General features: G+C 35.1%; 109 protein-coding genes and 2 tRNA genes (1 of these 111 only partly in view). 31 read left to right on the top strand and 80 right to left on the bottom strand.

What is annotated here, in order from left to right:
- From LOK78_RS04595 to LOK78_RS04530, 14 genes are all read right to left on the bottom strand, one after another.
- On the bottom strand, window positions 1–960 hold the 5' portion of the coding sequence (locus LOK78_RS04595; RefSeq protein ID WP_232633965.1) for a lipopolysaccharide biosynthesis protein. Its footprint begins 510 nt before the window's first position; 960 of the gene's 1,470 nt are visible here — the first part of the coding sequence; it begins with the start codon at window positions 958–960; its stop codon lies off the left edge, out of view.
- Window positions 961–1,074: 114 nt separating this feature from the next.
- Entirely contained in the window at window positions 1,075–1,935 is an 861-nt protein-coding gene (gene atpG / locus LOK78_RS04590; protein ID WP_166956724.1) for an ATP synthase F1 subunit gamma, read from the bottom strand.
- Window positions 1,936–2,024: 89 nt separating this feature from the next.
- The gene (gene atpA / locus LOK78_RS04585) at window positions 2,025–3,605 is read right to left on the bottom strand and encodes a F0F1 ATP synthase subunit alpha (protein WP_166956727.1); all 1,581 of its coding nucleotides are present in this window, start codon (window positions 3,603–3,605) and stop codon (window positions 2,025–2,027) included.
- 77 nt (window positions 3,606–3,682) lie between these two features.
- Complete coding sequence (gene atpH, locus LOK78_RS04580; protein ID WP_232633964.1) at window positions 3,683–4,219, bottom strand: ATP synthase F1 subunit delta; 537 nt, start codon at window positions 4,217–4,219, stop codon at window positions 3,683–3,685.
- Between the two features lie 5 nt (window positions 4,220–4,224).
- Window positions 4,225–4,725, bottom strand: a complete 501-nt coding sequence (locus LOK78_RS04575; RefSeq protein WP_232633963.1) for a F0F1 ATP synthase subunit B — start codon at window positions 4,723–4,725, stop codon at window positions 4,225–4,227.
- Window positions 4,726–4,806: 81 nt separating this feature from the next.
- The gene (gene atpE, locus LOK78_RS04570; RefSeq protein ID WP_053970734.1) at window positions 4,807–4,998 is read right to left on the bottom strand and encodes an ATP synthase F0 subunit C; all 192 of its coding nucleotides are present in this window, start codon (window positions 4,996–4,998) and stop codon (window positions 4,807–4,809) included.
- Window positions 4,999–5,030: 32 nt separating this feature from the next.
- Window positions 5,031–6,152, bottom strand: a complete 1,122-nt coding sequence (gene atpB, locus LOK78_RS04565) for a F0F1 ATP synthase subunit A (protein WP_166956730.1) — start codon at window positions 6,150–6,152, stop codon at window positions 5,031–5,033.
- A gap of 115 nt (window positions 6,153–6,267) precedes the next feature.
- Window positions 6,268–6,657: a DUF6168 family protein gene (locus LOK78_RS04560; RefSeq protein WP_232633962.1), complete on the bottom strand. Its 390-nt coding sequence runs from the start codon at window positions 6,655–6,657 to the stop codon at window positions 6,268–6,270.
- Entirely contained in the window at window positions 6,650–6,826 is a 177-nt protein-coding gene (locus LOK78_RS04555; RefSeq protein ID WP_082316523.1) for an AtpZ/AtpI family protein, read from the bottom strand. The genes LOK78_RS04560 and LOK78_RS04555 overlap by 8 nt, the downstream gene beginning before the upstream one ends.
- Before the next feature lie 13 nt (window positions 6,827–6,839).
- On the bottom strand, window positions 6,840–7,265 hold the full coding sequence (locus LOK78_RS04550; RefSeq protein WP_053972059.1) for a bactofilin family protein: 426 nt from the start codon (window positions 7,263–7,265) through the stop codon (window positions 6,840–6,842).
- Between the two features lie 13 nt (window positions 7,266–7,278).
- The gene (gene porW, locus LOK78_RS04545; protein WP_232633961.1) at window positions 7,279–9,840 is read right to left on the bottom strand and encodes a type IX secretion system periplasmic lipoprotein PorW/SprE; all 2,562 of its coding nucleotides are present in this window, start codon (window positions 9,838–9,840) and stop codon (window positions 7,279–7,281) included.
- 105 nt (window positions 9,841–9,945) lie between these two features.
- Window positions 9,946–10,653 carry an ABC transporter ATP-binding protein gene (locus tag LOK78_RS04540; RefSeq protein ID WP_232633960.1) on the bottom strand — a complete coding sequence of 236 codons (708 nt, stop codon included), beginning with the start codon at window positions 10,651–10,653 and terminating at the stop codon, window positions 9,946–9,948.
- Window positions 10,654–10,665: 12 nt separating this feature from the next.
- The gene (locus LOK78_RS04535) at window positions 10,666–12,150 is read right to left on the bottom strand and encodes a DUF5687 family protein (protein ID WP_232633959.1); all 1,485 of its coding nucleotides are present in this window, start codon (window positions 12,148–12,150) and stop codon (window positions 10,666–10,668) included.
- Between the two features lie 15 nt (window positions 12,151–12,165).
- Entirely contained in the window at window positions 12,166–12,567 is a 402-nt protein-coding gene (locus tag LOK78_RS04530) for a DUF2059 domain-containing protein (protein ID WP_053970739.1), read from the bottom strand.
- A gap of 117 nt (window positions 12,568–12,684) precedes the next feature.
- Between LOK78_RS04530 and LOK78_RS04525 the strand changes: the two genes are divergently transcribed.
- The gene (locus LOK78_RS04525) at window positions 12,685–13,746 is read left to right on the top strand and encodes a ferredoxin--NADP reductase (protein WP_166956739.1); all 1,062 of its coding nucleotides are present in this window, start codon (window positions 12,685–12,687) and stop codon (window positions 13,744–13,746) included.
- Window positions 13,747–13,769: 23 nt separating this feature from the next.
- On the opposite strand, the gene LOK78_RS04520 is transcribed toward LOK78_RS04525, so the two are convergent.
- Both LOK78_RS04520 and LOK78_RS04515 read right to left on the bottom strand, forming a co-directional pair.
- A complete protein-coding gene (locus LOK78_RS04520; protein WP_232633958.1) occupies window positions 13,770–14,786 on the bottom strand; it encodes a glycosyltransferase family 9 protein in 1,017 nt (338 codons plus the stop codon).
- 9 nt (window positions 14,787–14,795) lie between these two features.
- Window positions 14,796–15,407: a DUF4254 domain-containing protein gene (locus tag LOK78_RS04515; protein ID WP_053970742.1), complete on the bottom strand. Its 612-nt coding sequence runs from the start codon at window positions 15,405–15,407 to the stop codon at window positions 14,796–14,798.
- Between the two features lie 71 nt (window positions 15,408–15,478).
- Between LOK78_RS04515 and upp the strand changes: the two genes are divergently transcribed.
- A complete protein-coding gene (gene upp / locus LOK78_RS04510) occupies window positions 15,479–16,138 on the top strand; it encodes a uracil phosphoribosyltransferase (protein WP_232633953.1) in 660 nt (219 codons plus the stop codon).
- On the opposite strand, the gene LOK78_RS04505 is transcribed toward upp, so the two are convergent.
- Complete coding sequence (locus LOK78_RS04505) at window positions 16,127–17,053, bottom strand: DUF6427 family protein (RefSeq protein WP_232393629.1); 927 nt, start codon at window positions 17,051–17,053, stop codon at window positions 16,127–16,129. The two genes, upp and LOK78_RS04505, sit on opposite strands and share 12 nt — an antisense overlap.
- A gap of 117 nt (window positions 17,054–17,170) precedes the next feature.
- Here LOK78_RS04505 and LOK78_RS04500 point away from each other — a divergent pair, with 117 nt between their 5' ends.
- The gene (locus tag LOK78_RS04500; RefSeq protein WP_053970745.1) at window positions 17,171–17,398 is read left to right on the top strand and encodes a DUF6341 family protein; all 228 of its coding nucleotides are present in this window, start codon (window positions 17,171–17,173) and stop codon (window positions 17,396–17,398) included.
- Here LOK78_RS04500 and purD read toward each other — a convergent pair.
- On the bottom strand, window positions 17,393–18,664 hold the full coding sequence (purD, locus tag LOK78_RS04495; RefSeq protein ID WP_232633951.1) for a phosphoribosylamine--glycine ligase: 1,272 nt from the start codon (window positions 18,662–18,664) through the stop codon (window positions 17,393–17,395). The two genes, LOK78_RS04500 and purD, sit on opposite strands and share 6 nt — an antisense overlap.
- Before the next feature lie 83 nt (window positions 18,665–18,747).
- Here purD and LOK78_RS04490 point away from each other — a divergent pair, with 83 nt between their 5' ends.
- Genes LOK78_RS04490 through LOK78_RS04480 form a run of 3 tightly spaced genes read left to right on the top strand, consistent with a single transcriptional unit; the run spans window position 18,748 to window position 22,323 of the window.
- Window positions 18,748–20,058, top strand: coding sequence for a phenylacetate--CoA ligase family protein (locus LOK78_RS04490; protein WP_232633945.1), 1,311 nt, complete (start codon window positions 18,748–18,750; stop codon window positions 20,056–20,058).
- A gap of 3 nt (window positions 20,059–20,061) precedes the next feature.
- Window positions 20,062–21,153 carry a non-hydrolyzing UDP-N-acetylglucosamine 2-epimerase gene (gene wecB, locus LOK78_RS04485; RefSeq protein WP_232633943.1) on the top strand — a complete coding sequence of 364 codons (1,092 nt, stop codon included), beginning with the start codon at window positions 20,062–20,064 and terminating at the stop codon, window positions 21,151–21,153.
- Between the two features lie 3 nt (window positions 21,154–21,156).
- A complete protein-coding gene (locus LOK78_RS04480; RefSeq protein ID WP_232633942.1) occupies window positions 21,157–22,323 on the top strand; it encodes a glycosyltransferase family 4 protein in 1,167 nt (388 codons plus the stop codon).
- Here LOK78_RS04480 and LOK78_RS04475 read toward each other — a convergent pair.
- A complete protein-coding gene (locus tag LOK78_RS04475) occupies window positions 22,320–23,678 on the bottom strand; it encodes an undecaprenyl-phosphate glucose phosphotransferase (protein WP_232393634.1) in 1,359 nt (452 codons plus the stop codon). The two genes, LOK78_RS04480 and LOK78_RS04475, sit on opposite strands and share 4 nt — an antisense overlap.
- A 19-nt stretch (window positions 23,679–23,697) precedes the next feature.
- Window positions 23,698–24,069 carry a hypothetical protein gene (locus LOK78_RS04470; RefSeq protein ID WP_232633940.1) on the bottom strand — a complete coding sequence of 124 codons (372 nt, stop codon included), beginning with the start codon at window positions 24,067–24,069 and terminating at the stop codon, window positions 23,698–23,700.
- Between the two features lie 247 nt (window positions 24,070–24,316).
- On the opposite strand from LOK78_RS04470, the gene LOK78_RS04465 reads away from it, so the two are divergent.
- Together LOK78_RS04465 and LOK78_RS04460 are read left to right on the top strand one after the other, a co-directional pair.
- Window positions 24,317–25,402 carry a glycosyltransferase family 4 protein gene (locus LOK78_RS04465; RefSeq protein WP_232393636.1) on the top strand — a complete coding sequence of 362 codons (1,086 nt, stop codon included), beginning with the start codon at window positions 24,317–24,319 and terminating at the stop codon, window positions 25,400–25,402.
- Window positions 25,403–25,407: 5 nt separating this feature from the next.
- The gene (locus tag LOK78_RS04460; protein WP_232633938.1) at window positions 25,408–26,217 is read left to right on the top strand and encodes a glycosyltransferase family 2 protein; all 810 of its coding nucleotides are present in this window, start codon (window positions 25,408–25,410) and stop codon (window positions 26,215–26,217) included.
- Between the two features lie 3 nt (window positions 26,218–26,220).
- Here LOK78_RS04460 and LOK78_RS04455 read toward each other — a convergent pair whose 3' ends face one another.
- The 22 genes from LOK78_RS04455 to LOK78_RS04350 are packed head-to-tail and all read right to left on the bottom strand — an operon-like array spanning window position 26,221 to window position 48,058.
- Entirely contained in the window at window positions 26,221–27,054 is an 834-nt protein-coding gene (locus LOK78_RS04455) for a sulfotransferase domain-containing protein (RefSeq protein WP_232633936.1), read from the bottom strand.
- A complete protein-coding gene (locus LOK78_RS04450) occupies window positions 27,023–28,249 on the bottom strand; it encodes an O-antigen ligase family protein (protein ID WP_232633935.1) in 1,227 nt (408 codons plus the stop codon). Before LOK78_RS04450 ends, LOK78_RS04455 begins: the two co-directional genes overlap by 32 nt.
- A complete protein-coding gene (locus LOK78_RS04445) occupies window positions 28,236–29,336 on the bottom strand; it encodes a DUF1972 domain-containing protein (RefSeq protein ID WP_232633928.1) in 1,101 nt (366 codons plus the stop codon). Before LOK78_RS04445 ends, LOK78_RS04450 begins: the two co-directional genes overlap by 14 nt.
- Window positions 29,333–30,607, bottom strand: coding sequence for an O-antigen ligase family protein (locus LOK78_RS04440; protein WP_232633927.1), 1,275 nt, complete (start codon window positions 30,605–30,607; stop codon window positions 29,333–29,335). Before LOK78_RS04440 ends, LOK78_RS04445 begins: the two co-directional genes overlap by 4 nt.
- Window positions 30,595–31,461: a sulfotransferase domain-containing protein gene (locus tag LOK78_RS04435; RefSeq protein WP_232633925.1), complete on the bottom strand. Its 867-nt coding sequence runs from the start codon at window positions 31,459–31,461 to the stop codon at window positions 30,595–30,597. Before LOK78_RS04435 ends, LOK78_RS04440 begins: the two co-directional genes overlap by 13 nt.
- Entirely contained in the window at window positions 31,461–32,780 is a 1,320-nt protein-coding gene (locus LOK78_RS04430) for a flippase (protein WP_232393643.1), read from the bottom strand. Before LOK78_RS04430 ends, LOK78_RS04435 begins: the two co-directional genes overlap by 1 nt.
- 45 nt (window positions 32,781–32,825) lie before the next feature.
- Window positions 32,826–33,347 (bottom strand): hypothetical protein, encoded by a 522-nt coding sequence (locus tag LOK78_RS04425; protein WP_232633923.1) that lies wholly within the window; start codon window positions 33,345–33,347, stop codon window positions 32,826–32,828.
- Between the two features lie 35 nt (window positions 33,348–33,382).
- On the bottom strand, window positions 33,383–34,636 hold the full coding sequence (cysN, locus tag LOK78_RS04420; protein ID WP_232393645.1) for a sulfate adenylyltransferase subunit CysN: 1,254 nt from the start codon (window positions 34,634–34,636) through the stop codon (window positions 33,383–33,385).
- 52 nt (window positions 34,637–34,688) lie between these two features.
- The gene (gene cysD, locus LOK78_RS04415) at window positions 34,689–35,594 is read right to left on the bottom strand and encodes a sulfate adenylyltransferase subunit CysD (RefSeq protein WP_053970760.1); all 906 of its coding nucleotides are present in this window, start codon (window positions 35,592–35,594) and stop codon (window positions 34,689–34,691) included.
- The gene (gene cysC / locus LOK78_RS04410; RefSeq protein WP_166956775.1) at window positions 35,591–36,190 is read right to left on the bottom strand and encodes an adenylyl-sulfate kinase; all 600 of its coding nucleotides are present in this window, start codon (window positions 36,188–36,190) and stop codon (window positions 35,591–35,593) included. Before cysC ends, cysD begins: the two co-directional genes overlap by 4 nt.
- A gap of 14 nt (window positions 36,191–36,204) precedes the next feature.
- Window positions 36,205–36,633: a DUF2061 domain-containing protein gene (locus LOK78_RS04405; RefSeq protein ID WP_232633921.1), complete on the bottom strand. Its 429-nt coding sequence runs from the start codon at window positions 36,631–36,633 to the stop codon at window positions 36,205–36,207.
- A 3-nt stretch (window positions 36,634–36,636) separates the two neighbouring features.
- Window positions 36,637–37,437, bottom strand: a complete 801-nt coding sequence (gene cysQ / locus LOK78_RS04400) for a 3'(2'),5'-bisphosphate nucleotidase CysQ (RefSeq protein WP_232633919.1) — start codon at window positions 37,435–37,437, stop codon at window positions 36,637–36,639.
- Entirely contained in the window at window positions 37,424–38,470 is a 1,047-nt protein-coding gene (locus LOK78_RS04395) for a GDP-L-fucose synthase family protein (protein WP_232633917.1), read from the bottom strand. Before LOK78_RS04395 ends, cysQ begins: the two co-directional genes overlap by 14 nt.
- A 7-nt stretch (window positions 38,471–38,477) precedes the next feature.
- Window positions 38,478–39,596 carry a GDP-mannose 4,6-dehydratase gene (gene gmd / locus LOK78_RS04390; protein WP_232633915.1) on the bottom strand — a complete coding sequence of 373 codons (1,119 nt, stop codon included), beginning with the start codon at window positions 39,594–39,596 and terminating at the stop codon, window positions 38,478–38,480.
- Window positions 39,593–40,453 carry a dTDP-4-dehydrorhamnose reductase gene (gene rfbD, locus LOK78_RS04385; RefSeq protein ID WP_232633914.1) on the bottom strand — a complete coding sequence of 287 codons (861 nt, stop codon included), beginning with the start codon at window positions 40,451–40,453 and terminating at the stop codon, window positions 39,593–39,595. The genes gmd and rfbD overlap by 4 nt, the downstream gene beginning before the upstream one ends.
- Window positions 40,443–40,994: a dTDP-4-dehydrorhamnose 3,5-epimerase gene (gene rfbC, locus LOK78_RS04380; protein ID WP_232633912.1), complete on the bottom strand. Its 552-nt coding sequence runs from the start codon at window positions 40,992–40,994 to the stop codon at window positions 40,443–40,445. Before rfbC ends, rfbD begins: the two co-directional genes overlap by 11 nt.
- On the bottom strand, window positions 40,991–41,863 hold the full coding sequence (rfbA, locus tag LOK78_RS04375) for a glucose-1-phosphate thymidylyltransferase RfbA (RefSeq protein WP_232633911.1): 873 nt from the start codon (window positions 41,861–41,863) through the stop codon (window positions 40,991–40,993). Before rfbA ends, rfbC begins: the two co-directional genes overlap by 4 nt.
- Window positions 41,860–42,915, bottom strand: coding sequence for a dTDP-glucose 4,6-dehydratase (gene rfbB, locus LOK78_RS04370; protein WP_232633910.1), 1,056 nt, complete (start codon window positions 42,913–42,915; stop codon window positions 41,860–41,862). The genes rfbA and rfbB overlap by 4 nt, the downstream gene beginning before the upstream one ends.
- Window positions 42,908–43,960, bottom strand: a complete 1,053-nt coding sequence (locus tag LOK78_RS04365; RefSeq protein ID WP_232633909.1) for a hypothetical protein — start codon at window positions 43,958–43,960, stop codon at window positions 42,908–42,910. The genes rfbB and LOK78_RS04365 overlap by 8 nt, the downstream gene beginning before the upstream one ends.
- 10 nt (window positions 43,961–43,970) lie before the next feature.
- A complete protein-coding gene (locus LOK78_RS04360; RefSeq protein WP_232633907.1) occupies window positions 43,971–45,659 on the bottom strand; it encodes a DUF6909 family protein in 1,689 nt (562 codons plus the stop codon).
- 27 nt (window positions 45,660–45,686) lie between these two features.
- Complete coding sequence (locus tag LOK78_RS04355) at window positions 45,687–47,189, bottom strand: GH3 auxin-responsive promoter family protein (protein WP_232633906.1); 1,503 nt, start codon at window positions 47,187–47,189, stop codon at window positions 45,687–45,689.
- Window positions 47,189–48,058, bottom strand: coding sequence for a M23 family metallopeptidase (locus LOK78_RS04350; RefSeq protein ID WP_166956798.1), 870 nt, complete (start codon window positions 48,056–48,058; stop codon window positions 47,189–47,191). The genes LOK78_RS04355 and LOK78_RS04350 overlap by 1 nt, the downstream gene beginning before the upstream one ends.
- A 117-nt stretch (window positions 48,059–48,175) precedes the next feature.
- Here LOK78_RS04350 and tatA point away from each other — a divergent pair, with 117 nt between their 5' ends.
- Complete coding sequence (tatA, locus tag LOK78_RS04345) at window positions 48,176–48,358, top strand: twin-arginine translocase TatA/TatE family subunit (RefSeq protein WP_053970774.1); 183 nt, start codon at window positions 48,176–48,178, stop codon at window positions 48,356–48,358.
- A 70-nt stretch (window positions 48,359–48,428) separates the two neighbouring features.
- Here the strand turns inward: tatA and LOK78_RS04340 are convergent, their stop codons facing one another.
- The 3 genes from LOK78_RS04340 to LOK78_RS04330 form a co-directional block, all read right to left on the bottom strand.
- Window positions 48,429–49,415, bottom strand: a complete 987-nt coding sequence (locus LOK78_RS04340) for a DUF4837 family protein (RefSeq protein WP_232393658.1) — start codon at window positions 49,413–49,415, stop codon at window positions 48,429–48,431.
- Between the two features lie 29 nt (window positions 49,416–49,444).
- Complete coding sequence (locus LOK78_RS04335) at window positions 49,445–51,043, bottom strand: LysM peptidoglycan-binding domain-containing protein (protein ID WP_232633904.1); 1,599 nt, start codon at window positions 51,041–51,043, stop codon at window positions 49,445–49,447.
- 95 nt (window positions 51,044–51,138) lie between these two features.
- Entirely contained in the window at window positions 51,139–52,326 is a 1,188-nt protein-coding gene (locus LOK78_RS04330) for a phosphoglycerate kinase (RefSeq protein WP_232633903.1), read from the bottom strand.
- 74 nt (window positions 52,327–52,400) lie between these two features.
- Between LOK78_RS04330 and LOK78_RS04325 the strand changes: the two genes are divergently transcribed.
- Window positions 52,401–53,555 carry a DNA polymerase III subunit gene (locus LOK78_RS04325; protein WP_232633902.1) on the top strand — a complete coding sequence of 385 codons (1,155 nt, stop codon included), beginning with the start codon at window positions 52,401–52,403 and terminating at the stop codon, window positions 53,553–53,555.
- A 9-nt stretch (window positions 53,556–53,564) separates the two neighbouring features.
- On the opposite strand, the gene LOK78_RS04320 is transcribed toward LOK78_RS04325, so the two are convergent.
- The 11 genes from LOK78_RS04320 to LOK78_RS04270 all read right to left on the bottom strand — a co-directional run bounded on the left by LOK78_RS04320 (window position 53,565) and on the right by LOK78_RS04270 (window position 70,077).
- On the bottom strand, window positions 53,565–55,367 hold the full coding sequence (locus LOK78_RS04320) for a hypothetical protein (RefSeq protein WP_232633900.1): 1,803 nt from the start codon (window positions 55,365–55,367) through the stop codon (window positions 53,565–53,567).
- Window positions 55,368–55,482: 115 nt separating this feature from the next.
- Window positions 55,483–56,325, bottom strand: a complete 843-nt coding sequence (locus tag LOK78_RS04315; protein WP_232633899.1) for a hypothetical protein — start codon at window positions 56,323–56,325, stop codon at window positions 55,483–55,485.
- Window positions 56,326–56,785: 460 nt separating this feature from the next.
- Window positions 56,786–57,724, bottom strand: coding sequence for a peptidase associated/transthyretin-like domain-containing protein (locus LOK78_RS04310; protein ID WP_232633897.1), 939 nt, complete (start codon window positions 57,722–57,724; stop codon window positions 56,786–56,788).
- Window positions 57,721–59,199: a TlpA family protein disulfide reductase gene (locus tag LOK78_RS04305; RefSeq protein ID WP_232633896.1), complete on the bottom strand. Its 1,479-nt coding sequence runs from the start codon at window positions 59,197–59,199 to the stop codon at window positions 57,721–57,723. Before LOK78_RS04305 ends, LOK78_RS04310 begins: the two co-directional genes overlap by 4 nt.
- Window positions 59,192–60,037, bottom strand: coding sequence for a DUF4249 domain-containing protein (locus LOK78_RS04300; protein ID WP_232633894.1), 846 nt, complete (start codon window positions 60,035–60,037; stop codon window positions 59,192–59,194). The genes LOK78_RS04305 and LOK78_RS04300 overlap by 8 nt, the downstream gene beginning before the upstream one ends.
- A 1-nt stretch (window position 60,038) precedes the next feature.
- On the bottom strand, window positions 60,039–62,414 hold the full coding sequence (locus tag LOK78_RS04295; protein WP_232633892.1) for a TonB-dependent receptor: 2,376 nt from the start codon (window positions 62,412–62,414) through the stop codon (window positions 60,039–60,041).
- Between the two features lie 182 nt (window positions 62,415–62,596).
- Complete coding sequence (locus LOK78_RS04290; RefSeq protein WP_232393666.1) at window positions 62,597–63,109, bottom strand: OmpH/Skp family outer membrane protein; 513 nt, start codon at window positions 63,107–63,109, stop codon at window positions 62,597–62,599.
- 211 nt (window positions 63,110–63,320) lie between these two features.
- Entirely contained in the window at window positions 63,321–64,187 is an 867-nt protein-coding gene (locus LOK78_RS04285; RefSeq protein WP_232633891.1) for a class I SAM-dependent methyltransferase, read from the bottom strand.
- Between the two features lie 114 nt (window positions 64,188–64,301).
- Window positions 64,302–66,212: a tRNA uridine-5-carboxymethylaminomethyl(34) synthesis enzyme MnmG gene (gene mnmG, locus LOK78_RS04280; RefSeq protein ID WP_272490912.1), complete on the bottom strand. Its 1,911-nt coding sequence runs from the start codon at window positions 66,210–66,212 to the stop codon at window positions 64,302–64,304.
- A 30-nt stretch (window positions 66,213–66,242) separates the two neighbouring features.
- Window positions 66,243–66,662: an rRNA maturation RNase YbeY gene (gene ybeY, locus LOK78_RS04275; RefSeq protein ID WP_166956819.1), complete on the bottom strand. Its 420-nt coding sequence runs from the start codon at window positions 66,660–66,662 to the stop codon at window positions 66,243–66,245.
- Complete coding sequence (locus tag LOK78_RS04270; RefSeq protein WP_232633889.1) at window positions 66,655–70,077, bottom strand: DUF4175 family protein; 3,423 nt, start codon at window positions 70,075–70,077, stop codon at window positions 66,655–66,657. Before LOK78_RS04270 ends, ybeY begins: the two co-directional genes overlap by 8 nt.
- 98 nt (window positions 70,078–70,175) lie before the next feature.
- On the opposite strand from LOK78_RS04270, the gene gltX reads away from it, so the two are divergent.
- Window positions 70,176–71,705, top strand: a complete 1,530-nt coding sequence (gene gltX / locus LOK78_RS04265; RefSeq protein WP_232633888.1) for a glutamate--tRNA ligase — start codon at window positions 70,176–70,178, stop codon at window positions 71,703–71,705.
- Window positions 71,706–71,757: 52 nt separating this feature from the next.
- On the opposite strand, the gene LOK78_RS04260 is transcribed toward gltX, so the two are convergent.
- A complete protein-coding gene (locus tag LOK78_RS04260; RefSeq protein ID WP_053970791.1) occupies window positions 71,758–72,441 on the bottom strand; it encodes a hypothetical protein in 684 nt (227 codons plus the stop codon).
- A gap of 72 nt (window positions 72,442–72,513) precedes the next feature.
- Here LOK78_RS04260 and LOK78_RS04255 point away from each other — a divergent pair, with 72 nt between their 5' ends.
- Window positions 72,514–73,443, top strand: a complete 930-nt coding sequence (locus tag LOK78_RS04255) for an SPFH domain-containing protein (RefSeq protein ID WP_053970792.1) — start codon at window positions 72,514–72,516, stop codon at window positions 73,441–73,443.
- A complete protein-coding gene (locus tag LOK78_RS04250) occupies window positions 73,443–73,832 on the top strand; it encodes a hypothetical protein (RefSeq protein ID WP_232633886.1) in 390 nt (129 codons plus the stop codon). Before LOK78_RS04255 ends, LOK78_RS04250 begins: the two co-directional genes overlap by 1 nt.
- Here LOK78_RS04250 and LOK78_RS04245 read toward each other — a convergent pair.
- The 4 genes from LOK78_RS04245 to LOK78_RS04230 form a co-directional block, all read right to left on the bottom strand.
- Window positions 73,829–74,032, bottom strand: a complete 204-nt coding sequence (locus LOK78_RS04245) for a hypothetical protein (protein ID WP_232633885.1) — start codon at window positions 74,030–74,032, stop codon at window positions 73,829–73,831. The two genes, LOK78_RS04250 and LOK78_RS04245, sit on opposite strands and share 4 nt — an antisense overlap.
- Before the next feature lie 73 nt (window positions 74,033–74,105).
- The gene (locus tag LOK78_RS04240; RefSeq protein ID WP_232633884.1) at window positions 74,106–75,260 is read right to left on the bottom strand and encodes a GNAT family N-acetyltransferase; all 1,155 of its coding nucleotides are present in this window, start codon (window positions 75,258–75,260) and stop codon (window positions 74,106–74,108) included.
- A 53-nt stretch (window positions 75,261–75,313) separates the two neighbouring features.
- Window positions 75,314–75,796 carry a DUF1761 domain-containing protein gene (locus tag LOK78_RS04235; protein WP_232633883.1) on the bottom strand — a complete coding sequence of 161 codons (483 nt, stop codon included), beginning with the start codon at window positions 75,794–75,796 and terminating at the stop codon, window positions 75,314–75,316.
- Between the two features lie 114 nt (window positions 75,797–75,910).
- Window positions 75,911–77,944 (bottom strand): glutamine--tRNA ligase/YqeY domain fusion protein, encoded by a 2,034-nt coding sequence (locus LOK78_RS04230; RefSeq protein ID WP_232633881.1) that lies wholly within the window; start codon window positions 77,942–77,944, stop codon window positions 75,911–75,913.
- A gap of 104 nt (window positions 77,945–78,048) precedes the next feature.
- Between LOK78_RS04230 and LOK78_RS04225 the strand changes: the two genes are divergently transcribed.
- From LOK78_RS04225 to LOK78_RS04215, 3 genes are all read left to right on the top strand, one after another.
- Window positions 78,049–78,258 carry a zinc ribbon domain-containing protein gene (locus tag LOK78_RS04225; protein WP_166956835.1) on the top strand — a complete coding sequence of 70 codons (210 nt, stop codon included), beginning with the start codon at window positions 78,049–78,051 and terminating at the stop codon, window positions 78,256–78,258.
- Entirely contained in the window at window positions 78,258–78,620 is a 363-nt protein-coding gene (gene folB / locus LOK78_RS04220; protein ID WP_053970799.1) for a dihydroneopterin aldolase, read from the top strand. The genes LOK78_RS04225 and folB overlap by 1 nt, the downstream gene beginning before the upstream one ends.
- A 53-nt stretch (window positions 78,621–78,673) precedes the next feature.
- Window positions 78,674–78,744: transfer RNA gene (locus tag LOK78_RS04215), tRNA-Cys, on the top strand.
- A gap of 45 nt (window positions 78,745–78,789) precedes the next feature.
- Here the strand turns inward: LOK78_RS04215 and LOK78_RS04210 are convergent.
- The 3 genes from LOK78_RS04210 to rnr are packed head-to-tail and all read right to left on the bottom strand — an operon-like array spanning window position 78,790 to window position 82,024.
- On the bottom strand, window positions 78,790–79,470 hold the full coding sequence (locus LOK78_RS04210; RefSeq protein WP_053970800.1) for a LysE family translocator: 681 nt from the start codon (window positions 79,468–79,470) through the stop codon (window positions 78,790–78,792).
- Between the two features lie 58 nt (window positions 79,471–79,528).
- Window positions 79,529–79,828 carry a heavy metal-binding domain-containing protein gene (locus tag LOK78_RS04205; RefSeq protein ID WP_166956839.1) on the bottom strand — a complete coding sequence of 100 codons (300 nt, stop codon included), beginning with the start codon at window positions 79,826–79,828 and terminating at the stop codon, window positions 79,529–79,531.
- Complete coding sequence (gene rnr, locus LOK78_RS04200) at window positions 79,829–82,024, bottom strand: ribonuclease R (protein WP_232633879.1); 2,196 nt, start codon at window positions 82,022–82,024, stop codon at window positions 79,829–79,831.
- A gap of 579 nt (window positions 82,025–82,603) precedes the next feature.
- On the opposite strand from rnr, the gene rpiB reads away from it, so the two are divergent.
- From rpiB to LOK78_RS04185, 3 genes are read left to right on the top strand one after another with little or no spacing between them, the layout of a single operon-like run.
- Window positions 82,604–83,038, top strand: a complete 435-nt coding sequence (rpiB, locus tag LOK78_RS04195; RefSeq protein WP_053970803.1) for a ribose 5-phosphate isomerase B — start codon at window positions 82,604–82,606, stop codon at window positions 83,036–83,038.
- Window positions 83,038–83,949 carry a cation diffusion facilitator family transporter gene (locus LOK78_RS04190; RefSeq protein ID WP_232633877.1) on the top strand — a complete coding sequence of 304 codons (912 nt, stop codon included), beginning with the start codon at window positions 83,038–83,040 and terminating at the stop codon, window positions 83,947–83,949. The genes rpiB and LOK78_RS04190 overlap by 1 nt, the downstream gene beginning before the upstream one ends.
- A complete protein-coding gene (locus LOK78_RS04185; RefSeq protein ID WP_232633871.1) occupies window positions 83,949–84,401 on the top strand; it encodes a GNAT family N-acetyltransferase in 453 nt (150 codons plus the stop codon). Before LOK78_RS04190 ends, LOK78_RS04185 begins: the two co-directional genes overlap by 1 nt.
- A gap of 74 nt (window positions 84,402–84,475) precedes the next feature.
- Here LOK78_RS04185 and LOK78_RS04180 read toward each other — a convergent pair whose 3' ends face one another.
- A complete protein-coding gene (locus LOK78_RS04180) occupies window positions 84,476–85,075 on the bottom strand; it encodes an MCP four helix bundle domain-containing protein (protein WP_232633869.1) in 600 nt (199 codons plus the stop codon).
- A 255-nt stretch (window positions 85,076–85,330) separates the two neighbouring features.
- Between LOK78_RS04180 and LOK78_RS04175 the strand changes: the two genes are divergently transcribed.
- From LOK78_RS04175 to LOK78_RS04165, 3 genes are all read left to right on the top strand, one after another.
- Entirely contained in the window at window positions 85,331–85,897 is a 567-nt protein-coding gene (locus LOK78_RS04175; protein WP_232633867.1) for a hypothetical protein, read from the top strand.
- Between the two features lie 32 nt (window positions 85,898–85,929).
- Window positions 85,930–86,610, top strand: a complete 681-nt coding sequence (locus tag LOK78_RS04170) for a hypothetical protein (protein ID WP_232633865.1) — start codon at window positions 85,930–85,932, stop codon at window positions 86,608–86,610.
- Window positions 86,611–86,684: 74 nt separating this feature from the next.
- Complete coding sequence (locus LOK78_RS04165) at window positions 86,685–87,143, top strand: SRPBCC domain-containing protein (RefSeq protein ID WP_232633863.1); 459 nt, start codon at window positions 86,685–86,687, stop codon at window positions 87,141–87,143.
- A 69-nt stretch (window positions 87,144–87,212) separates the two neighbouring features.
- Here the strand turns inward: LOK78_RS04165 and LOK78_RS04160 are convergent, their stop codons facing one another.
- From LOK78_RS04160 to LOK78_RS04135, 6 genes are read right to left on the bottom strand one after another with little or no spacing between them, the layout of a single operon-like run.
- Window positions 87,213–87,608 carry a hypothetical protein gene (locus LOK78_RS04160; protein ID WP_053970808.1) on the bottom strand — a complete coding sequence of 132 codons (396 nt, stop codon included), beginning with the start codon at window positions 87,606–87,608 and terminating at the stop codon, window positions 87,213–87,215.
- 8 nt (window positions 87,609–87,616) lie between these two features.
- Window positions 87,617–88,462, bottom strand: a complete 846-nt coding sequence (locus tag LOK78_RS04155) for an OmpA family protein (RefSeq protein ID WP_053970809.1) — start codon at window positions 88,460–88,462, stop codon at window positions 87,617–87,619.
- A gap of 46 nt (window positions 88,463–88,508) precedes the next feature.
- A complete protein-coding gene (locus tag LOK78_RS04150) occupies window positions 88,509–90,158 on the bottom strand; it encodes a S41 family peptidase (protein WP_232633862.1) in 1,650 nt (549 codons plus the stop codon).
- 7 nt (window positions 90,159–90,165) lie between these two features.
- Complete coding sequence (gene rnpA, locus LOK78_RS04145; RefSeq protein WP_232633860.1) at window positions 90,166–90,543, bottom strand: ribonuclease P protein component; 378 nt, start codon at window positions 90,541–90,543, stop codon at window positions 90,166–90,168.
- A gap of 45 nt (window positions 90,544–90,588) precedes the next feature.
- Window positions 90,589–91,194 (bottom strand): bifunctional nicotinamidase/pyrazinamidase, encoded by a 606-nt coding sequence (gene pncA / locus LOK78_RS04140; RefSeq protein ID WP_232393682.1) that lies wholly within the window; start codon window positions 91,192–91,194, stop codon window positions 90,589–90,591.
- On the bottom strand, window positions 91,191–92,591 hold the full coding sequence (locus tag LOK78_RS04135) for a nicotinate phosphoribosyltransferase (RefSeq protein ID WP_232633859.1): 1,401 nt from the start codon (window positions 92,589–92,591) through the stop codon (window positions 91,191–91,193). The genes pncA and LOK78_RS04135 overlap by 4 nt, the downstream gene beginning before the upstream one ends.
- 202 nt (window positions 92,592–92,793) lie before the next feature.
- Between LOK78_RS04135 and LOK78_RS04130 the strand changes: the two genes are divergently transcribed.
- Window positions 92,794–93,429 carry a hypothetical protein gene (locus LOK78_RS04130; protein WP_232633857.1) on the top strand — a complete coding sequence of 212 codons (636 nt, stop codon included), beginning with the start codon at window positions 92,794–92,796 and terminating at the stop codon, window positions 93,427–93,429.
- A 100-nt stretch (window positions 93,430–93,529) separates the two neighbouring features.
- Here LOK78_RS04130 and LOK78_RS04125 read toward each other — a convergent pair whose 3' ends face one another.
- From LOK78_RS04125 to LOK78_RS04115, 3 genes are all read right to left on the bottom strand, one after another.
- A complete protein-coding gene (locus LOK78_RS04125; RefSeq protein ID WP_232633856.1) occupies window positions 93,530–95,335 on the bottom strand; it encodes a M1 family metallopeptidase in 1,806 nt (601 codons plus the stop codon).
- A gap of 220 nt (window positions 95,336–95,555) precedes the next feature.
- Window positions 95,556–97,166: a S8 family peptidase gene (locus tag LOK78_RS04120; RefSeq protein ID WP_232633855.1), complete on the bottom strand. Its 1,611-nt coding sequence runs from the start codon at window positions 97,164–97,166 to the stop codon at window positions 95,556–95,558.
- Between the two features lie 20 nt (window positions 97,167–97,186).
- Window positions 97,187–98,047, bottom strand: a complete 861-nt coding sequence (locus LOK78_RS04115; RefSeq protein WP_166956869.1) for an MBL fold metallo-hydrolase — start codon at window positions 98,045–98,047, stop codon at window positions 97,187–97,189.
- 161 nt (window positions 98,048–98,208) lie between these two features.
- On the opposite strand from LOK78_RS04115, the gene LOK78_RS04110 reads away from it, so the two are divergent.
- Entirely contained in the window at window positions 98,209–98,568 is a 360-nt protein-coding gene (locus tag LOK78_RS04110) for a DUF202 domain-containing protein (protein WP_232633853.1), read from the top strand.
- A 23-nt stretch (window positions 98,569–98,591) separates the two neighbouring features.
- Window positions 98,592–100,373 carry a sodium:proton antiporter gene (locus LOK78_RS04105; RefSeq protein ID WP_232393685.1) on the top strand — a complete coding sequence of 594 codons (1,782 nt, stop codon included), beginning with the start codon at window positions 98,592–98,594 and terminating at the stop codon, window positions 100,371–100,373.
- Here the strand turns inward: LOK78_RS04105 and LOK78_RS04100 are convergent.
- Both LOK78_RS04100 and LOK78_RS04095 read right to left on the bottom strand, forming a co-directional pair.
- Window positions 100,339–102,579, bottom strand: coding sequence for a SulP family inorganic anion transporter (locus tag LOK78_RS04100; RefSeq protein ID WP_232633851.1), 2,241 nt, complete (start codon window positions 102,577–102,579; stop codon window positions 100,339–100,341). The genes LOK78_RS04105 and LOK78_RS04100 overlap by 35 nt on opposite strands.
- Window positions 102,576–103,418: a universal stress protein gene (locus tag LOK78_RS04095; protein WP_232633849.1), complete on the bottom strand. Its 843-nt coding sequence runs from the start codon at window positions 103,416–103,418 to the stop codon at window positions 102,576–102,578. Before LOK78_RS04095 ends, LOK78_RS04100 begins: the two co-directional genes overlap by 4 nt.
- A gap of 114 nt (window positions 103,419–103,532) precedes the next feature.
- Between LOK78_RS04095 and LOK78_RS04090 the strand changes: the two genes are divergently transcribed.
- Complete coding sequence (locus LOK78_RS04090; protein ID WP_053970820.1) at window positions 103,533–105,368, top strand: cation:proton antiporter; 1,836 nt, start codon at window positions 103,533–103,535, stop codon at window positions 105,366–105,368.
- Here the strand turns inward: LOK78_RS04090 and lepA are convergent.
- The gene (lepA, locus tag LOK78_RS04085) at window positions 105,365–107,161 is read right to left on the bottom strand and encodes a translation elongation factor 4 (RefSeq protein WP_053970821.1); all 1,797 of its coding nucleotides are present in this window, start codon (window positions 107,159–107,161) and stop codon (window positions 105,365–105,367) included. The genes LOK78_RS04090 and lepA overlap by 4 nt on opposite strands.
- 123 nt (window positions 107,162–107,284) lie before the next feature.
- Between lepA and LOK78_RS04080 the strand changes: the two genes are divergently transcribed.
- A complete protein-coding gene (locus tag LOK78_RS04080) occupies window positions 107,285–109,708 on the top strand; it encodes a TonB-dependent receptor (protein WP_232633847.1) in 2,424 nt (807 codons plus the stop codon).
- On the opposite strand, the gene LOK78_RS04075 is transcribed toward LOK78_RS04080, so the two are convergent.
- Window positions 109,705–110,808, bottom strand: coding sequence for a TolB family protein (locus tag LOK78_RS04075; RefSeq protein ID WP_232633841.1), 1,104 nt, complete (start codon window positions 110,806–110,808; stop codon window positions 109,705–109,707). The two genes, LOK78_RS04080 and LOK78_RS04075, sit on opposite strands and share 4 nt — an antisense overlap.
- Before the next feature lie 61 nt (window positions 110,809–110,869).
- Here LOK78_RS04075 and LOK78_RS04070 point away from each other — a divergent pair, with 61 nt between their 5' ends.
- Together LOK78_RS04070 and dusB are read left to right on the top strand one after the other, a co-directional pair.
- Window positions 110,870–112,096 carry a M20/M25/M40 family metallo-hydrolase gene (locus LOK78_RS04070; protein WP_232633839.1) on the top strand — a complete coding sequence of 409 codons (1,227 nt, stop codon included), beginning with the start codon at window positions 110,870–110,872 and terminating at the stop codon, window positions 112,094–112,096.
- A complete protein-coding gene (gene dusB / locus LOK78_RS04065; RefSeq protein ID WP_232393691.1) occupies window positions 112,096–113,091 on the top strand; it encodes a tRNA dihydrouridine synthase DusB in 996 nt (331 codons plus the stop codon). The genes LOK78_RS04070 and dusB overlap by 1 nt, the downstream gene beginning before the upstream one ends.
- Here the strand turns inward: dusB and LOK78_RS04060 are convergent.
- Both LOK78_RS04060 and rbfA read right to left on the bottom strand, forming a co-directional pair.
- The gene (locus tag LOK78_RS04060; RefSeq protein ID WP_232633837.1) at window positions 113,088–114,299 is read right to left on the bottom strand and encodes an ABC transporter permease; all 1,212 of its coding nucleotides are present in this window, start codon (window positions 114,297–114,299) and stop codon (window positions 113,088–113,090) included. The genes dusB and LOK78_RS04060 overlap by 4 nt on opposite strands.
- Window positions 114,300–114,695 carry a 30S ribosome-binding factor RbfA gene (gene rbfA / locus LOK78_RS04055; protein WP_166956881.1) on the bottom strand — a complete coding sequence of 132 codons (396 nt, stop codon included), beginning with the start codon at window positions 114,693–114,695 and terminating at the stop codon, window positions 114,300–114,302.
- 72 nt (window positions 114,696–114,767) lie between these two features.
- Here rbfA and mce point away from each other — a divergent pair, with 72 nt between their 5' ends.
- Together mce and LOK78_RS04045 are read left to right on the top strand one after the other, a co-directional pair.
- On the top strand, window positions 114,768–115,172 hold the full coding sequence (gene mce / locus LOK78_RS04050; protein WP_166956883.1) for a methylmalonyl-CoA epimerase: 405 nt from the start codon (window positions 114,768–114,770) through the stop codon (window positions 115,170–115,172).
- 81 nt (window positions 115,173–115,253) lie between these two features.
- Window positions 115,254–115,327: transfer RNA gene (locus tag LOK78_RS04045), tRNA-Ile, on the top strand.
- The last annotated feature ends 16 nt before the right edge of the window (window positions 115,328–115,343 follow it).

The raw sequence follows: 115,343 nt of genomic DNA, 5'->3' as shown, positions 1-115,343 counted from the left end.
TCCACAGATCACAAAATATTTCATGATATCTGCATAGGTTTTTTTGGCATTCTGGTTTTCGGCATGATTAAAGAAAAATGGTTCGGCACCCAAACGAAAGCCTTGAATGAAAATAGTCATAAAAACAGCTATTTTGTAGCAACCACTATAAGCCCCGTTAATATCCTTTCCCAATAATTCTGGCAACAGCCATTTATCAAAATTCTCATTGATCACATATGCCATTCCTGCTACCATAACAGGCCAACCATAATTCAGCATTTGTTTAAGAATATCCATGCTAAATTGGATTTTGGTTTTTATAAAGTAAGGCGTCAATAGAATAAAGGTTACAACACTAGCGGCCAAGTTTGCAACGAATATATATTTCACTAAATCTTTTGAATCATAGCCGGGATACCCTATTCCAAATTTTGGAATAGCCCACAGAAAGAAAAAATTCAAAACAACATAAATAGCAATATTTGTTAATTTAATAGCCGTAAATTTAATAGGCCTTCCAGTAGCCCTAAGAAAGGCGAATGGCACGACAACTAATGTATCTAATGCTAGTACTCCTAAAAGCAAATTAAAATAAGACAACTTCAAATTGACCAAATTTGCCAAAGCGTCATTATTCAAGAAAACCACCAGAAAGAACAACACAGTAGTCACGGTTAGACTTATAAAAGCGGTTGAAAACACTTTATCCTTATCATGATGTTTACTGAAAAATCTGAAAAAGGCCGTTTCCATACCGTAGGTAAGCAGCACATTAAAAAAGGCAGCATATATATAAAAGGTGGTATTATCTGAATAACTGGTTGTTTCCAGTTTATCGATATGCAAAGGCACAAGCACAAAATTCATCAATCTAGGCAAAACAGTTGCCAAACCGTAGATGATGGTATCCTTTAAAAACTTTTTAAGTGCGCCCAAATAATAGGTATTTAATTCTGCTAAAAATACGTTTTTATGCAAGTATATGCAACGTGTATGACTATAATAGGGGAATTGATCCTTATAAAAGAAAAAAGCCCCACAACGTGAGGCTTTCTATATTTCTGAGCCAAAACATTTTGGCATCTTGTTTTATTATCCGTTTAGGGCTTCTGCACCACCTACGATTTCCAAAATTTCGTTGGTAATAGCCGCTTGACGCGCCTTATTGTAGGTTAACGTTAATTGATCTTTTAACTCCTTGGCATTATCAGTCGCTTTGTGCATTGCTGTCATACGGGCACCATGCTCAGAAGCAAATGAATCACGCACAGACTTGTACAATTGTGTCTTTAATGATTTCGGAATTAAGGTTTGAACGATTTCCAATTTGGAAGGTTCAAAAATATAATCCAAGTTTTTATTGGCTTCATTCTCCACTGGAACGATTGGTAAAAATTGTTCCGTCATGACAATTTGAGTAGCAGCGTTTTTGAACTTGTTGTAAATCACCTCAATTTTATCAAAATCTCCAGCAACAAACTTGTTCATCATCCACTCTGCAACTTCAGCGACATTGTCAAATGTCAAATCATCATAAATATGGTTGTGATTACCAATTACATTGAAACGCTTAGAAAGTACATCGTTACCTTTTTTTCCTATAGTTACAAAAGAAACTTCTTTACCTGGATACACTTCAGTAGCCAAACGTGTTGCTTCTTTAACAATATTAGAATTGAAGGCTCCACATAAACCTCTATTGGAGGTAATTGCAACTACAAGTACTTTTTTTACTTCTCTTTGCTCAGAGTACTTACTTCCAGAATCGTCATCTAAAGTAGCACTCAAATCTCTAAGAAGTTCAGTCAGTTTATCTGCATAAGGTCTCATGGCCGTAATGGCGTCTTGAGCCTTCTTCAACTTTGCAGCAGAAACCATTTTCATAGCACTGGTAATCTGCATGGTTGAACCAACCGACGTAATTCTACTGCGTATTTCCTTTAAGTTTGCCATAATCGCTTTTTTGTCATTCTGAATTTATTTCAGAATCTTCTTTAATTCTAATTTGAGATCCTGAAACTAGTTCAGGATGACAATAGATATTATGCTCTATATTTTTCTGATAATTCTTTAGCTACTGAAGTTAAGGTATCGATTACCTCATCAGTTAATTTTCCAGCTTTTAAAGAATCCAATACATCTCTATGCTTAGCATTTAAGAACTCTAAATAATCTCTTTCGAATTCCTTTACTTTCTCTACAGGAACATCTCTCAACAAGTTTTTAGAACCTGCATAGATAATAGCTACCTGATCTTCTACTGTAAATGGATCGTTTTGAGCTTGTTTTAGGATCTCAACGTTACGCTTTCCTTTTTCAATCACATTTAAAGTAGCTGCATCCAAATCAGAACCAAACTTAGCGAAAGCTTCCAATTCACGGAATTGGGCTTGGTCTAATTTCAAGGTACCTGCCACTTTTTTCATAGATTTAATCTGAGCAGATCCACCTACACGTGATACAGAGATACCAACGTTAATTGCAGGACGTACCCCAGAGTTAAATAAATCTGACTCCAAGAAAATCTGTCCGTCTGTAATCGAAATTACGTTAGTAGGAATATAAGCAGAAACGTCACCAGCTTGTGTTTCAATAATTGGTAAGGCCGTTAAAGAACCTCCACCTTTTACAATTGGCTTTAACGATTCTGGTAAATCATTCATTGTTTTTGCGATTTCATCATCAGCAATAACCTTTGCAGCACGCTCTAACAAACGAGAGTGTAAGTAGAAAACGTCTCCTGGATAAGCCTCACGTCCTGGTGGTCTTCTTAATAACAAAGACACCTCACGATAAGCAACCGCTTGCTTAGATAAATCATCATAGATGATTAAAGCAGGACGACCAGTATCTCTAAAATATTCACCAATTGCAGCTCCTGCGAAAGGTGCATATACCTGCATTGGAGCAGGATCTGATGCATTTGCAGCAACGATAGTAGTATAAGCTAACGCCCCCTTATCTTCAAGAGTTTTAGCGATGTTAGCAACGGTTGATGCTTTTTGACCAACTGCTACATAAATACAGTAAACAGGTTGTCCAGCATCATAAAATTCTTTTTGATTTAAGATAGTATCAATACAAACTGTTGTTTTACCAGTTTGACGGTCACCAATTACCAACTCACGTTGACCACGTCCTACAGGGATCATGGCATCGATAGACTTGATACCAGTTTGTAATGGCTCATTTACCGGTTGACGGAAAATAACCCCAGGAGCTTTACGCTCTAAAGGCATCTCATAAGTTTGCCCTTCAATAGCACCTTTACCATCGATTGGGTTACCTAATGTATCAACAACACGACCAACAATACCTTCACCAACATTGATAGAAGCGATACGATTGGTACGTTTTACAGTTGCTCCTTCTTTAATTTCTTTAGAAGGACCTAACAATACCACACCAACGTTGTCTTCTTCCAAGTTCAAAACCATTCCTTCAAGGCCTGATTCAAACTCTACTAATTCCCCGTATCCAGCATTTGATAAGCCGTATACACGAGCAATACCATCACCAACGGTAAGTACTGTTCCTACTTCATCCAATGAAGCACCTGCTTCAAAACCTGATAGTTGTTGTTTTAAGATTGCTGATATTTCAGCCGGTTTTACTTCTGCCATCTTTTTAATTTATTTAAATCCCTCAACTTTGCTCGGGACATGTATTAGATGTTAGATACCTGTAAGGACCTAACTATTTAATTTAATATAAATTCTCTTTTAAGTCTGTTTAATTTATTGGCGATACTCGCATTGTATTGAATATCTCCAACTCGTAAAATGAATCCACCAATGATGTCCTCATCCACTATATTTTTTATCTCTGCTTCCTTCCCGGTCAATTCTTTAACCTTAGCCAACACTTTCGTCTTTATATCATCTGTCATAGGAACAGCTGTAGTTACTTTAGCAACTTGCATATCATTCAAATGATCAAACAATAAATTGTATTGCACTGCAATTTCATCTAAAAGCGCTATACGTTTATTGGCAATTAAAGTGTCTATTAAATTGCTTGTACTAGGGGTGATATCCTTGAAAGTACCAACTAGTATCGATTTTTTAATAGCCGATCTAACCACAGGACTTTTAAGCACATTCTTTAGGTCTTTGTTATCTGCAATGGTCTCTGAGATTAGTTTCATATCATTGTTTACAACCTCAGTTGTATTTTGATCTTTTGCTAAACTCAAAATGGCTTTTGCGTAACGTGCTGCTGCTCTAGTTCCTGCCATGGTTATTAATTTAAGGTTGTTTCACCCAACATAGATTCTACCAAATCCATTTGTTTGTCTTTGCTAGACAACTCTTCACGTACTACTTTCTCAGCAATCTCTAAAGACAATGTAGCCACCTGGTTTTTCAACTCGGTCATAGCTAATCGCTTCTCGCTTTCAATAGCAGATTGTGCAGCTTCAATCATTTGATTGGCTTGAACTTGTGCTTCATCTTTAGCATCAGCAACCATTTTAGCCTTGATTTCTCTTGCCTCTTTAAGCATTGCCTCACGCTCAGCTCTAGCTTCTTTTAATAATCTGTCGTTATCTGCTTGAAGGTTTTGCATTTCAAGTTTTGCATTTTCTGCAGCTTTCAAGGCATCTTCAATTCCTGATTCTCTTTTCTCAACAGCATCAAGAATTGGTTTCCAAGCAAATTTTCTCAACAATAATACTAATCCAACAAAAAGCAATAATTGCCAGAAAAATAGTCCGAATGAAAATTCATTAATTAACTTATCCATTTATATCTCGGTTATATCTAATTAATCCTTTTTTAATAAAACACCAGCTATAACCAACCGTTATAGCTGATGCTTGTGTTATTATGCCGCGAATAAAGCAGCAAATCCAATACCTTCAATAAGGGCAGCTGCAATAAGCATAGCTGTTTGGATTTTTCCTGAAGCTTCAGGTTGACGAGCAATAGCTTCCATAGCTTGTCCACCAATTCTACCGATACCTAAACCAGCACCGATAACAATTAAACCAGCTCCTACAATGTTTGGAATAGTCATAATATATATATTAAATAATTAAACATTCAATTTTAGTGATCGTCGTGGTGTTCTTCTACAGCCGAACCAAAATACAATGCTGAAAGCATGGTAAAAATATAGGCTTGTAAAGCAGCAACCAACAACTCCAATAAGGATAAAACAAACGCCAATCCGAAAGACAACGAACTTCCTATCCAGTTTTTAAAGATAAACATCAAACCAATGATACTCATCAATACAATGTGACCAGCTGTGATGTTAGCATACAAACGAATCAATAATGAAAACGGTTTGATAAAAGTTCCTAACAATTCAATTGGTGCTAAAATGATTTTCATTGGAACAGGTACTCCTGGCATCCAGAAAATGTGTTTCCAATAATTTTTGTTACCAGAGAAAGTGGTAATCAAATAGGTTAAAATTGCTAAAGCAAAAGTCACTGCTATATTGTTAGTAACATTAACTCCTAGCGGCGTTAAACCTAATAGGTTGATAATCCAAATAAAGAAGAACACACTTAACAAAAAGCTCATGTAACGCTTGTAATGCTTCAACCCAATATTTGGAATAGCAATATCATCACGAATGTAAAGTACTATAGGCTCTAAAAAACGTCCCATTCCAGATGGAAGCGCTCCTTTTTTATAAGATTTTGCCATGGAACTAAACATCCATAGAAGCAAAAGACCTACCATAAAAATGGTAAAGACATTTTTAGTAATTGATAAATCAAAAGGCTTTACGTTAGTTGGATGGTGGTGGTCATCTAGAGTTATGTCACCTTGTGCATTGGTTTTGTAAACCTTATTATGGTAAAGTGTGTAATATTCACCTCCTACCTCAGCAACTTCTTCTCCATGATGGAATTTTGAAGAGGAGAACACTTTTAATCCGCCATCCCATAAAATAACTGGAAGAGGGAATCCGATGTGTACTTTTTCTCCCGCATCATTGGTATAAGAATACAAACTAAAATCATGAGAATCTAACAAGTGATGATTTATGTATTCTTTAATCTCTTTCTTGAGTCCTTCTTTACCCTCAACACCTGGAGCAACTTCTTGAAGTTCCATCTCTTCATGTTGATTTTCACCATGTTGAGCTAACATAGTAGAAAGGGACAAAGAGGCTATAAAAAACAAAAGCAAACTAAAAACTGACTTTCTTTGCATGTCGAAACAAAAATTGTATCCTTAAAAATTGGTGCAAAGGTATGCTTTTATCTCAAAATCAAAAAAGAAAATTTTACATTATTTTGGAATGCTTCTTTCACCCCTTTAATTGGGACTAATCTAAACTGTTTAAGAGCCTTACGCCTCCAAAAGTTTCTGTAATCAAGGAAGTTGCATAGGGAATAAAAAATGAAGTGAACTCTAGAGTCGATACTTCATTGTCGGCATGATAAGCTGGGTAAAAGAGAATGAAAAAAAATATAAACTTCAAAAAGCTTCCAAGCATGAATAAAAATCCCAACTGATCTCTGAATTTTTCTTTGAAAAAATACAAACAGAATAGAATCCCCATAGCCAAACAGGTATTCACGATATAAGCCAAAACAATTTTATGCTCATAAGGTGGCAGATCCATTTGTTTTAAAACGACTGTATGGATAAAAAAAGCAATCAACGAGGTGATTGCTATTATTAAAAGGTATATGAATAATCTCTTTTTATTCATTCAATTTATTAATTTGTTTCAATACCACATACAGGGAAATGCCTACTCCCAATAAAGTACAAACAATAAGAAATAACTTGCCACCATCGGTAAATTTGCCATCCAGCCATTTACCCAACAGCACAAACAAATAAATGGTGATTCCCATTTGAATGGCAACCCCAGACATAGCAGCCAGATTCTTAAGCTGATTGCCCTTGTTCTTGTTTTCTTTCTTTTGGTTGTCCACCTTGGTTAAATTCCTTTACGGCTCCTTTCATGGCACAATTTACATTGAAGGTTGCTCCCGGTTCTACAGATAGTTTCCCTAATACCACTTCTCCCTCTACATGGGCTGAAGATTTAAGATTTAGGGTTCCTGATAAATTTAATTTTCCGGAAAATTTTCCTTCAAAATGTGCATCGGTCCCATTTAAGGTTCCTTTAATCAATCCTGATTTTCCTACCACAACTTTCCCAGGGGTTTTGATATTTCCTTCAACGATACCGTCAATTCTAATATCTCCCTCGCTGGTTAAATCACCAATAATTTTGGTTCCCTTCGCTACAATGTTTTGATTCGATGATGAATCAAAAGATTGCTTTTCCTTTTTGTTTTCTGAAAACATAGCCATCTTACTTTTAGTTATTAGTTTCTAAATAATTCAAATAATCATCCATGTTCTTATGGATTTGGATGATTTTATAGTTTGAAGACGAAACTGGGAAAAACTGATGGACAATCTTGTCTTTCTTCCTTTCCTCAAGCGCTAGGGCAAATCCTTTAGCACCTTCTCTACTCTTCAAACCATGAACTACTACAAAGGTAGTATTGGGGTTATAAATGTCGATGGAAGTGGACAGTTCAAATACATTAACCTGTTCTACCTCCTTGTCTAATTTCTTTTTAAATGCTTCCAAAGTTTCTGAATCGGCATTGTTGAAATAATACACGATTTTAAAATTGGTTTCATTCGCATTTTCAGCGAAATCCTTCACAGCCAATTTGGGCAATACTTCAGTTACCATACGTTGCGCTTCAATGCCTTCTGGTGTGTTGGAATAATTTACTGCCACATCATTAATACCCTTAGAGTATTTTTCAAATCCATATAAACGGCCTTCTGCCGTGGCTTTTAATATTTCAAACTTCGGCGCCATAGGATCACCTTCCAATTGGGTGATCATTTCAGATGACTTGCCAAGAACTTCTGCATAGTTTTGATCTTGCAGCTCTTGGTATAGCCTTTCATAAATACTTTCTGGACTATTTTCATCCTTTTGGGTTGCCGACTCTGGATTTATCAGTATCGCTGCATATCTTGAGTCTGGGTATTCTGAGATAATCTCCTGTTTTATTCTTTCAGCTTTGGCTGTTTCTCCCAACTCTAGATAAACACGATATAAATTGTACTTGGAAGGAAGAATGAGTTTTTCCTCTGGATCACTTACCAACAAAGCTTCCAAGCGATTTTCAGAAAGTCGATATTCTTTAAACTTCTCCTTATATATAATACCCAATTGGTAATAAGCAAAATTGCGTTCTTTGGCAATACTATCTATAGCCGTTTGTTCTACTGGAATTTGCCCAATGTAATAATTAGGGTCGAACATTTCAGTTTCATCAATTGTGGCAACTTCCTCTTCTATCTCTTCGGTATTTGACGTTCTTAATTGATTGGAAGACCACCTCCAGTTGTCCTCAGGAGCCCTATCTCCCCAAACCTGTCTGAATTCATTTTTCCCAAATGAAATGGTATTTTGATTGTAGAAATAAAAACTAGAGGCACTTTGTGGATTTGGCCCCCTATTTGTTTTATTTACTAAATTATCATTCACAGTAACCAATCCTTGATTGGCCATTCTTTCTGCCGCTTCTTGACGTTCCTTTTCTTCTTCAGCTTTTACCTTTAAATCTTCAGTATATTGCGTAAAATATTCCAATCGCTCGGTATCATTCATAGCCACCAAGCCTAAAATACTGTCATTTGCTTCAGCAATATCCTCATAGAGTATGACATCTTCTAGGTTATCCCTTTTTCTCTTGATAATTCGATAAGGCTTCTTATTTTTTTCCATGTTCAACATGGTGCTGTCGTAATATAAACCAGCAGTCTTATACTCTGCTTCATCAAAATAATAATCTCCTAAGATTACATAATTTCTGGCTCTTAGTTTTTTATCTCTCGTAGGTGTTCTTAAAGACTTGTTGTAATATACCAAGGCTAAGGAATCCATTCCTTCTGTCAAAAAGAACTCTCCCTCTTGGTGATAGATACGATCTAAATACGGACGGTTTTCACGATTCTCTTCAAGTTTTGTCAATAACTCAAGAAACGCCAATTTATCTCCATTATCATAATCAAAATTCTTGGCCTTTTCCAAATGAGCACTTATATAGTAGATTCTTGGAGTTCTTCTATTCAGTTCAATAACTTGATCAAAGGCAATGTTGGCACTGTCTTTATATCCTAATTCATTATACAACTGTCCTTGAATAAATCGGTATCGCCCTCGTTCGTCATCATCTTTGGTGCTATTGCTTGCTGTTTCAAGTTGTGTAACAGCACTGTCCAAGGATTTGGTATTGATATAGGCTTGCGCCAACATGGAAGTAGCATCTGCCAAATCTTGACCTTGAATATCTTCTTCCAACAGTTTTTTCAAATTCTCAATAGCCAACTCATCATTGTCTAAACGAATATTTGTCTTCTCTCTCCAAATTTTCGCCTGATTGATTTTATCACTTGCGGGATATCTATATAATATGTAATTAAAGGCCTGTAAAGCTGGAACAAATCGTTGGTCAAAATAACGGGATTGACCCAACAATAAATAAGCTTCATCCATTTGCGGATTGTATTCCTTTCCAGAAATACTCATACTGTGTTTTTGAATGGCAATAATAGCCTTGTCTTCGGCCCTGTTGAAGTTTTCATTTTTGCTTTGACCAGGAAGAATCACATCTTCAAAAACTTGCATTCTTTCTATAGGCAATACTTGCCAATAATCATCCTGGTAGGCCGTATTAAGAGTTTTCTTCCCTTCTTCCAATGCCAAATAACCATTATATAACGCATTGTATTCTGCAGTTACGGCATGATAATTTCTACTTACAAAACTGTTTTTCTTTCTGGAGCAGGCAGAGAACAATATTGCAATGGAAAAAAGCCAGATACCTATTTTTACAAAAGAAGTCTTCAAATGTTGGTTATACTTGGTTATTAAATAACTAAAAACGGCCACACATATTATGTGTAGCCGTAAAAATAAGCATCTTTTTGAATTATCTTATAAATTGAATATTAATTAAGCGCTTTGGGTTCCTGAAAAATGGGCTTCCAATTCTTTTAAAGTAGCATCACTGGTTACCAAATCCTTAACTATTTCTCCTTTTTCAAGTACTACAATACGCTCACAAACATCAGTAACATGCAAAAGATCATGACTGGAAATCAATACAGTAACACCTCTTTTTTCAGCTAATTCCTTAATGATGTTTTTGAGTCGAATTTGTGTAGTTGGATCCAAATTGGCAAAAGGCTCATCCAGAATAATCACTTCTGGATCTCCAATCAAGGCTGCCACAATTCCTGCCTTTTTTTGATTTCCTTTACTTAAATCCCTTAAATATTTCTTCTGCCCTAAGATTTCTCCATGAAAAAAATCTTCAAACTGGGCTAAAAGCGCATCTACATCCGCTTTGTTTCTTCCTCTTAACTCCCCAATAAAATAGAAATACTCCTCTGGTGTTAAATAGCCGATTAAGAAACTCTCATCAATGAAGGCCGAAGTAAAAGGCTTCCAATCTTCACTCAAACTCACTTGAATCTCATTGTTCTTAATAAAACCTGTGGAAGGGTTAATTAAATCTAACAACAAGCTGAAATAGGTTGTTTTACCCGCCCCATTGTTCCCAACCAGACCAAAACTTTGTCCTTTGGGAATATCCAGCTCCTCTATTTTTAAAACGGTCTTCTTATTATATGTTTTTGAAAGGTTTGATGTCTGTATCATAATTTTGAGGTATTAACTGTCCTGACCAAAGGCACTGATCATTTTATATTTTGACTCCAAATATTTTTCTGTTATAAATCGCATTAATTTTTGATGGAACAAGATTCCTATAATTCCCAATATGGCCAACACGGCACAACCCGTCTCAAAATTGGAAATGGCGTAAACACCCCCAAAAATAGCCAGTGGTAATAGCATTAAAGGAATTCCGATAAGCCACTGTACGGCTCCTGTTCCTTGGTAATTAAATGCAGCTCTTTGGCTAAGGTCTATTTTCTTCCTGTTAAATGCCCCTCCAAACAATACCACATGGGTATTAATCCCAATATTATATAGGGCTGCCGCAAAATGAGCCAATAAAATTTTCCATCCAAAATACACATAAGGGATACTCAACACAAAAAGAATAATCACACTCATGGCCATAAGGGTAAACTTAGATTTTAAGTACTGCTCATACTTGATATTTTGGCTCATCAGCAATTTGTAGTAGGCACTATCCCAAGCTGGAATGAATTGGCCAAAACTGATCATAAAAATACCCGTCACAAAAATGCCTACAAATCCAAAAATCCAAGGCATTTCTTGATAGGTGGGATTGGGATAAAATGCCAAACCATATAGTAATCCAATTATCATTAAAAAAGCTGAGGATTTAGATCTCTTGTTTCTCCAAATCAGCTTTAAATCCAATTGCATAAATGGTGCTAAATCACCAAACCTTTTGGTCCAACCTAAATCAGCCACATTTACCTCAGCAACCTTGGACTTTAATGAGCTATCCAGATACAATTTTTGTTTTAAAATCTTGAAATTAAAAAGATAAACTCCTGCCAAAATCAAAACCAAAATTATCAGATAAATGGGTTGATTATATACCGCTGTAATGGCATTCCCCGTGAATTTTGACAGTGAAACAATATCAAAATAATTCAGCGCAAAAAGGCCTCCAACTATGACAATAATTGGCAAAAAGGCCAGCTCGCTTTCTGACGAAAAACTTTCAATAATGAAATTCAAAAAGTTCATGATTAAGGTCATGATGATCATGGCCAAAATCCAAACCAATACCGACACCAATGGGTAATCATTAATAATTAACATGACGCCAAATGGAATGACAGCAAATAACGGTAAGAAATTAATAAAAGAAAGTGTCGATTTTCCTAAAACATAATTGACCACCTTACTTCTTTTGACGGGCAATGTCAATAATGGCTTGACACTCATTACTGGCAATTTCTGAAAAAAGAACCTTATCATAAGCTCAGCCAACCACCAATAAAATAACACGCCATTTACAATAATGAGCGGGTTCTGATCTGGAAACTGCTCTTTAAGAATAGGATATAAAGCAACACCCATCACCAAAAAGGAAGCCATAAAATATAAAGCCAATAATATCAAAAGGATATTAAGTGCCACACTTTTTTGCCAGTGGGACGACCTAAAAAACTGCTTCCATTCAAGATTTAAAAAATGAGAAATTTTCATCATTTGAAAGAGTTGGTTCTACATATATTTTTGAGCAATCTGCTGAAGTTTCATTCCCCAGCTTTGACCAATGACCATCCCTTTTTGAGATAATTTAGACTGGCTAGCTGATAGTTTTTTACCCAATTCTGTTTGGTAAAATTTATTTAATTCTACTATTTCTTCTTCTGAAAATTCATTCATGTAAACTTGAGCCAAATCTGTATACAATTGGTCCAAAGTTCCTTTGGCTTCCTTTAAATAATCAGGCTTTTTGTCCTCTGGCACCATATTTCCAATTTGGGTAATCACATCCTCAAACATTTGGGTTGCCCCCGTTGCTTTTATTAATTGAATGGTTTGTGATTTTAAAGAGGCGTCTTCTTGAGCTTGAAGTGAAATAGAGAATACAAGCGCCAATACAAAAAATAGGTTTTTCATAATTAAATATCAATTGATTAATAGGATTCAAGTAATGAGTAACAATATTACCAATTTTGTTACAATCACAGTCTTAATTGAGCAGAATGTTCCCTATTTTTGTGGAAAATTTATTCCATGGAATTTCACAAACTATCCATAAAAGATATTCAACGCGTTACTTCTAAATCAGTAGCCGTAAGTTTTCAAATACCTCAAGATTTAAAATCTGTATTTACCTTTCAAGCAGGCCAATACATTACACTTAAGGCTCAAGTAAACGGTGATGAAGTAAGAAGAGATTATTCTTTATGCTCTTCACCCAAAAGTGGTGAATTAATGGTTGCCATTAAAGAAGTAGAAGATGGCACCTTTTCAGCATTTGCCAACAACACCTTAAAAGTAGGGGATGTTATTGAAGTAGCTCCTCCAAGAGGACGCTTTATATTTACGCCTAATGATAAAATCACCAAAAATATTGCAGCATTTGCTGCAGGAAGTGGAATCACTCCTATCATGAGTATTATTAAATGTGCTTTAGAGGAAGAAGTTCACAGTAAAATGGTTTTGGTTTATGGTAATAAATCGACAGATGACACCATGTTCATGGATGAATTGCTTGATTTACAACACCAATTTAGTGAGCGATTAGCCATTCAATTGGTTTTTAGTCAATCTCCAGAAGATGATGCCATTTTTGGACGCATTGAGAAAAGCACTGTCAATTTGGTCATGAAAAACAAGTATAAGCACATCGATGTAGATGCTTACTATTTATGTGGACCTGAAGGCATGATCTTTACCGTAAAAGATGTCTTGATTGAAAATGGCGCTGATGAAGATCGCATTCATTACGAATTATTTAAAGCAGCCAATTCTGATGAAGTGAATGTAGATTCAGATATTGCCTCTGGAACTGGTAACACTCACGTAACGGTAACTGTTGATGATGAGGAAATTTCATTTGAAATGTCTCCTAAACAATCCATTTTGGAAGCGGCCTTAGACCATGATGTAGATGCACCATATTCTTGCCAAGGAGGTATTTGCAGTAGTTGTGTTGCTAGATTGAAAGAAGGAGAGGCTACCATGAGACAAAACAATGTTCTTACGGATAGCGAGATTGCGGAAGGTTTAATTTTAACCTGTCAAGCTCATCCCACTACTTCCAAAGTAGTCGTTGACTATGACGATATCTAAATTTAAAAGGGTATTATTGAGAGCTAGATAATAGCATTCACTTTATTGACTATTGTTTCTGGCGAGATTGTTCGTGCCGCCTCTTGATAATCTTTTGGATATTTGTTCCCGTAAATCGATGTTGGAATTTGCGGGAACATTTTTCTATTAGGCACTAGGGAATAATCTGAAGGTTGATTAAAAGGTGTAAATCCTGCATAGGGATGCGTTACTCCCCAAACTGTAATGACTTTAACACCTTTCATCGCTGCCAAATGACCATTTCCAGAATCCATGGAAATCATGACGTCCAAATTGGAAATCACATCCAGTTCCTCTTGAAACTGAAGCTTCCCTGCTAAATTTATAATGTTACTATGAGGGTTTTCTAACTTCTTTAATTGCTTAATTTCATCCTCTCCGCCACCAAACAAAAGCACTTTGTGTTGTTCAGCCAATTTGGAAATTACTTTTTCCATTAAATCCAAAGGATACATTTTGCCTTTATGAGCAGCAAACGGCGCAATTCCTACCCACTTCAAATGATCCTTTCCAAGTATAGAAAGTACCTTGTCGTTTAAAGTTTTTCTTTTAGGAAATTGAGGTTTTGACAAATTTAAAGGATATCCCAAGGTATCAAAAACATCGGCATATCTCTGCGCAGAAGTTTTTAATTGGGAAAAAAGCTTTCCCGAAACCAAGGCCTTCTTTTCTGCCCGTCCTTTATCAATGGCAGTCGACTTAAAGTCCAATAAGAAAAATCTTAAAATTTTAGATCTTAGTACGTTATGAAGGTCGGCAACGGCATCAATTTGATGTTTCCTAAGTTCTCTAGAAAGTTTAAACAAGCCCCATATTCCTTTATGGTTGCCCTTTAAATCAGCTTCAAAAACCGTAAGATTGGGAATTCCTTCAAACAAGGGTCTAAAAAATCCTCGAGTTAAGACGGTCAATCTCAGGTTGGGGTTTTCATTTACCAACTCTCTGATTACTGGCACTGAAATAGCTACATCACCCATAGCAGATAAACGAATTACCAGAATATGCTTGGGTTTACCCATATAAAAGGACTATTTATTGGCTGCTCTTAAAACTGGATTTAATTCATCATCGTTGTACATTTTCATTTGTTTATAAACTTTCATGTACTTGTCACCATTAGAAATATCATTCAATAAATCATCAATGGCGGTTGATAAATCTGTGCGTTGCTCCAAAAGCACATTTAATTTATTTTGACAGGCTTCCCTATGGGCCTCAGAAGCATCTTCCCTATTGGCCTCAACAGCCATGTGATATATTTTCAATGCCAAAATGGAGAGTCTGTCAATTGCCCATGCGGGACTTTCAGAATTAATCTTGGCATCCGATTTTACTTGTACATCTTTGTATTTATCCAGAAAATAACTATCAATAAACTCAACCGTATCCGTTCTATCTTGATTGGAAGCATCTATTTTACGCTTTAGCGTCAAAGCTGCTACCGGGTCAATATTCGGATCCCTAATGATATCCTCGTAAGCCCATTGAACCGTATCAATCCAACATTTCCTGTATAAAAGGTGACCCAATAAATCTGATTCTTTATCATACTTATTTTCAAATGGTTGATCTACAGTGTTTTTAACCTTATAGGTTTGAATAGCTTCTTGGAATATTTTATTAGCTTTATCTGAAATCATATCTTCTAAATTATAGATACAAATATACTTCTTATTATTAACTTTACTACAATCAACAACACGCCTTTGATATGCAAATTCACGATCTTTCAAAAACCAACTCACTTCTGAATAAATTTATTTCTGAATTACGAGATGTTTCCATCCAGAAGGATGCCATGAGATTCAGAAGAAATATTGAGCGTGTAGGAGAAATTCTAGGTTATGAATTAAGTAAAACACTAACCTATTCTAATCAAGAGGTAAGCACACCTTTAGGAACTTCAACAATTTCATTGCCCGATGAAGACTTGGTGCTTTGCTCTATTTTAAGGGCTGGTATTCCTTTGCACCAAGGCCTTTTAAACTATTTTGACAAAGCCGAAAATGCATTTATTTCTGCTTACAGACATCATAAAGACGACCCTAAATCATTTGAAATCATGGTAGAATATTTAGCTTGCCCAGATTTAGATGGTAAAACACTTGTTTTGGCTGATCCTATGCTGGCCACTGGACAGAGCATGGTAGCCACATTTGAAGCCTTAAAACCCTTTGGAACTCCCAAAAGCATCCATTTGGTAAGTGTCATTGGAGCCACGGAAGGCTTGAATTTCGTCTCAGAACATTTTAATCAAGATGTTCACCTCTGGATCGCTACCGTTGATCAAAAATTAAACGATAAAAGCTATATAGTTCCTGGTTTGGGAGATGCGGGTGATTTAGCCTTTGGACAAAAACTACAAAATTAATCCCACCACCGGAGTCAATAACAGAATCCAAACCAATACTTCCTGAAACCATTTTTCGTTAATGATTTCAAAATAATTAGTCAGAATAATAGATAAAGGCACAAATAAAAAAATGAATTCGGCACCTGTTTTATTTGGAGAAATAATAAGGATTAACACAGAAATAATCGTCGCAATCAAAATCAAAATAAATGAGGGTTTATAACTCTTGGATTTAGATTTTATATTCCTCACATAATAAAAAAGCGACCAAATAAAATAAGCTATAATAATGGTAGCAGAGGTAATAATCTGGGGTTTGTTTAAGGTTGAAAAATCTAAACTTATTTGATATGGCATGCTCCACAAGTATTCAGACAGATTGATTTGGAAAATAATCATAAATCCTGCTGCAATCATAGCTATTGTTAACATGCCTAGGACCGGAATAAACCAATCTTTAATATTTACGATTCTAAAGAGGAATAAAGCAGCAAAAATAAGAATGAAAAACAACCCAGACCAGAAATAAAACAAGGTGGCAACGCTTATCCATATAGCCGCATCAAAGAGCTTTTTCTTAACCTCCTTTTGAGTTCTTAAGCTCACTATCCTACGTAGGGCAAACATCACAAACAAATTGGCAAAAATCAAATTGGTATCCAGAAAGGTTTGTGGAATCATGGTCATAAAGAGGGTGAAAAACAACACCCTAAAACTATTTTTTTTGGTTAGTTTGTTCTTGCTAGTTACAAAGTCAAAAACAAAAACGGTCACCAAAACAACACCAAATATGCCGGCTTGTTTAAAAAACTCCAAAAAACCAAAAGGAATATTTGTTAAAAAAAGTTTAGAGATGACAAATGCCACAAGTAACACCAAGCTAATGATAACTAGGTGTATAGGTTTTGATTTACTAAAAAAATTGGCAATCATAAATCTCAGAGTATTTCCAAAACAACTATTGACTATCCTTAGCCAAGGAATAATTAAAAAACAATCCTTTTAAATTAATTTGAAAAAAATGTACTTTTGTCAGGTAAATATAAAACTATGAAAGATTTCTTTTACGCGATACAGGATTTATTTGTAAATGTTTTGTTTGCTCCATTAGATGCTCTTAGAGCATTAGAGCTTGAAAGTTGGGCTGCTGCAAACACTCTAAATTGGATTTTCATGATTGTTGGAGCAGTTGCTTTCACATACTGGATGCTACAACTTAAAAAATACAATGATAACAATGAGGAAGATAAATCAATTTCTTCCCATTCTTACCTATAAATCAAATCCGATATCCTTACGATAATACATCTTATCAAAATGTAGTTTTTCTATATTTTGATAAGATTTTTTTAGTGCCTCTTCGTAAGTATTTCCATAGCTAGTCATAGCCAGTACACGTCCGCCAGAAGTAACTACTTTACCATCTTTTAAAACTGCTCCGGCATGAAAAGGAATGGAACCTTCAATTTCATTCAGTCCTGTTATTTCTTTACCTTTTTCATAAGCTTCTGGATAACCTCCTGATACGGTCATTACTGTTGTTGCAGCACGCTCATCAATTTCAATATCAATAGCATCTAAAGTACCATTAGCCATAGCAACCAACACATCAACCAAATCATTTTTCAGTCTTGGCAAAACAACCTCCGTTTCTGGGTCCCCCATTCTCACGTTATATTCGATAACCTTTGGGTCTTCCCCTACCTTAATCAATCCAATAAATATAAACCCTTGGTAAGGAAGGTTGTCTTTTTGAAGTCCCTCTACGGTAGGCTTAACAATTTGATTCTCAATTTTGTTCAAAAACCCTTCTGTTGCAAATGGTACTGGAGAAACAGCACCCATTCCTCCTGTATTCAAGCCTGTATCACCCTCACCTATGCGTTTATAGTCTTTTGCTGTAGGCAAAATCTTGTAATTTTTCCCATCGGTAAGTACAAAACAACTTAATTCGATACCATCCAGGAATTCTTCGATAACCACTTTGGAACTGGCATCACCAAATTTGGCGTCAACCAACATGTTTTTCAATTCCGCTTTGGCTTCATCTAAATCGTTTAATATCAAAACCCCTTTTCCGGCTGCCAGTCCATCTGCTTTTAGAACATACGGAGGATTTAAGGTTTCTAAAAATTTGAAACCTTCTTCTACATTACTGGCATTGAAACTTTCATAGGCTGCAGTTGGAATCTCATGACGCATCATAAACTCTTTTGCAAACTCTTTACTGCCTTCAAGTTCTGCAGAAGCTTTTACCGGGCCAATAACAGGAATGTTTTTCAGGACTTCATCATTTAAAAAGAAATCATGAACCCCTTGAACCAAAGGATCTTCTGGTCCAACAACCACCATATCAATTTGCTCTCTTAAAACCAATTCTTTAATAGCTGGGAAATCGGTCACTCCAATATTCACATTTTCTGCTATGTTTGCCGTACCTGAATTTCCAGGTGCAACAAATAGTTTTTCACATTTTGGACTTTGAGCGATTTTCCAAGCAAAGGTATGTTCTCTACCTCCAGAACCAAGAATTAAAATAGTCATGATATTTGATGTTTGCTGCAAAAATAATTGCTTTTGGGCTTAAAAAATAATTATTTTACAAAAACATAAATCCATTCATCCTCTTGAATTTATTTGATCTTTCTTTGAAATTAAATGGCTTTCCATTGCGACAAGCCAAGATCAAATTAGACCAAATCCAAAAGTTGGAGGATGATGCTTTCGAATCATATCTTCAAAAGCAGAAAAAGGACATAGTTACCTACCATTTAGAACACAACCCTTTTTACAAACAACTATCTCAAAATGTAGATCCCAATCATTGGGAAAACCTTCCAGTTTTAACCAAGAAAAATTTACAACAGCCTTTGGAAAAAAGGCTTTCCAAGGGGTTTACTGCAAAAAATGTGTATGTAAATAAGACTTCAGGTTCTTCTGGCGATCCCTTCATTTTTGCAAAAGATAAATTTTGTCATGCCATGACTTGGGCGGTCATTCAAAATCGGTTTGGTTGGTATGGATTGGATTTTAATGTGTCAAAACAGGCTAGGTTTTATGGTATTCCTCTAGACAAAAAAGGGTATTACAAAGAACGATTTAAAGATTGGTTGAGCAATAGGTATCGATTTTCTGTTTTTGATTTAAGCGATAACTCTCTAAGATTATGCCTTGAGAGATTTAGAGAAACTCCATTTGATTACATCAATGGTTATACCTCTTCAATTTTACAATTTGCTAAATTCTTAAACAAAGAAGGCCTTATTCTTAAATCCATTTGCCCAAGTCTTAAAGCCTGTATGGTAACTTCAGAAATGCTGTTTGAGGAAGACAAACTGATAATGGAAGCTTCCTTTGGCATCCCAATAATTAATGAATATGGCGCCTCTGAACTTGATTTAATTGCATTTCAAAATCCTAACAATGAATGGCTTTTGAACAACGAAACCTTATTTGTGGAGATTTTGAATGATGAAAACAAACCAGCTAAACCAAACGAAGAAGGCAAAATAGTTATAACGTCTCTTTACAATAAAGCGCATCCCTTCATTAGGTATGAAATTGGAGATTTGGGCATTTTATCTGGAGAGAGTTCCTGTAAAAAGCCTATTTTGAAAAAGCTAATTGGACGAACCAATGATATGGTGGTTTTGCCGAGTGGAAAAAAAGCCGCTGGACTAACTTTCTATTATGTTACCAAAGCTGTCATTGAAAATGATGGGAATGTGAAGGAGTTTGTCGTTGACCAAATGAGTCCCAACACTTTCAAAATCAAATATGAAAGCACCAAAGATTTGAGCCAAGAGACCAAACAAAATATCGTATTTCAATTGGAAACCTATCTTGAAAAAGGTTTGAGTATTCAATTTGAGCGAAAAGAAAAAATTAAACGAACAAAATCAGGCAAACTCAAACAGTTTACCTCGCTAGTAAAATAACATATGAACATCACAATAGTTGCTGGTGCCCGGCCCAACTTTATGAAAATAGCTCCAATAATTGCCGCTATAGAGAAAAAACAAAAAGAGGGATTCAACCTTCAATATAGACTGGTACACACGGGCCAACATTATGATAAAAACCTGAGTGATACTTTTTTTGAGGAATTACATATTCCATATCCTGATATCAATCTAGAGGTTAAAAGCGGAACACAAGCTCAGCAAACAGCTGCCATTATGATTGGATTTGAAAATGAGCTTAAAAGGAATCCTTGTGATTTGGTATTAGTAGTAGGCGATGTTACCTCTACTATGGCATGTACAATTGTTGCAAAAAAAGAAGGAGTTAAAGTAGCTCATATTGAAGCCGGAATAAGGTCTGGAGATATGACTATGCCTGAAGAAATCAACAGAATTGTCACTGACAGTTTAACTGATTATTTTTTTACTACTTCAACCTATGCTAACCAAAACCTAAAAGATTCTGGAGTTCCTGACCAAGCGATTTATTTTGTTGGAAATGTCATGATTGACACTTTACTTAAAAATGAAAAAAGATTTTCAAAACCCGAAATTTGGCATACACTTGATTTAAAGGAAAAACAATATTTGGTGATGACCATGCATCGACCGAGTAATGTGGATGAAGAACATCAGCTAGAGAAGTTAATTACAACCATCGTTAAAAAAAGTGATCAAACCCCCATTATTTTTCCTGTTCATCCCAGAACTGAAAAAATGCTAAAAAACCTTAATCTGGATTTTGAAAAACTGCATTTAGTAGCCCCATTAGGGTATTTGGAATTTAATTATCTCGTAAAACATTCAAAAGGCGTGTTGACCGACTCGGGGGGCATCACCGAAGAAACCACCGTAATGAATGTTCCTTGCATCACTCTTCGTGAAAACACAGAAAGACCTGAAACTTGTGAATTAGGAACCAACATTTTAGTCGGGCATGATCTTTCCCAATTGGATTTAGCATTAGACGATTTGCTTTCCAATAAATGTAAGGAAGGATCTATCCCAGAGTTATGGGACGGAAAAGCTGCAGAACGAATTGTTAATCAAATAATTCAAATATATCTTTAAAACGTGAAGGAAATTTGCATTATAACAAACTATTTCCCTCCAGAAACAGGTGCGGCTTCCAACAGGATTTTTCAGCTTGCAGAAGGTCTTAAATCCAAAGGATTTGAAACGACTGTTATTTGTCCACTACCCAATTATCCAACCGGAAAAATATTCGCTGAATATAAAGGCAAATTAAGGCATTTAGAAGACATGAATGGAATAAAGGTATGTCGGCTTTGGATTTTTGCTAGCAATTCCAAAAATAAGCTCTTACGGCTTTTATCGATGCTTTCCTTTAGCTTAAGTTTGACTTGGTTTTTTATTTGGAATAAAATCCCGAAAACGGTCATTGTCCAATCACCACCCTTATTAGTGGCCTTTACAAGTATGTTCTTTTTAAAAAGTAAAAAAAGAAAATTAATCTTAAACGTAAGTGATTTATGGCCTTTGGCCGGATTGGAACTTAGAGCTTTTAAAAAAAATCTCAATTACCGCATCCTAGAAAGAATCGAAAAATATAATTACCAAAAGGCCCATTTGATCTTAGGGCAAAGCGAAGAAATTTTATGTCACATTAAAAAGATATGCCCTGAAAAAGAACTGTTCCTATATAGAAATTACCCAAATTTTAAATCACCTTATGTACCCGAGGCTATTACAGAAAAAGGAAGAAAAATCAAATTAGTATATGCTGGCCTGCTCGGAATAGCACAAGGCATTTTAAAATTGTGCTATAACCTAGATTACTCCAAAATTGAATTTCATGTGTATGGCTCTGGGGCGGAAGAAGATTTAATTAAATCATTCATTAAAGAAAACAATCATTTACCTATCTTTTTCCATGGATCCTTGTCCAGAGAAAAATTACATAAAGAACTTTTGGAATATGATTTGACCATCATTCCCCTACTGAATAGAATTTATGGGTCAGTACCTTCAAAAATATTTGAATACGCCAAACTTGGACTTCCTATGCTTTATTTTGGAGGTGGCGAAGGAGAAACTATTATAGAAAAAAATTCACTAGGCTGGGTTGTTGAGCCCGGTAATTATGAATTACTAAATGATATAATTAATAACATTCAACAGGATGAACTTACGTTAGTAACAAGAAAAAACATACAAATGAAGTCCGAAGCTGTTTTTGACTATGAAATGCAACTAAACGAATTAGCTGAAATTATCTAATACGCTTTTTCATCGCCTTTAACGGCGCTTATAAATGTTTTGAATATAATTTTAAGGTCCAAAAAAATAGACCAATTTTCGATATAAAAAATATCATATCTAACTCTACCAATAATGTCTTTGTCGGTTTCAACCTCACCCCTAAATCCACTTATTTGAGCTAACCCAGTAATACCTGGCTTTACGAAATGTCGCACCATGAACTTATCGATCTTTTTTGCATAAATGTTGGTATGGCTCACCATATGTGGTCTTGGGCCAACTACAGACATGTCTCCAAAAAGCACATTGAAAAATTGGGGCAACTCATCAATACTTGTTTTTCTTATGAATTTACCAACCTTAGTTACCCTATTATCTCCCCTTGTTGCCTGGTAAAGGTGTGCTTCATCGTTAGGAGTCATGGATCTAAATTTATAACAGTCAAACTCTGTATAATTAAATCCATTTCTTGACTGTTTAAAAAAGACTGGCCCTTTTGATTCCAATTTAATTAGAATTGCAACTATAGGTGTTAACCAAGAAAGAATAAAAACAATAACAAACGAAGCAAAAACTATATCAAAAGCCCGTTTTAAAAATTTGTTGACTGGCTCTTCAATTGGTATATCCCTTAAAGATAAGATAGGAATATAATCATAATAATCATACTTAAGTTTCTTTGAATAAATATCTTTATTATCTGGTAAAAACTTAAGGATTTTAAGGTTATTATCTGCAAAATCAATGACTCTCATCATCTGGGAATTAGATAATTCTGATATAGAACAATAAATTTCATCGATTCTTTCAGAATTCAAATATTTGAAACAACTATCTAGATTAAACGTTTCCCTATCCTTAACATTAAACGTTTTTTTATGTATGTATCCATATTCAGAGTGCTTGTTAAAAAAGTTCTCTAATGCCAAAGTTTGCTTATTCTTTCCAAGTATGACAGTATTTCTGTAATTTCCACCAAAGGCCAATCTATATCTTTGTAAAAGGTAGTAAACAGTGAACTTCAATAAGGCTATTAACAAAAATGTTGCCAGTACATATTTTATTATAACTATTGGCAAGAAATCAAAATAATTGTAGGCTCCAGAAAAAGCAAATAGAAGTAATGTAAACAAAAACATTTGCCTTACAATTAATGTAATAATGGTTACTTCCCTAGTATATCTATAAACTTCATAAAATCTGGAATAAGTAGAAAGTATAATCCAAGCACATGAAATAACGACTGAAAAAATTATAGGATTAAATTCCTTAAAAAAATAAAGCCAAGCCAAGCCATTAATAATAACTAAGTCTATTATATAGGATATAGGCCGTAAATAACCCGAATAGCGCCCTTGTTTAAAATTGCTCACTGTCTTTTTTAATAAAGCTTTATAAGTTAAGTCTATTTTTTAATCTTTCGAGCATAACTTTTCTTGGTTCGAAAGAAAACAGAAACCCATTATTAATCCCACTATCGTTTAAATAAATACCCACATCACCTTGAGTTCTATTTGGTTGTTTATCTTTCAAATAAAACTTTATTTCCTCTTCTTCAAGAAACAATTGATTATTTTTATTCTCGAATAATAAACTAACTATTTTTAAATTCTTACTGCTTTCAGAATCACTTAAAACCTGTAACTCAAAATTCTTTGGTTCATAGGGCAGGCAAAATTCAATAAATTGTGTTTCAGAGTCCCGTTTAGGTATTACCTTTTTTATTGATTCACTTTCGGAAAATTTCTGTGATAAATTATCCAAATAATATAATTTTACGGTTGCAAATTCATTTTCATTGATAAACTCCATCCTCAACCTAAAAGCAAAAGACCCATCATTACACTTCTTAACGCAAGAGGTCTGAACTAAAGCCAAAAAAATAATAAGAATTGTGATAAACTTTTTTAGTGAATTCATACTTTAAAACAAATATATTAATTCTTGAGACTCCGTTAACCCATAGCATAAAATTAAATGTATTTTTACAGAACTGTTTTAATTTGAATACATGAACATAGGAATAGATGCAAAATGGTATTTTAATGGACACCCCAGTGGCAAGGTGGTTGTAGAAAATTTAGTCAATAACATCCTTTTATTTGATAAAGAAAATCACTTCATAATTTTTTTAAATAAGCGGGACAAAGGCTTAGAATTCCCTAAAATAAATGAAAGAGTTACCATAGTTTATTTACCAACAATAACAAATGCATTAACAAATATTTTAATTCTACCTTTTTACACTAAAAAATATAAAGTTGAAGCCTGTTTATACCAAAATTATGCTGCGTTATGGGGTGCAAAAAGGCGTATTAATTATGTACACGATGCGCTTTGGTTCGATTATCCTACTTTTTTTTCGATTTGGGAAAGAATGTATTTTAATCCGATGAAATTTCTTTCTAGAAAAGCAGATAAAGTAATAACCATATCTCAATCTGAAAGAGAAAGAATGATTAAGCATGGTTTTGCAAAACCAAACAATATTTATGCTATACATCATGGTGTACAAGAGATCAAAAAAAATATTCCCGATTCGAATGAGCAATTAAACTCGAAGTATAAATTGCCTAAAAAGTATATCCTTTACCTGGGAAGATTGAATATCCGGAAAAATATTCAAACCTTATTGCGGGCAATGCCACTAATAAACGAAGAAGCTTATTTAGTAATTGTTGGCAAAAATGACCATAAGTCCCTTGATTTAAATAAACTGATGACCAATCTTAAAATTAGTCATCGGGTTATACAGACGGGATACGTACCAGAAGAAGATATTCCCTTTCTTTATAATCGAGCTACTCTATTTTGTTTTCCGTCCTTTGCAGAAGGGTTTGGATTGCCCCCACTGGAGGCAATGCAATATCATACACCCGTTGTAGTTTCAAATAATACTTCATTGCCTGAAGTATGTGGAGAGGCTGCAATTTACATAGATTGTAAAAGTCCAATGGATATAGCAGAAAAAATCAATAGGATTCTGGATAATGAAAATCTCCAAAGAGAATTAATTGAAAAAGGAAACAAACAAGTAAAGAAATTTAGCTGGGAAAAAACAGCGAAAAACGTACTAAAAATTCTTAAACAGCCTTAATTTTAATGGACCTTTCTATTATAATTGTAAATTACAACGGTGAAAAATATCTAGATGATTGTCTATCTTCAATTTTTATTCAATGTGAAGGGATTAATTTTGAAATAATTATTTGGGATAATGCCTCTTCTGATGATTCCAATAAACTAATAAAGGCAAATTATGGAAATCGAGTTACCCTAATCGAATCTAAAATGAACCTTGGATTTGCTGGTGGTAATAATGGCGCTTCAAAATTAGCCAAAGGAACCTTCTTATTACTCCTAAATAATGACACCATATTGATTGAGCCGATTAAACCTGCTTTAGATTTAATGAAAAGCGACGCAAAAATTGGAGCGTTAGGCATTAAAATGTTAAATGGTTACAAGCGATATACTAATTCTTGTGGATCATTACCTAAACCTTATCAACTTATATATTTCAAGTTATTTTCTTCAATAGGCGGTCCATTTCTTAACGGTGAATTTCAGGCTGAAAGACCAATTGAAGTTGGCTGGTTATCAGGCTCCTTTTTGATGACGCCCAAAGCGCTCTGGGATGATATAGATGGACTTGATGAATCCTATTTCATGTATGTAGAGGATGTGGACTATAGCAAAAAAGTAAAAGATAGAGGATATAAAAGAATCTTTATGCCTAACATAGAATATATCCATTTAATTGGGTTTCAAAGTGCAAAAAATAATTTATTGGTAAAGGGATATCGAATTTACATTGACAAACATTTTAAAGGCCTAAAAAAACTAATAGGACATGCATGCCTATCAATTAACGAGCAAGTTAAAAAGTTTAAAGGAAATTACGGTGACTAATTTTTATTGGTGTCCATAACCATATTTTTCGATTTCATTTTGTAAAACAGTATTTATCCAATTCTGTTCTTCTTCGTTCAAAGTAACCTTCCAGCTTCCAATTTTTCCCTTATTAAAAGTTGAGCTTTTAATTGAATAAATTTCTTTACAAATTGAGTCTAATTGATTTTCTGAAACCTCAATTGAAAGAAAATCACAAATCCGTTTCACCACTGTTTTCTGCTCATAACTACTTCCTCCACCATCTACACCAATTAAACTCTCAAATTTGACTAAATTCACATCTGATTCTTGAGTCCATGGATAAAATTTATTTAAAACTTCTTTAAAGGGCTCTATAATATGTTCTCGTCCATCAACTATAGCCTTTAATTTATCAAATCTCATGTCAAATTGGTTCAAATATTGATGTGATTTTTGGGTCTTATCCATTTTCTCAATATAATTTAAATGAGAAATTAAAACATCCCTGGGGTCTCTTATTAAATGAACAATTTTAATATTATTTTCACGACTTACATTTAAAATATCCTCATGATACTGCATGTGGCTTAAAAGGAATTGACCCTTTTTTACCGAAGAAATAATTTTTAATTTGAGTGTTAAGGGGTTTTGCGTTTCAATTTTCAGTGTTTTCCTTCCACAATGCCTCATCAAAGGTAATTGAAAAAATAAACTCTCCAGCAAATGAGTTCCAGATTTTGGCATGGAATTCAGTATTACTTTAGGTCCGATTTTTGCTCCTATTCGTTGAGAGCTCTTTAAAGAATGTAAAAAAACATCTTTCCTTTTTATAAGATAGTATTTAAACTTGTCTAATTGATTTTTTGCTTTCAAATGTAGATGATTTAGTAAAAAGAAGAATATACAATATCCCAAAAAACAGTATTCCTCTCTGTCTCCAAATAACAGATTCAGACAAAAATAAAATTATGGTCATGCTAATAAATGATAAGAACACCATATCACTATGCGCCTTGTTAACACCAAAAATTAGTATTAGTATCAGTAAAATTAAACCTACACAACCCAATTCAGCCAAAACTTGTAGATACTGATTATGAAAATTATATTTTTGATAAATTTCAGGTGTATTTAATCTTTTATTAATTTGGGATATTTGTTTCTTTGATGCATCTAATCCCACCCCCAATAAATATTCTCCAGGTGTATTGATGATTTCATTAAAGACCCTAAATTGTAGTATTCTTGCCTCCAATCCAGTGTACGCTCTTCCCTTTGAAAACTTATTAGTGGTAAGGATTTCAGTCACCGATGTTTTAAATTCAGTTTTGAACCTATTTTGAATAGGTTTGCCAAAGGTTCTAAGTAACAAGGCTACCATAACAAAACCAAAAACCACTACTACTTTTAAGGTTACCTTTTTAGCTTTTCTTAACACTAGAAATAAAGCCAATACAATGGAAAAAGAAATTATGGATTTTGATGAAAGCATAAAAAGAAAAGTAGCTAAAATTAGAATGAATAGGACTTCCCAATATCTTGATTTGTTCATAGTTTCAATCAAAAATAATAATCCAAATGAAACCATATATGACATATAAATGGCATTCATTTCAAGAGGAGCCAATAATTCATGATAAAATAAAAAACCGTAGTACTGATAGGTTTGAAACTTTATAAGAGCCAAGCCAATTAGTATTAAAGCCAACACAGTCAAAAAATAACTAAAAAACCGAAAAACCCTATTAACAATATGATTTGAAATAATGGGCAGAAAAAGTCCCCCTATTGAAAACAGTAACAGAGGAATTTGCCTTACTATTCCATGAACTGTATCTGAGACATCTTGGGTCCAAAAAAATGAAGCGACTGTAACCAGAGAAAATAGAAGTAATGGAATCAATCCTCTCTTTATTTTAAATGCTGAAAATCTAACTCCAAAAACAATTGAATAAATTGACCATATTCCAAAGACCAAACTTGATATAAAATATCCAAAGGGGATAGAAACCAAAAGCAAAAAAGTAATTAAACCAAACCCTTTCTCCCATTTTTTAAAATCTTTCATTCAAACATTTTTTGAAAAAATTTATATACTTGGAATTAATTAACTCCCAATTATATTGATTTTTAATTTTTAAAAAATTGTTTTCCACTTTACCTATATGTTTAGTTTTATGCTCATCTTTAATTATTTCACTTACATCTGAAACACTATTGAAATAAAGAGCATCCTTCCCTAATATAGTTTTATTAAATATGTTGTTGTGAGCTACTATAAATGATTTTGAACCCATTGCCTCCAACAACGAAGGATTGGTACCACCAACAGAGTGTCCATGAAAATATATTCTTGAATTACTTCGTATAAAGTTTAGGTAATCCATATCGTAAATAGCTCCTACAAATCGAATATTACTTTTGTTTTTAAATTTGTTTTTCAAATATTTACCAAACGAAGTTGCTTCAACATTTCCCACCACATAAAAAACATATGAAGATTTGCTTTCAACAAACCCATCCAAAATCATTTCAATATTATTTTCTGGTTCCATTCTAGCAATTAAAACAAAGTATTCAAGTGATTTTGACTCAAAAAAATTATCAAAATCCTGAAATTCTGAGTCATATAATTCGGCTCCATATGCAATGTACTCTGAATCACAAGAATATTTCTCCTTCAAATATTTTTGAATTCCTAAAGAATCTGAAATTAAATAATCACTTGTATTTACGGCCCAGCTTTCCGCTAGTTTCAAGAATCTTTGAACACCTTTAGAATATTTACTTCTTTTCCATTCGAGGCCGTCCATATTGGTTATAACCACGGAAGTTTTGGGAAATAATTTTCCCCATATGGAACTACTTGTATACCCCAATTGCAATATGACATCAAAATTCCGTCTTCTAGAATCTATAATACAATGAAAATCATAAAAAAATTGCCCAAAAGTTCCTAGAGCATATTCTGGGTCATAACACTTAATAATACGAACTCCCTTATATATTTTTTCTTGAAATGGATGGTCATGTGAATTGTAAACAAACACTTCATGCCCCTCATTATGAGCATATACTGCAAAATATTCAGCGAACTGTTCAAACCCTCCATGATTATTAGGGATTCCCCTAGTGCCTAAAACTCCTATTTTCATCGAATATTTATTTCTTCCTTTAAATTTATTAACATCCCTAAACTTAACCCCAAAAGAAGAGAAAGGGTTACCCCTAAATTATATATTCCAGTTATCACCAAAGTGGAAAAAGACAAATATAGACCCAAACCAGAAATTATTTTATGATTTATAACTTGTTCAAACGATTGTGATTTCCTATAAATAAAAGTATATAAATAGTATAACCATAAAAGTAAAAGAAGAAGACCAATAGTACCAGATTTAAAAAATACATAAATATACCCATTGTGTACATGGGGTATAAATTGCATTCTTTCATGTCCCAAAGGAGCCTTAAAGCCTAAATCAACTAAAGATCCCAATCCCATTCCTGCAACATAAGGAATTAAACTAGATTGCCCCTCCATGGTTTCAAATGCTTTTTTAGCTTCGTAAGCTCTCCAATTATCCCAGAGTTGTGTATGGTCAGTTACATCTATTTCAGCATCAAATATTTCGGAAGGAGCAATTTTAATTTTATAAAAAAATGATTCTATTCCTGAGGCCTGCCTATCTATATTTATAAACTGAAGGGATATCATAAAGCTAATGACCAAAATAATTACCCCTAACAAATACATAACTTGCTTTCTATTTACTTGAGTGAGGCCATAAAAAGTAATAAGAAATATTATTATGGCAATAAAAGTTGTTCTGGATAGATAAAGACCAATCGAAATTACTAGAGACCAAAAGAAAATTATCTTAAATTTACTTGAAAAGATTTTTAAATTATCTTTTCTGACAAACACCCAATATATTGAAAAACCTAGGGCCTCTAAATCACTACCTTTGCCCCCGATAGACCTAATAGTACTAGTATTCCAGTCCTCTTCCAAATAATAAAAAACAGTGAATATATGACTTAATGCTGAGAAAAGGCAAAATAATAGAATTACCTTTATAATGGTATTATTATCTTTAATTTGAGAAGCAATGTATATGCCAAAGACTATTGCAAAAATGGGTTTAGTAAGATGAACAGTATCTTTTAAAAAATTATATAGTTCAGGAAGAGTAAAAATAGAGCTGAACAGACTAACTATAAAAATACAAATCAACGGAAATATGACATTCACCGTTTCCTTATGTATTCTAAATCTCGAAAAGAATAGTAAAATAGCTCCAAAAAATAAAACTATAAACTTCAATTCAACACTTTTGTCAGAATCAAAAAACCATAGAGATAAAAACAATAAAATACTTGAAAAAGTTTCTTTAGAAATAGATAATTTGTTTAAAGCTTCCACTCTTCCAGGTTTAAATCTGTTAAACTTTCCAATCGATCAATATCTTGTTCAAAATACTTTAAGAAAATTTTCCTTTTGAACGCTAAAGAAACTTGAGGTTTAGCTTCCTTTTTTAAATTGAGGGACTCTATTTTTTGCATGATTTTTCTCTTTAGTTCTTTGGATTCTAGCAATTTACCTCCTATTTTCTTTAGGGAATTATCCCGATATATAAAACTTTGAACCTTCTTAAATCTTGCAGAAGCGGCCGGATTACTTTTTATATCCGTGTTAAAATTGAATTCGGGCAGTCCAATGAATTCAGAAATTTCACAAATACTTTTTTTTAAATCTTTAGTAAAGTCCTCAAATAAAATAATTTTGACATTATCCCGTCCAAAAATATCGAAATAATTCTTTACTTGTTTGTAATATAAGCCTCTAGAAAGGTAACTAAAATGCATTTTTTGGAAGCTTGAAAAGTTGTTTAAGTTTTCTTCCAGAATAGCCTCCTCAAAATCTCGTTCTTCCAAACCTCTTCTTTTGGTCATTAAATAATGAGACAGGGCTCGATCCACAGGATTTCTCAATAGAAAAACTACCTTTACACGTCCAAAACTTTTATATATTCTTTTAGCCGAACCTTCATTAAAGGCATACTCTGGGTCTATTTCCCCTAAAAATTCATATGTTTCTTTATTCTTAAAATAGGAAAAATAATGTTCCAAGCCTTTATTGAAAAGTTCAGTATTTGAAAAAAAATGCGTTTCCTTTCTTTTAGGAAGACCTAATTCAGGATGTTGATTCAATATTTCATGTAATGTTGTTGTTCCAGCCTTTTGGGCTCCAATACAAATAAAATCTACCTTTCTCATTATATATGAAACCTAAAAAAACTATAAAATCCTACGTTACGTCTTACAAAATAGATACCTAATAAGTTTAAAGTCAAACTTGCAAACATGCTTGCTAGGGCTGCTCCTAGTATACCATATTTTTGAATCAATAAAACATTTAACCCAACATTGATTAGAGCACTTAATACGGTCAAATTTCTAAACAATCTTTCCGAACCAGTCATATTCAAAATTTGTCCTACAGGACCTGATATGGCGTTAAAGAGCATCCCAATCGAAATAACAATAAGCACTAAACCACCTGACTGAAATTCTGCTCCAAAAATACTTAAAATAAAATGCCTAAAAACTATTAATATTAGAACCAAAGGAAAAGTTATATAGGTTATTAATTTGGTAGCCTTAAATACTTCCTTTTCCAATTTCTTTAGCCTATTTTCGTAATAATATTCTGAAATTTTTGGGGTTATAACAGTATTAACAGCTATAAGAACTAGTGTTGTTAAACTTGACAGTTTATAGGCAACATTGTAAACTCCCAAATCTCCTTTGTCAACCATAATACCCAACATAAAAACATCTGTCCATGAGGTAATGAACAAAAAGGAAGAGCTTATCATCATAGGAAGTGATATCTTCAAAAGATCCTTTCTTTTAATCTGATATTCTATTATACCGGAAATCTTTGGTAAATGAAAAAATGCAATGAAACCTGATACACCATAAGACAACAAAAAACATCCAATCAAATAGTAACTAGGGATTTTTAAAAGATAAATAATAAGAACTCCTATAATAATCGCTAGGTTAGGAAAAATAAAATAATAATTCCCATACAGTTTGAATTTCTTTTGAACCGTTAAAAACCCAACTGAGACCTTATGAAATAAAAATAACGAGAAAAAAATACTAATTATAAGTAAATAATCTCTAAATACTAGATTATTGAAAACCTTTTCAGCAAGAAAGTCTCGAAGAAAAAAAAATATCAGACCACAAATAATTGATGAAAAGGCTATAAATGAAAATCCTACTTTTAAAAAGTCACTTTTAATATTATCATCATCAAAATGTAGTTTATTTGCTCCTAATTTGATTAATGCTTGATCTAACCCAAGACCAAAAATCATTCCACTAAATCCAATTAAAACTTGACCTAATGAAAATAAGCCATAAACTTCGGAACCAAACAAATTTGTAATTAAAAAGACCCAAATAAAACTAAGAATTAATCCAAGGGCTTTTCTAAAAAAAACACTACTAGATTTCGCAATTAAAGAATTTAAACCTATTTTTTTATAAAAACGAAAAGTTTTAGTTTTTAAATTAAATTTCATAAAAATCAATAATTGTAACGAAATTTAAATTGATCGAAATCAGTTTTACCATTCAAATTCCAGATCCAATTTATCCTCTAAAGGAACTCTGGAATAAATCATCGGCTCATTTCCTTTATTTGAACTGTCTATTGTTATGGTATAATTTGATTTATCATATACTATAGCCTTATTTGGATTAAAATAATTATAAAATAAACTGTCAGAAATATGAACTTCTTTTTTGTTTTGTACTAGGATTACTTCATTAACAATTATTTTTTGGTTTAGATTATTTCCCAATTTAAAAAAAATCCTTGTGGGTATAATTTCATTGGGAAAGTGAAATTCAATCCTTTGCTTTTTTGAAGAACCTTTAACCTTTTTTATTATGGCATTTTTTGGTTTTATTTGGGTATCCTCAACAGTTAAATAATAAACTGAAAACTCATCATCTTTTTCAAAAGTACCATCAAAATATAAAAATAGACTCTTATCAATTTTTTCCTGTGGCTCCTTAGCTGTCGCTTCTTTTTTTAATGGAGTATTACTACCCTCCTTGCAAGATTGTAAGCTGTAGAAAATCAAAAAAATAACAAATATTTTAAATATAAGTTTCATAATCACACCACCATCCCAGCAGCCACAGTTTCATTAGTTGCATCATCAACCAAAATAATACTTCCGGTCGTTCTATTCTCTCTATAGGAGTCCACCATCAAAGGTTGGGTAGTACGTAGTTTTACTTTACAAATATCATTCATGGTCAACTCCTTGTCATCTTCTTTTCTTTCCAAGGTATTGATATCAATTTTATAGACAACCTCTTTAATCATGGCCTTTTGGTCATTTGAAGTGTGTTTTATGGTATATTTTGCTCTTGGTTTAGCTGGACTATTATTCAACCAACAAAGCATTACCTCGATGTCCTGACTGGCCTCTGGCATATTATTTGAGCGAACGATCATATCTCCACGACTAATATCTATATCATCTTCTAAAGTAATGGAAACAGACATGGGCGCAAAAGCTTCATTTACGGCACTATCAAAGGTATCGATTGAACGGATTTTGGAAGTAAATCCAGATGGCATCACTGTGACTTCATCACCAGGTCTAAAAACACCACTCGCAACTCGTCCTGCATAACCTCTATAGTCCCTAAATTCTCCTTGCTGCGGTCTTAAAACCGTTTGAACAGGGAAACGCGCATCTACTTTATTGATATCACTACTTATGTGCATGGTTTCAAGGGTGTGTAAAAGAGGCGCGCCTTGATACCAATCCATATGCTCAGATCTGTTCACCACATTGTCTCCTAACAAAGCTGAAATAGGAATAAATCGAACGTCTTTCACCATCATTTTAGAGGAAAACTCTTCAAATTGCTCAATCACTTTTTGATAAGCATCTTCCTGAAAATCAACTAAATCCATTTTATTGATACACACTATCACATGTGGGATTTGCAATAAAGAGGCAATAAAGGAATGCCTTCTAGTCTGCTCAATAACTCCATGTCTGGCATCGACCAAAATAATGGCAGCATTAGCCGTTGAAGCCCCAGTTACCATGTTTCTGGTATATTGAATATGTCCAGGCGTATCGGCTATAATAAACTTACGCTTTGGTGTGGTAAAATATCTGTAAGCTACATCAATGGTAATTCCTTGTTCCCGTTCATCTCTTAATCCATCTGTAAATAACGCCAAATCAACGCCTTCATGACCTTTTTTCTTACTCGTGTTCTCAATAGCCTCAAGTTGGTCTTCAAAAATGGACTTTGAATCATATAACAACCTACCGATTAAGGTACTTTTCCCGTCATCAACACTCCCTGCAGTTGTAAATCTTAATAATTGGTTATTGTCTAACATATATTTTTATTAGTAGTTCTATAATTGAATTATAGAATAATTGATGTTTAATTTAAAAATACCCTTGACGTTTACGATCTTCCATAGCGGTTTCAGAACGCTTGTCATCACTTCTGTTCCCTCTTTCTGTTTGTCTCATAGCAGAAACTTCATTGGCAATCTTTTCAACAGTATCAGCATCGCTTTCAATACCTCCTGTAATAGTAATATCTCCTAAAGTTCTAAAACGTATCTTCTTGACAACTATTTCTTCTGTCTCTTCAAGCATTAAAAATTCTGAATTGGGTATCCAAGAATTGTTTCTCCAAACACACTCTCTTTCATGAGCAAAGTATAGGGATGGTATTTGAATGTTTTCCCTTTTTATGTAATTCCAAACATCCATTTCAGTCCAATTACTGATAGGAAATGCTCTAAAGTGTTCTCCTTCAAAATGCTTGCCGTTGAAAATATTCCAAAGTTCTGGCCGTTGGTTTTTAGGATCCCATTGTCCAAAATCATCTCTATGTGAAAAGAAACGTTCTTTAGCTCGCGCCTTTTCTTCATCTCTTCTTCCCCCACCTATGGCACAATCTACTTTATGGGTTTCAATAGCATCTAATAATGTTGTTATCTGAAGTGCATTTCTGGTTGCGTTCTTTCCTCTTTCTTCTGCTACTCTCCCTTGATCAATCGATTCCTGTACAGAGCCTACAATCAAATTGACACCCAACTCGTCAATTAAATCATCACGAAATTTAATAGTCTCAGGAAAGTTGTGTCCTGTATCCACATGCATTAAAGCAAAAGGAATTTTACTAGGGTAAAATGCCTTTCTGGCCAAATGTGTCACTACTATCGAATCCTTTCCTCCAGAAAAAAGAATAACCGGATTTTGAAATTGAGCCCACACTTCACGCAATACAAATATCGCTTCACTCTCTAACTCGTCTAAATAATTTAAATAATACTTACTCATGATTGCCTTGACAATTTTGGCGTTATAAATTCAATAATCCTATTGACTGCTTCGTCAACAGATTCTTGTTCCGTTTTTATTTCAATATCGGGATTTTCTGGGGCCTCATAAGGGGCAGAGATTCCAGTCATATTTTTTATTTCACCGGCTCTTGCCTTCTTATAGAGTCCTTTCACATCCCTTCGTTCACATTCCTCAACACTGGTGTTGATGTAAACCTCAACAAAGTTAACATCTTTGACGATTCTTCTTATGTTATCACGGTCTTTTTTATAGGGCGAAACAAAAGCCGCCAAAACCACCAACCCAGCATCTACCATCAAACCCGCCACTTCTGCAATTCTGCGGATATTTTCAGTTCGATCTTCTGGAGAAAAGCTTAAATCATTATTAATTCCCTTTCTAATGTTATCACCATCAAGAGTATAGGTTTTTATTCCTTTCTCAAATAGTTTTTGCTCTACAACGTTAGCAATTGTCGACTTCCCTGATCCAGAAAGTCCTGTGAACCACAATAAAAAAGAGTTATGTTTATTAGATGTCCTGCGGTCTTCTTGAGACACCTGATATGAGTGGGGTATAATGTTCTCCTTCATTTCTTATTTCTTTATTAATCAATCTCTCGGTTAGGAAGTCCAAAATTAATGCGATACCAAATTCTTTCATGAAAATAGTATAAGGTCATTTTAGTAAGAACTTCAGCAAGACCTATTTTTAGACCTGCCATAGGATTTCCAGAAATAATCCAAGCCAAGGTCATAGTATCTAAGGTTCCTATCATTCTCCAAGTAATGGTTTTAGCAAAATGTCGTTTCTTACTTTCCAAACGTCTTCCATCTTTTGAGAGATTGATTTTAAACCATACTCTTTCATGCAGATAATACAAGATAGATTTTGTGGTTACCTCAGCAAAACCAATTTTCAATCCTGTTAAAGGATTTCCTGTTATTAACCAAGAAAGCAGAATGGTATCCAGTGTTCCCACCAAACGCCAGGTAATGGTTTTTGCTATATGTCGTTTATAGGAAACGTCTGCCATAAACTATCTGCTTACCAAAAAATAACTGTTCAACAAGTTTTCTTTATTGTACTGTAAAGGTTTATCCGTTTCCTTAGAAATAACTTGTAAGCCAACGGCATTGCAAATGGCCTGACCTGCTGCTGTGTCCCACTCCATAGTAGGAGCGTATCTTGGGTAAACATCCGCATTCCCCTCTGCTACCAAACAGAATTTTAAGGAACTACCTTTGGAGACAATCTCGACATCCTTGCCTTCATTTTTAAGACTCTCAACAAAGTCTAAAGTATCCTGATTCATATGGGAACGACTCCCTACAACTTCAATTTTATTTGACTTTTCAGTCTTTGGATTTAAGGCTTTAGCCTTTGTCATTATTTCCTCAAAAGAAACATCATGAGAGTCAAGCTCAACTTTAAAGGCTTCCTCTATAGTCACATCAGCAAAATATAACGTTTTTACAGCTGGGACATAGATTACCCCCAATTGCGGTTGTCCCTGTTCTACCAAAGCTATATTGACTGTAAACTCGCCATTTCGCTTTATAAATTCTTTGGTCCCATCTACTGGATCAACCACCCAACAAGTATCCCATGTTTTCCTTACAGCATAGTCCACTTGTTTATTTTCTTCGCTTATGATTGGAATTTCTGTTGGTATCAAAAATGAATTGATGATATCATTAGATTGTTTATCCGCTTCTGTTAAGGGAGATTTATCATCCTTATATTCCACATCAAATACCGAATCATAGACTTCCATAATTCTTTCACCTGCCTTCAAGGAGGCTTCAATAGCTATTTTTAAATGATTATTTATTGACATACCAATCATATACTTTTTTAATTCCGTCCTTTAATTCAATTTGATGTTTCCATCCTAGGCCATTCAGCTTAGAGACATCCGTTAATTTTCTCATGGTTCCATCAGGTTTTTCAGAGTTAAAAACCAACTCTCCGTCAAAACTAATAATTCCTTTTATTGTTTCTGCCAGTTCCTTTATAGACACTTCCTTACCAGTTCCAATATTGATATGGGTATTTCTAATTTCTTTGGCTCCTTCTGAATAGGTATCTTCAAAATCCCTATTTTCCATAATAAAAACACAGGCATCAGCCATGTCCTTTGACCACAAAAATTCCCTCATTGGCTTTCCTGAGCCCCAAATCTCTACACTTTTTTCGCTAACACCAAATTTTGATAGATAGGATTTTGCCTCAACAATAGAATCCATTTTCAAATCATTTAAAACTTCCTCAATATTTCCATCATTAAGAAGTTTAGCTAAATGGATTTTACGTATCAAGGCAGGCAAAACATGAGATTTTTCCAAATCAAAATTATCATTTGGCCCATATAGATTAGTTGGCATCACCGAAATAAAATTAGTGCCATACTGAATGTTATAACTTTCACACATCTTTATACCAGCAATCTTAGCTATGGCGTAAGGCTCATTGGTGTATTCTAGAGGATCTGTCAACAAGTAATCTTCCTTCATGGGTTGTGGGCAATTCTTTGGATAAATACAAGTACTTCCTAAGAACAATAATTTCTTAACGCCATGAACATAACTTTGATGAATCACATGATTCTGAATCATCATATTATCATAAATAAATTCAGCTCTATACACATTGTTGGCTACTATTCCACCAACTTTTGCAGCTGCTAAAAAAACGTATTCCGGCTTTTCGGTTTCAAAAAATTGTTCGACCCTTTCTTGGTTTGTTAAATCTAGCTCAGCATGGGTTCGAGTAACGATATTGGTATAGCCTTTGTTTTTTAAATTCTCAAGAATAGCACTACCTACAAGTCCTCTATGACCTGCAACATAAATTTTTGAAGCTTTGTCCATAGACCAATTATTCGAAATAGTTATTGATTCGATAGCCCCCTTCTTGAAGGTATTGTTGCTTCTGCATCAATATAAGATCACTTTGCATCATATCCTCAACTAAAGCAGGTAAATCATATTGAGGCACCCAACCAAGCTTTTCCTTGGCCTTTGTTGCATCCCCAATTAATAAATCTACTTCTGTTGGGCGGTAGTATTTTTCGTCAACAGCAACAACTTCTTTCCCTATTTCCAATTGATAATCTGGATTAGAGCAAGATTTGATATATCCTTTTTCCTCTGATTCTTTTCCTTTAAATTCTAATTCAACCCCAATATGACCAAAACACATTTTCACAAAATCCCTGACGGTTGTTGTTTTCCCAGTAGCGATGACCCAATCTTCAGCTTCCTCTGCTTGAAGAATCATCCACATCATTCTGATGTAATCCTTGGCATGTCCCCAATCGCGTTTCGCATCCAAGTTTCCTAAATACATTTTATCCTGTAACCCTAGAGCAATCCTAGAAGTAGCTCTCGTGATTTTTCTAGTCACAAAAGTTTCTCCTCTTATGGGTGATTCATGATTAAATAAAATCCCATTACAAGCATACATTCCGTAAGCTTCCCGATAGTTTACTGTGATCCAGTAAGCATACATTTTCGCAACAGCGTAAGGGCTTCTAGGATAAAAAGGAGTGGTTTCTGTTTGAGGAACTTCCTGCACCTTTCCATATAACTCTGAAGTTGAAGCTTGATAAATACGGGTCTTCTTTTCCAGTCCCAAAATTCTAATAGCTTCTAATATCCTTAGTGTTCCTATTCCATCAGCATTAGCCGTATATTCTGGGGTTTCAAAAGAAACGTGAACATGGCTCATAGCAGCCAAATTGTAAATCTCATCAGGTTGAACCTCTTGGATTATCCGAATTAGGTTCGTGCTATCGGTTAGATCTCCGTAATGAAGAAAAAAGTTTCTGTGTTCCTCGTGAGGATCTTGGTATAAATGGTCGATTCTATCGGTATTAAACAAGGACGACCTTCTTTTAATCCCATGTACAATGTAATCTTTCTTTAAAAGAAATTCACTTAAATAGGCACCATCTTGTCCAGTAACCCCCGTAATTAATGCTACTTTTTTACTCATTTTATTTGATTAATAACTTTATATAAACTGTCCCTCCAATAAGGGATTTCAATATTCATTTGCTTTTTGATTTTGGCTTTATCCAAAACACTAAAGCTAGGTCTTTTTGCTGGGGTTGGATAAGCTTCTGAAAGAATATTTCCAACTTTTATCCTATCATTCCCTTGAATATCAAAAATCGCCTTAGCGAAATCATACCAGCTAGCCACCCCTTCGTTACTGAAATGATACATGCCATACTGCTCTGAATTATTCTTTATAACATCTAAAAGTACAATTGCCAAATCTCCTGCATATGTAGGCGTTCCTACTTGATCTCCTACCACATTCAATACTTCTCTGTCCTCCCCTAATTTCAACATGGTTTTTAAAAAGTTATGCCCGTATTCCGAATATAACCAAGAGGTCCTTACAATGAAATGCTCTTTTAGGATATCTTGAATTTCAAGCTCTCCCTGAAGTTTTGAATCCCCATAAACGCCAAGTGGGTTGGTTTGAGCTTCTTCGGAATAAGGAATCGACTGACTACCATCAAAAACAAAATCAGTTGAAATATGAATAAGTTTTGCCTTATGTACTTGGCATGCCAAGGCTAAATTTTTAGCTCCAATCGCATTAATGCCATAAGCCATTTTCTCATCGCTTTCCGCCTTATCTACGGCCGTATAGGCAGCACAATTAACACACCACCCTATTTGGTTTGTTTCAAAAAAATCTAAGACTTGTTGCTCATTTGAAATATCAAGATCTTGAACATCTGTAAAGCAAAACTCAAAGTCTGAGTAGGAGATCTGAAGATCCTTGATACATTGTCCTAATTGCCCACCAGCACCTGTAATTAGTACCTTATTCTTCATTTAAATACGCTTCAAAAGTTGGTAAAACAAGATCCTTTTCTGATAATTGTGCCTGATCCAAAGGAAACTCCCAATCAATGTTCAATGATTTATCATTGTATATAATGCCGCCTTCCGATTCTTTATTATAAAAATTATCGCACTTATAGGAGAAAATAGCTGTGTCACTCAGCACCACAAAACCATGTGCAAACCCTCGTGGAACAAAGAACTGCTTTTTGTTCTCACCAGATAATCTTATTGAAACATATTCTCCAAACGTCTCTGAGTTTCTTCTTAAATCAACCGCTATATCCAACACCTCGCCTTGAATAACCCGAACCAATTTGGCTTGTGCAAAGGCCCCATTTTGAAAATGTAAACCCCTTAAAACACCTTTTGCTGAAAAAGACTCGTTATCTTGAACAAATTTCACCTCGGCACCGATGGCATCATTAAACTTTTCTTGGTTAAACGATTCAAAAAAATAGCCTCGTTCATCCTCAAATACCTTTGGTTCAATAACGAAGCATCCTTTTAATTTAGTTTCCTTTACTATCACTCCTCTTTATGTTTAAGAAGTCCTAACAGATTTTTACCATACCCACTTTTCATTAAGGGCTCTGCCAAATCTTTAAATTCCTGTTCTGTTATAAATCCCATTTCAAAAGCTGCTGCCTCGATAGATCCGATCTTCAATCCTTGACGTTCCTCAATGACCTCAACAAATTGAGAGGCTTGCATTAGGGATTGAAAAGTACCCGTATCTAACCAAGCCGTCCCCCGGTCCAAAATACTGACATGTAAATTACCTTGCTCTAAATAGGCTTTATTGACATCTGTAATTTCCAATTCACCTCGGTGACTGGGTTTGATATTCTTTGCAATTTGAACAACTGAGTTATCATAAAAATAAATCCCCGGAACCGCAAAATTGGATTTCGGCTTCAGTGGTTTCTCTTCTATCGAAATGGCTTGCCCATCATCATCAAATTCAACAACACCATAACGCTCCGGGTCGTGAACGCGATAAGCATATATGATTCCGCCATCGGGATCATTGTTACTTTGAAGTAAGTTAGAAAGACCCGTTCCGTAGAAAATGTTATCTCCCAAAATTAAGGCTACCTTGTCATTTCCAATAAAATCAGCGCCAATGATAAAGGCTTCGGCCAATCCATTCGGGGCTTCTTGCACCGCATATTCAAATCGGCATCCATACTTCTCCCCATTTCCCAGTAAATCCTTAAAAAGAGGTAAATCTTTAGGTGTAGAAATAATCAGAATTTCCCTGATTCCAGAATAGATAAGTGTAGACAATGGATAATAAATCATCGGTTTGTCATAGACCGGCATCAATTGTTTACTTACAGAGAGGGTTAAAGGATGTAATCTTGTACCGGATCCACCAGCTAATATAATTCCTTTCATGATTGGTATTGTTTTTCATAATATGTTTGATAAGCTCCACTAGTCACATGGTTCAACCATTCTTGATTTGACAAATACCAATCTATGGTTTTTGAAAGCCCTTCCTCAAATGTTACGGATGGCTCCCATCCCAATTCCTTATTGATTTTGGAAGCATCAATAGCGTAACGTAAATCATGTCCTGGTCTGTCCTTAACATAGGTGATTAATTCTTCAGAAGTTCCATTGGCATGACCCAATTTTTCATCCATTTGCTTGCAGAGCAATTTCACCAAATCAATATTCTTCCACTCATTGAAACCTCCTATATTGTAAGTTTCTCCGTTTTCGCCTTCATGGAATACCAAGTCAATTGCTCTTGCATGATCGATGACATAAAGCCAATCTCTTGTATAATTGCCATCGCCATAAACTGGCAATGGTTTTTTATTGATAATATTATTGATAAATAAAGGAATTAACTTCTCAGGAAATTGATTCTGTCCGTAGTTGTTGGAACAATTTGAAATTACATAAGGCAAATCGTAGGTTTCCCCATAAGCTCTAACAAAATGATCTGAGCTCGCTTTAGAAGCCGAATATGGTGAGTTTGGAGAATAAGGTGTAATTTCAGTGAACAAGCCGCTTTCCCCAAGTGTTCCATAAACTTCATCTGTGCTTATATGATAAAATCGTTTTCCATCAAAATCATGCTCCCAAATGCCCTTGAAAGCATTTAAAAGATTTAAGGTCCCGATAATATTTGTTTTCACAAAAGCCAACGGATCCTTTATAGATCTATCCACATGCGATTCAGCGGCTAAATGAATAACGGAATCAAACTGATATTGTTTAAATAATTTATTGATAGATTCTTCATCATTGATATCAGCCTTTAGAAAATGATAGTTCTCATTTTCTTCAATATCCTTTAAATTCTCAAGATTTCCCGCATAGGTCAAGCTATCCAAATTATAAATTTGATATTCAGGATATTTATTAACAAATAGCCTGACAACATGAGACCCTATAAAACCTGCTCCTCCCGTAATTAGGACATTATTTTTATTCATAGGCTTTAGCAAATTTCACCAATCTAGAAGTTAAATAAATGACACATAACATAAGAAATGCCAAAACGGGAAAGATCAGAGCATATCTATTATACCAATCAGATGTTTTATTCCCAACGTATTGAAATTCAGAAATGACGTCAAAAAACACATCTTCTTCTACCTTTCTTTCTTCTAAGCTTTTCAATGTATTTCTTAACTCTATTTCTTTATTCAATAAATCATATTCTCTAGTATTTGATCTATCCTTGCTAAGTGAAAGTCCTTCGCCCAAAATAAGTTCAGTACTAGTAGATTTGGAATCTTCTTCTAAAACATTGATATAAATTCTTTGTAGGGAGTCCACCTTAGCCAATTGTTCCAAAATATTATTCTTTTGAATGGTTATTAAGGAATCTCTTTTTCTTTTCTTTGTCTCTGTATATTCATTAGTAAAGGCATTATTTAATCCCTTTTCCAATTTTGGAAAGATATCCTGTTTAAGCGAAAATGCCTCAATTTGAAATATGCTTCCGGAATAAACACTTCTATTCTCTAAATATTGATCATATGAAATTCTAGAAGCACGAGCACTATCCAAGGATTTAATAAAGCTATCATACTCCTTGATTCTTTCATTCTCTGTTTCTGGACCTGGACTAATTTCAAAACTTAAAACTTCTTTAGCCTCTTCTTCACTCAAATCAAAAAAGTTTGAAAAAGTTGCATAGTCCTGATTGTCAATAAGGGCATTATAATAATTGATGTTAGTAACCAATTGATATTTTGAGTCAAAATAAGGTCTTACTAACATGGATGAAGAATAAACATCTGGAGATATTTTCTCCAATGCAAAACCCAACACTCCTGCTATGACCATTGTCACAACAATAATTTTAAAATTGACAATAACTGCCTTTAGAGCATAAATTATAACAGAAAAAATTGCCTTAAAAATAGAGCCTATAAACTTGAACAACCTATTAAAGGCATCTCCTATAAGTTTAAATAATTGTCCTAAATCAACCTCTTCTGTCGATTGGTTGTTTGTTGAATTTTCGTTCATTAGTTGATCGTTAATTTAATATTTGGTGCAAAATTTTTCTTGTTATTAAATAGGTTGGCTTAACCCCTGTAGTTCCCAAACCTCCTGAAGCCAAAGTACTACCTGTTTCCAAGGGATTATCACTGGCATAATAGGCATATCTCACCTTAACATTTGGATTGATACTTCCCCTAACTTTGGAAGCTGATTGAATGGCTTTTTGATAGTGAGCTCCTTCCATTTCCAATCCTATCACATTCCATGTAGAATTGTAAAAAAACCTCAAAATGTCCCTATTTTGAAGAGAGGTCCCCAAAACAGTAATCATAGTACCTTCAAAAACATCAATTCCTTCTCCTTCTAAATCTGATTTTTTCAATTCATTCTCAAAAGGATAATTATCGGCTGTACCTTCAAAAATATGCGCTGAAGGAATCATGATATCACCTTTACCACCTTCTAAAATACCTGCTTTCCCCATGATGGATATGGATTGTACATCGAGATGCTTTTTCTTGCCATTTGGGCTATAAGGCTTCAGCAATTCATCAATTGTCTCATAAGCCTGCTCTCCAAAAGCATAATCCATCACTAAAATAACAGGTTGATCCTTTAGTATTTTTTCTTCATCTACAGAGATATCTCCATGAGAAAAATCCATTTGTGATGTATCAAATAATTGTACATCAATATTGGTTCCAGAAGTATCTTCTATATATATCATTCCTTTTTGCAACGCTTCCTTGAAGATTTTATTGCGTAAGGCTTTGTTTTCATTTTTGCTGATGTCTTCATAAATTTCAAAAACACCCTTTTTTGCCATGAGTGATTTCAAGGCTGAAGGTGCAAAACATACATTCATGACACTATGCATATTCGCACTAATTATGTGAATTGGCCTATCCAATAGTCCTTTTGAGAACATCACTTCCTTGATACGGTCTGCCCATATTTCTCCATGTATATGATGTCCCAATCGCTCTCTCAATACTGGACTGAAGGTAATTGTTCGCTTATTACCATTGATTTGTTCTTGAATGGCTAGTTTTCCTAACCAATAAACGATTTGCAACAATCGTTCAGGTTTACCATCCATCGCAAACTTGTCATATACGGCCAGTAATTCCTTAAAAGTTCTACCCAAAATATTAGCGGTGTGGGTAATGGCCACTTCCCGTTCTTCCTGAGTTAACTTTTTCTTTGATAAAACGGCCTTTTCCAACTTTACCCAATCTCTAGTTGTATTGCCGCTTTCATCAATGAGAACACGCTTACTTATTTTATGAGATTCAACAAATAAAAAGGTTAAATGAGTTAAAATATCATAAATTTCAGAGCGCCCACGAGTGATTTCAATGTTCATTTGCTCCTCATCAATCCGATAGCAGTTACGTCTTCGTTTGGGAGGAATTATGGGTTTAAAATGAGAATTGGCATAACCCTCATCACTCGTAAGGTTAATATAAGAACATTCTTCAATCCCATAAGGGAGCCTTTCTATCACATATAACAATCCCTGCAATTCAGCTTTCTCATCTCCAATAGATCCATAAATCTCAGGTCGTAATAACAACAGAGCCTCCCTAAGGGTCTCTCCAGACACTCCCATCGGCTTGTAAAACCCTCTATTGAAAAGATGCCTCATAGTGATGTACATCCTTTCAATGGCATTGGAACTCTCCTGAGCCCTAGTTCGCTCGTGCTGATTTAACTTACTCATAATGAATTTTGGAACGCAAATATAACACTATTTAACCAATATTAATTCTTCAAGAGCATCTGCAATTTTACGATCATTAGATAGTCTAGGGATTTTATTTTGGCCCCCCAACTTTCCTATGGATTTCATGTAATCTTGAAAACCATTTTTCTTAATTGGCCTAATAACCAAAGGCTTTAGCACCTTTCCAACGATTAAATCATAATAATAGCTGTTTTGATTTTGTAACGCCAAATCTATTTTTGATGCAATTTCTTCCAAATTGGCAGGAAGCTTCTCAAACTCTACAAACCATTCATGGTAAGGCAAACCTGCAGTCGGATTAATTTGTGGAGCCACTGTAAATTCAGTGACTTCTATTTGATGAGCATCCATGGCCTCGTTGAGGGCATACTCTACTTCCTTCCCAATAACATGTTCACCAAAAGCGGAGATAAAATGTTTTATGCGGCCTGATACGATGACCCGATAAGGTTTTATGGAAGTAAATTGAACTGTATCTCCAATATTATAGGCCCACAATCCCGCATTGGTAGAAATCAACATAACATAATTGACTCCTATCTCGACATCTTTTAAGGTTAATCTTTTTGGGTTCTCATCAAAAAATTCATCAGCTTTTACAAATTCATAGAATATTCCAGAATCCAATAATAACAACATCCCCTTTTCTCCCTGTTTATCCTGATATGCAAAAAAGCCTTCACTGGCAGGGTATAATTCGATACTATCGACTTTTCGTCCAATAAGATTTTCAAATTTCGTTCGGTAAGGTTCATAATTAACCCCTCCAAAAATAAACAGGTTAAAGTTTGGAAATACTTCACCAACCTTCTTCCCTGTTTTTTCTATGATCCTTTCAAAATACATCTGTACCCAAGAAGGAATTCCTGAAATTATGGTCATATCCTTAGGAAGTGTTTCTTCGACTATGGCCTCTACTTTCGTTTCCCAATCTTCAATGCAGTTGGTCTCCCAACTAGGCATTCTATTCTTCTGCAAATATTTTGGTACGTAATGAGCAACTATCCCCGAAAGACGCCCTAACTGAATACCATTCTTCTCATCCAAAATGGGACTTCCTTGTAAAAAGATCATCTTGCCATCAACAAAAGCTGTATTTCCAGTTTCTGCCACATACATCAGAATAGCATTTCTAGCGGCCTCCACATGAAATGGCATGCTTTCCTTTGTTATAGGGATATACTTAGACCCAGAAGTAGTTCCAGATGTTTTGGCAAAATAAAGGGGTTTGCCTTTCCAAAGTACATTTTCTTCACCTGCAACAACCCTTTCTACATAAGATTTTAAAGCCTCATAATCTCTTATAGGCACCCTATTTACAAAATCTTCATAGCTTTTAATCGTCCCAAAATCATGATCTTTTCCAAAAGCAGTTTTCTCTGCTCTTTTTATAAGCTCAAAAAAAACTTTCTCTTGGGTTTCAATCGGGTTCATGGCCCATTTTTGAACAGACTTATGGACTCTTTTGGCAAATGGCTTAACTAAGGCAGCTTTTAATGAAAACATTAATTAAAATCGATAAAATTGGTTGGATTGATCGGGTAGCCATCTTTCCACAGTTCAAAATGTAGGTGAGGTCCCGAACTTAACTCACCTGTATCTCCAATTGTTGCAATAACCTCTCCTGATTTAACCAACTCACCTTGGGTCTTGTTTAGTGAAGAGTTATGCTTATAAACAGATATTAATCCATTCCCGTGTTCAATAATCATGACGTAACCCGTCTCTGCTGTCCATTCGGCAAAAATAACCGTTCCATCTGCCGTTGCTTTAATTGGCGTGTTTTCTGGAGCAATGACATCTATAGCGTAGTGCTTTTCATCAAAATTATACTCCTGTGAAATGGACCCACTTATAGGAGGGAAGAGCACAAAATTAATCGTTGAAGTAGCAGTTTCAAACAGATTGTATTTGTCTTCTTTCTCAACTTTTAAACGTAGTAAAGAATCCTCTTTAGTAGGTTTCAAATTAATCACAGAAGCATCCAATTTAGCATCTTCAATTGTTGAATCCCTATTGAATTCTTGAGGACTCACCTCGCCATGAAGTACCTTTCTAATGGACTCAAAATACTTCTCGTTTATAGCCATAAGTCGTTGCAAAGAATCTGTTTTATAATTCAATTCAACAGCCTTCTCTTTTAAAGCAGTAGAAGAATAGCCTGGAATATATTCTCTGAGAGGTGTAAAAGCAATTAAGAAAATGGTTCCCAACACCAAAAAGATGGATGTTAAGGACATCAACACAAAAACATTTAGGCGGTTTAACCTAAAGGATAAGCGCTCTTCAAAAGTATCTTCATTTAAAATAACCAGTCGGTACTTGTGAAGTAGCTTCTTCTTTATTTTCTTGGATTTCTTTTTTTCCGCAGTCATTATCTAACAAAATTAATTAAAATAATTCATGGCTATGTTTAGTTAATGCTAAAGTTGTTATGAAAACGCTTTTATTGAAGTTTAATTATTAAATTTGCCCCATAAATAATAGATGTTATGATAGCAGCAAGTATTTTTTTAGCAGTAGGTCCTTGGCAAATCGTTTTAATTGTCTTGATTGTTCTATTGTTATTTGGAGGTAAAAAGATTCCTGAATTGATGAGAGGTTTAGGTAGTGGAATCAAGGAGTTTAAAGATGCTAGCAAAGATGAAAATGCATCAACAGATAAAAAAGAGTAACTACTTTTTGACCTATAAGAAAAATGCCCGACAATTGTCGGGCATTTTTTTATTCCATTATTTAAAACTGTTAATCCTCATCAAATTTGATGGATCTAATGATTGATTCAAGTTCAAAGACATAATCTCTTTTCTCTACAGAAGGTGCAAAAACAAAACCTTCTGCAACCAAAAGTCTATTGTGCTCCTTATCGTCTATAATATAGTTGATAAATGGGCCAGCCATAAAATCCTTTTTTACATCCCACATTCCTTTGGTTTCAATACTTGATTTTCCATCAATACTCGTGTCAAAAATAAAGGGAGCATAAGCATCATCTGTGGTCATGTGTGTTCCATCCAACCTTCCAGGAATATGAGTTCTTCCAATTGAATCCCTTAGCTTCAAAATATCTCCTACAAGGCTATCCCCCTTTTTAATGGCGCCATAAGGCAATTCATAAAGCATCAGGTTTGAGTGCCCAGTGGTAATGTCTTTTCTAATCCAGTAAAAATCATCCTTATCAACCGCTATTCTGTAAGCCGATGGAAAGGTAATAGAGATACCCAGTTTCTTTTTGATGGTATTATTGACATTTGGAGATAACTTAATTCGTCGCTGTTGCTCCTTAATTTCTTCCGCCTTAAAAGCCGCTATGATATCATCTTCATGACCCTTTATTTGTTCTATGATTGCTTCTTTAGTTGGCCCAGTAACCAATACCACTCTTTGAGGTCTGGCATAAACGTCCTTTAAAATTTTTACGTTAGCCTCTTGGGTTGTTTCAATCTTCAAAACGGTTCTGTTTTGAGTTACAAACCCAGAAAAAACAGCAGGTGGAATTTGATTCATTGTGAATAAAGGCTCGTCCTGTGGCAAACCATCTACCGGTGCGGCTAAAACATTTCTGATGGTTTCACCAACACTTCCTTCCCAAAAGTCATTGCTTAACACCACAGAAAGGTGGTTTATTTTTCCTGAAGATTCTGGTAGTACTCTAAAGTTTGAAGATTTTTTTCCATCGCTTTTACAAGATACTATTAGCAAAAAAGCTAGGAAATAAATAATTTTTTTCATGATGTAGTGTTCAATTTGATGAAACTTGATTACCCTTTACCAATTTTTAATTTCATACCGGGTTTTAAGTTGTTACTACTAATATCGTTCCATTCTTTAATATTATCAACAGAAACTCCGGGAAATTTTTTAGAAATACTCCACAAAGAGTCTCCTTCCTTAACTACATAGGTTTTAAAATCATCTGAAGACTGGGTTTTGGAAGCATTGGTTTTGTTACTATTTGAACTCGTTGGTTTAGAAACCATATTTCCAGGTTTTCTTGGATAAATAGTTAACCTTTGACCAATATTAATGTTATTGCTTCTTAAGCCATTCCATTGTTTAATTTGGCTTACCCTAACACCATATTTGCGTGCAATGCGCCCCAAATAATCACCACTTCTCACACGATACGTAACCTTGGCATCAGCTTCAAAAAACTGAGGTAAAGGTTTTTCTCTTTTATTGAATTCAGCTTTGGCAAAACTATAAATGCTGTCCTCATTGTTTACAAACATCCCTATCGATTTTCGAGGCAGTCGTAAATAGTATTTTTTACCCTCAATTTTTGGGATGATGTCAAGTTTGTAAGACGGATTTAAAAACTGAAGTTCCTCAATGGGTACATCGGTCGTTTCTGAAATTTGATCCAACGAAATCATGTCTTTCACCAAAACTGTGTCAGTTTCAAAGTAATGAAACAAAGGTCTTTCCGATTTAAAACCGTGTTCCTTGGCATATTCAAAAATATACATTGTGGCTAAGAAAGCTGGAACATACCCAGCTGTTTCACGTGGAAGATTGTGCCTAATGTTCCAATAATTGGTATAGCCACCCGATCTTCTTATGGCCTTAGAAACGTTACCAGGCCCCGAATTGTATGCTGCAAGAGCCAAATCCCAATCGCCAAATATACCATATAGCTTAGACAAGTATGCCGCCGCTGATTGAGTGGACATAATAGGGTCGCTACGCTCATCTACATAACTACTCACATCCAAACCATACATCTTTCCAGTGGCAAACATGAATTGCCATAGACCTGTAGCACCCACTCTAGATTTGGCTCGCGGTTTTAAAGCTGATTCCACTATGGAAAGGTATTTCATTTCTAAAGGAATGTCGTAGTTGTCAAATTCGGCCTCAAACATGGGGAAATAGAAATGACTCAATCCCATAATGCGTTCAAAATAATTCCTACGATCTTTTAAAAATCTCTTGATAACACTCTCCAAAGACGGATTGTATTCCACATTAAAAGGGGTCTTGGCATTTAGTCTAGCCAATCTAGCCTTTAGGGTATCTGTAGATAGTTCTGGATAATCTACTGGTTCAAAATCGAGTTCTGAAACGGTTTTATAAATCGTGTCAAAAAGGGTATTGCTATAAAGCTCCTCCAACCACTTTTTGTCAATGCTCATGGCCAATTCGTGATCTTCCAAATGACCAAAATTCAAAGAATCCTTGACGGGAATGCCCTTTACAAAATGCTTTTTACCATCTACAATGGTATCGACATCTAGTCCCTCCATCTCATTTAATTCGGCCTCTGTATATCCTAACTCTTCCCGGTCAACCCGCAAAGAATCTTGACTCCACATAAGCTGACCAAAAAATAGCAAACCAAAAAAAATACCGTATTTCATAAATGAGTGTTTTGTTTCAAGCATACAACGCCAAAATATTAGAATTCTTATAAAAAACAAATCGGCACAAATTCTGTGCCGATGTTTACTTAAATCTATTCTAAAATGGCAGCAATACCCGGAAGCGTCTTTCCTTCAAGACTTTCCAACATGGCACCACCACCTGTACTGACATAACTTACTTTGTCTTCAAAACCAAATTGTTTCACTGCAGCAACCGAGTCACCTCCTCCTACTAAAGAGAATGCGCCATTTTTAGTGGCTTCAGCAATGGAATTCCCCAATGAAATGGTCCCTTTGGCAAAATTCTCCATTTCAAAAACGCCTAAAGGTCCGTTCCATAAAATGGTTTTACATTGGTTAACTACCTTATCAAAATTTTCTAATGTTTTAGGTCCGGCATCCAAACCTTGCCATCCATCAGGAATTTTATCTACATCAACAATTTGCGTCTCTACATTATTAGCAAAGTCATTAGCGGCAATGACATCTACTGGTAAATGAACCTCAACGCCTTTTGCTTTGGCTTGTTTTAAAATATCTAATGCCAATTCCTGTTTGTCATCCTCACATATGGAATCACCAATAGAACCTCCTTGTGCTTTCACAAAAGTATAAGTCATTCCTCCACCAACAATCAGATGGTCTACTTTATCTAAAATATTTTCTATAATGGTGATTTTTGAAGAAACCTTAGCTCCTCCTAATACCGCTAAAACAGGTTTTTCGCTGTTATTTAAAACCTTGTCAATACTGTCTATTTCTTTTTCCATTAAGAAACCAAAGCATTTGCTTTCTGGGAAAAATTGAGCAATAATGGTTGTAGATGCATGAGCTCTATGTGCTGTTCCAAAAGCATCATTTACATAAAAATCACCCAAGCTCGACAATTGTTTAGAGAACTCTAAATCTCCTGCTGTTTCTTCGGAATGAAAACGTAAATTTTCAAGTAATAAAATTTCACCTGGCTTTAAGTTTTGAGCAGCTTCTTCAGCTTCCTGCCCAATGCAATTTGATGCAAACTTTACCTCAACACCCAAAATATCTTCAACTTTTGGAACAATATGCCTTAAAGAAAACTCATCTTGTGCTCCTTTTGGCCTACCCAAATGAGACATCAAAATACAACTACCACCATCTTCCAAGATTTTTATAATAGTTGGTTTTGCAGACACAATCCTTGTAGCATCAGTAACCTCAAATTTATCATTTAAGGGAACATTAAAATCGACTCTGATTAAAGCTTTTTTGCCCTCAAAGTTAAAGTCATTAAGTGTTTTCATTTTTTAAAAATTTAGAAACACAAATATAATTCTTTCCTTTCAGAATAAGGATGTAATTCTGTTATCTTTGCCTTATGCAGTTTCGCGAAGTTCTAGGTCAGGAGCACATAAAAAATCATTTGGTACAGAGTATTGAGAACGGAAGAATTCCGCACGCTCAACTGTTTGTTGGTCCCGAAGGTTGCGGCACCTTACCTATGTCTATTGCCTATGCCCAATACCTATTATGCCAAAATGTTGAAGGTGAAAATACCGGTGGTAATGAATCTTGCAATTTAAAATTCAATAACCTCTCCCATCCCGATTTACATTTTGCCTTTCCAGTGGCAGCCAATGACAAGGTTAAAAAGCACCCCGTGTCCAATCATTTTATGGAAGAATGGCGCGAACTCCTGAAGGAGCAGCCTTATGGCAACCTGTTTGACTGGTACAAAAAACTCCATATCGAAAATAAACAGGGCCAAATTGGCGTGGATGAGGCCTTGGAAATTGTAAAGTCACTTTCCCTCAAATCTTATGAAGGTGGTTATAAAGTGATGATTATTTGGATGGCAGAGAAAATGAACGATGCCGCTGCTAATAAACTTTTAAAGCTGATTGAAGAACCGCCAAACAAAACGGTTTTTATCTTGATTGCTGAAGACGAAGGACAGATTATAAATACCATTAGATCCCGCTGTCAAGTATTGCATTTTCCACCTTTGTCTGAAAACACCATTACTGAAGCCCTTGTTAAAAATTACGATCTTAAAGAAGAGGTCGCTATTAAAATTGCACATCAAGCTGATGGCAATTATAACAAGGCTTGTGATTTGGTTTATCAAGACAGTGAGGACACCCAATTTGAAACATGGTTTATTTTTTGGGTGCGAAGTGCTTTTAGGGCCAAGGGGAACAAAAGTGCCATACACGACTTAATTAGTTGGAGTGAAGAAATTGCCAAAACAGGTCGTGAAACCCAAAAGCAGTTTTTACACTTTTGTTTGGGCTTTTTTAGACAGGCTATGTTGATGAATTTTAAGGCTCAGGAATTGGTTTACTTAGAAACTCAAACCAAAGGCTTTGACCTCAATAAATTTGCGCCCTTTGTACATGAAAACAACATTTTGGATATTTCCAATGAGCTACAGGACGCCATTTACCACATAGAGCGTAATGGGAACGCCAAAATCATTCTAACCGACTTATCTATTAAATTGACGCGACTGCTTCATAAAAAGGCGGGGTAATCCCAGTTCCTAAGCCATCACCAGCTGTGGAATTTCAACAGCGTTTAAATTTTCTTTACAATTCTCCAATTCTTGCATAACTGACTTACCAAGAGCTGATGAAACAAACAACTGTTGGTAATAAGCAATCCCATCAAACAAATGCGCTTTAAAAGTCGTCCATTTTTTGATTTGCTTGGTCGTTACCTCTAATGACATATCTGCAAGTTCGTTTTTAAGATAATCCACATACATCTTGAGTTCTTTAACAAACATATGGGGACGGTTTTTATGTGACAACACCGACTTATAGCCATAAATATGTTGCATCATCTCAGATAGCTTCACCTCCTTATCAAAATAGGCCATATTGGGTCCCGGACATATCACCACACCTTGAGCTTGCCCTTTAATGGGTAGGTTGTTTTCCAAATAAGACGCATTTGCCAAACCAACACACAAACAAGCTTTTTCGGTTATTTTAGCCTTCGTGCTTTCATAAGCTTCATAAGTCAACGCACCCTTTTTAGCTTCCAACTCTTCCAATTTCACATCTTGATATTTTTTAGATGCCGTACATGTACCCTCGGGATCCAACTCTTTGCTAAGTGCCAAATATTTTTTGGGACAAGAACTTCCAGCCTTATCAGCATCAATACGCTGTTGCTTGTAAAACTCGTTGGTTGTACCCTTGATGGTATTAAAGGGAACACCTAGGGGTGAAATCCCGCTTAAATACAAGTCCTCTTCTTGCGCCTCAGCCAACAAATTTCTAGTTTCCTTATCTACCGAAGTAGCTTCGGGCACCAATAAAAATGGAGATCCCCAACCTACGGAATCCACTTGATAATGATCCAGTAAAAATTGGTGTTCTTCGGCAGTTCCTACACCTCCTTGTACTGTAATCTTGAGTTCCAATGGTTGCTGAGGAACCGATTTATCCTTCTGACTCAATGCAGCTACCAAAACCGCATGGGTTTCCTGTATCAGTTCGTCTCTTTTCGTTTTGAATTCTTCCAAAATGGGCCCCAATAAATAGCCATCTGTCGCAAAAGCATGTCCGCCACAATTCAAGCCCGATTCAATGCGATATTCTGAAACCCAAAGGCCCTTTTTAGCTAAAAATTTACCTTGAATGGTTGCCGACCGGAAATCGCTCACTTTTAGAATAATTTTCTTATTTAAAATCCCTTGTTCGTTGGGAAAGAAATCATCAAAGTTTTCAAAATAACTGTATAATCTGGGATTCATCCCAGCCGAAAGTACCACAGAAGAATGCAACCTACTTTGGGCAAACCCTCGAAGGGATGCATGTGCATCATTAAAGGCAACAGGGAGTTGTTCTCCTTTATTAAAATTATCCTTATCAACCTTAGTCATGATATTCACATCAATATCGCCCGGTTTTAAATGCGCTTCTAAATAATGCTTGATATGCTCTTTAAAAGCAGCTCCTTCTTCTAGTAAATGGGTAAGTCCTTCCTTGATACTGGAAGAATTTGGTAAGGTAGCCATAAACTGTTCTAATGCCGATTTGCTCTCGATTAATTCAGCTTTAAATTTGGCGAATTTGTCCTTTACGATGGTATCTACCAAATTAAGGTAAGACGTCACACGTTGAGCGCGGTAATCTTGAGCTTTTTTTGTAATTTCTTGATAAGGTAACTGGATCTTTTCGCTGTAAAAAGCGTTCATTCGCTCCATCAACTCATCATCAATGATAGAGATTACCGAGGAAATGCCGTAATGAGCCACTCTTATGGGGCTGTCTATGGTATAGGATAATCCCATTACTGGAATATGAAAGCTATGGATGGGTTTAGGATTGGTCATCTTTTAATCTTTAAAATTTAGACAAACCACAAAAATGACCAATCCTAAGTTAATAGAAGCTGACAATTGTCATGCTATGGGAAATATAAAGGAATCTAATTGATAAAGACCAAGTCTACAAATCATGGCATCGTGATGAATATTCATCTATCATGTCGGTATACATTTTTACGAAAAATGCAGCGTATAACCTATCCTCTTCCTTTCGCTTGTTTTTCCCGCCTTTAATTGTTTTCAACTTTTGTTTGACCTCTTTCCTGAAATTTTTGTAATCCTCCTTATGGGTTTTTTGAAACGATTTATCATCAAATAAAACTTTTTGTTCTTCCAGATATTCCAAAAAAGCAGGACAATCAGAGCCCGCCATTTCAAAGGACTTTAAGAATTTATCTCCTATTTTTCCCAGATTGAAAAAGTTGATTCTATTATAATCTATAGGAATATAGGCATACTCCTGATTTTCGTTTTTGATATATGCCAAAACATAAGCCATTTCACAACCCATTCCACTTCCACAATTATAGACCTTAATCCCATATAGATTGATGTCTCCTTCCCGAAGAAGAGGTATCATGACCTCTCTATTCAGGTCAACAACTTCCATATTAGAATTGATGGTCTTTACCTTGATTTTTTCATATTTTATGGTATCCTCATCCTTTAACAAGATGGATTGAATGTCTGCTAACTTGATATCTTGTTTTTCCCCTTTTAATTCCTTTCTGAAGGTATAAGACTTCCTATCTAAGTTGGTTCTGGATTCAACAGAAAACTGATAGCCTGAGAACTCGACGGCATTGGGTTCATCAAAATCCTTGACAAAGCCTGTTAAGGTATTTCCATCACTCAATTCTATTTCACAAGGGATGTATTCCTTTTTTGAAAAGTTAAAAACCAATTGGGAATAAGTACTGGTCACAAAAAGGAGAAAAACGATTTGGAGCAAAAATTTGTTCATGATTTAGTTGGTTTAAGTTTTTAACAAAAAAAGCAACTTTATGGCAAAAAACAAGAGGTTGTTTTAAAATTGTGAAAGTTTCAATTAACTTTAAGTTAAACCATTCCAAACTTCCTACAACCCTACTCAAACGTATAGCTTCTTTTATCTACTTCTGATACCCTACGCTACCGCACGATTGTATCGTGTGGTTACAAAAAGTACGCGATACAATCACGCACGAGCAGGGTTTTTTTAGAATTTAAAAGCCAAAATGCCTCATCGTTCATTATTAGTTGATTATGATTTTTCCTATGCTATCGTTCGTCTGTGACAAGTGCCAACAGAGAGCATAACATTACAAAAGCCCAGGTTAAAAAGCCTTTGTTCCAATCAAAGCCTAACAGAGGCACGAGCAAGATGTTCGTGGTAGCTTAGGAATTGTAGACTTTAAACTTTTTTTGCTTGTAAAATGGAAAGCTCATTCACACTCAATTACAATTCCAAAATTATAAATAAACATAAGTTCTGGTAAAGTTTTATCAACCCAGCCTTTTACGATAGTGTCCTTTACCTTTGTTAATCTATCCCAAGAATATATCCTACTATAAGTGATTGATTTACTGTTATTTTTTCTTTTGATTGCCCTAAATGATGGTGTTAGACCACTCATGTCTTTAAAGCTTTCCAATTCCAACCAATTTAAACTCTCAACCACCACAAAAATACCTTCACTAGGTAAATCAATTGAGAAGTCTTCAACATCTATATAGACCAAATCATTTTCAACACCAAGGTCTTTAAATGCCAATATACTTTTCTTAAGTAGGTTTTTGTCGGGGAGTTCTGTTTCTTTATTGACACTAAAAAGATTAACCCTGAATGGCATAATTTTTTTGGCAGAATAGGTGTTTTCCCTATCAATCAACTCAACCACTATTTTTAGTATCAGACCATTTTTATTGATATTATTTGGTATATAAGTTGCATAAATTGAATTTTCATTGACTTTATATGCCTTTTTTGATTCAAACAATGAAATAATCTCATTACTTGGCAACAAGGTTATTTTTTCCTTTTTTTCATTAGTAATATAAACTTCGTTTAACTCTATATTATTTTGATCTAAAAAAACAATGTGATCCTTTCTTATGTCTTGCTTGGATATTATTTTTGGTTTATATGCTAAATGACTTATTTGCAAATATTTGAAATCCGAACCGATTGTGAAATAGCCTTCACTATCTGAAACAGCCTTTAGTTTATCATCTAAAGTGACATAAGCATTTTCCACAGGAAGGGAGTCCAGACTACTAACTACTTTATATGGTTCCCAATTTTGACTAAGACTTTTATGAGTTGCAACAAATAGGAGCAACGATATTATAACATATTTTATGGAATACCAATAGTCCTTCATTTTTGTTTCAAGGCTTCTATTTTTTCAAGCACATCGTTAAACTGTACCGTACTGCCAGGTGATGGCGCGTTCATCAAAAACACATTATCTTCCCCATCAAGAATGGCATAATGAGGGATGGAACTTACATTAAAAAAAGTTCTCAAAGCAGAATTTCCGGTATCAGGGATTACGTATTGGTTCTTATCTACTCCAAACTCCTTTAACTCATTCACCTTACTTCTCCATTGATCTTTATTGTCATCAATGGACAAATAAATAAATTCTACATTCTTCTCCTCAATTAATTGTTTTCTATATGGATAGCTTTTCTTAATTTCCTTAATGCAGGGTGCACACCAACTCGCCCAAAAATCTATAATCTTTATTTTGTCTCCTTGCTTTTGCAGTACCTCATTAAACGTTTCTACCCTGCCGTCAAGGTTTAGTAACGCTTCCTTATAAACCTCATCAGTTAATTGGTTGTCGAGGGTTTGTATGCGTCTATCTATTTTTTGTAATACCGCTCTATATTTTTTATCCTGAATTTGTGGCAAATAGGTATCAACCAAACCTTGAAGACAATCAATGTTCTTAGTGTCTAGATGTTGATCAAATTCCGATAACAACTTTGTTATTGCAAACTCTTTAATATTACCTTCCAAGCCTTTGTTAACTGCCTTCAACTGGTACTCCAAAGCTACTGGAGTGTAGAGCTCTGGTCCATATTCCTTTTCGCTAAGTCTATATAAATAATTAGTCAAAGCAGCATAAAAATAAAAGTTATCATCTTGGTCATTCCTGTTAAATAAGTCCATGTTTACGTCCTTTAAATAGGCGTCATAGTCATTAATGACAACATCAGGAAACATCACCCTATTAAGGAGTTGGGATAGGGATTGAAACTTAAAAACGTCCTTCATTTTATGCACAAATCCCTCGGAAACTTGATGCGACTGGACATATTGCTCCAAGAAATCCACCTTACTTTCATGATTGGATTTTATTTGCTCCCGATAATCAACCATGCCAAGGCCTGGGCGAAACCGAGGAAAGTCTAAATTTATTTCAGAAAGATCTTTAAAGAAATTATAGTGGGCTTCATGGTTGCCATGAAAGGTAATCGCCTTGTCTTCCAAAGAATAACTTAAAGTATCTCCAGGGGTCACATATACCATAAAAGGCATGGACATCGGCTTAAAACTATAAAATTTAAACAATCTTGGCTCCTTTAGTTGAAATCTGAAGTTTAAATCTTGTTTTTCATTTTTTGTTTTTAGTAGAAAAAATCCCTCGTTAAATTCTATATGGGTTTCATCAAGCAATACCGATTGAATTATGGTATCTGTGGCCTTTTCACTAAATAAATAAACGGACTTAGGAATAGGAATATTCTCTTGTTTTTTTTGATTGCTATTATTACAACCATAACACAGTAGCAATGCTAAGGCCACTGCTATTTCTAATCTTCTGTTATTAAATTTCAACTTACTCAAACGTATAACTTCTTTTATCTACTTCTGTGACTCTAAAATATCCAAAGGCATAATTAGCCGGTTGGGTTTCATTGATGCAATTCCCTTTTACCTGAGCAGCCAAAGAACTAAAAGGATCACCCTGCGAACTGCTTTGCTCGATTAAAATACGGATGTAATTGTAATAAGCTTCAGAAATACCATAGAGGTCTATGGCTATCACATCACCCGGCACCAAAGGATATTCCCCATTATCTGGGTCATCCTGTTTTTCATAAAAATCGTGAATTTCATTTCCATTAAAAAATTCATCTGATCGATCTCCCAATTCAGCAAATTGATCGCCTTCCCTTTGGTACTTGATCAAATAATAATTCTCCTCATCTGCTGGGTCATTAAAGTAGATATTAACCTCTAGAAGTTCGTCATCAAACCCATCTTCCACACTTTGAGTAATATTGCTTATTTCCACCACCGGAGTCATCACTTCTGTGGCCGTGAAAGTTTCTCCTTGGTATACCACGGTAAGTTCGTAAGTGTCACCAATAACTGGAACAAAACTGGATGTGGTATAGGAGCCATCATTCATATCATCAAACACAAAAGTCTCCCCAGAATCAAGGTTTTCAACGGTTACAGAAGCACCTGTAACATCTGAGTTACTGGTGGTATCAAAATAGGGTGTTGAAAGTCTTAATTCGATGCTCTGCTCATTACCTGCGGTACCTTTTTCCCAATCCAATGAGGCTTCAATGACCAATCGGGTTGCCGCTGTTGGTACATCCACATCAATGACGTCTTCACAGGATACTAACGTTATAAAACCGCTTAATAAAATATATAGAATCTTTTTCATCATACTAAAATTTAAAATTATAGGAAACCGATGGAATGGCTCCGAAAATGGAAATTCGGGTCGCTTCATTCATACCAGTTTGTCGGTTCTGGCTAAAACTAATCGATGCGGCATTCCTCCTGTTATAGACATTGTAAATTCCAAAAACCCATTCCGATTTCCATTTTCTTCCAGCATTTTTCCTTGGAGTTAATGTCGCCGAAAGATCCAGGCGGTGGTAAGAAGGCAATCGATCTTCATTTCGATTGGAATAGCTTGCAATAGATAGACCTTCGTACTCATATTGGCCATTAGGATACGTAACTGGTCGTCCTGTTTGGAAAATAAAATTGGAACTAAAAGTCCATTTATCATTCAGTTTGTACATGCCAGTAACCGAAATATCATGAGTTCGGTCATAAGGCGTGTTATACCAATCCCCATTGTTTATTCCAGGACCGCCAGCGTTTCCGCCCAAAGTACGTTGCTCAGATTTGGATAAAGTATAGGACAACCAACCGGTAAGGTTGCCTTTGTTTTTTCTGAACAAGACTTCCAACCCATAGGCACGAGCCTCTCCATTTAATATTTCTGTTTCTATGTTGTTGTTTCCTATTAAATCAGAACCATCGATATAGTCAATACGGTTGTCTATTTGTTTGTAATAGGTTTCCAGTTCCAGACTAAAGGCATTATCCATCAATTTCTTATAATAACCCAGGGCATACTGATGTGATATTTGCGGCTCAACATAAGGGCCACTGGGCGTCCACACATCCAAAGGTGTTACCGAAGAGGTATTGGACAAGAGATGTAAATATTGCGTCGATTTGGTGTAACTTGCTTTTAATGCTGTTTGGTCATTCATTTGGTATGACAACCCGATTCTAGGCTCGAAATTCCCAAAACTTTTGATGCTTTCCCCTTTTTTGTAATAAGTTTCACTGGCTACTTCTCCTCTTTCATAAATACCTATTTGGTTGTTATAAACTACCGGAGCATCGTTTACATACTGTGATATGGGTTGGCCTCCCAATCTGGAGAAATAACTGTATCTAAAACCATAGTTTAGATTCAGTTTTTCAGAAAGTTCATGTTCTGCTCCTACATAAAAAGAACCCTCAAAAGCTCTTTTATCATCCAATTTTAAATAGTTGATTGATGATGTTTCGGAGGTTGGACTCACCTCACCCGGATTCAACTTATAGCTGATACCGCTAATTCCAAAATCCAACTTCAATCGGTTATTGACATAATAACCAAAATCGTATTTCAAATTATAGTTTTGGATATCTGCCAACCAATCCAATTCAATAAAATCCAAGATAATGCGATAATCATATTTGCTGTAAATAAGTGACAAGTTGGAAAACAATTTGTCATTAAAAACATGGTTCCATCTCAAGTTTCCTGAAATATTCCCATAGTTGTTTTCGATTAAATCTGAAAGGGTAAACCCATCACGCCCAAAATATCCCGAAAGATATAAGCGGTTGTTTTGATTTAGCTCATAATTGGTCTTTAGGTTTAAATCATAGAAAGATATTTTATCGTCTTGAACATCTTCAATCAATGGCATAAATAATTGAGCGTAAGAGGCCCGACCAGCAACCAAGAAGGATCCCTTTTGGTTAAATAAGGGTGATTCCGAAGATAATCTACTGGAAATCAAACCAATACCTCCATTAAGATCAAATTCCTTACTGTTTCCATCCTTTTGCCTCACATCCAAAACAGAAGAGATTCTCCCCCCGTATTTAGCAGGAATATCTCCCTTATATAGCCTGATATCCTTAATCGCATCGGCATTGAATACCGATATAAAGCCAAACAAATGGGACGTATTATAGATAATGGCTTCATCAAGCAAAACCAAGTTTTGATCAGCTGCTCCCCCACGTACATGAAATCCAGCAGAACCTTCGCCATTATTCGTTACTCCTGGAAGCAATTGAATGGATTTAACTACATCTGCCTCACCCAAGACTACTGGTATCTGTTTAATGGTCTTAGCATTCAATTTGGAAACGCTCATTTGAGGGTCTCTTAAACTGATACTTTCTGATTGCTCCGCATTGATAATGACCTCATCCAGAGCCATGGAAGACTCCTCCAATTCCAAATTAAAATTTAACTTTTTATTTAAGTTAACATCTTGTTTTACAGTGTTATAACCAATAAAAGATATGATTAAAGTATAATTTCCCTCAGGTGCTTGAAGTGAAAAAAATCCGTATTCATTTGTTGTGGTTCCAAAATTGGACCCTTCTAAATATACAGTGGCCCCCATAAGGGTTTCACCATTGCTTTGGTCTTTGATTGTGCCGCTGATGCTATAAATTTTCTGGGCGTGAATTAAAGACACCGAAAATAACAGGCAGATCAATAAAAAGTGTTTCATTAAAATTTTTCGATTTTTGATTGATGGTTATAAAATTTTGAATCTTTAACGCCAAAAGCGGTCTATTAGTTTATTTGCGTTTAAAAAAAGTAAGAATTTATAATTAAATAGAAATTACCACCAAATTCTTCTCCTAGACGGATATAAATTAAAAAAGCCAGTATTCAAACTGGCTTCTTGTATTACTTTTTATAAGAATCATTCAATTCCTTTAAAACCGCATCGGTAATATCTGTTTCAGCTTTACCATATAGCACGCTACCTCCTTCATTCTTTCCTAAGATAAACGTATAGCCATTTTTCTCTCCATAGGCTTCTACTTTCTCATCAATATTATTGATTAGCGAATCTATTTGAGTGGTGTAATTTCTTTGGATAGCCGCTTGGTCCATTTGGATCTGTTGCTGGATTCTTTGCCATTTTTGACCAAAAATCTGATATTTCTCATCTTGAGTAGCTTGCGGTGCATTGCCATATTTAAGTTGTACATCCTCAGCTTCGGCCTGATAAGCGACATTCAAACTGTCGTTCTTTTTTTGAAAAGCCTTCTTTTCTTTTTCAAATTGAGCTTCAAGATCTATTTTTTCTTGATACTCATTAATTAATTTACTGTTATCTACAAATCCTATTTTTTGGGATTGATTGCAAGAAGATAACAAAATGGCAGAAACGACTACCAAACCAATTTTTTTCATAAACGATTTTATTAGTAAAACACAAATGTATAAAAGTGGCAATAATTGTATAAAAATTAAAATCACTAGTTATATAATAATAATTTATACAAGCAAAAGAAGCAATAAGAGATATCAATCAAAATTGAATCGTATAAAAGCCAAATAAGCCCGATTCTGCATTTTGATGCACCAATAGGCATCTGAACCCTAAAAACCCTCTCAGAGGCTCTTATTTTGAATAATTGGTCTTTTTTAGCACATAAATCAGCGAAGAATATTCCTTTGAGCTTCTAGCCTTCCAATTTGACTTAAATCCAGTCCAAAATGCCTTAATAGGATTTGATGATCCTGTGACATATTTTTCCGAAAGCAAGCTCACATAATAGGAATCAAATTTCATTGGATGAATTTCTGTCACCTGCATGTGGTTTTCTTTCGCCCATTGCGCTATACTAGTTTTAGAAAAGTGCCAAAGATGTCTAGGCACATCATAAGCGGCCCAAAACTGTTTGTAATGTTTTGCATCAAAACTTTTAAAATTGGGAACTGCAATAATTAATGTCCCTTCATCTTTCAGCAACAAGTTAAATTGCTTCCATTGCAAATCTAGATTTGGCAAATGTTCTAAAACATGCCAAAGGGTAATGACGTCAAAACCGGTTTCCTTTTCTTTTACTTTCTCTAAAGTCTCAAATAGTTCCTTCCCAATTTTATTTTGAGCAATGCTTCGAGCTTGTTGGTTTGGCTCTACACCATAAACATCCCACTGATCTTTTTTGGCCGAATTCAAAAAATCTCCCGTACCACAACCAATGTCTAAAAGCTTTTTTTCAGAATTGTGATGTTCATTTATTAATGCTACTTTTTTCTTTAAAGAATATTCACGAACCAAATGATATACCTTTTCAAAAAGATTGCGCTTTGAATCGGTATGTGAAATGTAATCTTCACTTTCATAATACCTCCCTAATTCTTCAATCTTTGGTTGTGGTTTGGTCACCAGCATATCATAATGAGCATCATATTCCAAAGTAAATTCTTCTTGGGAAACCGAATGGTCTTTAACTTTTAATGGCGATTGGGGATTGGATTTCATGAAAAATTGGGGATTTGTAGCATCTTAAAAATGCATAAAAAGATATTTGGATTAAATAAAGATTTGCAATAAAGTAAATTTTCTTCTTGGTGTTCCACGTGGAACGATTCAAAATTATCGCCCCATATAAACCAATAGAACCGAAATATCTGCAGGTGAAACACCACTAATTCTTGAAGCCTGAGAAATCGTTACTGGTTGAATTTTGTTCAACTTTTCCCTTGCTTCAAAACTCATAGATTTCAACTGGGAATAATCAAAGTTCTTTGGGATTTTAATATTTTCGAGCCTTGTTAATTTATCAGCATTGTTCTTTTCCTTTTCGATATAACCAGAATATTTCACTTGAATTTCGGTTTGCTCTATAACCTCTGAATCCAAATTATACTCTTCGATATATTTTGAAACTTCACTAATTTGACGCATATCATCTATGGTGATATTAGGTCTAGCGAATATCTTAAACATTTTATCAGATTGTTTCATTGGAGCAGAATCCTTAGCTTCCAAAACAGGATTAATGTCTTCTGGTTTGACACTAGTATCTTTAAAAAATTGAACAAAAGCAGATGACATTTCCTTCTTCTCCTCCATTCTCCTAAGACGTTTTTCACTTGCCAATCCAATCTCATAACCCTTAGGTGTTAATCTGAAATCAGCATTATCTTGCCTTAATAAAGTTCGATATTCAGCCCTAGAAGTAAACATACGATAAGGTTCTTCTGTACCTTTTGTTATCAAATCATCTATTAAAACCCCAATATAAGCCTCACTCCTATTCAACATAAAAGGATCCTTTTCCTGAACCTTTAAACTTGCATTTATACCCGCCATTAAACCTTGAGAAGCTGCCTCTTCATAACCCGTCGTTCCATTAATTTGTCCGGCAAAATACAAACCAGAAACCAATTTGGTTTCTAAGGTATGTTGCAACTGTGTAGGTGGAAAATAATCATATTCTATGGCATATCCAGGTCTAAAAAATTTGACATTCTCAAACCCTGGCACCGAACTTAAAGCTTTAAATTGGACGTCCTCTGGTAGTGATGTAGAAAATCCATTCACATAAACCTCGACCGTATTCCAACCTTCTGGTTCCACAAAAAGCTGGTGTCTATCCTTGTCAGCAAAACGATTGATTTTATCTTCAATTGAAGGACAATATCTAGGACCTAAACTTTTAATGCGACCATTAAACATTGGAGATCTATCAAAACCTTCACGTAATAAATCATGAACTTCTGGGCTTGTATAAGTCATATGACAAGACCTCTGACGTGTCAAAGGTTTGGTGATATCCAGATATGAAAACTTCTCAGGATTGTCATCACCTGGCTGATCAATCATTTTAGAATAATCTAAAGATCTTCCATCAACCCTAGGTGGTGTTCCCGTCTTCATTCTACCAGAATCAAATCCCAATTGTACCAATTGTTCGGTAATTCCAGTGGCAGCTTTTTCACCAGCTCTTCCTCCCCCAAAATTCTTTTCCCCAATATGAATTAAACCATTCAAAAAGGTGCCGTTGGTTAACACCACAGTTTTAGATTTTATTTCAATACCTAAAGAAGTTTTTACTCCAACAACCCGATTTCCTTCCAATAAAATTCCAGACACCATCTCTTGGTAAAAATCCAAATTTGGCGTTTGCTCCAAAAGCATTCTCCAGTCCTCAGCAAAACGCATTCGATCACTTTGCACCCTTGGACTCCACATTGCTGGTCCTTTAGATTTGTTTAGCATCTTAAATTGAATAGCAGAAGTATCACTCACGATCCCACTGTAACCACCTAAGGCATCAATCTCCCGAACAATTTGACCTTTAGCAATACCACCCATAGCTGGGTTGCACGACATTTGTGCAATATTTTGAAGATTCATTGTAATTAGCAGGGTTTTACTACCCATATTAGCAGCAGCAGCAGCAGCTTCGCTGCCAGCATGACCAGCACCGACTACAATAACATCATATGTATCTCGAAATAAACTCATATTAGTGTTCCACGTGAAACAATTATGTTTCATTTTTGATTAAGCGTGCAAATATAAGGCGAATTATGAAAACTGTGCAAGCTTCTCTAAACAGTCATTCTCCTTTTGTCTCATCAAGGCTTTATCACTTTCAGTTTTGTCTTTATAACCACAGTAATGTAAAATACCATGAATCATAACCCGGGAAAGTTCTTGATCAAAACTTACGTCAAAATCAGAGGCATTATCAGCCACTCTTTCAACCGAGATAAAAATATCTCCATGTAATATTTTTCCGACTTTATAATCAAAGCTAATGATGTCCGTCAAGGTATCATGATCCAGAAATTCCACGTTTATTTTATGAAGATAATCGTCATCGCAAAAAATGTAATTGATATCCCCCATAACTAAACCCTCACTTTCGATAACACTTTGAATCCATTGAGAAATTTGTTCTTCGTTATCAACTTTAAAATCTGTCTCGTAATTGTAACTAATCATTAGTTTGCTTAAAATATTCTTTTACTTTTTTATTATATACCGGCTGTAATGGTAATGCCTGTCTGTTCAAAATCTCATCGGTATTGAAATATTCCTTAGCTGTAGGGATTTTATCCTGACTGGTATTTTGATACTGCTTATCATTGGTTTCAGACTCGCGCTTATTTTCCTTTCCTTGTTTGAAGGTAGCATTCTCCATCTTCAACAATTGATGTTCAAAACGCTTCATTTGCTCTACTGTTTGTTCTGTAAGTCCTTTATTTAGCAAATCCATTTCAAGGTTTTCCATTTGCTTCAGTAAACTATTGCCGTTAGGATTAATCCCAGCTTCTCTTAAACGATTCTCAAGTTCTTGTCTAATTTGACTTTGTTGCTGATATATTTGAAACAATAATTCGTTTTGCGATTCAGAATCCATTCCATTATTGCTTTGTTTTTGGTCTCCGTTTTGACCATTTCCATTTTCGCCGCCACTTTGGCCATCTTGACCCTCACCCTTTTCGCCTTGACCCTTTTGCTCACCAGCTTCCTTACCTTTCTGTCCTTGTCCTTTTTGAAGACCTTCTTGTGCTTGTTTATTCAATTCTTCCTGACTCATGATAATATCTGGTAAACCCTCTTCTGGCTTTTGACCTTGTTGGCCCTTACCACTACCCTGCCCCTGACCTTGGGCATTCATTTGCATTTGCATGTTGTTAAGAAGATTACTTAAAAAATCCGCCAAATTGTTAGCAGAAGTAATGGTATACTGTTGGTTACTCACCCCTTGATAAATCCGGTTATCAGAAAAATGATCCATGGATTTATCTATATTAAAAAAGACATCATAAATTTGCTGATTGACAAATTCAGAGATTTTAGGTTGTCTTAAAGACAGAGCGAACAAACTATCATCAATGTGAGAAAAATGTTCTTTTAAAGCGTATTGCCTTTTCAAATAATCAGCATACTTATTGTGGTTTGGTTGGATATCCTTAAACAGATCCATCAAATTTTCTTGATCAAAAGAAAACAGTATCAGATTATCTAAAATTTTACGAAGCATTTCAATATCCTCTTGCATTTGTTCACCGCCGCCGCCCATCATCATCATAGACTGTTGCATTTGCTGGCTCATCTGTTTCATTTTTTGACCAGCCTGCTTTTGCTTTTTTGATGCGTTTTGGTTATTCTGTTGGGATTCCTGTTTCTTTCCTTGGTTTGAATTTTCTTCTTGTTTTTCCAATTCATCTGAAGCCTCTTCCTGATCCTTCCTAATATCATCTTCCATCTTTTCGTTATTAGGCAGCTTCATTGGCTCAATAAGCTTTTCGTTTTCCTTTTCCAAAGCATCCATTTCCTTTTGAAAATCTTCGAACTTTTTATTCAGACTATCTTGATCCGATTTCTTATTTTCCTCTTCGTCTTTATTGCTTTGTTCCAATTGTTCATCTGCCAATTCATTCAACTCCCCTTGAAGCTTTTCCATCTTCTTATTGATGTAATAGCGTTTAGTCAATTCCAACAATTGCTCTAAACTTCGTTTTTGATTTTTATTTTGTTTGGCTAATTGCTCTAACTTTTCAGACAACTCTTCTTTATTAATTTTGTCTTGCAATTTTTGAAGCTCCTCTAGTAATTTTTCGTCTTCCTTTAATTGCTTTTCATTATCCTTCAGACGTTCCTTTAAATCCTCCTTAAAATCATCTGATTCTTGATCTTGTTGAAATTTTTCCAAATTATCCGTGAGCTTCTCATTATAATTCTGCATCATTTCCTCCTGTTGCTTCTGACGCTTCAAGAAATTCTCCAACTGTCTTTTTTCATTAAAATTGAGTTCCGCCTTCTCCTTTTGCGTACGTGACAACTCTTCCAATTCCTTCTGACGTTCATCAAACTTTTCCAAGGATTTATCAAGATCTTGAATGGTTTCATTCTGTTGATTGAGCTGTTCAGCCTCTTCTTCTAATTTTGTTGATTTTCTATAGGTATAAACCTGACTTTTAGTTCCTTTAAAATGATTAATAGCATCATTATCAAAAACTTGAAAATAGAGTTCGTAACTCACCCCCTCTTCCAGTTCTAGTTGATTAGGAAACACACTAATAAAATCTGTTATGTTGGTTGACTCTATTGGAATGTTAACCACCTGTTTATCAGACTCATTGTTAACTGGATAATAAACTAATTGCAACTTACTAAGTCCATAATCATCACTGGCTTGACCTTTAAAATATAAGGTTTTTTGGTCCATAGAATCTATAGCCATTTGCAGCTTCAATTCTGGAAATTCATCCTTTATCACATTGATATTAAAGGATAAATGCTCATAGTCTTTCAGGGAAGCATTACTCGTACTGATATCATACGGAAATTTGTCAAACACCTGCTTTGTTCCTTCAAAATAGCCAGATCCAGTTTGTTCTAAACTTAAAGTATCGGCTCCATAAATAAAAACCGCATCGGTTGTTTTTGTTTTTAACTTCCATGTAATTTGGGTCCCTTGAGGTACATTGGCATTACCAGTACTTTTTAAAACCTCATCGGTTCTTTTGGTATAGGACGGATAATCCAAAACCATTTCAAAATCCAAAATACTAGGAACACTTGTAACCGTGAGTTCATAAGGTTTGGAAGTAACAGCTCCCGATGTAAAATGAAACTGAACATCCTTCTTGGGTTGTTTAAAGACAAATTCAAAATCCCCTAGTCCGTTATGGTTTAAAAAATAGGATTCCCCATTAAAATTAATTTTGGCATTCTCGGGGAATACGTCACCTGCCGTCTTTACCTGAAGTTTAAAATCCTTATTTTCTATAGCTTGCAAATCTTCATTGACCACAAAAAATTGAAACGGTGCTGGTGGCTCATAAGCCGTTTTAAAGTTAACCACCCTCGTATAGCTATCACTAAACCAATTAATCTTTCCAGTAATAACAGATATTAAAATGATAGCGATAGGAATAGCGGCATACTTTAAATACCTGGTATTTTTATTAAAATTGATTGCCAACTTAAAGGGTACCGGCGATAATTCGGTTGATTTTTGTTCGATGCTCGCTAATAACAATTCAGATTGCTGAGCGTCACTTCTCAATTGTAGAACATTAAGCAATTTATCATTGACCTCAGGAAAATGATTTCCAATGATTGTAGCCGCCTCTTTATAATCAATACCCTTTTGAAGCTTAAAAAGGCGCATCAAGGGAATGACAATGAACTTCACAAAAAGTGCCAGTTCTACCAATATAAATACCCAGAACAAGATGGTTCTAGCTGTGGTATTTAGCCATAATACATATTCTATAAAAAGAGTGAACAGGAAATAAAGCAAGCCAATGGAAAAAAACAAAATAGCACCCTTAAGCAATTCATTGGTATAATAACGCTTAATAAACTGCTCTAATTTGTTCTGAATGGTAGTAAAATGGCTCAATTTCCTTACTTTCTGTATTAACTTACTAATCTACAATTTTATTTTTCAAACCCTTGATAATAATGTGTTAATTGTATCTTTGCACAAAATTACAAAAGATGAGTAAAAACGTTCGCGTTAGATTCGCTCCTAGTCCTACAGGACCTTTACATATTGGAGGTGTACGTACTGCCCTATTCAATTATTTATTTGCCAAGAAACACGGTGGTACTTTTGTACTTCGTATCGAAGACACAGACCAAAACCGCTATGTTGAAGGAGCTGAAAACTACATTGTAGAATCTTTAAAATGGTGTGGCATTCCATTTGAAGAAGGACCTGGTACCAATGAAAAATTTGGACCCTACCGTCAAAGTGAACGTAAACATCTTTACAAAGCCTATGCAGACCAGTTGATTGCTGAAGGAAAAGCTTATTATGCTTTTGATACAGCTGAAGAGTTGGATGCCCACAGAAAAGACCATGAAGAAAAAGGGAAAACCTTTATTTACAATTGGCATAACCGACTTAAACTTAAAAATTCATTGTCTCTTTCTGATGAAGAAGTTCAAGAAAAACTAAATGCAGGAGAAGATTATGTGATTCGTTTCATAATGCACAATCCTGAAAAAGGTAGTCATGGAATTATTTCAACTACTGACATCGTTAGAGGCCATGTTTCATTTAAAACGGAAGTTTTAGATGACAAGGTACTTTTTAAAAGTGACGGAATGCCTACCTATCACTTGGCCAACATTGTGGATGACCACCTTATGGAAATCACGCATGTGATACGTGGTGAAGAATGGTTGCCATCGCTCCCTTTACATGTTGCTTTGTATCAAGCATTTGAATGGAAAATTCCAGAATTTGCGCATTTGCCATTGATTTTGAAACCTACTGGAAAAGGTAAGTTAAGCAAACGTGACGGAGATAAATTAGGGTTTCCTGTATTCCCTTTAGCGTGGAAAGATGAGCAAATAGGAGATATTTCCAGAGGTTATAGAGAAGATGGTTATTTCCCTGAAGCTGTAGTTAATTTCTTGGCTTTTTTAGGTTGGAACCCAGGAACCGAACAAGAAATTTTCAATTTAGATGAACTTATTGAAGCCTTCGATCTTGAAAAAGTTCATAAAGCAGGTGCGCGCTTTGACCCAGATAAAACCAAATGGTTCAACCATCATTACATGCAAGAACAACACAATGATGACTTGGCCGAACAATTTAAAATGGTCTATCCTGAGGAGCTGAACGACATAGATATCAATTATATTTCTATGGTTATTGGCCTGATCAAAGAACGAGCAACTTTTGTTTATGATTTTTGGAATCTTGGACATTTCTTTTTTCAAACTCCAGAAGAATTGGATGAGAAATCAGTAAAAAAAGCTTGGAAAGAGGACACACCCGAGTTGATGAAAGAACTTATAACGGTAATTGATTCCATTGAAGATTATTCACAAGAAATAATTCAAAATACAATTAAAGGATGGATCACGTCCAAAGAAATTGGATTTGGAAAGGTGATGATGCCTTTAAGACTTTCGCTGGTAGGATCGTTACAAGGTCCCGATGTTTTTGATATCATGTATATGATAGGAAAAAACGAAAGCATCAGAAGAATTGACAATTTACTGAACACCCTATAAAAGAAAAAGCGGACTTTAAAGGTCCGCTTTTTTATTTTCTAGTTTCTAACTTTTAAAATGTAATCATCGCCGTAAAGGCAAGCATGGATTGATTTCCTTTTACTTTACCATCATTTCCAGTTAGATCCAAACTGTCTTTGTTTAATCTGTTCAACATGTTTGTGAATCCGTAGATGTATTGTGCTTTAATTCGGAAATGGCTAAAGCCTGCTGAAAGTCCAACTGCTCCATCTACATTAAAATTGTTGATATCGGTAATATCTTCCGCCAAAAGATTCTCATAATTCTTAATAAAAAAACCTTCTTTACTGTCATCCTTCATTTCCATGTCGCTGTTATATTGAATCATAGGACCTAAATCCAAAGTCAAAAAACTCTGAACAATTTTAACATGCATCAACAAGGCAATTTGAGCTGTAAACACTTTATATTTTAGGTATTCCTCATCCATCCCAAATTGTAATGGCGTAGCCGCAATACCAACGTTATTTTCAGCCAATTGAATGGTGTAACTCATATTGTACCACTTATGTGGTAGGTCAACAGTAGCAGAAGCTCCTACCATCCAACCATCTTCCTTTTGGGTTTCAAAATTATCGGTTAAAATGTCATATTGTGTGATACCTCCATAAATTCCAAAACCATTTTTAATGGCATAAGTTTTATGTTGGGCCGTTGAAATTGTAACAAATCCTACTATAAATGCTACTAATAAGGTAAGTTGTCTTTTTTGCATTGTTCTTACATGAGATTTAGACAAATATAAACTAATTTAGATTTTATTGTTAAAAATGTTAAAACCACCGCCATGTCCATTCTTTTAGTTCCATTTTTTGTTTTAGGATTATTAATTGTTCTGCTATCTTTTTTTACTGTCAAACAGCAATCTGCAGCCATTGTTGAACGCTTTGGGAAGTTTCAAGCCATTGCACAATCGGGATTGCGATTCAAGATTCCCTTAATTGACCGTGTTGCTGGCAGATTGAGTTTAAAAATTCAACAATTGGACGTTATTGTTGAAACCAAAACGCTTGATGATGTATTTGTAAGATTAAAAGTATCGGTACAATTTGTAGTTATCAAAGACAAAGTATATGATGCTTTTTACAAATTGGATTACCCACACGACCAAATAACCAGTTATGTGTTTGATGTGGTACGTGCCGAGGTACCTAAAATGAAACTCGATGATGTTTTTGTTAAAAAAGATGATATCGCTATAGCCGTTAAAGCTGAATTGAACGATGCCATGTTAGATTACGGATTTGATATTATTAAAACCTTGGTTACAGATATCGATCCTGATGCACAGGTTAAATCGGCAATGAACCGAATCAATGCCGCTGAACGCGAAAAAATAGCCGCTCAATATGAAGGTGATGCCCAAAGAATTTTAATCGTTGAAAAAGCCAAAGCTGAAGCCGAAAGTAAGCGTTTGCAAGGTCAAGGTATCGCCGACCAAAGACGTGAAATTGCACGCGGACTGGAAGAGTCTGTAGAGGTTTTAAATCGTGTCGGTATCAATTCTCAAGAGGCCTCTGCTCTTATCGTTGTAACCCAACATTATGACACCTTACAATCTATAGGTGAAGAAACCAATAGCAACTTGATTCTTCTACCAAACTCTCCTCAAGCAGGAAGTGATATGCTAAACAATATGGTCGCTAGCTTTGCTGCCAGCAATCAAATTGGTGAGGCAATGAAACGCCAAAGAGAAGAAAAAGAAGGTAAAGAATAATGCTCATAAAGTACAAGAAATCCTGGGTTATTGGCCATTTTATCTTTGGCAGTATTTGGTTGGTATTAGGAATTTTATTTGCGCTTGATACCATCAACTGGATTCCTTCCTTTTATGCCATAATGGCTATCTATTACATAGCAATGGGTTTCTACCTTTGGTATTATAACTATCTAACCTTAAATAAGGATGTCATTCAAATCAATGGCTTTTTAGGTAAGAAGATGATATGGGAAGACATCAAAAACATCTCCCATTTTGCAGGTGAAATAAAGGTTGAAACCGAATCCAAGAAAATGGTTATATCTAAACAATTTGTTGATTCTGCCACTTTTGAAACCATAAAAAACTACCTTAAAACAACCTATAAAGGAGAACTCTCTATCTAGTGTTCTACTTTATAGGTTTCTAATTGGGCTTTTAAGCTATTCAAATACTCTTGAAGTTCCTTGTTGCCAACTTTTGGATGGTCTATGCTGGGAATGGTGTCTGGATTTTCATCCAAATATTGATATAATTCGGGATAGTGTTCTTCTATTTCCCTAGTTAAATTAGAAATTTCTGTTAATAAATCTTGTGTGCTTTTCATAATACAGACATTTTTGAATGTAAAATCTTAAGTTAGGAAATTCCTAAGGAACCTTGAAATATTTATGTTTTATTTAATGTTTAAAAGGATGCCTTTCCTCCCATTTTTTTGTTGGGTTCATTAGTTTAAAAATCTGTCGAAACAAGGCATTCAAAAGCGAATTGGTATGCTTCATAAAAACAACCATCGGTAAAGCCTCAGCACCCACAGAGCTTTTTATTTCCATAGCTGTTCTGGCATACACCACGTTTTGAAATCCTTGGTTGATTCCATAGGCAGCCATATCGTAGAGCATGTTTAAATACAGCTGATAGGTATATTGATAATTAGGATGGTATCCTAAAAAATAGGTTTCCAGCTGGCTTTTGTTAATTAATAGCGTGTAAAACCCTATTAATTCATTGTCCAGAAAATATCCATAAACTTTAAAGGCATCCTTTAATTCCGTTTTAAGGGATATAAAGTGATTTTTAGGAAGTATAAACGTATTAAAAGAGGCATTGTCTGAAACCGTTTTATAATATTGATACATGGTATCATTTAATGTCCTTACCTGTTCTATATCCAATTCCTCTTTACGGATGTTTTTAGCCTTTTTCAGAGCTGTTCGGTATCGTCTTAGGTATTTCTTGTTTAAGTCGGTTAAATAGTCATCAAAAGTCTTCCAATGATCCTTTACTTTCAGAATCATATTAGGTTGAACTTCTACCCTGTTTAATTGTTCTTTTGTATACACCAGGGAGTTACCAAAAGGTACTTGATCTGAAAAGTAATCCTTCCAAAGGATGACACGAATCTTCTTATGATTCTCGTTTTTTATTTTTAACCTCAAATCGTTTAAGGCTCGTATGATGGCATCACAAAAATCATTCTTAGAAATTTCTTTGGTATGATAAAGGCCATGTTGTCCAGTGTGAGTCATATTACCAACAACCAACATATTTCCCCTTAAAAAAATTGATAAAATATCTTTTAGAGAACGTATAAAAAAGCCGTCGGTATGTTCTCTAAACATATCCTTCAAATACAATTCGACTCTCTGAATAATGGCAATTCCAACTAATTTTTGCTCTTTAAAAATGCCCACATAATACCAAGAAATATTAGTGGGACTTGCCAACTCCATGGCTTTTAGATAACTTTCCTGGAAGAATAAATCATTCTTAGATAAAACCGACCACGCTTCTGGAAGATCTTTAAATGAGTTGTATAATTTGTAAGTTGTCAAAAAATCAGAAACGTCTATAAGGTATCGTTATCATGGAAATGAATTTTCTTTTCTTATTTCCATCCACAAACTATGGCACCAATAAGGGTCAAGCAAATTACCCAATATCCACTATTAATAAGAATGTATTTCCAACTTTTTCTTTCAAACAAACCAATGGTTGCAATCATGGGAAATGCAAAGAACAAACTGGCCAAGAAACCATGCAAAGCTCCATGTTTAAACGTTCTGTAAACGTTACCATAATCATCCATAAAAGCTTGAAATGAAGGTAATGCATTACTTGGATCACCACCAACCATACTTATAGCCCCAGTTTGATGAATGGTTAAAAATTGCATTTCCATAGAAATCATAAATGCAAACAAAAAGGACAAACCAAAAATAAGTGCCATATTACCAGCCTTTACTTTCTCTTCTGTAAGACCTGAAGCTGTCATCCATGCAGATCCAAATACTTTAGGATTATAATAGATAAAGCCTACTACAAAGGTGGATGCCGCAGCGACAACCAATGCTAATAAATTAATTTCCATATCGCTATTATTTAGTTAGTTACATTTAAAGATATGAAATTTCATCTTTCAAAAGCCTCCAATAAAAAAACCCGGAAAATAATTCCGGGTTCATAATGTTATAAAATATGACATTTAAAGGTTAGCCGTTTCTGCTACCAAAATATCATTGGTATCTTCCTGAGCCTTTTCAATAAATTCTAAAATATCATCATGCTTTTCTAGGCCCTGTTCCAAAAGCACACCTAACGCTATAGCAGTAGCTATTCTGGTTCCTACTTTCTTAGCTGCTGTTCCAAATAACGGTTGCAAATCTTCATAAGAAACTTCCTTGGCAAGCATCTTAATTTCTTCTTTTACCTTTTCTTGTTTATCCGCTGGATAATTCGTGTATTTCTTTCCTAATTGTTTAATGACCTCTATTGCTGGTCTTTTGTTTTGCTGAGGCTTTTGCTGTGTTTGAGGTTTAGGTTCTGCAGGTTTGGTTTGTTTGGCCCAATTATCCCTTAACCCAACTGTTTTATTAAATACCAAGCTATCCGCGCTAGAATCATCATCTACATTAAAATAACCCAATCTTTGAAACTGGAACCTATCTCCTGTTTGCGCCTCCGTTAAACTTGGTTCCACAAAGGCTTCAATTACCTTCAAGGAATCTGGATTTAAGAACTCCATAAAATCCTTTTCTTCATCCGTATCTGGCGCTTCATGCATAAATAATCTATCATATTCACGTACTTCCGCCTTTACAGCATGTTTGATAGACACCCAATGCAACGTTCCTTTTACTTTTCTCAAACTAGCCTCAGTGCCACTACCACTCAAACTTTCAGGATCATAAGAACATCTAATTTCTGTAATATTTCCATTGGCATCTTTTACAACACTTTCCCCTTTGATGATGTAAGCATTTTTAAGTCGTACCTCTTTTCCTAAAGTAAGTCTAAAATATTTACTGTTGGCTTCTTCTTTGAAATCGTCTTTTTCAATATATAATTCCTTTGAAAAAGGTACTTTCCTGAAACCAGCACTTTCATCTTCCTGATTATTTTCTGCTTCCAACCATTCAACTTGATCCGGAGGATAATTTTCAATAACCAATTTAATCGGATCCAAAACAGCCATTACCCTAGGTGCCGTTTTATTTAAATCTTCACGAATACAAAATTCCAATAAGGAAACATCAATAACATTATCTCTTTTGGCTACTCCTACCCTTTCGATAAAATCTCTAATGGCAGCAGGGGTATATCCTCTCCTACGTAAACCAGAAATGGTAGGCATCCTCGGGTCATCCCAACCTTTCACTATACCCTCTTGAACCAATTTGAGTAATTTTCTTTTACTCATTACGGTATAACTCAAGTTCAATCGTGCAAATTCACGTTGTTTTGGCAATAATGGTAATTCTTCTTGAGAATATGGATATACACTTTCCTTAAACCAGTTGTATAATTCTCTATGTGGTTTAAATTCCAAAGAACAAAGAGAATGGGAAATTTGTTCAATGTAATCGCTTTCTCCATGGGTCCAGTCATACATTGGATAAATGCACCAAGTATCTCCTGTTCTATGGTGATGTTTCTTTAAAATACGGTACATGATGGGATCCCTCATTAACATATTGGTATGCGCCATGTCAATTTTTGCTCTTAAAACATGTGCCCCTTCATTGAATTCGCCATCTTTCATTCTTTGAAATAAATCCAAATTTTCTTCAATCGATCTATTTCTATAGGGTCCATCTACCCCAGGAACTGTTGGAGTTCCCTTTTGTTCGGCCATAGCCTCACTAGATTGGGAATCTACATAAGCTTTTCCCTCTTTGATAAGTAAAACAGCCCAATCATAAAGTTGTTGAAAATAATCTGAAGAATACAATTCATTGGCCCAAGTATAACCTAACCAAGATACATCCCTCTTAATAGCATCTACATATTCCTGCTCTTCTTTAGCGGGATTGGTATCATCAAATCTTAGATTAACAGGAGCATTATACTTTTCTCCCAAACCGAAACTAATACCAATGGCTTTAGTGTGTCCAATATGCAAATACCCGTTAGGTTCTGGTGGAAACCTAAACCGTAAATCATTTTTTGGCAATCCATTTGCCAAATCCTCTTCTATGATGTGCTCTAAAAAATTTAGAGATTTCTTTTCTTCAGACATAAATGCTTAACTTATTCAAACTGCCCAAAATTAAGCAAAATATAAACTTAAGCGAGGGTTTTTGTTAAATACAGAATGATTATTTTTATAAAAAATTAAAAGCCATGTCTCATATCAATTATACCTGTCCTAAATGTTCAAACAAAACATATCAACTTGGGCAATTGAGAGCTACTGGAGGTACACTCTCCAAAATTTTTGATGTACAAAATCAAAAATATACTTCCATAACCTGCAAAAGATGTAGTTATACCGAATTTTACAAAGCCAAAACCAGTGCTTTAAGTAATATTTTTGATTTATTTACAAACTAATGGGAGTCATAACATTACAAAATATCAGGGTCTTTGCGCATCATGGATGCTTGAAGGAAGAAACCAAAATTGGTAGTGATTATCGTGTGGATTTGGAAATTGAAGCTGATTTAAAAAAATCTTCTAAAACAGATCAACTATCTGATACAGTGGATTATGTTTTTTTAAATAAGGTCGTTAGAGAAGAGATGAAAATACCATCCCACTTACTTGAAACGGTAGCCAAACGTATCTTACAGCGCATCCTTAAAGAAGATAAACTTGTTAAAAAAGCAACGGTTTGGGTCAGTAAATTAAATCCGCCTATTGGAGGTGATGTTGAAATGGTTACAATAAAAATGACCGAAAAGAAGAAAAAATAAATGGTAAATGGGGTAAAAAGGTAATTTTTGTTACATTTGCAATCCATTTTAATGGCGTCTTGGCCGAGTGGCTAGGCAGTGGTCTGCAAAACCATCTACAGCGGTTCGAATCCGCTAGACGCCTCAAGAAAGCTCCTAATAATTTATTAGGAGCTTTTTTTATTTTTTATCAGTCAAGTGGGTTGATTTGTTCGAATTTCTCTTTGATCATCTCCTTTTCTTTCGGGAAAAAACCTTGTGCCAATAAAAGAAGGCCAAATCCCATAATAACCAAAGCGACTATTTTTTTGGTTTTAAAAATAGCACGAGGATTCAATCTGTTTTTTAAAGTTTTAGCAATAGAAATCTTGACTAGATCTACTAAAAAATAGGTAGCTAAAATGGTAGCTAAAAAGACAAATAAATCCTGATTGGTTTCAGTCAATGAATTTCCTATGACAATAAAACCCAACCATCCTAAAAGCACTCCAATGTTTATAAAATTAAGTAAGAACCCTTTGAGGAATAGTTTTTTGAAGTTCTTTTTTATTTCTACCCTATGATATTCTCTCACTATTTCCCTAAAAGATTTGGAAGTTTTTATAAAGGAAATAAAGCCATAAACAGCCAATAGAACGCCTCCAAAAACAAGAAAATTAGGGTCATCCTTTATTTTATCAAGGAGTTTGGTTGTACTATAAAAGGCAACTAAAATGAATAAAACATCGGCCAGTAATACTCCAAAATCAAAAATAACCGCACTTTTAAATCCTTTGGTAGCACTGGTTTCCAACAGAACAAAAAAGACCGGACCAATGGTAAATGATAAGAGAATACCAAATGGAATGGCCGCTAAAATGTCATCTAACATAAAACCCTGAAAAACTTTCTAACAAAGTTAGAAAAAATATATGGTACCCTAAGAAGAGTTATTGAACCTTTACAGCAGTACCCGTAATAGAAACCAATAAAAAGGTACTTTGAGGAAACGTTTCTATATCTATTTTTATTCCTACAACAGCATTAGCAGACAGTTTGGAGGCATTTTCCTTTAATTTTTGAAAGGCTTCTTCCTTTGCTTCATTTATACTTTCTTCCAAGGAAGCAAAATAGGTTTCCTTTTTAAAGGTGAATGTAGTCTTTTGGGCATTTACCGATACCCCTGTAACAATACCTAAATAATCAATAATTTGATGGCCTTCAATGCTATTGGTTGTGCTTAATATCATTTATTGATCTTCTAATTTACCCAACAAAATAAAATCCAAGTGCTTTTTAACCAAATCGGTATTTTTCACTTTAACCACTACTTCATCACCCAATTGATACATGTTTTTGGTTTCCCTTCCGATGATTGCAAATTGGCTTTCATCAAATTCATAATAATCATCACTGATATCACGAATTCGAACCATACCTTCGCATTTATTTGAAATTATTTCTACATAAACACCCCAATCGGTAACCCCAGAAATTACACCTGCAAACTCTTCATCTTTATGATCCTGCATAAATTTAATTTGCATGTATTTGATGGAATCCCGTTCTGCCTGGGTTGCTAAATATTCCATACTGCTACAGTGGTTACACTTATCTTCATACACCTCTTCACTTACTGATTTACCACCATCCAAATAGTGTTGCAATAAGCGATGTGCCATCACATCTGGATACCTCCTAATAGGAGATGTAAAATGGCTGTAATATTCAAAAGCCAATCCGTAATGACCAATGTTAAACACTGAATATTCTGCCTTACTCATACTTCTTATGGTAAGTGTATCTACCAGGTTCTGTTCTTTCTTACCAACCACATCTTTTAATAAGTTATTTAAAGAGGCTGTGGTACTCTTTCTATCCTTGAAGTTAAGTTTGTACCCAAACTTACCAACTACGTTTTGTAGAGCCGCTAATTTGGAATCATCTGGTTCGTCATGGATACGATAAACAAACGTTTTTTTAGGTGATTTTTTACCTACAAACTCTGCAACCTTTTTATTGGCTAAAAGCATGAATTCCTCAATCAATTTATTGGCATCCTTACTGCTCTTAAAGAAAACACCAACTGGATTATTCTCTTCATCCAAATTGAACTTTACCTCCACTTTATCAAAAGAAATAGCTCCTTGACTCATGCGTTTACTTCGCATAATTTTAGCCAAATCATCCAATTTCAAAATGGCATCAGCAATAGATTGATCTGCTGTATAGGCTTTTCCAGTAAGAGAGACCTCTTCAGGAATGTTATTAGATTTCGTTTCTATAATAGCTTGAGCTTCTTCATAAGCAAACCGAGCATCGCTATAAGTTACAGTTCTTCCAAACCACTGGTTCTTAACTTCAGCCTTATCGTTTAATTGAAATACTGCTGAAAAAGTAAATTTTTCTTCATGTGGCCTTAGGGAACAAGCAAAATTAGATAACACTTCAGGAAGCATTGGTACTACCCTATCTACCAAATAAATACTGGTACCACGTTCATAAGCTTCTTCATCTAAAACGGTATCAGGCTGGACATAATGCGATACATCGGCAATATGAATACCAATTTCATAGAGTCCATTATCCAATACTTGAAATGAAAGCGCATCATCAAAATCCTTAGCATCTTTGGGATCAATTGTAAACGTGAGGGTTTCACGCATATCCCTTCTTTTTGCTATTTCTTCAGCTGAAATGGATGTATCAATTTTACTTGCAAACTCTTCAACCTCATGAGGAAATTCATAAGGCAACCCATATTCAGCTAAAATGGAATGGATCTCCGTCTGATGGTCTCCTGGTTTTCCTAAAACTTTTAGGATTTTCCCATAAGGAGAATCTGCTTTTTCAGGCCAATCTTCAAGAGAAACCAATACTTTATCCCCATCTTCAGCCTTATTAGTTTTATTGATAGGTACAAAAATGTCCTTATACATTTTGTTGCTATCAGGTATGACAAAGGCATAATTGCTATGTAATTGCACGACTCCAACATATTCACTTTTCTTACGCTTAATTATGTTGGTAATCTCCCCTTCTAGCTTCCCTCTTTTTCTTCTTTTGTATAGATAAAACTCAACTTCATCACCATCTAATGCTTTGTTTACATTATTAGATGCCACGTAAACATCATCCTCAAAGTCATCACAAATAATATAACCAGATCCTTTTGCAGTAATATCTAAAATTCCAGAGTAGTATTGAGTAGTAATAACAGCTTTAAACTTGCCTCTTTCTACTTCTTCAATCTCTTGCTTCGCTTTAAGTTGCGCTAGTTTCTTTATAATTTGATTCCGGCTACTGGCATCATTAACTCCAAGTTTAGCCGCAATTTGTTTATAATTGAAGGTTTTATTTCGTTCCTTTTTAAGAATACTCAAAATAGTTTGGGCCAAATTACCTATACCACCTGAGCTATTTCTTTTCCTTTTCTTTCTAGCCATAAAAAACTGATTCAAACAAATCTACTGTTTAATATATTAAGAAAAGAGCTTTCATTAAAAGTTTATCCACATTTAATATCATATTTATTTTTCTTATTTAAATTTTTTAAAAGAATAATGATAATGATTATTGCTTGTTAATAGTTAGAATAACTTTTTTAAAAAATATTTTGAAAACACATAGTTTACGTTCTATTAATAATTAATTAACAAAGGTTATTGATTTAAATAGTTCATTATTAGCTTAATTTTAAATACTATTAACAACTGTTGAGAACGCATGTTAATAGTTTCATCTTAATAAATTGTTAAAGAAATGGGTGTTGATATTAAAAATTTAGCTGCTGATAACTTAGCTAAAAATTGTAGAGTTATTTTTTTGATATCAGGATTTAAATTCTGTTTGAAAATTTAATTGACTTTTGAAAATTTTTCTTTTAGAAAGAAATTAACAGTTATTAACAAGTTATGAATACTAATAACAACAGTAACTAACAACCTATAAAATTTGTAAACAGTTTTGAAGGGGCGTTTTACCACATTTTGTACCTTTACAGCCTTAATTTATTTGCCAAAACTATGAAAATCTCTATTGGAAACGATCACGCTGGAACCGATTATAAATTTGCTGTTATTGAGCACCTTAAAAGTAAAGGTATAGAAGTTACTAACTATGGAACCGATTCCAATAGTAGTGTTGATTACCCTGATTTTATACACCCTGTTGCTAATGATGTTGAAAAGGGACAAGTTGATTTTGGTATCATTATATGTGGTAGTGGAAATGGGGCTAATATGACAGCTAATAAACATCAGGGTGTTCGCTCTGCCTTATGTTGGAATAAGGAAATTGTTCAATTAGCAAGAGAGCATAATAATGCTAATATTTTAAGTATTCCAGCAAGGTTTACGGCTTTGCCTCAGGTGTTGGAAATGGTCGATGTCTTTTTGGAAACAGCCTTTGAAGGTGGAAGACACCAAAATAGAATTGACAAAATTCCTGTTTCCTGTTAATGGGGCACCAACATTCACATAACCATATAACCAAAGATACTAAGGATAGGAATCTGATGATTTCTATTGTTCTTAATATTTTGATTACTGCAGCTCAAGTAGTGGGAGGTCTGGTTTCTGGAAGTTTATCCTTATTAAGTGATGCGCTCCATAATTTTAGTGATGTCATTTCACTTATTGTAAGTTATATAGCTTCAAAACTAAGTAAACAAAAAGCTTCGTTTAATAGAACTTTTGGTTATAAAAGAGCCGAAATTTTGGCCGCTTTTGTAAATGCATCAACCCTTATCATTGTTGCTTTTATATTAATTAAAGAAGCTATTCATAGGTTTCAAGATCCGCAAACCATAGATTCTGGTTTGGTTATTTGGCTAGCAATCTTGGCAATTGCCTTTAATGGGTTTAGTGTCTTGCTTTTAAAGAAGGATTCCAATCACAATCTCAATCTCAAATCGGCCTATCTACATTTATTAACTGATATGTTGGCTAGCGTAGCGGTTTTGGTAGGTGGTCTTTTGATGAAGTACTATGAGTTATTTTGGGTGGATAGTTTGTTAACTTTGTTAATAGCTCTTTACCTTATTTGGGTGGGATTTGATTTGCTTAAATCCTCTACTCGAATGCTTATGTTGTTTACCCCAGATTATATTGATATCAAAGAAGTGGTGCGCACTGTTAATAAGTTGCCTAAAGTAAAAAAACTACATCATGTGCATATCTGGAATTTGAGCGATCACGAACTTCATTTGGAAGCACATTTAGATTTAGAAGAAAATATGTCGATCACCGAATTTGATGAACTTCTTCACAGAATAGAGATGGAGCTGCATGAGAAATTTGATATCAATCATGTCACCATTCAACCAGAATTTGATAAAAACGACCCTAAAGAAGTCATAGTACAAGACTAATGCTAGAGATTCAAATAAAGACTTTTGATGAGTTGCAAACCAAAGAACTATATGATTTGCTTCAATTAAGAAGTGAAGTCTTTGTGGTGGAGCAGGATTGCGTATATCAAGATATTGATGGAAAGGATCAAAAAGCACTTCATGTTTTGGGTTATTATCAGAACCAATTGGTAGCTTATACCAGACTTTTTAAACCAGGTGATTATTTCGAATATTCTAGTATTGGTAGGGTAGTAGTTAAAGAATCTTTCAGACAATTTGGTTTTGGGAAAGACATTATGAAATCTTCTATTCTAGCCATCGAAGAGGTTTTTGATGAAAGAACGATAAAAATATCTGCCCAATGTTACCTTAAAAAATTCTATAATGAACTAGGGTTTATTGAGGAAGGTGATACCTACTTGGAAGATGGTATTCCTCATATGGCAATGTATAGAAAGCTTGAAGCTTAATACATTATTGAATTCTCTCAAAACTACTCCAAGGCTCTCTTAATTGCTGTAAATAGCGTCTATAAAAATCAGATTTACGATTTCTTTTTTGGGTTATACATAACAATGATTTGAATAACTATGGCGAGAAATACCAATAAATAAATTTCAATATGAGTAAATAATTCAACGGTATCAACAGCTTGTTTACTAATGGACATTTGTTTACTGCCTTCGTTAAGTTGAATTTTTGATAGGTCGGTTAGATTGTGTTTTAAAACTGAAATATCATTTAGAATTTTCGAATGGTTAGAGGTATTGGAATCTTTCAACTGACTTTCAGAATCCATCAATGATTCCATATTATTTTTTAGCTCTTTGAAAACTTTTGACTCTTCTGTGGTCAGTTTTGTTTGCTCAAATCGATTTACTAAAGATTGTAAATCAGCATTTACTTTAGAATTCTGAGATACAAAAAAGCTAGAATCAGAGGCTACTACAGCCAATTCCTTTTCTTGTACTAATTTGAGCATGTCAAAAATTAAATCACTGGCAATTAACCTATCTTCATAAATAGTAACAACCGAATCACGAACTCTTACAAAATTGTTCTTATCTATTAAGTTTGTGGTAATTATAAGAACAAAGACCATTAATATTCCTAGGATCCATTTTAGCTTATTGAAGAGCGTCATAAATAATTGTTTTAAAGTAGTTTGTGTGTTACACAAAAATATAAAAACCTTATAAAGAATAGCTATAAATCGAAGTAAGCGGAGATTTTCCTATTATTTACTTATTAGAGAAGTGTTTTTTGCCTCTTGTTTCTTAATTTAGATTGTTAGGCTGGCTAAATGCTGTTAATTGTTGGTTTATGTATGTGTAAAGCACAATACCTTATATTCCTAATTTTGTCATGTTCTTTTTGGAGCTGTAAACAAGATAAAATTTTGTCTCAAACTGAATTTGAGCAAGCTGTTTTTTATGAAATAGCGCCATCAATTATAGATTCTATCTTTTATGATAGAAGAATTCTTCCACCACCTCCACCGTCACCTGATTTTTTCGAAAAAGAGGAATATAAAAAGGATATTGATGACTATAAGAATAGCGATATGTATAAGGTTAAAATGAGAAAATGGGAACGAATGAAAGATTCTGTAGAAAGGGATGAATCGCTAATCTTCTTAATTGTCTCAGATTCAATTGACACAAAATATGGATCAAATTACAGAATTGATGTGAATAAATTAAAATCAAAAAATAAGAAAATTAGGTTTAAATATCGTTCAGAATTTTCCGGTGAAAATGAGTTATGGAGACCCAATGATGATTACTTCATAGCCGCCGAAATGGATTTTAGTAGCATATCATTTAATAAAACAAAAAACAATGGTGTTTTGAATGTAGGTTATTCCATGGGGACTCTTAATGGAGTTGGTTTTAGAATCTATATAAAGAAAAATGAAAATGAAAACTGGACCATTGATAAAATTGTAAGTACTTGGATTTCTTGATAATCTTAGACCTTAAAAATGAAATTTAAGTCATGAAAATTAAAATTTTAACAATATTATTTTTTGCCTTTTATATGTTTGGATTTGCTCAAAGAGACAGATCCAATTGTCCCAATTTTATAGGAGAGAATTTAAATGGAATTGAGAAACATCCAGATTGGAAAATTTTAGCGCAATCAACAGGAGACTTAAATAAGGATGGTTTAGATGATGTAGCTATCATTCTAGAATCAAAAGATAGTATGCAGGTTAAAGAATGTTCTAATTGTAAATTAATTAAAAGCAAACCTAGAGTTATTCTGGTCTTATTCAATCAAGACAGTAAACAAACGGTTGTCATTCAAAATAATGAGTTCATAGCGAGAGGGGATGAGGGTGGCATGGTTAATTATCTTGAACCTGAATTATCAATCAAAAATGGATGGCTGAATATTTTTTATCAATATACACGATCACATCAGTCTTATACCTTTGAATTTAGAAATAACCAAATGGAACTTATTTTAGCTGAATCGGTTGGTGTACATTCAGCTAGTGGTGATTTTGAAAGTGATAAGTTTGACTTTATAAAAGGAATATTAACCTCGGAAACTGGAAATATATCCCAAGAGAAGAGTAAGAAAGAAATCTTCAGATTGGATATCCAACCTAAATCACTTAACGAATTTGGAGAAATGTATGAATGGGAAGTATTTGAAAATAAATACTTGTAAAGTATTGTTGTTTAATCTTTTAACTAACTTTATACTGGCCTGATAAAAGGGATCATTTACTAAAAACATAAATCATGAAAAAGTTGCAATACTCTTTAGATATTAATGCCCCAGCAGAGAAAGTGTATAACACCATGCTTGGTCTAAATAACATCGAAACTTATAACCTCTGGACAGCTGAATTTAATCCCACTTCCACTTATGAGGGAAGTTGGGATAAGGGATCTAAAATTCTCTTTGTTGGGACCGATGAGAATGGCAAAAAAGGAGGCATGGTCTCAGAAATTGCAGACAATATCCCACACAAATTTATTTCCATTCGTCATTACGGAATTTTGGATGGCGACAAAGAAATCACTGAAGGCCCAGACGTTGAGAAATGGGCGGGCGGATTGGAAAATTATTCCTTTCAAGAGGAAAATGGAGTGACAACAGTAACGGTTGAATGTGATATGACTGAAGATTTTCAGGACTATTTTAATACCACTTGGCCAAAGGCTTTAAAAAAACTCAAAGAACTTTCGGAAAACTAGATTTTTTGTAGGTTCTAATGAATCGAGAATATATTATTTAACCTCGGAATTCAAAAAGGGATATCCTTTTTATAATAGGATGGAGCATAAAGATCCTACAAGTAAATGCTTGATAATAAAACTTCGGTATAAAGCTTTGGATTGATCTAATTTTGAAGACTTAAAGGCGAAATAAACAAGAAATGCAAAGTTAAGAATGGTAATAATACTTAAGATGGTTCTGTTGTGATAAAATAGAAACAGGGCACAGACCAAAATACATAAACAAATAACCACATACGATTGTAAAACCAACCTATCAATAGATTGGTCCAGTGCTTTGTTTGCAAAAAACATGGTACTTAAACCATAAAGAATCAACATGGCTTGTTCGTTCAAAGTACCTTTAGTATATAGAAAAGTAAGAAATATGGTAAGTAGAATGACCAATATTTCGGTCAAGTAGTGATTTAAAAATTTATTCATTGAGAAAATTAATTGTTGTCGCCAACATAGGTAATTAAAATTTCGACTCTTCTGTCAAATTTAGCTTCGCCACCAAGTGGAAATTTGCGACGAAGTCCCACATATTTCATACGTTTTTTATCAACACCACTTTTGGCTAGATAATCATAAATATACTTGGCACGAGCTAGGGATAAATTGCGTTTTTTTGTTTTTCTATCTACCGCATCCCTACTGTATTTGGTACAGCAAACATGGCCTTGAATGGTAAAGTAAATATCATCACGTTCTATTAAAACCTTAGCGATATCATCCAGTACGGGCTTGGATTCTGGTAACAGTGTCGTATAACCTGTTTTAAACAAAATATTGTTTAAAGTTACTTTATCGCCAGTTTTTAAATCACCATTGATAATTTCCCGAAATTCTTGAGCCTCTTCCGGTGTCGTTTTCTTTTCTTTTCGAGGAGGATCATAGGGATGCACGATAATTTCAACCTTTCGGTTCAAACCACGGATTTTCTCAACATTTTCTTCTTGAACAACTTTAAGTAGAATTTCACCTTTACCATCAACGTTGCTTATTTTGGAATCGTCCAATTCGTTGTTTGAAAATATGGTTTTAATGGAATTGGCACGTTTCTGAGACAGATCCAGATTGTAGTTGGTGCTTCCACGATCATCACAAAAACCATAAATAGAAACACGCTCTATATCTACGGTGTCTAAAGTTGAAATAAAAAGTAATAACCTGCTTCTTTCAGTTTCAGGAACATCAAATTGATCAGTTTCAAAATAGACCACATGGTTAAATTCCTTTTGGGCTAAGGCATTGAAACTACAAACAAAAATCCATATAAAGAGTAGGTTTTTCATTGTATGCTACGGATAATAGCAATTAAATATAGTAAATTATTAAAAATTAACCCTTCTTCAATCTCAAATAATCATAATACGTCTCCAAATTTGAAAGAATCTCAGTTGATTTCTTTATTTCGGGATTATGATTTTTATAATAATCATACAAACCTTCTCTGTAAACGTAGCGTTTTACTATTTCGTCGGTTAATAGAGATAGTATTTGATCCTTATTTTGATTGATAGCAAGCTCCTTAGAGCTATTTAAGGTTTTCAACAATTGGTTGTATTCATTTTTGATATTATCCTCTAAATCTTCTTTTATGGCTTTTTTATGAACTTCACTTAGTGCTTTTTCTGTTTCTGTTACAAAGGAAAAGTCATTTGATTTAAGATATTTTTTGAAATCCTCAAAATCAGAGTCGCCTAATTTAAATTGACCGATGTTTTCTAGATTGGGATGTTTGTAATAATAGTTGGTTGCATAATCAAAAATCAGGAAATCATTTAAAATGGCATCTGTGACCGCAGAATTCTTACTAATTTCCATAGCTTCATCTGGTTGTACACCACCTCCATCATATACCTTTCTACCTCCTTTGGTTTTAAATTCGTTGTAGTTCTTTTTGTCAATTCTTACTGCATTTCCTTGTTCGTCCCTATGCCAATAATCTAACGCTTGAATACAGCGACCAGAAGGCGTGTAATAGCGTGAAATGGTTATTTTTAATTGGGTACCATAAGTTAAAGGTTTGGGACGTTGCACCAATCCTTTTCCAAAACTTCTAGAACCTACAATAACGGCGCGATCCAAATCCTGAAGGGAACCAGATACAATTTCACTCGCCGAGGCACTACTGCCGTTGATTAAAACAACCAATGGGATTTCTGTATCAACTGGATCTTTAGAAGTGTAATAGGTTCTATTGAATTTTTCCACTTTGGATTTGGTCGTTACTACCAATTGACCTTTTGGCACAAATAAGTTCACAATGTTAACTGCTTCATGCAAAAGCCCTCCTGGATTTCCTCTTAAATCCAAAATTATTTTTTTGGCTCCTTGAGCCTTTAAATCCCTAAGTGCATAAGAGGTTTGTGCAGAAGCTTTTGTATTAAAAGCATTCAAAACAATATAGCCTGTTTTATCATTGATCATAGAAAAATAGGGCACCGCATCAATTTCAATTTCAGAATGTTTGATTTCGGTGGTGTATTGTTTTCCTTGTCTTACATAGGTCACATTGGCCGAACTATTAGCTGCCCCTTTTAAAAGCTCCCCAGCATCGTCCTTAAAGTCAGCTACAACGGTGTTGTTTACCTTGATAATTTCATCTCCTGCCTTTAGACCTGCTTTATCGGCAGGATATCCTTGGTAGGGTTCCACAATCAAAAGTTTATCTTTCAAAACCCTTACTTTGGCACCAATTCCTGTGTAATCTCCAGTGCGCCTTATCTTTTCAGCTTCTACATCCTGTTCATTATAGAATTGGGTGTAGGGGTCCAAATCTTCCAACATGCTTTTAATAGCTTTGTCCATCAAATCGGCTGGATTGGTCTCATCTACATAACTCATGTTTATTTCCTTAAACAAGGTGGTGAAGATTTCCAATTGTTTAGCTACTTCAAAGAAGTCATTTTTAAAGGAGGAGGCAGTAACCAAAATAGCTAATGCCAGTATGGGGATTATGATACGGGTCTTTAATAATCGTTTCATAGCAGGACTAATCTTTATGGATGTGTTTTAAAAATTTGGAAAACAACTTTTTAGAAAGGTCATTTATTTCATGAAAAGTTAGTTTGTCTTTCCCAATGTACAAAATCATAAACGCATATTGCTCGTCAATGTTGTTAAATATATCCCATTTATTTAATCGATAAGCTTCCCTTAACAAGCGTTTTATGTGGTTTCTGTCTACGGCTTTTTTAAATCTTTTTTTGGATACAGAAACACCTACTTTACAAGGAATGTTATCTTCAAAATGGGTTTTTATGTAAACCATCCGAAGGGGATAGGCAGAAACACTTTTTCCTTCAGAAAAAAGGGCTTCAATCAATTTTTTGCTTTTTAGTTTTTCAGCCTTGGGATAGGTATGATTCATGAGGCAAAGGTAGGCATGTCTGATTTATAAATAAGATAAAAGAGTTTAAAGGTCTTTGGTACTTATTATTTTTACTTGATGCTGTTTTAAATCCTTAAGAGCAAAATCTAAAGTTTCTTGAGCAATAGCCTTGGTAGCATCGCTTATAAAATAGGTTTCAAACCCTTCACTCTGTGCATCTTTGGCGGTGTAGTAAACACAATAGTCTGCCGCTAATCCACAAACATAAACCTGTTTGATGCCTTTTGATTTTAAATAGGCTGAAAGTCCTGTATGATGGCGTCTACCATTATCAAAAAAACCGCTGTAACTGTCTGTTTTTGGATCCATACCTTTTCTGAAAATAGCAGAAACAGCATTCATATCAAGAGTTTCTGAAAACTGCGATCCTTTACTTCCTTGAATACAGTGGTCTGGCCATAATACTTGTTTAATTCCAAAAAGATCAATCATATCAAACGGTTTTAAACCATCATGATTGGAGGCAAAACTCAAGTGGTTTGAAGGATGCCAATCTTGAGTGGCTACCACCAGGTCAAATTGGTTTTGCAATTGATTTACAGTGGGAACGATGGTGTCTCCTTCTGGAACGGCCAAAGAACCACCAGGTAAAAAATCATTCTGTATGTCAACAAGTATTAACGCTTTCATTTCTTTTGATTCTTTAGGTCATCTCTTAGTACTTCTACGGCTCTACTTATACCCACTTTATAAACATGCGGATTATCAAAACGTTTGTGTTCACGAGGAAGTAACTGTAAGTTTTGTTTAGCCATTTCTGCGATTTCCTGAGTGCTTTTTTTGGCTATGGATCTATTACCTTGATTCATAACTTCGCGCAACATGGGTTTCCCTTGTTCTGATGCAATAGCCATAGCTTTATGGGGTTCAAATGGATGTACCATTTCATTGGGTGTTTGTTCTGTTTCCATGGCAATAGCATCTCCCATATAAAGCCCATTAGGATTCAAATAACGATATACCTGCTTTGATCCAGGAAGATTCATTTTTTTAAGGTTTTCTGAAATTTTGATTCGTGGAATCCCATCAAAACTACACAGTTTATAAACCCCGTCAAGTGCACCGTTAGAGCGACCAACTACCAAATTTGTTCCCACGCCATAAATGTCTATAGCGGCTTCCTGTTCCTTCAAACTTCTTATCACATGCTCGTCCAATTGGTTTGAGGCTGCGATTTTCACCTCAGGAAAACCTGCAGAATCCAGCATGTTTCTGCAAGTTCGCGATAGGTACGCCAAATCACCACTATCCAATCTTATGGCAGCCAATTGATGTCCTTTTGATTTTAAATGTTTAGCTACTTCAATTGCATGAGGCATGCCACTTTTTAAGGTATTGTAAGTATCTACTAATAAGGTGCAATTATCAGGAAAGGTCTCGGCATAGGCCATAAAGGCTGTTAATTCGTCATCGTAAGACTGTATAAACGCGTGGGACATGGTACCAGAAATGGGAATTTCAAATTCCTTTCCTGCCAATACATTAGAGGTACTATCAAACCCGCCAATATAGGCAGCTCTTGAAGCCAATAATCCAGCATAACCTTGGGAACGGCGCAAGCCAAACTCTGAAAGGATGGCTTGTTTTCCTGCCACATAACGAACCCGACTCGCCTTGGTAGCAATCAGCGATTGAAAGTTAAGAATATTGAGCAAATATGTTTCAATAATTTGGCACTCTACCACAGAGGCCGTAACCGATAGAATAGGGGCAAAGGGAAAAACCACTTGGCCTTCTTCCATGCTTTTTATATGTCCTCTAAAGGAGAACCCACCCAAGTATTCCAAAAAGTCTTCTCTAAAACCTTGATCCTTGAGGTAGGCCAGATCATCTTTGGAAAAAGACACTTCCTCAAGCCAATCTAAAACTTGCTCCAAACCGCAGAATAGAACATAACCACTTTCAAATGGGTTTTTTCTAAAGAAATAATCAAAAGTGGCCACGGTGTTATGCTTTCCATGGAGAAAGTAAGATTGCGCCATGGTAAGCTGATATAAATCGGTATAAAGACCAGAGGATAAATTCATAGAGGTATGTTAGGTGAATCTTTAAAAAATAAGGAATATGTTATTAGCATAAAGATACATATATTGATGGATTTTTAGAATTAATATGTGATTCCAAGATTAAAATTTGTAGTATATTCTAAATTATTTAAAAAACTTATTTTTTGAATAAGGTCATTTAAAAATCAAATTTTAAAGGCTTTTTAAGGAGGTGTATAAGCATATGAAATTGGTAAGGTCAATTATAAAATTAACATATAGTTCATTTGTTTTAATTTTATTTTCTTGTTCTGAAGAAAATAAAGATTATCAAACAGACTTAATTAATTGTATAAATGAAAAAGTAGAGAAGAAATTAAACTCACAAATTAATTTTTTCAAAGAATCCAATGAAATTTTTTCTGAAATAGATCTAAATATTTTTGATAGTATTTCAAAATTTGAAAATTCACTTATTGACTCTAAAATTCTACCTAATAAATCTCAAAATGGGTATAAAATTTTATTAAAAGAGCTTAATAATAAAGAGGAATTTAAAGCAAGAATTAAGAATCAAAAAATTGACGATCATTTTATTAGATTCCTAAATTCAGATGACCTTATTACATTAATTATTTATGATAGTTGTCCGATGGAAATTTTATTGAAAAATGCTGACAATAAGGAGATTGTTGAATTAAAGCTGAAGTTTGAAAAGGTAATAGCTAAGGCTTTTACTAGTAAGACAATCCTTGATGAATTAATTGATCTTGAGTTTTTTACGGATGATTACGTTAGGTTAAGCACTTGCTATTTAATTTACATTAATTCATACAGAGGTGAGGAACCTGAAATTGTCGATGATAAAGAGTTGATATAAAGATTAAATTGTATTTCTAGGTTAGGTTTGAAAAAACACCCAAATCAGAAAAAAACCCACATCAAACGATGTGGGTTTTTAAAATTTGATCTCAAGAGAGTTACTTTTCATTGTTTTCCGGATTCACATCTGCCATCCTTCCTTTAGGGTCTATGGCAACAGACTGAACCTCTTTTTTAGCAGTAAAGGTATATGTAGGGTAGGCCCAAGCCCAATCTGACATAATAGTTGCGTCTGTTGGTTTTTCACCGCGCATAATGCGTAAAGGAATGTATATATCTTCGGTTGAACCATCGGTGTAGGTTACTGTAAGATCCATAGGCATAGGCATTAACCCAATACGCTCCAAAGTAACTTCTTTGCCAGCAATTTCTTTTACTCCATAATCAATGGTGTTGGTTGTTTGTCCAAAATCAACCAAATACCAATCCAGTTCTAAACCTGATACTTTCTCTGCCACACGAATAAAATCCATAGGTTTTGGATGCTTGAATGACCAATCATCGAAATACTGTTTAATGGTTTTGTTGAGGTTTTCTTCACCCATAACATAACCCAATTGGGCTAAAAAGACCTCACCTTTAACATAAGCGGCCAAACTATAAATTTGGTTGAAAGCATAACGGTCTGCATGGGTGGTAAGAGGTTGCTCTCTTCCAGAGGCTGCCAAATATACGTAGTATTTATAGGCATTGGAAAAAGGATTTTCCTTGCCTTCATCCATCACTTCATTCATGGCGACATCACTGATATAGCTGGTAAAACCTTCATCCATCCATTCGTGACGTACTTCATTGGTAGCCAACAAAAACTGAAACCAAGTATGAGCCATTTCGTGAGCAGTGGTACCAATAAGACCACCTAATTTACTGCCTCCAGTTATTAAAGTACACATAGCATACTCCATACCACCATCACCACCTTGAATCACAGAGTATTGTTTGTATGGGTATTTCCCCACATGATTGCTATAAAAAGTGATAAGATCAGCTGCTTTGGGCTGAAGTTTTTTCCAGTTTTCTTGAATGGAATCTGCTCCTTTGTAGAAGAAATGGAGCATAGGGCCATTTTCTACTTGAAGTTTATCATGAACATATTCAGGGTCTGCCGCCCAAGTAAAGTCATGTACATTTGGCGCTACAAAATGCCAAGTCAAGGTTTTCCTTTTTACTTTTTTAGCTTTTCCAGATTGGTAACCATGACCAACTTCTTCTGGATTCTGAAGATATCCTGTTCCGCCAACAACATAATCTTTGTCAATCGTCAAGGATATATCAAAGTCACCCCAAACACCGTAAAATTCACGTCCAATGTAAGGGTCTGCGTGCCATCCTTCATCATCATATTCTGCCATTTTAGGATACCATTGGGTCATGGAAAGAGCAACGCCATCTTTGTTGTTTCTTCCAGAACGACGAATTTGTACAGGAACTTGTGCATTGAAAACCATATCAAAGGTTACTTTTTCCCCAGGTTGGATAGGCTTTGCTAAATCAACCTCCAAAACAGTTCCAACTACATTGTAGGTAAGGTCTGTGCCATTTTGTTTTAAAGAAGATACTTTTATAAAACCGATTTCGTCTTCCTTTAATTTGCTAATGCGATCTCCAACTCTAGAATCTGGATCAGCAATAGTGCGTGAACGTACATCCATTTCACTTCCGGGTTGGAAGGCATTAAAATAAAGATGATAGAATACTTTATTCAACACATCTGGAGAATTATTGGTGTACACCAAGGTTTGTGTACCATCGTATTGATAGTTGTCCACATGCATATCGATATTCATTTTGTAATCCACGTGTTGTTGCCAATAACCAGCCTTAGGCTGTTCGACAGGTGGGTCTATTTTTGCAAATGAACTTAGAGAAAAACTAAGCAAGATGAGAAAAAGTGTCTGTTTCATAAAAAATATCAAATGTTAAAAAATAATCGGGAAGCAATTTATAGGTTTTTTGTAAAATGCCACTTCTATAAAAAGTTAATTTATTTAAAATTCAATGTCCCTCAGACTTTATTAGAGGCATCCACGAGATAAAGTATGAAGGAATATGAATGCTATTTTTGATTCAAGATAAAAAAAGCCCATCCAAACGGATGGGCTTTTAGTATAGGTTAAAATAAGATTATTTTATCTTAGAAGCTACGATTAAAGCGTTGTAGGCATTAGCCATTTTTTCGCTTTTTGATAGATCTCCAAAAGGTCTAACATCATTAGCATCACCTCCTACAACAACTTTAGTGTTGATAGGTAAACCAGAGCTCAAGATGACATCTTTAACTTGTGCTGCGGTCAAATTAGGGAAATAAGAACGAACCAAAGCAACAACTCCTGCTACAGCTGGAGCTGCCATTGAAGTTCCTCCTTTTGTATCATATTGATCTTTAAATGGTACTGTTGAATACACACTTGCTCCTGGTGCAAAAACATCCACATTGATTTTTCCGTAATTAGAAAAACCTGCAACCATATTAGATCCATATTTAGGAGCCAAAGCACCAACTGTAATGAAAGTGTTTGAAACTTCTGGACCGTTATCGACTTGATCGTTTGGATAACATGCTTTTTTGTCTAAGTCAATACCTTCATTACCTGCAGCATTTACAAAAACCACATCGTGTTCTCCTGCATATGCAATAGCATCTCTCACCCAATCACTGTGGGTTGCGTAGTATTTTCCAAAACTTCCGTTAATTACTTTAGCACCATTATCAACTGCATATCTGATAGCCAAAGCGATATCCTTGTCATACTCATCTCCGTTAGGAACCGCTCTGATGCTCATAATTTTCACATTGTTTGCAACACCGTTAGCTCCTAAACCATTGTTACGTTCTGCAGCAATGATACCAGCTACGTGAGTTCCGTGGCTTTCACCTTCTTCACTAGGAGTTACATTTCCGTTTCCATACCCTACATCAGTCAGGTCATCAACGTTATCTCCTGTTTTTCTACCATTGAAATCCTTGTTAAGGTTGTAATCCAATTTATCAGAGAAGTAATCCAAACCTCCTTGCAATTCTTCTAATGCTGCCTCAGCAGAATCCAAACCATTGCTGTACATGTATTTCATCATGCTTACATAGCGGTTTAATTCTTCATCGGTAGAAGTAATGCCATTTACATCTTCTGGTGTGTAATCTTTTTTACCCAAATGAGCTGCAATGGCTTTGTCTGCTGCTTCTACTTGTTTGAATATTTGTTCGTATTGTGTTTTTTGAGCAACAGTTTTTTGATATTCTTTTTCATATTCTTCTTTGGCTCTTTCAAAATCTGGGTGAGACGTATCTCCTTTAGCCAAGATTCTTACATATTCCAATTGCTCATCGTAACCATCACCTAGGAAATTCCATCCGTGTACATCATCAACATATCCGTTTTTATCATCATCGATACCGTTTCCAGGAATTTCTTTTTCATTGGTCCAAACCACACCATCCAAATCTTCGTGGTTGATATCAATACCACTGTCTATAACAGCAACAATTACGGTTTGTCCTTTATTATCCTTAATAATTTCTGAATATGCTTTATCCACACTCATACCAGGAATGGTGTCTTTCACCAAATCCAAATGGCCCCAATTGTGTTTTTCACTTTCGGTAAGTTCTGAGACTTTTAGAGGGGTTGTGTCAACGTTTTCAATTGGTGTAGAAACAATATCAATACCAGAACCGCAACTAGAAAGAATTGCGGCAGCAACTGCTGAAAACAATACAGGTTTTAATACTCTCATTTTTTTGAATAATTTTTTAATTAGTTAAATATGTCATCACAACTAAATACTTCATTGACTCTTACACCTTTATCCGTGTTTTGAACTGTAATGATTTCATTGTGTGCATCGTGCTCCAAAAATAAGTAATAATTGTTACTTGCTGCCAAATTGAGAAACTTTTCTTTCTCGTCTAAAGTCAAGAGCGGCCTAGTATCATACCCCATGACAAAAGGAAGAGGTAGATGACCTACAGTAGGTAACAAATCGGCCATAAAACAAATGGTTTTGTCTTGATAGTGAATCATAGGAATCATTTGCTTGTCTGTATGACCATTTGCAAAGAAAATGTCAAATCCCAATTCTGACGATTTTAGGATATCCTGCTCAGGAAGTGAGACATGTTTCAAATGTCCGCTTTCCTGCATAGGAAGAATATTTTCAGTCAAGAAAGAAGCTTTTTCTCTTCTATTAGGTTCTGTGGCCCATTTCCAATGATCTTGGTTGCTCCAAAAAGTAGCATTCTTAAAGGCTGGTTCGTAACCTGTTCGGTCTTTATTCCATTGAATACTCCCACCACAATGGTCAAAATGTAAGTGTGTCATAAAAACATCAGTAATATCATCTCGGTGAAATCCATGTTCTTTAAGAGCCTTATCAATAGAATCGTCTCCCCATAGGTAGTAGTAACCAAAAAATTTGTCTGATTGTTTGTCTCCCATTCCGGTATCAATCAAAATCAAGCGGTTTCCATCTTCAATAAGAAGGCATCGCGCTGCTATATCAATCATATTATTGCTATCTGAAGGATTGGTTCTGCTCCAAATGGATTTTGGAACAACCCCAAACATGGCACCGCCGTCTAATTTGAAGTTCCCGGCGTTAATTGGGTATAAATTCATAATGGTGTAAATTAATTCATCTGCAAATTACTAAAACATCCCCTATTTTTTAGTTTGAACAATAAGATATTAGCCCTATTTTAACATTACAAAAGAGTCATTACAGGGTGATGGTTTTTAAGGGAAGAAAAAAACATTTATTTTTATAGAAAAGGATTCTTATGAAACCATCAGTTAAAAACCCGTTGAAGATAAAAGAGATGAAACTGCTTAGGTTTGGAAGGGATTTTAAACCGGATGAGCAGATTATCCTGAGAGATTATTTGGCCATTGAGCGCACTAGATTGGCAAACGAACGTACCTTGCTTTCCTACATAAGGTCCTCACTTTATCTTTTACTTGCTGCTATGGCATTCTTTCAACTTAAAAATTATGCCGATTTTAAATATGTGGCATTCATTTCCCTAGGGTTTAGTTTTATATTTTTTGTGATTGGAATTTATCGGTTTATACTTCTTAAAAAAAGTTTGAAGCGGTTGTATTATTTATCTCAAAGCAAACAAAAACAACATGATTCCTAATTGAGATTTAATTCTTATTACCTATGAACATAGATCTGATCATAACGTTTGCAATTATTATTGTTGGCGTTTTTTTGTTTGTTCGGGATTACTTTACCATAGACACCACGTCAATCCTTATTATGGCCATGTTTATTGTAGCGGGTGTTTTGACCCCTGAAGAGGGTTTTTCTGGATTTAATCATCCTGCAACTTTAACTTTGGGATGTATTTTTGTGTTAAGTGCTGGAATCTTTAAATCGGGAATCTTAGATAATTTAAGTTACAGTATTATCCGAATTGCCAAGGTAAATTATGTCATGGCGCTTATCATTTTCTGTTTGATATCAGGAGTGTTTTCTGCTTTTATAAATGATACGGCGGTAGTTGCTCTGTTATTGCCCATTGCCCTTACTGTTTGTAAAGAAGCGAATATCAAACCTAGCCGATTGCTTATGCCTATTTCCTTTGCAGCTTTGTTTGGAGGCACTTGTACACTGATAGGCACATCTACTAATATTTTGGTGAGCAGTTATTCAAAAAAATATGGAGTAGAAGCTTTTGGAATGTTTGAGTTCAGTCTGGCAGCATTGTGCTTAATGGCCATTGGCTTTACTTATTTGTTTGTTTTCAGTCCACTTTTACTTCCGAAGAAAAGAGAAGTGGAAGAAGATTTTACCATCAATGCCGAAAATTATATCACGGAATTGATTATAAGCGACGAATGTAAAGATGTTGGGAAGTCCATTGCAAATTCAGACTTGGTTAAAGAATACAATATCAATATTCTATCTATTTTGAGAGGCGGCATTTTAATTCATGAGTTTTCGTCAGAGACCAAAATATTTAAAGGTGATACACTAAAAGTTATTGCGATTCCAAAAACCTTAAACCGATTATTGGATGTTGATGGTATCAAGATAAGTGGCGCTCAATTGGTTACCAGTGGAAATGAAGATTCTCAAGGCTATCATATTTATGAGGTAATTATACCTTTTGGTTCTGACTTAATGGGCAACTCCCTAAAAGAACTTCATTTTAGAAGACGTTTTAATTGCTCGGTAATTGCTATTAGGCAAAGGGGAGAGGTAATGTATGATAAACTATCTTTAGTTAATCTTAAAGAGGGGGATATGCTTTTGATTATAGGAAAGGAAGAGGATATTAAACAACTAGAGGTTAAGAACAGAATTGTTAGACTTACAGAACATGAAAAAAAACGAGTAGACTTAAAGAAGGCCATTCCAGCGATTATTATTGGTGTTTTGGTAGTCTTGACAGCCGCATTGAATATAACGACCATTTTAATAAGTGGAATGGTTGGTGCCTTATTGATGATTCTTTTGGGTATTTTAAAACCTAAAGAGGCCTATCAAGCAGTGGAGTGGAAGGTCATATTTATGGTAGCAGGTGTGCTTTCTATGGGAACAGCTTTGGAGAAAACAGGTGGTGCCCAATTGATTGCTGATGGCATTCAAGCCAGTTTGGGACAATATAATGCCCATGTCACATTGAGCGTTTTGTATTTGGTCACTTTTTTATCAACCAATTTAATTTCCAGTAAGGCCACTGCTGCTTTAATGACTCCTGTTGTGATAAGTTTGGCTGCCTTAATGGGTGTTAGTGAACGCCCCTTTTTGGTTGCAGTTATGTTTGCCTGTTCTTTGACATTTATGACGCCTATGAGTTATCCTACCAATACCATGGTGTATGCTCCGGGAAATTATAAGTTCTCAGATTTTTTAAAGGTTGGAACGCCTTTAAACATCATTATTTGGTTAGCAGCCTCCTTTATAATTCCGTATTTCTTTCCGTTTGCGAAGTAGTATGAGTTTTGGTTTCAATGACTTCTTTGAGTCGTTTTCCAAAATCCAAAAGGATTTTCATTTCCTTAATTGTCGCTAGTCGTTCCTTATTGAAGATTAAAAGGTGAGCTCCGTCGGCCTGCACATGATAATAATTATTGCTTTCAAAGAACTGAATAAGGTCCTTACCAAAGAAGTTCGTAATTCCTTCTTCATCGTCGCCTTTTAAATAAAACCTCTTTGAAAAATCAGGATAATCTTTGAGGTCAATATCCTTGAGACCCGCTAAGGAATAAACCCGCTCCAAGAATCCTTCCTTGTCAAGTGTAAATGAAGGTATTTCATCATTTAGGCTAATATGCAGCATGGTGCTTCTAATCACTTCCTTGGCAATTAGTTCGCCTTCAAAATATTCTACATCAAATAAATTCAGTGAATTATTCTCGTTGGATAGTCTATTGTAGATATAATTAACTTGTTTGGTATTGAAATAATGAAAGTCATATAAAAAGGAAATTTCTCTGTTTTTTTCAGCATGGTATTCCAAACCAAATCGATCAGAGGTTTGAATAAGGTCTCTTTGCCTTTTGGTAAGATTGCTACCAATGAGTCCGGAATCGGTCAATAGACGTCTTAATGCAAAAGGATGCTTGGATTCGGCATCATGCATATCCAGACCAATAATTTCAAAATTACCTCCTTTTTTTGCGAAAAGCTCTTGATAACTACTGATGTTGTCCATTACAGTATGATCTACAAATTCACACATAGAAAAGTCCAACACCACATCACAGTCCTCTGGAATGGCATCTAATTTGTCTTTAAGCTTGTAATAATTTAAAAAGCTACAGAAGTGTTTAACGCTAACAAAAAAACTACCATTTCCTGATTCCTCTTTGTACATTAAAACATTAGGTTTAATAAGGTTTCTTGTAAAAAGACTGAGGTTTTTATTAATTACTATATGAATGATCAGGGTCATGGCCACCCCACTTAAAATTCCAGATATAAGACCAACCTTTAAGGTGATAATCAAAGTCACAAAAAAAATGATGAACTGTTCTTTACCTATTGAAAATACTTTTTTAATAGTGTCTGGAGAGGCCAACTTATAGCCTGTAAACACCAAAATAGCCATTAAGGCTGGTAGTGGAATTCGTGCCATTTCAGAACTAAAAAGAACAATAAACAATAGCATAAACAAGGCATGGAAGAAGTTGGAAGATCTATTTGAACCTCCGTTATTTACATTTACTGAACTTCGAGCAATAACAGTCACTACATTCAAGCCTCCTAGAAAACCACTTCCTACGGTAGCCAATCCCAATGCTTTTAAGTCTTTGTTGACATTAGATCGTCTTTTCTTAGGATCTAATTTATCCACAGCCTTAATGCTCAATAAAGATTCGATGCTGGCAATTAAAGTTAAGGATACCACACTATCCCAAAAGTCGAGGGTAGCCCATTGTGAAAAATCTATTTTTGGAATCTTAGTGATAATCTCATCGATATGTGGGATTCCCGAAATCATATAGTTTTTATCAATAGGATTATTTTCATGAAGAACTAGTTCAAAATAATAACTCAATCCAATGGATAGTAATACAATCCACATGGGAGCGGGTACCAATTGAAAGTATTTGTTTCTAATCTTAGGATAAAAGAACATGATAAACAAACTAACTGTTCCAACAATGGCCGCAAAAATGAGACCTTTACTGTCATAATGAATGGCGTCATTGATAGTAAATGGAATCTCAATCAAATAATCCATGGTGTCTTCACGCTTAATTTTGTGGGCTAACATGATATGAAATTGTTTGCCTAAAATGATAAGACCAATGGCCGCCAACATGCCTTGTATGGCGGACGAAGGGAAAAAATTAGCTAATTTTCCTAACCTTAAAAAACCTAAGATCATCAATAACACCCCTGAAAAAATGATTGCCGCATAAGCACCTTCAATACCTAGGGTTGTTATGGCAACCAAAAGGACGCCTACCAACCCATTCCCAGGACCAGTAATCGTAATGTGACTTCCCCCAAAAAATGAAACTAGTAAACCACCTACTATAGCTGTTATAACCCCTGCTATTGGAGGGGCTTCACTAGCCATTGCCAATCCCAGACCAAGAGGCAACGCAATAAGACTTACCACAAACCCAGAGAAAATATTTTTGGGTAGGTCACCGATGAATTCCTTTATAAGTACTTTTCTGGGTGTCATCTTATTATCAAAACATCTGTTGGTAGCTCAGTTAGGATATGCTCAATATCATGCGGGAATAAACGATCCAAAAATGTAAGTTTGTCTGGGGCGTTGGTAACCAATAGATCGGCTCTAACGACTTCTGCATAATGCCCAATAGAATAACCTCGCCTTCCAAAAATGGGTTGAGTTTTAATTTTTATGTTCTTTTTGAATTCTTCAGGAGTTTCCTCTAGTATTTTTATGACTCTAGATTTTTCACGGATACTGATGCGTTCTTTGACAATATTGGCTCTTCGAAGGGAGCGATCGTCATTAACATTGACGGCAACTTCCTGTTGGGTGATTTCCTCAACAACGGTAACCTTTGAAGCTCCTAATTTAGAGCCAACAAAAAATCCATAAGAGATGGTTTTCGTAGCTTTTTCATCTTTAAGGCCATTGATGACTACATGTTGACACGGTACGCGTTCAACAGAAGGTTTGATTAACAATAATACCGAACAACTGGCATTTCTTGTAATTTTTCTTGCGATGGATCCCACATAGTATTTCAAAATATTTTCTCGCTTTAAAGCTCCTAGAATAATTAGGTCTAAGCGTTTTTCTTGAATAACGTTTAGAATCACTTCGGCGGGATCACCTACTTTAAAAACGATTTCAAAGTCCAGATTCTTTTCAATGAAAGGAGACAGTATTTTTTGAATATCCTTTTCCTTTCGGTGTGAATGGATACCTACATGAATAAGCACCAATTTTGATTTAAAGAACAAAGCTAATCGGCTAGCCTCATAAAGGTTAGCTTTCAGGGTGGGTGAAAATGCAATACCAATACCTATGGTATTAAAGTAATTCAAGGTTGTAAGGTTGTTAATGTTGCGTTAGAAAGATACTATTTTTAGAGGATTTACCCTAGTTTTCCTTCCGAGATATCCATTTTTGTGGTATAATTACAATATCAAAATTAAAGTATGTTAGAATTAGCAGGAATCATTATTTTGGGTATACTGGCACAATGGGTTGCTTGGAGATTTAAAATTCCAGCAATCCTTCCTTTGATTTTAATAGGATTGTTTGTGGGTCCTATCGCATCTGAGTTCATAACTTCTGATGGCCGTAAGTGGATAGAACCTGTTTGGAATGGGAAAAATGGACTTTTCCCAGGGGAAGGACTTTATTACTTTCTTTCACTTGCTATTAGTATTATTCTTTTTGAAGGTGGTCTCACCTTAAAGCGAAGTGAGATTAGAAATGTTGGGCCAGTCATCACAAAATTGATTACTGTAGGAGCATTTATAACGTTTATCGGTTCAGGTATAACGGCTCATTATCTTTTTGGACTAGACTGGCGTTTGGCTTTTTTGTTTGCTGCTTTGATTATAGTAACAGGTCCTACTGTGATTACGCCAATTTTAAGAAATATTCCTCTAAAAAAGGATGTCTCTACGGTCCTAAAATGGGAAGGAATTCTTATTGATCCTCTGGGGGCATTGGCTGCGGTTTTGGTTTTTGAATTTATAAGTGTTGAAGGAGATTCTGGATTTACCAAAACGGCCTTAATTGAGTTTTTCAAAATCATTTTATTTGGAGTCACGTTCGGTTTCACCTTTGCTCATGCATTGGCATTTGCCATTAATAAGAAGTTGATTCCTCATTACTTATTAAATGTAGTTTCCCTTTCCGTAGTGCTTTTGGTTTATGTGGAATCTGAAATTTTCGCTCACGAATCAGGTTTATTGGCGGTAGTGGTTATGGGACTAGTTTTAGGGAACAGCAAATTGGAAAATATAAAGGAGTTATTGTACTTTAAGGAGTCCTTAAGTGTCTTGCTGATTTCCATTCTTTTTATTCTACTGGCGGCGAATATTAACATGGAAGATTTGTACCTGATTTATAATTGGAATACGGTCTTTTTATTCTTGATTGTCGTTTTGATTATTAGGCCTTTATCTGTTTTTGCAAGTACATTTGGTTCCCCACTCAAGACCAAAGAAAAGGTTTTTATAAGTTGGGTTGGACCAAGAGGTATTGTTGCTGCTGGTATTGCCTCTTTATTTGGAAGTAAATTATTAAAACAAGGGGTAGCAGGAGCCGAATACATCACCCCGCTTGTGTTTACCATTGTATTGGGCACGGTTTTACTCAACGCAACAACCGCTCGTTATTTTGCAAAATGGGTGGGTGTATTTTTGAAAAAGTCTGAAGGAATATTGATTGTGGGAGCCTCTAGGGTGGCTAGATTAATAGGTCATTATTTGGTTAACAATGGTCGTCATGTGGTGTTGATTGATAGCAATATGAACAACATTGCGAAGGCAAAGGAACTTGGGTTGGAAGCCATTCATACCAATATTTATTCGGATACACTTTCTGATAACATCGAGTTGAATGATGTAGGATATTTAATGGCATTGACAGCTAACTCAGAAATCAACAAATATGCAATTAATAAGTACGGCGCCCAGTTTGGTGAAAACGGTTCCTTTAGATTGATTTCACAAAAGGAAATGGCTGATGATAAAAACAACCCAAGAGAGGGCTTATTTTCACATACCGATGATTATGTAAGCTTAAGTAATGTGACCAGTAATTATCCTTCTGTCAATGAAATTGATTTAGAAAATTTTGAGCATTTTAAACGGTTAATAGATATTTCAATTTCCAACAAAAATATTATCCCGCTTTTCATCAAAGATCCTAATGGAGAATATGAAATCATACCATCCCATAGTAATGAGATAGAAGCGATAGAAAGTGGCTCCCAACTTGTATATTTGGGAAAACCATTTGATGTTGAAAAAGTCTAGTCGTTAAGCTTTAAAACGGCCATGAAGGCTTGTTGAGGAATTTCTACATTCCCAACTTGACGCATACGTTTTTTACCTTTTTTCTGTTTTTCCAATAGTTTACGCTTTCTAGAAATATCCCCTCCGTAGCACTTGGCGGTAACATCTTTTCTTAAGGCCTTTATGGTTTCCCTAGAAATAATCTTAGCGCCAATAGCTGCTTGAATAGGAATGTCAAACTGTTGGCGTGGGATCAATTCCTTGAGCTTTTCACACATTCTTTTACCAATGTTATAAGCATTGTCTGCGTGAATTAAAGCTGAAAGGGCATCTACCTGTTGCGCATTCAATAAAATATCTACACGCACCAATTTTGAAGCTCTCATACCTATAGGAGCATAATCAAAAGAGGCGTAACCTTTGGAAACCGTTTTTAAGCGATCATAAAAATCAAATACAATCTCTGCCAAAGGCATATCGAAAGAAAGCTCGACACGCTCTGGTGTTAAATAAGTTTGATTTTTAATCTGTCCACGTTTTTCAATACACAAACTCATTACAGGGCCAACAAAATCAGCTTTAGTGATGATGGTTGCTTTGATAAAAGGTTCTTCAACACGATTTAAAGTAGATGGCTCAGGTAAATCGGTTGGGTTATTAACGATGATGACATCGTCTGGGTTTTTATTTGTAAATGCATGATAACTAACGTTTGGTACCGTAGTGATCACAGTCATGTCAAATTCACGTTCTAAACGTTCTTGGATGATTTCCAAGTGAAGCATTCCTAAGAATCCACAACGGAAACCAAATCCTAAGGCAGCTGAACTTTCTGGTTGAAATACCAAAGAAGCATCATTCAGCTGGAGTTTTTCCATGGATGCTCTTAAGTCTTCATAATCTTCGGTATCTACAGGATAGATTCCAGCGAAAACCATCGGCTTGACATCCTCAAAACCACTAATAGCATTTTTAGTTGGCTCTTTTGAATCTGTAATGGTATCACCTACCTTGACTTCCTTTGCCTCTTTTATTCCAGTGATTAAATATCCCACATCACCAGCTTTAATCTCATTTTTTGGATGTTGGGTAAGCTTTAAAGTCCCTACTTCATCCGCATAATACGATTTGCCGGTTGCAATAAATTTAATCTGTTGATTCTTTTTAATAGAACCATTAATGACTCTAAAATAGGTTTCAACTCCTCTAAAAGGATTATAAACCGAATCAAAAATCAAAGCTTGTAAAGGTTCATCTGGATTTCCCTTAGGTGCTGGAATCCTATCAATGATTGCCGTTAAAATTTCTTGAATCCCAATACCTGTTTTGGCACTGGCAGGAATTACTTCGCTAGGATCACAGCCCAATAAATCAACGATATCATCAGTAACTTCTTCAGGATTGGCGCTTGGTAAGTCCACTTTATTTAGGACAGGAATGATTTCCAAGTCGTTTTCTAAAGCCAAATACAAATTAGAAATAGTCTGTGCTTGTATACTCTGTGCGGCATCTACCACCAATAGAGCGCCTTCACAGGCGGCAATGGAACGGGAGACTTCATAACTGAAATCAACATGACCCGGAGTGTCAATTAAATTGAGAACATAATGCTCCCCTTCGTGGACGTAGTCCATTTGGATGGCATGGGACTTAATGGTTATTCCTCTTTCGCGTTCCAAATCCATACTATCCAACAATTGATCTTGCTTTTCTCTTTCTGTCACAGACCCGGTAAAATCCAATAATCGGTCGGCCAGGGTACTTTTCCCATGATCAATGTGTGCGATAATACAAAAGTTTCTTATGTTCTTCATGTATAACCTTAGGCTTAAATATTTTGCAAATATAGTTGTTTTCTTATGTTTTGAGTTTCAATTACGGAAAATCCGTAAACAATTTTTTAAAAGAATTTATATATTGCAGGTCTAATCGATTATATGAAAATTAACGTTTTCGCCTTTTTTTTAATAGCAATTCTGTCGCCCCTGCAACATTTTTCTCAAGAATTAACAATTTCAGGAGTCGTTAACGATGCAAACTTTGAGCCGTTTTCATACGCCAATGTTATCTTGTATACGGTTGATCAGCCAAAGATTATTGCGGGCACTTCAACAGATGACTTTGGAGGCTTTACCTTAGGTAATCTCCCAGCAGGCAATTATTTGCTGGAGATAACCTTTGTGGGTTATAAAGATTACACCAAAGAAATCCAAGTGGTACAAGATATGGATTTAGGCATTATTACTTTGGAAGAAAGTGCCGAAGCTTTAAATGAAGTCAGTATCATTGTCAATAAACCCACTATAAAAAAAGAAGCGGACAGGTTGGTTTTCAATATTGAAAATACAGCTATTTCAGAAGGAAATATGATGCAGGCTGTGAAAAGTACTCCTGGCGTTTTAGTTATGGATGGAACCATTCAAGTTAAAAGTTCTCAGCCCACGGTTTATATCAACAACAGAAAAGTAGAATTAACTTCGGATGAGTTGATGCAGCTTCTTGAAGGAACTCCTGCAGACGCTATAAAATCTATTGAGGTTATTACCAACCCGCCGGCCAGCTATGATGCTTCAAGTGGTGTGGTTTTAAATATCATTATGACCAAAAACTTGGCTACAGGTTTTAATGGTTCTGTTTACGGAAATTATACACAAGGGGTTTATCCCAGATACCAAGGTGGAGCTAATGCCTATTTTAAAACGGCTAAGGTCAATTTTTTTGCCAATTACAGTTATAACCATGACAAAATAAATAGACGAAATGACGATGGTGTTAATTATTTAAATGACAACAACGAGGTTTATGAAACTTGGAAATCTGATGTTGATCGTAATGGTTTAACCAAAGCGCACAATGCCAGTTTTAATTTTGATTATTATATCGATGATTACAACACATTGAGTTTATCATCCAATTTATTGATGACACCTTCAATAAACACCAAAATCACAAATAATACTCAGGTGTTTGATGCCAATGAAATTTTTCAATCTAGTTTTTTAACAGAAAACCAAACCAATGATGACAAATATAATGTAGGTGTAGATTTGGGTTTTGTGCATTCGTTTAAAGAGAATGGCGGTAAATTAGCTTTCAATAGCCATGTTACCTTCTATGACTTCCAAAGGAATCAGGATACAGATAACTTCTATTTTGATTCAGATAATAACTTTGTTGCTCCAACGGCCTTTGAAACGGAATCCAATCAACAGACCAATATTATCACTTCGCAACTGGATTATAAAAAACCTTTGGGCGCCACTGCAGAATTTGAAATTGGGGTTAAATTCTCTAAGGTGAAAACAGAGAGTGACATAACCAGATTTGATTTTGATTTCACAAATGAAGAGCCCATTTTTAATGAAAATTACTCCAATGCTTTTGATTATGAAGAACTTGTTTATGCGGCTTATTCCAATTTTAACAAGGAATGGGAAAAGTTCAGCATTAATGCAGGTTTGCGCATGGAGCAAACCAATATCGAAGGGTTGTCTGTAACGACCAATCAAACCAATTCCCAAGATTACCTGGAGTGGTTTCCATCCTTAAGTTTAAAATATCAATCGGAAGGCAATTTTAATTTATATGCTAATTATAAAAGAAGCATACAACGTCCTGACTTTAAGGATTTGAATCCTTTTACCTTGTTTTTAAATGATTATATATTGGTAGTTGGGAATCCGTCACTGCAGCCTATTTTTACAGATCATATGGTTTTGGGAACTACCTTAACCTCCTTTTTTATGGTTGAGGCTTACTACAAGAATATGGAAGGGAACTTTTATGAAATACCCATTCAAGACAATATCAACAATACAATCACATATACGCCTGTAAATTTTGATAATACCACAGAGTATGGCTTGGATCTTATCTCTTATTTTAATCTAACTGATAACTGGTTTATCTATGCGGTCACTTCCTTTTACAGAATTGAGGATAATGTAAGCTTTTCCATGGGCTTTCAAACATTAAACCAGTGGTCTAACTATAGTATTTTAAGCAATAGTTGGTCATTTTTGAGTGATAGAAGTTTAAAAGCCGACTTAGCTCTTACCTATGGTTCTAAAAACCTACAAGGTTTAATGCTTTCTGAAAGCAGGTTGATGTCTGACTTAACCATCTCAAAAACTTTCTTGAATAAAAAGTTAGTGGTTACATTAACAGCCAGTGATCTCTTTAATATGTCAGATTTTGAAACTTCTACGAGATATGCTAACCAATATAGTTATTACAATACCAATTTGGATAACCGTTGGGTAAAATTAGGGTTGCGTTATAAATTTGGAAATACCAAATTGGAAACCAATCAAAGACAATCTGAGGTCAAGGAAACCGAACGTATTAACGAACGTGATTAATCCACCCAGTCAGCTATAAATAAATTGGTGTCATGACCACCACCGTTGTTACGGTTGGATGAAAAGATCAACTTTTTACCATCATTTGAAAAAACAGGGAAGGCATCAAATGTAGTGCTATGTGTCACACGCTCTAAATTTTTGCCATCTAGATCAATCATGTATAAATTGAAAGGGAATCCTTTTTCTGCTTCAAAATTGGAAGAAAACAAAATTTTCTTTCCCGATGGATGAAAAAACGGACTCCAGTTGGCATTACCTAAATTGGTCAATTGTCTTAGTTCGCTTCCATCAGCATTGCAAATATACAGTTCCATTTCTGTTGGCTGCACAAGACCTTCAGCTAGTAGGCTCTTATATTCTTGAATCTCTTCTTCTGTTTTTGGTCGTGATGAACGGAAAATGATCTTTGTTCCGTCAGGAGAGAAAAAGGCGCCTCCATCATAACCCAACTGATCAGTTATTTGGGTAACTTCAGAACCATCGATATTCATGGTATAAAGTTCCAAATCTCCACTTCTGGTAGAGGTGAACACAATTTTATCACCCTTAGGCGAAACCGTAGCTTCTGCATCATACCCTTTTTCATTAGTCAATTGGTTTACGATGTTGCCTTCTAGGTCTGCTACAAAAATGTCATAAGTATCATAAATTGGCCACACATATCTACCGTTCAAGCGTAATGGAGTTTCGGGGCATTCTTCGCCGCCAAGATGGGTGGAGGCATATACAATATGTTGATTGTCTGGGAGAAAATAGGCACAAGTGGTTCTCCCTTTTCCTGTACTAATCATAGGTGGAATACTATCCTTAAAAGTATCTCCTGCATTCATTAAAAACATTTGATCACAATTGACGCCCCAGTTTTTGTTGTTGGATTGAAAAATGAGTTGTTTATCATCAAAACTCCAATAGGCCTCTGCGTTATCACCTCCAAAAGTGATTTGTTTTAGTGATTTAAAATGAGTTTCTTCCGGGTAAATAAGAGTGTCAACCCATTTGGTTGCTCCAGTTGTAACATCCTCAGATTGTTTTTTGTCTGATTTACATGAAAGGACAACTGTAAAAAGTATCGATAGAAGGGTTAGCTTTGATTTCATATAGTTAGGCTTACAAATGTGGTGATTATTACCTATTTTTGCGCAAAAATATAAATTTAGCATGAAACATATAACGCTACTGGTTCTTTTTGTAACGCTATGGGGTTGCAAAAAGGAATACTCCTATACAAATGAGATTAAGGAAGATGTGGTTTTTCTTTCTGATGACAAATTGGAAGGACGTGAAACAGGAACGCAGGGTGAGCAGGAAGCGGCCAATTATATTGTAAAGAGGTTTAAAGAAATGGGATTGGTTCCCAAAGGAACTGAAAACTATTTTCAACCCTTTAGTTTCAAACCAAAAACCAATCCACATGAGGAAGTTAAATTTGTAACGATGGAGGCTGATGGGACTATTACAGGTACAAATGTACTTGGATATATAGATAATCAAGCAGAACAAACAGTTATTATTGGTGCCCACTATGACCATTTAGGGTTTGGTAGCGAAGGCTCTTTATATCGTGGTGAAGAGAAGCAAATTCACAATGGGGCTGATGATAATGCTAGCGGAGTAGCAGTGATGTTGGATTTAGCAGGGAAACTGCAAAAGGCCAACACCTCAAACAACTATTTATTCATGGCTTTTTCTGGAGAAGAAATGGGTTTGTTAGGGTCTAATTATTTTGCTAAAAATTCTACCATAGATTTAGAACATGTCAATTACATGATCAATATGGATATGGTAGGAAGATTAAAGCAAGATAGTACTTTGGCTGTTTATGGAGTAGGAACCTCGCCAAGATTTAAGCAGGTTCTTTCGGCTACCAATAAAAGCTTTAAAATCATAGAAAACGAATCCGGGATTGGACCTTCAGACCATACTTCTTTTTATCTTCAAGATATTCCAGTTTTACATTTTTTTACTGGGCAACATGAAGATTATCACAAACCAAGTGATGATTTTGATAAATTGAATTATGACGGAATGAATTTGGTTTCCAACTATATTTTTGATGTAATTTCTGAATTGGACAGTCAAGGAAAAATGGCATTTAGAAAAACCAAAAATGAGAGTGAGGAAACACCAAGATTTAAAGTAGGAATGGGTGTCATTCCAGATTACTTGTTTGATGGGAAAGGGATGCGAATAGATGGTGTAAGTGAAGGAAAACCTGCTAAAAGGGCCGGTTTAGAAAAGGGTGATATCGTCATTAAAATGGGTGATAGCACTATTGTTGATATGATGAGTTATATGAGGGCATTGGCCGCCTTCAAGCAAGGAGATACCACTAAGGTAGTTGTGACAAGAAATGGCACGGAAGTAGAAAAGGAATTGATATTTTAATGGCAAAGATTGGAGACATAGATTTAGGAGCCTTCCCTTTATTGTTGGCACCAATGGAGGATGTGAGTGATCCACCATTCCGCGCATTGTGTAAGGAGCAAGGTGCCGATGTGGTGTACACTGAGTTTATTTCAAGTGAGGGCTTGATTCGAGATGCTGCGAAAAGTGTCATGAAATTAGATATTTATGAAAAAGAGCGTCCTGTGGGGATTCAAATATTTGGAGCCAACTTGGATAGCATGTTGCAAACCGTAGACATAGTTGAAAAATCGAAACCGGATTTTATTGACATCAATTTTGGTTGTCCCGTTAAAAAGGTGGTTAGTAAAGGAGCTGGGGCAGGCATATTAAAAGATGTTTGTCTTATGGAATCTTTAACTGCTGAGATGGTTAAACGCACCAATCTTCCTATAACTGTAAAAACGAGATTGGGTTGGGATCACGATTCCATTAAAATAGTTGAGGTTGCTGAACGACTTCAGGATGTGGGTATTCAAGCCATCGCTATTCATGGTAGGACGAGAGCTCAAATGTATAAAGGAAACGCAGATTGGAGACCTATTGCGGCAGTAAAGAATAATCCAAGAATGCATATTCCGGTTTTTGGTAATGGCGATGTGGATACTCCCGAAAGAGCCGTGGAGATGCGAGATTCTTATGGTTTGGATGGTGCCATGATAGGTCGCGCCACCATAGGGAATCCTTGGTTTTTTAAACAAGTCAAACACTATTTCAATACAGGTGAATATTTGCCTGCGATTTCTTTGGAAGATCGGGTTCATGCCGCCAAAAGGCATTTACAGATGGCTATCGATTGGAAAGGTGAAAAACTGGGTGTTTTTGAGACCCGAAGACATTATACCAATTATTTTAAGGGGATTCCCAACTTTAAAGACTATCGAACTCGGATGGTTACTAGTGATGAATCTAAAGATGTCTTTGAGACATTAGATGAGGTGCTTGAAAAATTTAAGCATTTTGATTTTGCTTCTTAAACAGCAGCTTCAATAAGTGATTTTGAAATTCTTCCAGAGGCTATTTTGGAGGCAATAATACCTAAAATAGAAATGGTAATTAGAACCACCAGTACATTTATACTTTTTAGTGTTACTGGGTAGGCTAAGTTATTGGTTAACATGACCAGAGAAAAGGCTTTTTGCAGGATTACCAAAATGACACCCAGTATCAAGCCGATAACTCCTCCCACAATAGACATTAGACTGCCTTGAAAGAAAAACACTCTCCGAATATCTTTTACCTGTGCTCCCAAGTTGAAAAGTGTTTTTAAATTTTTCTTTTTGTCAAGAATCATCATAGTAATAGATCCAATAACATTGAAAAGGGCAATGATAAGCACCAAGGTGAAAATAAGGTAAACTACAAGATTTTCGGTGTTCAACATTTTATATAGGGCATCATTTAATTGAGCTTTATTTTTTACAACTACTTTATTACCCAAAATTTCCTTTAGTTCATTCCTAGCATCATCTTCAGAGGTGTTGGGTTTTAGTTTAAATTCTATAGCCGAAATTTGAAGATCTTCATATCCCAAAAGAGCTTGAGCCATATCTATGGGGGCAAAAATATATTTATTGTTAAGCTCTTCACTAACGTCAAAAATACCCACATTTACAGCATCAAAACTGTTATAGGCTTGTTTTAGAGAGGTGATTTGTCCTTTTCCCGGCTTTGGGACATATAAATTGACTTGTTTGCCATAATCAACAATTCCAAAGGACAAGGAACTTGAAATACCTAATCCCGAAACAATTTGGTTGGATTTTTGGGCAAGCCAACTACCATAAAATATCACAGAATCTATTTTGTTTACCTGGTCATAATTCCCATCGACACCCTTAATAAAGGCATTGGGGTAGCTTTTTCCATCAAAAGTTACAAAAACCCGCTCCTCAATGATTTTTGAAAATTGGGCAATGCTTTTAGCGTTTTCCAATTGGGTCATTTCTTTCTGTGAAAGCGTAAAGGACTTTCCTGAAGTTGCTTCAGCTTTTAGGTCAGGATCAATGATGGAGGTGAATTCCAATGTAAAATCTTTGAGTCCTGAAAATCCAGACAATACTATAAACAAAGCTGCTGACCCTAAAATAACACCAATGGCAGCAATAATAGTGATAAAGTTAATCGCATTATTGGAGCTTTTAGAAATTAGGTACCGTTTGGCAATGTATAGGGAAAAATTCAATTAGGATTTTTTTCGTTTGTCTAATAGATTGGGATCCTTTATGGGGTTTTCTTCTCCTTTTAAGGAGCTCTCTATTTTGTCAATGTATTCCAAAGAATCATCAATAAAGAACTCAAGCTGAGGCATTCTTCTCAATTGATTTTTAGTTCTCTGTGCTAATTCATGCTTGATTAAGTGGGAATTGGATTTAATGCCTTCCAAAAGTTCTTTTCCCTTGTCATTAGGGAAAATGCTTAAATAGACTTTTGCAATCGATAAATCTACAGTTACTTTCACTTGAGTTACAGATATAATAATTCCCTTCATGCCACCTTGTGTAGCCGACCCTTGTAGTACTTCAACCAAATCTTTTTGTAGTACTGAGGCTATTTTTTTTTGTCTTTGACTTTCTTCCATATGGCAAAAATAACGGATATTTGATGATAATCTTATGATCGAGGTAACGATTAACTTCAATAAGTAAAAATAATGAATAAAATTGAACACATTGGCATTGCAGTAAAAAGCCTTGAAAATTCCAATCAGCTTTTCGAAAAATTATTTGGAGAACCACATTATAAAATTGAAGAGGTATTAACTGAAGGAGTCAAAACATCATTTTTTAAGGTAGGGTTGAATAAAATTGAATTATTGGAGGCTACAAACCCAGACAGTCCCATAGCCAAGTTTATAGAGAAGAAAGGAGAAGGGATTCATCACATCGCATTTGATGTAGAAGATATAGTCCAAGAATTGCAGCGGTTGGAGCAGGAAGGGTTTACAATTTTAAATAAAGAGCCCAAAAAGGGAGCAGATAACAAGTTGGTAGCCTTTTTACACCCAAAGACTACAAACGGAGTTTTGGTGGAATTATGTCAAGAGATTCGAGACTAAAAAATGTTGTGAGGTTTTAAAATATGTAGTAATATTGCACACTCTTTTATATAGAGTGTTTAAAGTGTACTTTTGTACAGCGGTCCCATAGCTCAGTTGGTTAGAGCATCTGACTCATAATCAGAGGGTCACTGGTTCGAGCCCAGTTGGGACCACGTTGATAATCAGCCA

This window comes from Mangrovimonas futianensis, assembly GCF_021245805.1.
Classification (GTDB): Bacteria; Bacteroidota; Bacteroidia; order Flavobacteriales; family Flavobacteriaceae; genus Mangrovimonas; species Mangrovimonas futianensis.
The sequence above is the reverse complement of the archived record's forward strand: the minus strand, read 5'-3'. Positions and strand labels throughout refer to the sequence as shown.

Coding starts and splice junctions, on each gene's coding strand:
- atpG (WP_166956724.1), bottom strand. CDS start 1,935: ATGGCAAACTTAAAGGAAATACGCAGTAGAATTACGTCGGTTGGTTCA.
- atpA (WP_166956727.1), bottom strand. CDS start 3,605: ATGGCAGAAGTAAAACCGGCTGAAATATCAGCAATCTTAAAACAACAA.
- atpH (WP_232633964.1), bottom strand. CDS start 4,219: ATGGCAGGAACTAGAGCAGCAGCACGTTACGCAAAAGCCATTTTGAGT.
- LOK78_RS04575 (WP_232633963.1), bottom strand. CDS start 4,725: ATGGATAAGTTAATTAATGAATTTTCATTCGGACTATTTTTCTGGCAA.
- atpE (WP_053970734.1), bottom strand. CDS start 4,998: ATGACTATTCCAAACATTGTAGGAGCTGGTTTAATTGTTATCGGTGCT.
- atpB (WP_166956730.1), bottom strand. CDS start 6,152: ATGCAAAGAAAGTCAGTTTTTAGTTTGCTTTTGTTTTTTATAGCCTCT.
- LOK78_RS04560 (WP_232633962.1), bottom strand. CDS start 6,657: ATGAATAAAAAGAGATTATTCATATACCTTTTAATAATAGCAATCACC.
- LOK78_RS04555 (WP_082316523.1), bottom strand. CDS start 6,826: ATGTCTGGGGTTGCCATTCAAATGGGAATCACCATTTATTTGTTTGTG.
- LOK78_RS04550 (WP_053972059.1), bottom strand. CDS start 7,265: ATGTTTTCAGAAAACAAAAAGGAAAAGCAATCTTTTGATTCATCATCG.
- LOK78_RS04540 (WP_232633960.1), bottom strand. CDS start 10,653: ATGATACAGACATCAAACCTTTCAAAAACATATAATAAGAAGACCGTT.
- LOK78_RS04535 (WP_232633959.1), bottom strand. CDS start 12,150: ATGATGAAAATTTCTCATTTTTTAAATCTTGAATGGAAGCAGTTTTTT.
- LOK78_RS04530 (WP_053970739.1), bottom strand. CDS start 12,567: ATGAAAAACCTATTTTTTGTATTGGCGCTTGTATTCTCTATTTCACTT.
- LOK78_RS04525 (WP_166956739.1), top strand. CDS start 12,685: ATGGAATTTCACAAACTATCCATAAAAGATATTCAACGCGTTACTTCT.
- LOK78_RS04520 (WP_232633958.1), bottom strand. CDS start 14,786: ATGGGTAAACCCAAGCATATTCTGGTAATTCGTTTATCTGCTATGGGT.
- LOK78_RS04515 (WP_053970742.1), bottom strand. CDS start 15,407: ATGATTTCAGATAAAGCTAATAAAATATTCCAAGAAGCTATTCAAACC.
- upp (WP_232633953.1), top strand. CDS start 15,479: ATGCAAATTCACGATCTTTCAAAAACCAACTCACTTCTGAATAAATTT.
- LOK78_RS04505 (WP_232393629.1), bottom strand. CDS start 17,053: ATGATTGCCAATTTTTTTAGTAAATCAAAACCTATACACCTAGTTATC.
- LOK78_RS04500 (WP_053970745.1), top strand. CDS start 17,171: ATGAAAGATTTCTTTTACGCGATACAGGATTTATTTGTAAATGTTTTG.
- purD (WP_232633951.1), bottom strand. CDS start 18,664: ATGACTATTTTAATTCTTGGTTCTGGAGGTAGAGAACATACCTTTGCT.
- wecB (WP_232633943.1), top strand. CDS start 20,062: ATGAACATCACAATAGTTGCTGGTGCCCGGCCCAACTTTATGAAAATA.
- LOK78_RS04465 (WP_232393636.1), top strand. CDS start 24,317: ATGAACATAGGAATAGATGCAAAATGGTATTTTAATGGACACCCCAGT.
- LOK78_RS04460 (WP_232633938.1), top strand. CDS start 25,408: ATGGACCTTTCTATTATAATTGTAAATTACAACGGTGAAAAATATCTA.
- LOK78_RS04450 (WP_232633935.1), bottom strand. CDS start 28,249: ATGAAAGATTTTAAAAAATGGGAGAAAGGGTTTGGTTTAATTACTTTT.
- LOK78_RS04445 (WP_232633928.1), bottom strand. CDS start 29,336: ATGAAAATAGGAGTTTTAGGCACTAGGGGAATCCCTAATAATCATGGA.
- LOK78_RS04435 (WP_232633925.1), bottom strand. CDS start 31,461: ATGAGAAAGGTAGATTTTATTTGTATTGGAGCCCAAAAGGCTGGAACA.
- LOK78_RS04430 (WP_232393643.1), bottom strand. CDS start 32,780: ATGAAATTTAATTTAAAAACTAAAACTTTTCGTTTTTATAAAAAAATA.
- cysN (WP_232393645.1), bottom strand. CDS start 34,636: ATGTTAGACAATAACCAATTATTAAGATTTACAACTGCAGGGAGTGTT.
- cysD (WP_053970760.1), bottom strand. CDS start 35,594: ATGAGTAAGTATTATTTAAATTATTTAGACGAGTTAGAGAGTGAAGCG.
- cysC (WP_166956775.1), bottom strand. CDS start 36,190: ATGAAGGAGAACATTATACCCCACTCATATCAGGTGTCTCAAGAAGAC.
- LOK78_RS04405 (WP_232633921.1), bottom strand. CDS start 36,633: ATGGCAGACGTTTCCTATAAACGACATATAGCAAAAACCATTACCTGG.
- cysQ (WP_232633919.1), bottom strand. CDS start 37,437: ATGTCAATAAATAATCATTTAAAAATAGCTATTGAAGCCTCCTTGAAG.
- LOK78_RS04395 (WP_232633917.1), bottom strand. CDS start 38,470: ATGGACAAAGCTTCAAAAATTTATGTTGCAGGTCATAGAGGACTTGTA.
- gmd (WP_232633915.1), bottom strand. CDS start 39,596: ATGAGTAAAAAAGTAGCATTAATTACGGGGGTTACTGGACAAGATGGT.
- rfbD (WP_232633914.1), bottom strand. CDS start 40,453: ATGAAGAATAAGGTACTAATTACAGGTGCTGGTGGGCAATTAGGACAA.
- rfbA (WP_232633911.1), bottom strand. CDS start 41,863: ATGAAAGGAATTATATTAGCTGGTGGATCCGGTACAAGATTACATCCT.
- rfbB (WP_232633910.1), bottom strand. CDS start 42,915: ATGAATAAAAATAATGTCCTAATTACGGGAGGAGCAGGTTTTATAGGG.
- LOK78_RS04365 (WP_232633909.1), bottom strand. CDS start 43,960: ATGAACGAAAATTCAACAAACAACCAATCGACAGAAGAGGTTGATTTA.
- LOK78_RS04360 (WP_232633907.1), bottom strand. CDS start 45,659: ATGAGTAAGTTAAATCAGCACGAGCGAACTAGGGCTCAGGAGAGTTCC.
- LOK78_RS04355 (WP_232633906.1), bottom strand. CDS start 47,189: ATGTTTTCATTAAAAGCTGCCTTAGTTAAGCCATTTGCCAAAAGAGTC.
- LOK78_RS04350 (WP_166956798.1), bottom strand. CDS start 48,058: ATGACTGCGGAAAAAAAGAAATCCAAGAAAATAAAGAAGAAGCTACTT.
- tatA (WP_053970774.1), top strand. CDS start 48,176: ATGATAGCAGCAAGTATTTTTTTAGCAGTAGGTCCTTGGCAAATCGTT.
- LOK78_RS04340 (WP_232393658.1), bottom strand. CDS start 49,415: ATGAAAAAAATTATTTATTTCCTAGCTTTTTTGCTAATAGTATCTTGT.
- LOK78_RS04335 (WP_232633904.1), bottom strand. CDS start 51,043: ATGAAATACGGTATTTTTTTTGGTTTGCTATTTTTTGGTCAGCTTATG.
- LOK78_RS04330 (WP_232633903.1), bottom strand. CDS start 52,326: ATGAAAACACTTAATGACTTTAACTTTGAGGGCAAAAAAGCTTTAATC.
- LOK78_RS04325 (WP_232633902.1), top strand. CDS start 52,401: ATGCAGTTTCGCGAAGTTCTAGGTCAGGAGCACATAAAAAATCATTTG.
- LOK78_RS04320 (WP_232633900.1), bottom strand. CDS start 55,367: ATGACCAATCCTAAACCCATCCATAGCTTTCATATTCCAGTAATGGGA.
- LOK78_RS04315 (WP_232633899.1), bottom strand. CDS start 56,325: ATGAACAAATTTTTGCTCCAAATCGTTTTTCTCCTTTTTGTGACCAGT.
- LOK78_RS04310 (WP_232633897.1), bottom strand. CDS start 57,724: ATGAAGGACTATTGGTATTCCATAAAATATGTTATAATATCGTTGCTC.
- LOK78_RS04300 (WP_232633894.1), bottom strand. CDS start 60,037: ATGATGAAAAAGATTCTATATATTTTATTAAGCGGTTTTATAACGTTA.
- LOK78_RS04295 (WP_232633892.1), bottom strand. CDS start 62,414: ATGAAACACTTTTTATTGATCTGCCTGTTATTTTCGGTGTCTTTAATT.
- LOK78_RS04290 (WP_232393666.1), bottom strand. CDS start 63,109: ATGAAAAAAATTGGTTTGGTAGTCGTTTCTGCCATTTTGTTATCTTCT.
- LOK78_RS04285 (WP_232633891.1), bottom strand. CDS start 64,187: ATGAAATCCAATCCCCAATCGCCATTAAAAGTTAAAGACCATTCGGTT.
- mnmG (WP_272490912.1), bottom strand. CDS start 66,212: ATGAAACATAATTGTTTCACGTGGAACACTAATATGAGTTTATTTCGA.
- ybeY (WP_166956819.1), bottom strand. CDS start 66,662: ATGATTAGTTACAATTACGAGACAGATTTTAAAGTTGATAACGAAGAA.
- gltX (WP_232633888.1), top strand. CDS start 70,176: ATGAGTAAAAACGTTCGCGTTAGATTCGCTCCTAGTCCTACAGGACCT.
- LOK78_RS04260 (WP_053970791.1), bottom strand. CDS start 72,441: ATGCAAAAAAGACAACTTACCTTATTAGTAGCATTTATAGTAGGATTT.
- LOK78_RS04255 (WP_053970792.1), top strand. CDS start 72,514: ATGTCCATTCTTTTAGTTCCATTTTTTGTTTTAGGATTATTAATTGTT.
- LOK78_RS04250 (WP_232633886.1), top strand. CDS start 73,443: ATGCTCATAAAGTACAAGAAATCCTGGGTTATTGGCCATTTTATCTTT.
- LOK78_RS04245 (WP_232633885.1), bottom strand. CDS start 74,032: ATGAAAAGCACACAAGATTTATTAACAGAAATTTCTAATTTAACTAGG.
- LOK78_RS04235 (WP_232633883.1), bottom strand. CDS start 75,796: ATGGAAATTAATTTATTAGCATTGGTTGTCGCTGCGGCATCCACCTTT.
- LOK78_RS04230 (WP_232633881.1), bottom strand. CDS start 77,944: ATGTCTGAAGAAAAGAAATCTCTAAATTTTTTAGAGCACATCATAGAA.
- LOK78_RS04225 (WP_166956835.1), top strand. CDS start 78,049: ATGTCTCATATCAATTATACCTGTCCTAAATGTTCAAACAAAACATAT.
- folB (WP_053970799.1), top strand. CDS start 78,258: ATGGGAGTCATAACATTACAAAATATCAGGGTCTTTGCGCATCATGGA.
- LOK78_RS04210 (WP_053970800.1), bottom strand. CDS start 79,470: ATGTTAGATGACATTTTAGCGGCCATTCCATTTGGTATTCTCTTATCA.
- LOK78_RS04205 (WP_166956839.1), bottom strand. CDS start 79,828: ATGATATTAAGCACAACCAATAGCATTGAAGGCCATCAAATTATTGAT.
- rnr (WP_232633879.1), bottom strand. CDS start 82,024: ATGGCTAGAAAGAAAAGGAAAAGAAATAGCTCAGGTGGTATAGGTAAT.
- rpiB (WP_053970803.1), top strand. CDS start 82,604: ATGAAAATCTCTATTGGAAACGATCACGCTGGAACCGATTATAAATTT.
- LOK78_RS04190 (WP_232633877.1), top strand. CDS start 83,038: ATGGGGCACCAACATTCACATAACCATATAACCAAAGATACTAAGGAT.
- LOK78_RS04185 (WP_232633871.1), top strand. CDS start 83,949: ATGCTAGAGATTCAAATAAAGACTTTTGATGAGTTGCAAACCAAAGAA.
- LOK78_RS04180 (WP_232633869.1), bottom strand. CDS start 85,075: ATGACGCTCTTCAATAAGCTAAAATGGATCCTAGGAATATTAATGGTC.
- LOK78_RS04170 (WP_232633865.1), top strand. CDS start 85,930: ATGAAAATTAAAATTTTAACAATATTATTTTTTGCCTTTTATATGTTT.
- LOK78_RS04165 (WP_232633863.1), top strand. CDS start 86,685: ATGAAAAAGTTGCAATACTCTTTAGATATTAATGCCCCAGCAGAGAAA.
- LOK78_RS04160 (WP_053970808.1), bottom strand. CDS start 87,608: ATGAATAAATTTTTAAATCACTACTTGACCGAAATATTGGTCATTCTA.
- LOK78_RS04155 (WP_053970809.1), bottom strand. CDS start 88,462: ATGAAAAACCTACTCTTTATATGGATTTTTGTTTGTAGTTTCAATGCC.
- LOK78_RS04150 (WP_232633862.1), bottom strand. CDS start 90,158: ATGAAACGATTATTAAAGACCCGTATCATAATCCCCATACTGGCATTA.
- rnpA (WP_232633860.1), bottom strand. CDS start 90,543: ATGAATCATACCTATCCCAAGGCTGAAAAACTAAAAAGCAAAAAATTG.
- pncA (WP_232393682.1), bottom strand. CDS start 91,194: ATGAAAGCGTTAATACTTGTTGACATACAGAATGATTTTTTACCTGGT.
- LOK78_RS04135 (WP_232633859.1), bottom strand. CDS start 92,591: ATGAATTTATCCTCTGGTCTTTATACCGATTTATATCAGCTTACCATG.
- LOK78_RS04130 (WP_232633857.1), top strand. CDS start 92,794: ATGAAATTGGTAAGGTCAATTATAAAATTAACATATAGTTCATTTGTT.
- LOK78_RS04125 (WP_232633856.1), bottom strand. CDS start 95,335: ATGAAACAGACACTTTTTCTCATCTTGCTTAGTTTTTCTCTAAGTTCA.
- LOK78_RS04120 (WP_232633855.1), bottom strand. CDS start 97,166: ATGAGAGTATTAAAACCTGTATTGTTTTCAGCAGTTGCTGCCGCAATT.
- LOK78_RS04115 (WP_166956869.1), bottom strand. CDS start 98,047: ATGAATTTATACCCAATTAACGCCGGGAACTTCAAATTAGACGGCGGT.
- LOK78_RS04110 (WP_232633853.1), top strand. CDS start 98,209: ATGAAACCATCAGTTAAAAACCCGTTGAAGATAAAAGAGATGAAACTG.
- LOK78_RS04105 (WP_232393685.1), top strand. CDS start 98,592: ATGAACATAGATCTGATCATAACGTTTGCAATTATTATTGTTGGCGTT.
- LOK78_RS04100 (WP_232633851.1), bottom strand. CDS start 102,579: ATGACACCCAGAAAAGTACTTATAAAGGAATTCATCGGTGACCTACCC.
- LOK78_RS04090 (WP_053970820.1), top strand. CDS start 103,533: ATGTTAGAATTAGCAGGAATCATTATTTTGGGTATACTGGCACAATGG.
- lepA (WP_053970821.1), bottom strand. CDS start 107,161: ATGAAGAACATAAGAAACTTTTGTATTATCGCACACATTGATCATGGG.
- LOK78_RS04080 (WP_232633847.1), top strand. CDS start 107,285: ATGAAAATTAACGTTTTCGCCTTTTTTTTAATAGCAATTCTGTCGCCC.
- LOK78_RS04075 (WP_232633841.1), bottom strand. CDS start 110,808: ATGAAATCAAAGCTAACCCTTCTATCGATACTTTTTACAGTTGTCCTT.
- LOK78_RS04070 (WP_232633839.1), top strand. CDS start 110,870: ATGAAACATATAACGCTACTGGTTCTTTTTGTAACGCTATGGGGTTGC.
- dusB (WP_232393691.1), top strand. CDS start 112,096: ATGGCAAAGATTGGAGACATAGATTTAGGAGCCTTCCCTTTATTGTTG.
- rbfA (WP_166956881.1), bottom strand. CDS start 114,695: ATGGAAGAAAGTCAAAGACAAAAAAAAATAGCCTCAGTACTACAAAAA.
- mce (WP_166956883.1), top strand. CDS start 114,768: ATGAATAAAATTGAACACATTGGCATTGCAGTAAAAAGCCTTGAAAAT.